The sequence below is a fragment of the Alloalcanivorax marinus genome (assembly GCF_016906305.1).
Taxonomy (GTDB): domain Bacteria; phylum Pseudomonadota; class Gammaproteobacteria; order Pseudomonadales; family Alcanivoracaceae; genus Alloalcanivorax; species Alloalcanivorax marinus.
In genome coordinates this window covers 1-112,233 of the sequence record NZ_JADDOL010000002.1, presented here as the reverse complement: position 1 = coordinate 112,233, position 112,233 = coordinate 1, and the positions used below count along the sequence as shown (strand labels likewise).

The 112,233-nt window shown below is 66.9% G+C and carries 111 protein-coding genes and 1 other RNA gene; 60 read left to right on the top strand and 52 right to left on the bottom strand.

Translation table 11 applies throughout. The features are described from left to right. Positions 1–77 precede the first annotated feature (77 nt). The gene (locus IM760_RS02120) at positions 78–314 is read left to right on the top strand and encodes a type II toxin-antitoxin system Phd/YefM family antitoxin (RefSeq protein WP_204426914.1); all 237 of its coding nucleotides are present in this window, start codon (positions 78–80) and stop codon (positions 312–314) included. Further along, on the top strand, positions 311–712 hold the full coding sequence (locus IM760_RS02115; protein WP_204426913.1) for a PIN domain-containing protein: 402 nt from the start codon (positions 311–313) through the stop codon (positions 710–712). Before IM760_RS02120 ends, IM760_RS02115 begins: the two co-directional genes overlap by 4 nt. Positions 713–729: 17 nt before the next feature. Here IM760_RS02115 and IM760_RS02110 read toward each other — a convergent pair whose 3' ends face one another. The 4 genes from IM760_RS02110 to IM760_RS02095 all read right to left on the bottom strand — a co-directional run bounded on the left by IM760_RS02110 (position 730) and on the right by IM760_RS02095 (position 5,051). Beyond that, complete coding sequence (locus tag IM760_RS02110) at positions 730–1,041, bottom strand: hypothetical protein (RefSeq protein WP_204426912.1); 312 nt, start codon at positions 1,039–1,041, stop codon at positions 730–732. A gap of 536 nt (positions 1,042–1,577) precedes the next feature. After that, on the bottom strand, positions 1,578–2,291 hold the full coding sequence (locus IM760_RS02105) for a GDSL-type esterase/lipase family protein (RefSeq protein ID WP_204426911.1): 714 nt from the start codon (positions 2,289–2,291) through the stop codon (positions 1,578–1,580). Positions 2,292–2,295: 4 nt separating this feature from the next. After that, the gene (locus IM760_RS02100) at positions 2,296–3,921 is read right to left on the bottom strand and encodes a phytoene desaturase family protein (protein ID WP_204426910.1); all 1,626 of its coding nucleotides are present in this window, start codon (positions 3,919–3,921) and stop codon (positions 2,296–2,298) included. A 92-nt stretch (positions 3,922–4,013) separates the two neighbouring features. Further along, complete coding sequence (locus IM760_RS02095) at positions 4,014–5,051, bottom strand: aldo/keto reductase (RefSeq protein ID WP_204426909.1); 1,038 nt, start codon at positions 5,049–5,051, stop codon at positions 4,014–4,016. 210 nt (positions 5,052–5,261) lie between these two features. Between IM760_RS02095 and rplM the strand changes: the two genes are divergently transcribed. The 8 genes from rplM to IM760_RS02055 all read left to right on the top strand — a co-directional run bounded on the left by rplM (position 5,262) and on the right by IM760_RS02055 (position 12,012). Continuing rightward, positions 5,262–5,690, top strand: a complete 429-nt coding sequence (gene rplM / locus IM760_RS02090; protein WP_204426908.1) for a 50S ribosomal protein L13 — start codon at positions 5,262–5,264, stop codon at positions 5,688–5,690. Between the two features lie 11 nt (positions 5,691–5,701). After that, positions 5,702–6,097 carry a 30S ribosomal protein S9 gene (gene rpsI, locus IM760_RS02085; protein ID WP_204426907.1) on the top strand — a complete coding sequence of 132 codons (396 nt, stop codon included), beginning with the start codon at positions 5,702–5,704 and terminating at the stop codon, positions 6,095–6,097. Positions 6,098–6,318: 221 nt separating this feature from the next. Further along, complete coding sequence (gene petA / locus IM760_RS02080) at positions 6,319–6,906, top strand: ubiquinol-cytochrome c reductase iron-sulfur subunit (protein WP_204426906.1); 588 nt, start codon at positions 6,319–6,321, stop codon at positions 6,904–6,906. Beyond that, positions 6,903–8,189, top strand: a complete 1,287-nt coding sequence (locus IM760_RS02075; protein WP_204426905.1) for a cytochrome b — start codon at positions 6,903–6,905, stop codon at positions 8,187–8,189. Before petA ends, IM760_RS02075 begins: the two co-directional genes overlap by 4 nt. After that, entirely contained in the window at positions 8,189–8,845 is a 657-nt protein-coding gene (locus tag IM760_RS02070) for a cytochrome c1 (protein ID WP_204426904.1), read from the top strand. The genes IM760_RS02075 and IM760_RS02070 overlap by 1 nt, the downstream gene beginning before the upstream one ends. A gap of 105 nt (positions 8,846–8,950) precedes the next feature. Then, positions 8,951–9,589 (top strand): glutathione S-transferase N-terminal domain-containing protein, encoded by a 639-nt coding sequence (locus IM760_RS02065; protein WP_204426903.1) that lies wholly within the window; start codon positions 8,951–8,953, stop codon positions 9,587–9,589. 15 nt (positions 9,590–9,604) lie between these two features. Continuing rightward, positions 9,605–10,003: a ClpXP protease specificity-enhancing factor gene (locus tag IM760_RS02060; RefSeq protein WP_204426902.1), complete on the top strand. Its 399-nt coding sequence runs from the start codon at positions 9,605–9,607 to the stop codon at positions 10,001–10,003. A 23-nt stretch (positions 10,004–10,026) separates the two neighbouring features. Further along, positions 10,027–12,012, top strand: coding sequence for an LTA synthase family protein (locus IM760_RS02055; protein WP_204426901.1), 1,986 nt, complete (start codon positions 10,027–10,029; stop codon positions 12,010–12,012). Positions 12,013–12,207: 195 nt separating this feature from the next. Here the strand turns inward: IM760_RS02055 and IM760_RS02050 are convergent, their stop codons facing one another. The 5 genes from IM760_RS02050 to IM760_RS02030 are packed head-to-tail and all read right to left on the bottom strand — an operon-like array spanning position 12,208 to position 18,154. Next, a complete protein-coding gene (locus tag IM760_RS02050; RefSeq protein WP_204426900.1) occupies positions 12,208–13,509 on the bottom strand; it encodes a TRAP transporter large permease in 1,302 nt (433 codons plus the stop codon). After that, a complete protein-coding gene (locus IM760_RS02045; RefSeq protein ID WP_204426899.1) occupies positions 13,506–13,979 on the bottom strand; it encodes a TRAP transporter small permease in 474 nt (157 codons plus the stop codon). Before IM760_RS02045 ends, IM760_RS02050 begins: the two co-directional genes overlap by 4 nt. A gap of 52 nt (positions 13,980–14,031) precedes the next feature. Further along, positions 14,032–15,087: a TRAP transporter substrate-binding protein gene (locus tag IM760_RS02040; protein WP_204426898.1), complete on the bottom strand. Its 1,056-nt coding sequence runs from the start codon at positions 15,085–15,087 to the stop codon at positions 14,032–14,034. 21 nt (positions 15,088–15,108) lie between these two features. Continuing rightward, positions 15,109–16,533: an aldehyde dehydrogenase family protein gene (locus IM760_RS02035; RefSeq protein WP_204426897.1), complete on the bottom strand. Its 1,425-nt coding sequence runs from the start codon at positions 16,531–16,533 to the stop codon at positions 15,109–15,111. Position 16,534: 1 nt separating this feature from the next. Beyond that, the gene (locus IM760_RS02030; protein WP_228233460.1) at positions 16,535–18,154 is read right to left on the bottom strand and encodes a GMC family oxidoreductase; all 1,620 of its coding nucleotides are present in this window, start codon (positions 18,152–18,154) and stop codon (positions 16,535–16,537) included. A gap of 121 nt (positions 18,155–18,275) precedes the next feature. On the opposite strand from IM760_RS02030, the gene IM760_RS02025 reads away from it, so the two are divergent. Together IM760_RS02025 and IM760_RS02020 are read left to right on the top strand one after the other, a co-directional pair. Then, complete coding sequence (locus IM760_RS02025; RefSeq protein WP_204426895.1) at positions 18,276–19,016, top strand: GntR family transcriptional regulator; 741 nt, start codon at positions 18,276–18,278, stop codon at positions 19,014–19,016. Then, positions 19,013–20,140, top strand: a complete 1,128-nt coding sequence (locus IM760_RS02020) for a mandelate racemase/muconate lactonizing enzyme family protein (RefSeq protein ID WP_204426894.1) — start codon at positions 19,013–19,015, stop codon at positions 20,138–20,140. Before IM760_RS02025 ends, IM760_RS02020 begins: the two co-directional genes overlap by 4 nt. 77 nt (positions 20,141–20,217) lie before the next feature. On the opposite strand, the gene IM760_RS02015 is transcribed toward IM760_RS02020, so the two are convergent. From IM760_RS02015 to IM760_RS02000, 4 genes are read right to left on the bottom strand one after another with little or no spacing between them, the layout of a single operon-like run. Next, positions 20,218–20,787: a BON domain-containing protein gene (locus tag IM760_RS02015; protein WP_204426893.1), complete on the bottom strand. Its 570-nt coding sequence runs from the start codon at positions 20,785–20,787 to the stop codon at positions 20,218–20,220. Then, positions 20,787–21,374 carry a phosphoheptose isomerase gene (locus tag IM760_RS02010; protein ID WP_204426892.1) on the bottom strand — a complete coding sequence of 196 codons (588 nt, stop codon included), beginning with the start codon at positions 21,372–21,374 and terminating at the stop codon, positions 20,787–20,789. The genes IM760_RS02015 and IM760_RS02010 overlap by 1 nt, the downstream gene beginning before the upstream one ends. Further along, positions 21,375–21,761, bottom strand: coding sequence for a YraN family protein (locus tag IM760_RS02005; protein WP_204426891.1), 387 nt, complete (start codon positions 21,759–21,761; stop codon positions 21,375–21,377). 37 nt (positions 21,762–21,798) lie between these two features. Continuing rightward, complete coding sequence (locus IM760_RS02000; protein ID WP_239549555.1) at positions 21,799–23,610, bottom strand: penicillin-binding protein activator; 1,812 nt, start codon at positions 23,608–23,610, stop codon at positions 21,799–21,801. Positions 23,611–23,753: 143 nt separating this feature from the next. On the opposite strand from IM760_RS02000, the gene rsmI reads away from it, so the two are divergent. From rsmI to lpxC, 19 genes are all read left to right on the top strand, one after another. Beyond that, positions 23,754–24,578, top strand: a complete 825-nt coding sequence (gene rsmI / locus IM760_RS01995; RefSeq protein WP_204426889.1) for a 16S rRNA (cytidine(1402)-2'-O)-methyltransferase — start codon at positions 23,754–23,756, stop codon at positions 24,576–24,578. Between the two features lie 105 nt (positions 24,579–24,683). Beyond that, positions 24,684–25,044: RNase P RNA component class A (rnpB, locus tag IM760_RS01990), an RNA gene on the top strand. Positions 25,045–25,129: 85 nt separating this feature from the next. After that, positions 25,130–25,933, top strand: a complete 804-nt coding sequence (locus IM760_RS01985; protein WP_204426888.1) for an oxygen-binding di-iron domain-containing protein — start codon at positions 25,130–25,132, stop codon at positions 25,931–25,933. A gap of 323 nt (positions 25,934–26,256) precedes the next feature. Beyond that, positions 26,257–26,700: a division/cell wall cluster transcriptional repressor MraZ gene (mraZ, locus tag IM760_RS01980; RefSeq protein WP_204426887.1), complete on the top strand. Its 444-nt coding sequence runs from the start codon at positions 26,257–26,259 to the stop codon at positions 26,698–26,700. 19 nt (positions 26,701–26,719) lie between these two features. Next, entirely contained in the window at positions 26,720–27,658 is a 939-nt protein-coding gene (gene rsmH, locus IM760_RS01975) for a 16S rRNA (cytosine(1402)-N(4))-methyltransferase RsmH (RefSeq protein WP_204426886.1), read from the top strand. Next, a complete protein-coding gene (gene ftsL / locus IM760_RS01970; protein WP_204426885.1) occupies positions 27,655–27,921 on the top strand; it encodes a cell division protein FtsL in 267 nt (88 codons plus the stop codon). The genes rsmH and ftsL overlap by 4 nt, the downstream gene beginning before the upstream one ends. After that, the gene (locus IM760_RS01965) at positions 27,918–29,651 is read left to right on the top strand and encodes a peptidoglycan D,D-transpeptidase FtsI family protein (protein ID WP_204426884.1); all 1,734 of its coding nucleotides are present in this window, start codon (positions 27,918–27,920) and stop codon (positions 29,649–29,651) included. Before ftsL ends, IM760_RS01965 begins: the two co-directional genes overlap by 4 nt. Then, positions 29,648–31,126, top strand: coding sequence for a UDP-N-acetylmuramoyl-L-alanyl-D-glutamate--2,6-diaminopimelate ligase (locus IM760_RS01960; RefSeq protein WP_204426883.1), 1,479 nt, complete (start codon positions 29,648–29,650; stop codon positions 31,124–31,126). Before IM760_RS01965 ends, IM760_RS01960 begins: the two co-directional genes overlap by 4 nt. Next, a complete protein-coding gene (locus IM760_RS01955; RefSeq protein WP_204426882.1) occupies positions 31,123–32,469 on the top strand; it encodes a UDP-N-acetylmuramoyl-tripeptide--D-alanyl-D-alanine ligase in 1,347 nt (448 codons plus the stop codon). The genes IM760_RS01960 and IM760_RS01955 overlap by 4 nt, the downstream gene beginning before the upstream one ends. Further along, a complete protein-coding gene (mraY, locus tag IM760_RS01950; RefSeq protein ID WP_204426881.1) occupies positions 32,469–33,551 on the top strand; it encodes a phospho-N-acetylmuramoyl-pentapeptide-transferase in 1,083 nt (360 codons plus the stop codon). The genes IM760_RS01955 and mraY overlap by 1 nt, the downstream gene beginning before the upstream one ends. Positions 33,552–33,568: 17 nt before the next feature. Beyond that, positions 33,569–34,894 carry a UDP-N-acetylmuramoyl-L-alanine--D-glutamate ligase gene (gene murD / locus IM760_RS01945; protein WP_204426880.1) on the top strand — a complete coding sequence of 442 codons (1,326 nt, stop codon included), beginning with the start codon at positions 33,569–33,571 and terminating at the stop codon, positions 34,892–34,894. Then, a complete protein-coding gene (gene ftsW, locus IM760_RS01940) occupies positions 34,887–36,038 on the top strand; it encodes a putative lipid II flippase FtsW (RefSeq protein ID WP_204426879.1) in 1,152 nt (383 codons plus the stop codon). Before murD ends, ftsW begins: the two co-directional genes overlap by 8 nt. Beyond that, a complete protein-coding gene (gene murG / locus IM760_RS01935; RefSeq protein ID WP_204426878.1) occupies positions 36,035–37,105 on the top strand; it encodes an undecaprenyldiphospho-muramoylpentapeptide beta-N-acetylglucosaminyltransferase in 1,071 nt (356 codons plus the stop codon). The genes ftsW and murG overlap by 4 nt, the downstream gene beginning before the upstream one ends. Next, positions 37,095–38,573 (top strand): UDP-N-acetylmuramate--L-alanine ligase, encoded by a 1,479-nt coding sequence (gene murC / locus IM760_RS01930; RefSeq protein WP_239549554.1) that lies wholly within the window; start codon positions 37,095–37,097, stop codon positions 38,571–38,573. The genes murG and murC overlap by 11 nt, the downstream gene beginning before the upstream one ends. 16 nt (positions 38,574–38,589) lie before the next feature. Continuing rightward, complete coding sequence (locus IM760_RS01925) at positions 38,590–39,537, top strand: D-alanine--D-alanine ligase (RefSeq protein WP_394373770.1); 948 nt, start codon at positions 38,590–38,592, stop codon at positions 39,535–39,537. Beyond that, the gene (locus tag IM760_RS01920) at positions 39,530–40,336 is read left to right on the top strand and encodes a cell division protein FtsQ/DivIB (RefSeq protein ID WP_228233450.1); all 807 of its coding nucleotides are present in this window, start codon (positions 39,530–39,532) and stop codon (positions 40,334–40,336) included. The genes IM760_RS01925 and IM760_RS01920 overlap by 8 nt, the downstream gene beginning before the upstream one ends. A gap of 22 nt (positions 40,337–40,358) precedes the next feature. Continuing rightward, the gene (ftsA, locus tag IM760_RS01915) at positions 40,359–41,594 is read left to right on the top strand and encodes a cell division protein FtsA (protein WP_204426877.1); all 1,236 of its coding nucleotides are present in this window, start codon (positions 40,359–40,361) and stop codon (positions 41,592–41,594) included. Positions 41,595–41,699: 105 nt separating this feature from the next. Then, positions 41,700–42,863, top strand: coding sequence for a cell division protein FtsZ (ftsZ, locus tag IM760_RS01910; protein ID WP_204426876.1), 1,164 nt, complete (start codon positions 41,700–41,702; stop codon positions 42,861–42,863). 108 nt (positions 42,864–42,971) lie between these two features. Further along, positions 42,972–43,886, top strand: a complete 915-nt coding sequence (gene lpxC, locus IM760_RS01905) for a UDP-3-O-acyl-N-acetylglucosamine deacetylase (protein WP_204426875.1) — start codon at positions 42,972–42,974, stop codon at positions 43,884–43,886. 83 nt (positions 43,887–43,969) lie between these two features. On the opposite strand, the gene IM760_RS01900 is transcribed toward lpxC, so the two are convergent. Beyond that, a complete protein-coding gene (locus IM760_RS01900; RefSeq protein ID WP_204426874.1) occupies positions 43,970–44,428 on the bottom strand; it encodes a hypothetical protein in 459 nt (152 codons plus the stop codon). A gap of 197 nt (positions 44,429–44,625) precedes the next feature. Here IM760_RS01900 and IM760_RS01895 point away from each other — a divergent pair, with 197 nt between their 5' ends. From IM760_RS01895 to IM760_RS01880, 4 genes are all read left to right on the top strand, one after another. After that, the gene (locus IM760_RS01895; protein WP_204426873.1) at positions 44,626–45,552 is read left to right on the top strand and encodes a M23 family metallopeptidase; all 927 of its coding nucleotides are present in this window, start codon (positions 44,626–44,628) and stop codon (positions 45,550–45,552) included. Positions 45,553–45,706: 154 nt separating this feature from the next. Beyond that, complete coding sequence (gene secA / locus IM760_RS01890) at positions 45,707–48,436, top strand: preprotein translocase subunit SecA (RefSeq protein WP_204426872.1); 2,730 nt, start codon at positions 45,707–45,709, stop codon at positions 48,434–48,436. Position 48,437: 1 nt separating this feature from the next. After that, positions 48,438–49,640 carry a bifunctional glutamate N-acetyltransferase/amino-acid acetyltransferase ArgJ gene (gene argJ, locus IM760_RS01885; protein ID WP_204426871.1) on the top strand — a complete coding sequence of 401 codons (1,203 nt, stop codon included), beginning with the start codon at positions 48,438–48,440 and terminating at the stop codon, positions 49,638–49,640. Between the two features lie 4 nt (positions 49,641–49,644). Continuing rightward, a complete protein-coding gene (locus tag IM760_RS01880; protein WP_204426870.1) occupies positions 49,645–50,586 on the top strand; it encodes a Nudix family hydrolase in 942 nt (313 codons plus the stop codon). 20 nt (positions 50,587–50,606) lie between these two features. Here the strand turns inward: IM760_RS01880 and IM760_RS01875 are convergent, their stop codons facing one another. From IM760_RS01875 to pilB, 5 genes are all read right to left on the bottom strand, one after another. Beyond that, positions 50,607–50,798, bottom strand: coding sequence for a DNA gyrase inhibitor YacG (locus tag IM760_RS01875; protein ID WP_204426869.1), 192 nt, complete (start codon positions 50,796–50,798; stop codon positions 50,607–50,609). Further along, positions 50,788–51,393, bottom strand: a complete 606-nt coding sequence (gene coaE, locus IM760_RS01870) for a dephospho-CoA kinase (protein WP_204426868.1) — start codon at positions 51,391–51,393, stop codon at positions 50,788–50,790. Before coaE ends, IM760_RS01875 begins: the two co-directional genes overlap by 11 nt. Before the next feature lie 117 nt (positions 51,394–51,510). Continuing rightward, positions 51,511–52,380: a prepilin peptidase gene (locus IM760_RS01865; protein WP_204426867.1), complete on the bottom strand. Its 870-nt coding sequence runs from the start codon at positions 52,378–52,380 to the stop codon at positions 51,511–51,513. A gap of 3 nt (positions 52,381–52,383) precedes the next feature. Beyond that, positions 52,384–53,610 (bottom strand): type II secretion system F family protein, encoded by a 1,227-nt coding sequence (locus IM760_RS01860; protein WP_204426866.1) that lies wholly within the window; start codon positions 53,608–53,610, stop codon positions 52,384–52,386. A 21-nt stretch (positions 53,611–53,631) separates the two neighbouring features. Continuing rightward, entirely contained in the window at positions 53,632–55,350 is a 1,719-nt protein-coding gene (gene pilB, locus IM760_RS01855; protein ID WP_204426865.1) for a type IV-A pilus assembly ATPase PilB, read from the bottom strand. Between the two features lie 330 nt (positions 55,351–55,680). Here pilB and IM760_RS01850 point away from each other — a divergent pair, with 330 nt between their 5' ends. Beyond that, positions 55,681–56,133, top strand: a complete 453-nt coding sequence (locus IM760_RS01850) for a pilin (RefSeq protein ID WP_204426864.1) — start codon at positions 55,681–55,683, stop codon at positions 56,131–56,133. Between the two features lie 541 nt (positions 56,134–56,674). Here the strand turns inward: IM760_RS01850 and IM760_RS01845 are convergent. The 6 genes from IM760_RS01845 to IM760_RS01820 form a co-directional block, all read right to left on the bottom strand. Next, a complete protein-coding gene (locus tag IM760_RS01845; RefSeq protein WP_204426863.1) occupies positions 56,675–58,027 on the bottom strand; it encodes a Fic family protein in 1,353 nt (450 codons plus the stop codon). 80 nt (positions 58,028–58,107) lie between these two features. Next, positions 58,108–58,482 (bottom strand): glycine zipper family protein, encoded by a 375-nt coding sequence (locus IM760_RS01840; RefSeq protein ID WP_204426862.1) that lies wholly within the window; start codon positions 58,480–58,482, stop codon positions 58,108–58,110. 126 nt (positions 58,483–58,608) lie between these two features. Beyond that, positions 58,609–59,022 (bottom strand): type VII toxin-antitoxin system HepT family RNase toxin, encoded by a 414-nt coding sequence (gene hepT / locus IM760_RS01835; RefSeq protein WP_204426861.1) that lies wholly within the window; start codon positions 59,020–59,022, stop codon positions 58,609–58,611. After that, positions 59,012–59,413, bottom strand: coding sequence for a type VII toxin-antitoxin system MntA family adenylyltransferase antitoxin (gene mntA, locus IM760_RS01830; protein ID WP_204426860.1), 402 nt, complete (start codon positions 59,411–59,413; stop codon positions 59,012–59,014). Before mntA ends, hepT begins: the two co-directional genes overlap by 11 nt. Before the next feature lie 58 nt (positions 59,414–59,471). Then, entirely contained in the window at positions 59,472–60,374 is a 903-nt protein-coding gene (nadC, locus tag IM760_RS01825) for a carboxylating nicotinate-nucleotide diphosphorylase (protein WP_204426859.1), read from the bottom strand. Then, positions 60,367–61,701: an alanine/glycine:cation symporter family protein gene (locus tag IM760_RS01820; protein WP_204426858.1), complete on the bottom strand. Its 1,335-nt coding sequence runs from the start codon at positions 61,699–61,701 to the stop codon at positions 60,367–60,369. Before IM760_RS01820 ends, nadC begins: the two co-directional genes overlap by 8 nt. 287 nt (positions 61,702–61,988) lie before the next feature. On the opposite strand from IM760_RS01820, the gene IM760_RS01815 reads away from it, so the two are divergent. The 5 genes from IM760_RS01815 to aceF all read left to right on the top strand — a co-directional run bounded on the left by IM760_RS01815 (position 61,989) and on the right by aceF (position 70,382). Beyond that, a complete protein-coding gene (locus IM760_RS01815; protein WP_204426857.1) occupies positions 61,989–64,289 on the top strand; it encodes a DUF1631 domain-containing protein in 2,301 nt (766 codons plus the stop codon). A gap of 60 nt (positions 64,290–64,349) precedes the next feature. Next, positions 64,350–64,889 (top strand): 1,6-anhydro-N-acetylmuramyl-L-alanine amidase AmpD, encoded by a 540-nt coding sequence (gene ampD, locus IM760_RS01810; protein ID WP_204426856.1) that lies wholly within the window; start codon positions 64,350–64,352, stop codon positions 64,887–64,889. Positions 64,890–64,971: 82 nt separating this feature from the next. Then, on the top strand, positions 64,972–65,799 hold the full coding sequence (locus tag IM760_RS01805; RefSeq protein ID WP_204426855.1) for a CobD/CbiB family protein: 828 nt from the start codon (positions 64,972–64,974) through the stop codon (positions 65,797–65,799). A 174-nt stretch (positions 65,800–65,973) separates the two neighbouring features. After that, positions 65,974–68,643, top strand: coding sequence for a pyruvate dehydrogenase (acetyl-transferring), homodimeric type (gene aceE, locus IM760_RS01800; protein ID WP_204426854.1), 2,670 nt, complete (start codon positions 65,974–65,976; stop codon positions 68,641–68,643). 20 nt (positions 68,644–68,663) lie between these two features. Then, complete coding sequence (gene aceF / locus IM760_RS01795) at positions 68,664–70,382, top strand: dihydrolipoyllysine-residue acetyltransferase (RefSeq protein WP_204426853.1); 1,719 nt, start codon at positions 68,664–68,666, stop codon at positions 70,380–70,382. Positions 70,383–70,473: 91 nt separating this feature from the next. Here aceF and IM760_RS01790 read toward each other — a convergent pair whose 3' ends face one another. The 3 genes from IM760_RS01790 to IM760_RS01780 all read right to left on the bottom strand — a co-directional run bounded on the left by IM760_RS01790 (position 70,474) and on the right by IM760_RS01780 (position 73,089). Continuing rightward, positions 70,474–70,824, bottom strand: coding sequence for a Spy/CpxP family protein refolding chaperone (locus IM760_RS01790; protein ID WP_204426852.1), 351 nt, complete (start codon positions 70,822–70,824; stop codon positions 70,474–70,476). A gap of 146 nt (positions 70,825–70,970) precedes the next feature. Beyond that, positions 70,971–71,651 (bottom strand): response regulator, encoded by a 681-nt coding sequence (locus IM760_RS01785; RefSeq protein ID WP_204426851.1) that lies wholly within the window; start codon positions 71,649–71,651, stop codon positions 70,971–70,973. Positions 71,652–71,718: 67 nt separating this feature from the next. Then, the gene (locus IM760_RS01780; RefSeq protein WP_204426850.1) at positions 71,719–73,089 is read right to left on the bottom strand and encodes an ATP-binding protein; all 1,371 of its coding nucleotides are present in this window, start codon (positions 73,087–73,089) and stop codon (positions 71,719–71,721) included. 169 nt (positions 73,090–73,258) lie between these two features. Here IM760_RS01780 and IM760_RS01775 point away from each other — a divergent pair, with 169 nt between their 5' ends. Then, a complete protein-coding gene (locus IM760_RS01775; protein ID WP_204426849.1) occupies positions 73,259–73,834 on the top strand; it encodes a cob(I)yrinic acid a,c-diamide adenosyltransferase in 576 nt (191 codons plus the stop codon). Positions 73,835–73,846: 12 nt separating this feature from the next. Here IM760_RS01775 and IM760_RS01770 read toward each other — a convergent pair whose 3' ends face one another. Next, positions 73,847–74,725, bottom strand: a complete 879-nt coding sequence (locus IM760_RS01770) for a ketopantoate reductase family protein (RefSeq protein ID WP_204426848.1) — start codon at positions 74,723–74,725, stop codon at positions 73,847–73,849. Between the two features lie 73 nt (positions 74,726–74,798). Here IM760_RS01770 and IM760_RS01765 point away from each other — a divergent pair, with 73 nt between their 5' ends. Next, positions 74,799–76,139, top strand: coding sequence for an AmpG family muropeptide MFS transporter (locus tag IM760_RS01765; RefSeq protein ID WP_204426847.1), 1,341 nt, complete (start codon positions 74,799–74,801; stop codon positions 76,137–76,139). Between the two features lie 6 nt (positions 76,140–76,145). On the opposite strand, the gene IM760_RS01760 is transcribed toward IM760_RS01765, so the two are convergent. After that, the gene (locus IM760_RS01760) at positions 76,146–76,448 is read right to left on the bottom strand and encodes an MGMT family protein (protein ID WP_204426846.1); all 303 of its coding nucleotides are present in this window, start codon (positions 76,446–76,448) and stop codon (positions 76,146–76,148) included. A 37-nt stretch (positions 76,449–76,485) separates the two neighbouring features. Beyond that, positions 76,486–77,247: an SDR family oxidoreductase gene (locus IM760_RS01755; RefSeq protein WP_204426845.1), complete on the bottom strand. Its 762-nt coding sequence runs from the start codon at positions 77,245–77,247 to the stop codon at positions 76,486–76,488. A gap of 253 nt (positions 77,248–77,500) precedes the next feature. Between IM760_RS01755 and IM760_RS01750 the strand changes: the two genes are divergently transcribed. Together IM760_RS01750 and groL are read left to right on the top strand one after the other, a co-directional pair. Continuing rightward, entirely contained in the window at positions 77,501–77,791 is a 291-nt protein-coding gene (locus IM760_RS01750) for a co-chaperone GroES (protein WP_204426844.1), read from the top strand. An 89-nt stretch (positions 77,792–77,880) separates the two neighbouring features. Further along, the gene (groL, locus tag IM760_RS01745) at positions 77,881–79,524 is read left to right on the top strand and encodes a chaperonin GroEL (RefSeq protein ID WP_204426843.1); all 1,644 of its coding nucleotides are present in this window, start codon (positions 77,881–77,883) and stop codon (positions 79,522–79,524) included. 73 nt (positions 79,525–79,597) lie between these two features. Here groL and IM760_RS01740 read toward each other — a convergent pair whose 3' ends face one another. After that, entirely contained in the window at positions 79,598–81,040 is a 1,443-nt protein-coding gene (locus IM760_RS01740; RefSeq protein WP_204426842.1) for an SLC13 family permease, read from the bottom strand. Between the two features lie 152 nt (positions 81,041–81,192). Between IM760_RS01740 and rrtA the strand changes: the two genes are divergently transcribed. From rrtA to rimI, 3 genes are read left to right on the top strand one after another with little or no spacing between them, the layout of a single operon-like run. Continuing rightward, positions 81,193–81,804 (top strand): rhombosortase, encoded by a 612-nt coding sequence (gene rrtA / locus IM760_RS01735; protein WP_239549552.1) that lies wholly within the window; start codon positions 81,193–81,195, stop codon positions 81,802–81,804. Positions 81,805–81,847: 43 nt separating this feature from the next. Next, positions 81,848–82,591, top strand: coding sequence for a hypothetical protein (locus IM760_RS01730; RefSeq protein ID WP_204426841.1), 744 nt, complete (start codon positions 81,848–81,850; stop codon positions 82,589–82,591). Continuing rightward, positions 82,588–83,064 carry a ribosomal protein S18-alanine N-acetyltransferase gene (gene rimI / locus IM760_RS01725; RefSeq protein ID WP_204426840.1) on the top strand — a complete coding sequence of 159 codons (477 nt, stop codon included), beginning with the start codon at positions 82,588–82,590 and terminating at the stop codon, positions 83,062–83,064. The genes IM760_RS01730 and rimI overlap by 4 nt, the downstream gene beginning before the upstream one ends. Before the next feature lie 14 nt (positions 83,065–83,078). Here rimI and IM760_RS01720 read toward each other — a convergent pair whose 3' ends face one another. From IM760_RS01720 to flgA, 5 genes are all read right to left on the bottom strand, one after another. Further along, on the bottom strand, positions 83,079–83,504 hold the full coding sequence (locus tag IM760_RS01720; RefSeq protein ID WP_204426839.1) for a hypothetical protein: 426 nt from the start codon (positions 83,502–83,504) through the stop codon (positions 83,079–83,081). A 125-nt stretch (positions 83,505–83,629) separates the two neighbouring features. Then, entirely contained in the window at positions 83,630–84,874 is a 1,245-nt protein-coding gene (locus IM760_RS01715) for an EAL and HDOD domain-containing protein (protein ID WP_228233420.1), read from the bottom strand. 25 nt (positions 84,875–84,899) lie between these two features. Next, positions 84,900–85,349, bottom strand: coding sequence for a flagella synthesis protein FlgN (locus IM760_RS01710; protein WP_204426838.1), 450 nt, complete (start codon positions 85,347–85,349; stop codon positions 84,900–84,902). Position 85,350: 1 nt separating this feature from the next. After that, positions 85,351–85,635 (bottom strand): flagellar biosynthesis anti-sigma factor FlgM, encoded by a 285-nt coding sequence (flgM, locus tag IM760_RS01705; protein ID WP_228233418.1) that lies wholly within the window; start codon positions 85,633–85,635, stop codon positions 85,351–85,353. Between the two features lie 110 nt (positions 85,636–85,745). Beyond that, positions 85,746–86,471: a flagellar basal body P-ring formation chaperone FlgA gene (flgA, locus tag IM760_RS01700; RefSeq protein ID WP_204426836.1), complete on the bottom strand. Its 726-nt coding sequence runs from the start codon at positions 86,469–86,471 to the stop codon at positions 85,746–85,748. Between the two features lie 167 nt (positions 86,472–86,638). Here flgA and flgB point away from each other — a divergent pair, with 167 nt between their 5' ends. Genes flgB through flgL form a run of 11 tightly spaced genes read left to right on the top strand, consistent with a single transcriptional unit; the run spans position 86,639 to position 96,671 of the window. Continuing rightward, positions 86,639–87,052 carry a flagellar basal body rod protein FlgB gene (gene flgB, locus IM760_RS01695; RefSeq protein ID WP_204426835.1) on the top strand — a complete coding sequence of 138 codons (414 nt, stop codon included), beginning with the start codon at positions 86,639–86,641 and terminating at the stop codon, positions 87,050–87,052. A 24-nt stretch (positions 87,053–87,076) separates the two neighbouring features. Next, complete coding sequence (gene flgC, locus IM760_RS01690) at positions 87,077–87,484, top strand: flagellar basal body rod protein FlgC (RefSeq protein ID WP_204426834.1); 408 nt, start codon at positions 87,077–87,079, stop codon at positions 87,482–87,484. Beyond that, positions 87,484–88,158 (top strand): flagellar hook assembly protein FlgD, encoded by a 675-nt coding sequence (gene flgD / locus IM760_RS01685; protein WP_204426833.1) that lies wholly within the window; start codon positions 87,484–87,486, stop codon positions 88,156–88,158. Before flgC ends, flgD begins: the two co-directional genes overlap by 1 nt. Positions 88,159–88,189: 31 nt before the next feature. Next, positions 88,190–89,380, top strand: a complete 1,191-nt coding sequence (flgE, locus tag IM760_RS01680) for a flagellar hook protein FlgE (protein ID WP_204426832.1) — start codon at positions 88,190–88,192, stop codon at positions 89,378–89,380. 4 nt (positions 89,381–89,384) lie between these two features. Continuing rightward, on the top strand, positions 89,385–90,125 hold the full coding sequence (locus IM760_RS01675; protein ID WP_204426831.1) for a flagellar basal body rod protein FlgF: 741 nt from the start codon (positions 89,385–89,387) through the stop codon (positions 90,123–90,125). Positions 90,126–90,151: 26 nt separating this feature from the next. After that, the gene (flgG, locus tag IM760_RS01670; protein ID WP_204426830.1) at positions 90,152–90,934 is read left to right on the top strand and encodes a flagellar basal-body rod protein FlgG; all 783 of its coding nucleotides are present in this window, start codon (positions 90,152–90,154) and stop codon (positions 90,932–90,934) included. A 9-nt stretch (positions 90,935–90,943) separates the two neighbouring features. Beyond that, positions 90,944–91,618: a flagellar basal body L-ring protein FlgH gene (locus IM760_RS01665; RefSeq protein WP_204426829.1), complete on the top strand. Its 675-nt coding sequence runs from the start codon at positions 90,944–90,946 to the stop codon at positions 91,616–91,618. 51 nt (positions 91,619–91,669) lie between these two features. Further along, entirely contained in the window at positions 91,670–92,758 is a 1,089-nt protein-coding gene (locus tag IM760_RS01660; protein WP_228233413.1) for a flagellar basal body P-ring protein FlgI, read from the top strand. Continuing rightward, positions 92,758–93,774 (top strand): flagellar assembly peptidoglycan hydrolase FlgJ, encoded by a 1,017-nt coding sequence (gene flgJ, locus IM760_RS01655; protein ID WP_239549551.1) that lies wholly within the window; start codon positions 92,758–92,760, stop codon positions 93,772–93,774. The genes IM760_RS01660 and flgJ overlap by 1 nt, the downstream gene beginning before the upstream one ends. Before the next feature lie 53 nt (positions 93,775–93,827). Beyond that, complete coding sequence (gene flgK / locus IM760_RS01650; RefSeq protein ID WP_204426827.1) at positions 93,828–95,447, top strand: flagellar hook-associated protein FlgK; 1,620 nt, start codon at positions 93,828–93,830, stop codon at positions 95,445–95,447. Between the two features lie 12 nt (positions 95,448–95,459). Then, positions 95,460–96,671, top strand: coding sequence for a flagellar hook-associated protein FlgL (gene flgL / locus IM760_RS01645; protein WP_204426826.1), 1,212 nt, complete (start codon positions 95,460–95,462; stop codon positions 96,669–96,671). Positions 96,672–96,678: 7 nt separating this feature from the next. On the opposite strand, the gene fliR is transcribed toward flgL, so the two are convergent. The 13 genes from fliR to fliF form a co-directional block, all read right to left on the bottom strand. Further along, on the bottom strand, positions 96,679–97,464 hold the full coding sequence (gene fliR, locus IM760_RS01640) for a flagellar biosynthetic protein FliR (RefSeq protein ID WP_204426825.1): 786 nt from the start codon (positions 97,462–97,464) through the stop codon (positions 96,679–96,681). Then, positions 97,461–97,730 (bottom strand): flagellar biosynthesis protein FliQ, encoded by a 270-nt coding sequence (fliQ, locus tag IM760_RS01635; RefSeq protein WP_204426824.1) that lies wholly within the window; start codon positions 97,728–97,730, stop codon positions 97,461–97,463. The genes fliR and fliQ overlap by 4 nt, the downstream gene beginning before the upstream one ends. Next, on the bottom strand, positions 97,727–98,479 hold the full coding sequence (gene fliP / locus IM760_RS01630; RefSeq protein ID WP_204426823.1) for a flagellar type III secretion system pore protein FliP: 753 nt from the start codon (positions 98,477–98,479) through the stop codon (positions 97,727–97,729). The genes fliQ and fliP overlap by 4 nt, the downstream gene beginning before the upstream one ends. Beyond that, positions 98,476–98,898 (bottom strand): flagellar biosynthetic protein FliO, encoded by a 423-nt coding sequence (gene fliO / locus IM760_RS01625; RefSeq protein ID WP_204426822.1) that lies wholly within the window; start codon positions 98,896–98,898, stop codon positions 98,476–98,478. Before fliO ends, fliP begins: the two co-directional genes overlap by 4 nt. Beyond that, positions 98,895–99,353: a flagellar motor switch protein FliN gene (gene fliN, locus IM760_RS01620; RefSeq protein ID WP_204426821.1), complete on the bottom strand. Its 459-nt coding sequence runs from the start codon at positions 99,351–99,353 to the stop codon at positions 98,895–98,897. The genes fliO and fliN overlap by 4 nt, the downstream gene beginning before the upstream one ends. Continuing rightward, positions 99,346–100,371 carry a flagellar motor switch protein FliM gene (fliM, locus tag IM760_RS01615; protein WP_204426820.1) on the bottom strand — a complete coding sequence of 342 codons (1,026 nt, stop codon included), beginning with the start codon at positions 100,369–100,371 and terminating at the stop codon, positions 99,346–99,348. Before fliM ends, fliN begins: the two co-directional genes overlap by 8 nt. A 13-nt stretch (positions 100,372–100,384) precedes the next feature. Continuing rightward, the gene (gene fliL / locus IM760_RS01610) at positions 100,385–100,858 is read right to left on the bottom strand and encodes a flagellar basal body-associated protein FliL (RefSeq protein WP_204426819.1); all 474 of its coding nucleotides are present in this window, start codon (positions 100,856–100,858) and stop codon (positions 100,385–100,387) included. 126 nt (positions 100,859–100,984) lie between these two features. After that, positions 100,985–102,145, bottom strand: coding sequence for a flagellar hook-length control protein FliK (locus tag IM760_RS01605; protein ID WP_204426818.1), 1,161 nt, complete (start codon positions 102,143–102,145; stop codon positions 100,985–100,987). Positions 102,146–102,166: 21 nt separating this feature from the next. Next, positions 102,167–102,610 carry a flagellar export protein FliJ gene (fliJ, locus tag IM760_RS01600; protein ID WP_204426817.1) on the bottom strand — a complete coding sequence of 148 codons (444 nt, stop codon included), beginning with the start codon at positions 102,608–102,610 and terminating at the stop codon, positions 102,167–102,169. Then, positions 102,607–103,983 (bottom strand): flagellar protein export ATPase FliI, encoded by a 1,377-nt coding sequence (gene fliI / locus IM760_RS01595; RefSeq protein WP_204426816.1) that lies wholly within the window; start codon positions 103,981–103,983, stop codon positions 102,607–102,609. The genes fliJ and fliI overlap by 4 nt, the downstream gene beginning before the upstream one ends. Then, on the bottom strand, positions 103,980–104,717 hold the full coding sequence (locus IM760_RS01590) for a flagellar assembly protein FliH (protein WP_204426815.1): 738 nt from the start codon (positions 104,715–104,717) through the stop codon (positions 103,980–103,982). Before IM760_RS01590 ends, fliI begins: the two co-directional genes overlap by 4 nt. Continuing rightward, the gene (fliG, locus tag IM760_RS01585; RefSeq protein ID WP_204426814.1) at positions 104,710–105,705 is read right to left on the bottom strand and encodes a flagellar motor switch protein FliG; all 996 of its coding nucleotides are present in this window, start codon (positions 105,703–105,705) and stop codon (positions 104,710–104,712) included. Before fliG ends, IM760_RS01590 begins: the two co-directional genes overlap by 8 nt. Next, complete coding sequence (gene fliF / locus IM760_RS01580) at positions 105,698–107,404, bottom strand: flagellar basal-body MS-ring/collar protein FliF (RefSeq protein WP_204426813.1); 1,707 nt, start codon at positions 107,402–107,404, stop codon at positions 105,698–105,700. The genes fliG and fliF overlap by 8 nt, the downstream gene beginning before the upstream one ends. A 210-nt stretch (positions 107,405–107,614) precedes the next feature. Between fliF and fliE the strand changes: the two genes are divergently transcribed. After that, the gene (gene fliE / locus IM760_RS01575) at positions 107,615–107,956 is read left to right on the top strand and encodes a flagellar hook-basal body complex protein FliE (protein ID WP_204426812.1); all 342 of its coding nucleotides are present in this window, start codon (positions 107,615–107,617) and stop codon (positions 107,954–107,956) included. Between the two features lie 139 nt (positions 107,957–108,095). Here fliE and IM760_RS01570 read toward each other — a convergent pair whose 3' ends face one another. Both IM760_RS01570 and IM760_RS01565 read right to left on the bottom strand, forming a co-directional pair. Continuing rightward, positions 108,096–108,464, bottom strand: a complete 369-nt coding sequence (locus IM760_RS01570) for a flagellar protein FlaG (RefSeq protein WP_204426811.1) — start codon at positions 108,462–108,464, stop codon at positions 108,096–108,098. 62 nt (positions 108,465–108,526) lie between these two features. Further along, entirely contained in the window at positions 108,527–112,054 is a 3,528-nt protein-coding gene (locus tag IM760_RS01565; protein WP_204426810.1) for an O-linked N-acetylglucosamine transferase family protein, read from the bottom strand. Between the last annotated feature and the right edge of the window lie 179 nt (positions 112,055–112,233).

Here is a 112,233-nt window from a genome sequence, read left to right as displayed (position 1 = left end):
ATGTTGGTGTGACTACTTGATATGGTCACATCACGGCTGTATGTTTAATGATCAATCATGGTGGTCAGGAGGCAGACATGGAGGCTGAGCAGGTTACCAAGTCCCGGTTCAAAGCCCGGGCCCTGGAATTTTTCCGCAAGGTCGAAACCTCGGGGGTGCCGGTGGTGGTCACCGATCACGGCAAGCCGACCGTGGAAATCCGGCGTTACCGGTCCGATCAGCGCTCTCCGCTGGAGAGACTCAAAGGCAGTGTGGTGGACTTCAATCGCCCGACCGATCCGGTTGCCGAAGACGACTGGGACGCGGCGCGGTGATCGTACTGGATACCCATGTGCTGGTGTGGTGGGTAAATGGGGGTGATGAGCTGTCCACCGACGCCAGGGGCGAGATCGAGCGCGAGCAAGCGGTGGACGACGGACTTATTCTGGTGTCATCCATCTCTGCCTGGGAGATCGCCATGCTGGTCAGTCGCGACCGTCTCACGCTTACCATGAATATCGATGACTGGTTGGAGACCGTTGGTCAGATACCGGCGGTTCGGTTTGTCCCCGTGGACAATGACGTGGGGGTGGAATCCACTCGTCTGCCCGGGGAATTCCACAAGGATCCGGCGGACCGGCTTATCGTGGCCCTGGCCCGCCACCTCAACAGTGCGCTGGTGACCGCGGATGAAAAGATCCGTGCTTACCGACACGTACGCACGGTTTGGTAAGGGGCGGGCAACGGGGGCTACCCGTTCACCCGAAACCGCAGCGGCACGAACACCACCTCGATCTTGCCATCCAGCTCCACCGGCACCTGGCCGGCGAGTACGGCGCGGGGCAGGGGGCGCTGCAGGGCGTAGCTTTCCCGGTAGCCGGCCACGCGTTCCATGGGCAGGTCGAGCAGGCGTATCAGGCGCGCCGGCGACCGGTCGAGGCCGTCCGGGGAATAGACCCATTCGGGAACAAGACAGATCACGCCGTCCATTCGGATGGCGTCACATTGGATGGATACGTCGGGCTGCTCGTCCGAGCGCAGGTTGACGATAAGCGAGTCCATGCTCTAACCCCAAGAAGTTCGAGTCCTACCGATTGTTATTATTTGTTCAAAATATCACCTTGTGTGAACCATATCACTTGACCGAAAAGCCACCCCTCCACTGTCGATCCTGCATGGTGAGACAGGGGCGCAGGATCCGGTTTGCGTCTTTTTACTCCCTCGACCCGTCCGCTTTACGGGCGGCGCCGGGCTCTGACAAGCTGGTCCGGCGATCCGGGTCGAAAGTCAAAAGTCGAATTGGTCGAGAACGGAAGGGAGGCCAGGGAAGATGTTGATCTGTTGCAGTGAGTGCCGTTACCGCAGTGCCCGCCCGAGGCGTACTCAGCATGGGCCCGATGTGTGGTGCAATCATCCCGAGAACCCGCAGTCGGTGCCTCAGGGTGTCCTGGATGTGGAGACCGCTCGGGTGAGCTGCGCTTTCCAGGCCGATGAACGGGCGGGCCAGGGCGAACCGGTCACGGAGCCGGTGGTGCGGATGCGGCGGCGCATTCCCGTGGCGGTGGCCGCGCCGGTGAGCTGAGCAGGGGCCGCCGCGGCTAGCGCAGCAGGCCGGCCAGGGCCGGCGCCACCCGGTCGGCGATATGGGCGTAGCCCGCTTCTCCGGGGTGGTAGCCGTCCTCGGCCAGCAGGGACGGGTCGGCGACCGCTGGCCAGGTCAGGGCGTGAACGTCGGGCAGGCGGGCCGCCAGGGCCTGCTGGGCCCGGTCGAGCCGGCCGGCACGGGCGCCCAGCAGATCGCGCAGGGGCCGGGGCAGGGCGGTGAAGTGCTGCATCGGCGGCACCGCCAGCAGGGCCACCGGCAGGTGCGGCCGCTTCCGGCGCAGGGTGGCGATCAGCCGGCCCAGTGCTTGTTGGTAGCGGCGTGGCGAGGTGAGGCCGGTGGTGTCGTTAACGCCCAGGCTGACCACCACCAGATCCACGTCGGGCGCCGGCCGGTCGGCGAGCCGCGTGGCCAGGGCGGCGGCGCGGATGCCGTTGACGCCGTCCACCCGCCAGGTCACCGGGCGGCCCAGTTGCCGATGCAGGGCCCGGGCCAGTTGCCCGCCCAGTCCTTGGTGATGTTCCCGTACGCCGACGCCCACGGCGGTGGACTCGCCCACCAGCAGCAGACGCAGTGGCGTGTCGCCGGCGCCCACCCGGCCGTGGTCGGCGCCGCCGGCTTCCGGCAGCCGCGGCGTGTCACGCCGTGCCCGGCGGCCCTGCCACAGCAGCAGCGGCGCCAGCAGCACGAAGGCCAGCCAGAAGCGCACCGCTTCAGCCCACGAACATGCGCCGCGCCAGCGGCAGGCCCTTGCGGCCGGTGACCGCCAGGGTGGTGGTCAGACCGGACACCAGAGCGCCCACCACGCCGCAGGTGAGCACGTCCTGGCCGGTCAGGTAGAGCCCGGGCACCCGGGTTTTGGGGCGCAGCCAGTCCTGGTCGAAGCGCTGGGGGTCGTGGTCGAGCCCGTAGATTTCCCCGGTGGGGTAACGGCAGAACCAGGCGGTGGACAGGGGCGTGGACAATTCGTAGTAGTCCAGGTGGTCGCGCAGGTTCGGGTGTTTCTCGAACAGTTTCTCCAGCAGGCGGCGGGCGAAGGCTTCCTTGTGGGCCTCGTAGTCCTCGCCGCGCTGGCCCCAGGTGGTGCCGTCCCATTGCCGGTACCAGTCATGGGGCGCGGCGGCCACGATTTCCACGGTGGCGCGGCCGGGGTAGCGGCGGGCGAAGTCCGGGTCCTTGGCGCTGGGAAAGGAAATGTAGGTGAGCGGGATATCGTGCCGGTCCGGGTCGGCCAGGGCCTGGTCCAGCCGTGCTTCGTAATCGTTGTCCGGATAGATCCAGTAGTTGGTTTTCGGCAGGCCCAGGTTTTCGGCGGTGTCGTTCAGGCCGATATAGAGGCAGGCGCTGGCCATGGAGCGCCGCACGCCGCTCAGCCGCTGCTGATAGAAGGCGTACTCGGGAGCGTGTTCCGGCAGCAGTTCGCTGAACGTATTGAACACGCCGGCGTCGCTGATCACGCAGGGCGCCCGTTCCTCGTGGCCGTCGGCCAGGCGCACGCCGGTGGCGCGGCCATTCTCCACCAGAATGTCGGTGACGTCGGCATAGGTGAACACATCGCCGCCGCTTTGCTGGATCACCGGGATCACGGTGCGCGCGATCTGCGACGCGCCGCCCACCGGGTAGTAACCGCCGTACAGGTAGTGGCGGGCGATCAGCGCGTGGATCAGAAAGCTGGAGCGGGACGGCGGCAGGCCGTTGTCGCCCCATTGGCCGGTGAGCACCGCGATCAGTTCCTGGTTGTCGGTGAGTTCCTCGAGCACCGCCCGGGTGGTGCGGTTGTAGCGGCCCAGGGCGCCACGGTCCAGGCCCTTGCGGGCGACGCGACCCAGTGCGCCGGGCAGCAGGCGGGTAACGGTGAGGGGCTGGATGGCGCCGGCGGCTTTCTTGATGGCGTGCAGGTAGGCGTCGATGGCGTCGTGCTCGCCGGGGAAGGCGCGTCGCAGCTCATCGCGGAAGGCCGCGGGGCCGGCCATCAGATCGTAATGGCGGTCGCCCAGATGAATGCGGTCGTAACAGGCGTCCATGGGCGCCCACTTCAATTGCCCGTCGCTGATGTGGTCGAACAGCCGCCGGCCCAGGGTGTCGGCGCGCCCCATGTCGCCGATGTAGTGCACGCCCACGTCCCATTCGTAGCCGTTGCGTTCATAGCTGTGGGTGAAACCACCGGCGGTGTAGTGCTGCTCGAACACGGCCACCTTCCAGCCCATCCGGCTCAGGCAGGCGGCGGCGGTCAGCCCGCCCATGCCGGAGCCGATCACCAGGGCATCGTAGGGACCATCAAGACGGTTGGCGCGGTAGCGGCGGCCGACACGCAGACTGCTGGGTTGAGGGCTGGACATGGGTTCGCTCCCTGAAAGTACACAGTGTGTACATTGACCGGAACGACGATGTCCGTCAAGCGGTCGGGCGCCCGTCCGGGCGCCCGGTTGGGTCAGGGCGCCGGGATCGGGAAGCGGGTGTGGATCGCTTCCAGGGCCTCTTCCAGGTCCTTGTCCCAGGGCAGGTCGACGCTGTCCAGGTTCTCGCGGAGCTGGTTCAGGTTGGTGGCGCCGATGATGTTGCTGGTCACGAACGGCCGGGTGGTGACGAACTGCAGCGCCAGCTGGGTAGGGCTGATCCCGCGTTCCTCGGCCAGCTGACAGTAGGCTTCGGTGGCCGCCACCGCCTGTTCGCCGTTGTAGCGGGCGAACTGCTTGAAGCGGGTCAGGCGGGCGTCGGCGGGCCACTGGCCGTTACGGTACTTGCCGGTGAGCATGCCGAACGCCAGCGGCGAGTAGGCCAGCAGACCCACGTTCTCGCGGTGGGCCACCTCGGCCAGGCCCACCTCGAAGCTGCGGTTGAGCAGGGAGTAGGGGTTCTGGATCGAGACCGGCGGCGCCAGGCCGATCTTCTCCGCTTCGCGCAGAAAGGTCATGGTGCCCCAGGGGGTTTCGTTGGACAGCCCCCAGTGGCGGATCTTGCCGGCGTCCACCAGCGCCTTGATCCCGGCCACGGTGTCGGCGATCGGCACCGCCTCCGGCGCCTCCTTGTGCTTGTAGTTGAGGCGGCCGAAGAAGTTGGTGGGGCGCTCCGGCCAGTGCAGCTGATAGAGGTCGATGACGTCGGTGCGCAGCCGTTTGAGGCTGCCTTCCACCGCGTCCCGCAGGCTGTCGGCGGTGAAGCGCGGGCCGCCACGGATGTGTTTGACGTATTCGCCGGGGCCGGCGGCCTTGGTGGCCAGCACCACCTTGTCCCGGTTGCCGGTGCGGGCGAACCACTCGCCGATGATCTCCTCGGTGCGGAACGAGGTTTCCGGGCTGGCCGGCACCGCGTACATTTCCGCGGTGTCGAAGAAGTTGACGCCCCGGGCCAGGGCCAGCTCCATCTGCGCGAAGCCTTCCTCGGCGGTATTCTGGTTGCCCCAGGTCATGGTGCCCAGACAGAGGCTGCTGACCTTGAGATCGGTCCCACCCAGCGGACGGTATTCCATAAACGGCTCTCCTGTGATCCGGAAACGAAGACAAAAAGCGCCCGGCGGCCGCCGGCGCAAGGGCCAGACTATAGCAGCACGTTTTCCCGCTTGTCTTTGCCGGGGGGGTTCAGTACAATTCGCACCCTCTTGCCCGGCGGGCTCTCGCCGGAGGGTTGATTGAACCCGTAACGTATTGAATTCAGGGCACAAATTTTAGGGAAGACTCCCATGAAGACCTTCAGCGCGAAACCGGAAAGCGTAAAGCGCGACTGGTATGTGGTGGACGCCTCCGGCAAAACGCTGGGCCGGCTGGCCGCGGAAATCGCCAGCCGTCTGCGCGGCAAGCATAAGCCGGAATACACGCCGCACGTGGACACCGGCGACTACATCGTCGTGATCAACGCGGAAAAAGTGGCCGTGACCGGCAAAAAAGCTTCCAACAAGATGTACTATCGCCACAGCGGTTACCCGGGCGGTATCAAGGAAGCGAACTTCGAGACCCTGATCAGCGAAAAACCGCAGATGGTGATCGAGAAAGCCGTGAAGGGCATGATGCCGCGTAACCCGCTGGGTCGCGACATGTTGCGCAAACTCAAAGTCTACGCCGGCGCCGAGCATCCGCATACCGCTCAGCAGCCGCAGCAGCTCGAACTCTAAGAGGTCAGTCGATGGCAACTGCAAACGCCGATTACGGAACCGGCCGCCGCAAGACGGCTTCCGCCCGCGTCTTCCTGCGCCCGGGCAGCGGTAACATCACCGTCAACGGTCGTCCGCTGGACGTGTTCTTCGGTCGCGAGACCAACCGCATGGTGGTGCGTCAGCCGCTGGAGCTGGTGGACGCCGCCGAGCGCTTCGACGTGTACGTGACCGTCAGCGGTGGCGGCAACAACGGTCAGGCCGGCGCCATCCGTCACGGTATCACCCGTGCGCTGATGGAATACGACGGCGAGCTGCGTGGCGCCCTGCGCCGTGCCGGCTACGTGACCCGTGACGCCCGTGAGGTGGAACGTAAGAAAGTGGGTCTGCACAAAGCGCGTAAGCGTCCGCAGTACTCCAAGCGGTAAGACGACGCTTCGCGTTGTCGAGCCCCGAAAAAGCCCGGCGTTGCTGGGCTTTTTTTATGCATAAATCAGTGGTTTAGCGAGGCGCTGGCGAAGAATAACCGGTTGTCAGATGTGGTCTTTTTCATTACCATTTCCGCCGCCTTACTCCGCCCGGAGCACGAGCACCGACCTCGAGTCTCGGGCCACCCCCCGAGCGTGGGATCTAAGGGGAGAATAACTCAATGAGCAATGACGGCGTAAATACCAGCCGCCGCACCTTTTTGATCGGCCTGACCTCAGCGGTGGGCGCGGCGGGTGCCATCGGCGCGGCGGTACCTTTTGTCAAATCCTGGCAGCCCAGCGCGAAGGCCGAGAATGCCGGCGCCCCCGTCGAAGTGGACGTCAGCAAACTCGATATGGGGCAGCGCGTGGTGGCCGAATGGCGCGGCCAGCCGATCTGGGTGGTGCGTCGCACCGACGACATGATCGCCAACCTGGACAAACTCAACGGCGAACTCAAGGATCCGCAGTCCGAGGCGGACCAGCAGCCGCCCTACGCGGCCAACGAGTGGCGCTCCATCAAAAAAGAATATCTGGTGCTGATCGGTATCTGTACCCACCTGGGTTGTTCGCCTCTGTTCGAGGAAGAGCCCACCGTGGAGTTGCAGTACGGTGGTTTCTTCTGCCCCTGTCACGGGTCCAAGTTCGACCTGGCCGGCCGGGTCTATCAGGGTGTGCCGGCCCCCACCAACCTGGTGGTGCCGCCTCATTCCTATACCAGTGACGCCGTCATCATCATCGGTTCTGAAGAAGGGGAGACTGAGGCATGATGCGAATGGTCAATGGTTTGATCGACTGGGTGGATGCCCGTCTCCCCGTCGTCAACACCTACAAGAAGCACATGTCGGAGTACTACGCTCCGAAGAACTTCAACTTCTGGTACTACTTTGGCGTGCTCTCCATGGTGGTACTGATCAACCAGCTGCTTACCGGCATCTGGCTGACCATGTTCTATTCCCCGTCCGACGGCTTCGGCTCGGTGGAATACATCATGCGCGACGTGCAGTGGGGCTGGCTGATCCGCTACATGCACGCGGTGGGCGCCTCCGCCTTCTTCGCGGTGGTCTACCTGCACATGTTCCGCGGCCTGCTGTACGGCTCCTACAAGCCGCCCCGCGAGCTGGTGTGGATCTTCGGCATGCTGATCTACGTGGCGTTGATGGCGGAAGGCTTCCTGGGCTATGTGCTGCCCTGGGGCAACATGTCCTACTGGGGCGCCCAGGTGATCATCTCCCTGGCCGGCGCCATTCCGTTCGACATCCTGCCGTTCATCGACGCCAAGGACGCCAAGGAAATCGGTGAGGCGCTCACCACCTGGGTGCGCGGCGACTACCTGCTGTCCACCGCCACGGTGAACAAGTTCTTCGCCCTGCACGTGGTGGCCATTCCGCTGGTGCTGGTGGCGCTGGTGTTCCTGCACATTCTGGCGTTGCACGAAGTGGGTTCCAACAACCCGGACGGCGTCGAGATCAAGCAGAACAAGGACGAGAACGGCATCCCCCGCGACGGCATCCCGTTCCACCCTTACTACACAGTCAAGGACCTGCCCGGCGTGATCGTCTTCCTGATGATCTTCGCGGTGGTGATCTTCTTCTTCCCCACCGGCGGCGGCTATCTGATCGAGAAACCGAACTTCGTGGCGGCCAACCCGCTGAAGACGCCGGATCACATCGCGCCGGTGTGGTACTACGGGCCTTATTACGCCATGCTGCGGGCCACCACCATCGAGTGGTTCGGCATGTCCGCCAAGTCCTGGGGCCTGATCGCCATGGGCGGCGGCATCGTGGTGCTGTTCCTGCTGCCCTGGCTGGATCGCCACCCGGTGAAATCCATCCGTTACAAGGGCTGGCTGAGCAAGACCCTGCTGCTGATCTTCGCGCTGGACTTCCTGATGCTGGGTTTCCTGGGCACGCAGCCGGCCTCCGGCCTGTACAAGACGCTGGCGCAGATCGGCACGGTCTACTACTTCCTGTTCTTCTTCCTGGCGCTGCCGCTGGCGCACCGATTCGAGAAGTCCAAGGCGGTTCCGGAACGCGTAACGGGGGGTCACTGATGAAGAAGCTGGTTGTAGCATTGCTGTTCAGCTGCCTGCCCGCGCTGGCCGGCGCGGCCGGCGGTCACGATGTGGAGCTGGAAAAGGCGCCGGTGAACCTGCAGGACAAAGTAAGCCTGCAAAATGGCGCCAAGCTGTTCGTGAACTATTGCATGGGCTGTCACAGCCTGGAGTACCTGCGCTACGGCCGCATGGCCGAAGACCTGGGTATGTCCGACGAACTGACGCTGAAGTATCTGAACTTCACCACCGACAAGATCGGTGATCAGATGCAGAACGGCATGACCGCCGCGGACGGCAAGGCCTGGTTCGGCAACCCGCCGCCGGACCTGTCGCTGGCCGCCCGGCACCGTTCGTCGGACTGGATCTACTCCTATCTGATCGGGTTCTACGAGGACGAGTCCCGTCCCTACGGGTACAATAACCACGTATTCCCGAGCGTGGGCATGCCCCATGTGATGGCGAAGATGGAGCAGGATCTGAGCGAGGAAGAGTTTGAGTCCAATATGGGCGACATCACCAACTTCCTCACCTACGCGGCGGAGCCCATTGCTCCCACCCGTGAGCGGATCGGTGTGTATGTGCTGGTGTTCCTGGCGATTCTGCTGATTCCGGCCTACCTGCTGAAAAAGGAATACTGGAAGGACGTTCACTAAGCGGGCCTCGCCCCGCCAGGAACGCCTTCCGGCGAGCAACAGGGTAACCGCGCGAGCGGCTACCCTGTTTGTGTTATTGCGATATAGCGTGGAGATGACTCGACCATGGGTGTGGTGACCAAACGTTCCTCGATGACCTTCTTTTCCTCCCCGAACGATCATTATTGCCATCGGGTACGCATCGTTCTGGCGGAAAAAGGCGTCACCGTGGACATCGTCGACGTGGACAACGGCGACAAGCCGGAAGACCTGGCCTCGCTGAACCCTTACAACGAGGTGCCGACCCTGGTGGACCGGGAACTGACCCTGTATCAGTCCACGGTGATCATGGAATATCTGGACGAGCGCTTCCCGCATCCGCCGCTTCTGCCGGTGTACCCGGTGGCCCGCGCCCAGAGCCGGCTGCTGATCCACCGCATCGAGCGGGACTGGTGCCACCATGTGGACGCCCTGCTGATCGGCGAAGAGAAAGAGGCCTCGCTGAACAAGCGCCGCAAGGAGCTGCGGGAAGGTCTGATCGCCACCGCGCCGATCTTCAACGAGCTGCCGTTCTTCATGAGCGAGGAGTTCACCCTGGTGGATTGCGTGATCGGCCCGATCCTGTGGCGGCTGCCGGCCATGGGCGTGGACCTGCCCGCCAAGCAGGCCAAGCCGCTGATCGATTACGCCGAGCGTCTGTTCGACCGCGATGCGTTCCAGGTCAGCCTGTCCGAAGCCGAGCGCGAACTGCGTCAGCAACTGTAAGCCATGAGTGACGAGATGACCCCCAATCGCCCGTATCTGATACGGGCGATGCACGAATGGATCTGCGACAACGGCCTGACCACCCATCTGGCGGTGGATGCCCGCTATCCCGGCGCCGAGGTGCCGCAGGAGTTCGTCCAGGACGGGCAGATCGTGCTCAATATCGCGCCCCGGGCGGTGACCGCCTTCGAGGCCGGTAATGAAGAGATTTCCTTCTCCGCCCGTTTCGGCGGTGTGCCGCACACGGTACGGGTACCGGTGGAGGCGGTGATGGCGGTGTTCGCCCGGGAGAACGGCCAGGGCATGGCGTTCGAGCCGGTGGAACCGCCTCCGGAACCGCCCGCCCCGGGCCCGGACAGCGACGACGACGGTGACAAGCCGTCCCGGGCCAGCCATCTCAAGGTCGTGAAGTGAGGCGTCCGTCGCCGCGGCTGCGGTTGATTCTGGGATTGGTGCTGGTCACTTTCCTCGCTTTGCTGGCGTTGCGGGTGGCGTTCTATTTCACCTTTCTGGCCGATCAGGGCCTGAACCGGGACGAACTGTGGCACGCCTTCGGCGTGGGCCTGCGGTTCGACCTGCGGGTGGCGTTGCTGGTGACCCTGCCGGTGGCGCTGCTCAGCCTGCTGCCCGGCGTGCTGGGTCTGCGCCGGGGGCGTATTGCCCGAGGCCTGGCCGTGGTCTGGCTGGCCCTGGCCGGGGCCGCGCTGACGCTCACGTACGTGGCCGACTTCGCCCATTACAGCTATCTGGCGGAACGGCTGAACAGTTCCGTGTTGCGGTTCTTCGAGGACCGCCGGGACTCGCTGCTGATGGTGTGGGAAAGCTACCCGGTGATCCCGCTGACGGTGCTGCTGATCGCCGCCGCGCTGCTGTGTGGCTGGGCCGCGCGCCGCTGGGTGCGCCGGTTCACCGCCGGCAGCCCGCCGCGCCGGGGCTGGTTGGCCGGCACCCTGGTGGGCGTGGCCTGCACCTACCTCTATGCGCTCGGCATCATGGGGCAGTTCGGCGAGGTGCCGTTACGCTGGAGCGACGCCTATTTCGCCAACAATCAGCAGGTGGCCGCCCTGGGGCTGAACCCGGCGGTGTTCTTCTACGACACCCTGACCACCGGCACCCGCAAGCACGACCCGGACGCTCTGGCGCGCCACTATGAGTGGATGGCCGATTACCTGGGCGTGCCGGAGAACGCCCGCCATCCGGAGGACGGCGAGTTCGATTTCGCCCGCCAGGTCCCCGGCCACGCCCGCGCCGGCCGTCCGCCCAACGTGGTCCTGATCCATCTGGAATCCATGGGCGCCAACCGGCTGGGCCTGTACGGCAACCCCATGGAAGCCACGCCCAATCTGGACGCGCTCGGCCACCAGGGCTATTTCTTTCCGAACTTCATGGTGCCCTCCAGCGGCACGGCGCGCACCGTGTTCGGCCTGGTCACCGGCATTCCCGACGTGACCTGGGGCGGCTCCACCGCGTCGCGCAACCCGCAGATCGTCAATCAGTACACCCTGGTGAACGCCTTCAAGGGCTACCAGCGGTTCTACTTTATCGGCGGCAACGCCGGCTGGGCGAATATCAGCGGCTTGCTGACCAACAATATCCGCGACCTGGAGCTGCACGAGGCCGGTGACTACGACGCGCCCAACGTGGACGTCTGGGGTATCTCCGACCGCTCCCTGTTCGACGCCGCCCACCGGCGCCTCAGCGAACTGGACCCGGACCAGCCGTTCATTGCGTTTATCCAGACCGCCGGCAACCACCGGCCGTTCACCATTCCCGATGACGGCTCGGAGTTCGAGACCAAACAGCCGCCGGAAGGGGAGGTGCAGAAGCACAGCTTCCTGGGCAACGACCAGTACAACGCGGTGCGCCTGCTGGACCACAACGTGGGCCGCTTCATCAACGAGCTGGCCGCCAGCGAAGCCTACGGCGACAACACCCTGTACATTCTCTACGGCGATCACAACGACCGCTCCGAGTCGTCCAGCCATATGGGCTACAGCGAAAGCCTGGGGCTCGACAAGCACCATGTGCCGTTGATTCTGTACGGCCCGGGCGTGCTGGACGGGCCGCGCGTGATCGAGCATCCGGCCAGCCTGGTGGACATTCTGCCCACCGCCCTGGGGATCGTCGGGCTGCCCTACGAGAACCGCACCCTGGGCAGGGATCTGCTGCACACCGAGGCGCCGTTCTACGCGCTCACCTTTGGTGGCAACCGCAGCCAGAATCCGCTGATCGGGCTGCTCGGCGCCGATTACCATATGAGCATGCAGTACGACGGCGACCGGCCCCGGTTGTACGATCTGGATAACCCGGTCCTGAACGAGCCGGTCAACGAAGCCCGCCCGGCGTTGCTGGAGCGGCGCAAGGCAATGCTGGAAGGCTTCTACCAGACCGCCCGCTACATGCTTCGCCACAACCAGCCTTGAGACCCTCCATCGGGGCCGCGGGTCTGTGTTACGCCCTTCCGGGAACGCCGCAAGTACGTCCATGTAGGCTCCCTTTCGAACGTCCTGTTCTCAAGGGTCCCGGAAGGGCGTAACACAGACCCGCTTCGATGTGCCGGCGGGCGGTTTCGAGCACGGATAAAAAAAGACCCGCCGGGGAGGCGGGTCGAAAAGAACTCAGCGCAAGGATCTGAGCAGGTCGGGCAGCCACAGGCTGACCTGCGGGAACAGGGTCACCAGCGCCAGCACCCCCAGCAGGGCCACCAGGAACGGCCAGATGCTGCGAATGATTTTCTCCACCGGTACCCCGGATATCTGACTGGACACGAACAGGTTGACCCCCAGTGGCGGCGTCAGGAAGGCGATCTGGATATTGGTCACCAGGATGATGCCGAAATGCACCGGGTTGATGCCGAAGGCGGTGACCAGCGGCACCAGGATCGGCGCCAGAATGATGATCGCCGACATGGTTTCCATGAAGGTGCCCACCAGAATCAGGAACACGTTGATCCACAGCAGGATCACCAGCGGGTTGGTGGACACGCCGGACATGGCCGCGGAAATCTGCTGGGGAATGGTTTCCAGGGTGATCACCTTGGCCAGCAGCGCCGAGCAGGCCACCACGATCATCAGCGCGCCGGAGATGCGATGGGTCTGTTCGAAGGCTTCGTGGAGGGCCCGGGCGTCCAGTTGCCGGTACACGAAGCGGGCCACCACCAGCGCGTAGAACACCGCCACCACCGAGGCTTCCACCGGCGTGAACAGGCCGGAGTAAATGCCGCCGAGAATCAGCACCGGCAGGAACAGGGCGAACTTGGCGTGCCAGATCAGTGATCCCAGGCTTTCGTTCTCGTCCTCCTGTTCGTGTACCGGGTTGACCACGGCGCCGGAACGTTTGGCCAGCACATAGGCGGTGAACACCAGCACCACGCCCATCAAAAGGCCGGGCAGCAGGCCGGCGGCGAACACGTCGGCGATGGAGACGTTGGCGATGATGGCGTAAATGATCATCGGGTTACTGGGCGGAATCAGAATGCCCAGGGTGCCGCCGGTGGCGGTGACCGAGGCGGCGTAGGGCGCCGGGTAGCCGTAGCGCACCATGGACGGAATCATGATCGAGCCGATGGCCGCCACGGTGCCCGGGCCGGAGCCGGAGATGGCGGCGAAGAACATGCACGACAGAATCGTCACCATCCCCAGGCTGCCGGGAACGTGCCCGAACATGCGTCGGAAGATGCGGATGATGTCGTGGGTCAGCCCGCCCTTTTCCATGATGTTGCCGGCCAGAATAAAGGCCGGAATGGCCAGCAGCGCGAAGTTGTCCACGCCATTGAAGATGCTCTGCGCGGCGAACACCAGATCGGCGCCCAGGAACCAGGCGGCGGCGAAGCCGGTCAGGCCCAGCGCCGCGTAGATCGGCACGCCGAGCAGCAGCAGCGCCGGCAGCATGATAATCAGTACCCACTGTACGGAGGTCATGCCAGACCCTCCCCGGCCTCGCCGCGGGCGTTGGGCCCGACCAGGCGGCTCAGCGCGGACAGCACGAAGGCCAGAATCAACACCACGAACAGGTAGTTGGTATTGAAACCGAGCACCGGAGACACGCTGGGATACTTGATGCCGTCGATCACGTTGCGGAAGCAGTAGATGATCATCAGCACATCGAACAGCAGCAGCAGGGCGGTGGTGATGCCTTCCACCAGGCCGCGGCCCAGACGCCGGCCCAGCCAGTCGGAAAACACGCCGATGCGCAGATCGGATCGGGTCAGCGCCGAATAGCTGGCGCTGATAAAGACGAAGGAGATAAAGGCGAACCGGGACAGTTCCTCGGTCCATTCCAGGCCGGCATTGAAGCTGCGTCCGAAAATCTGCAGCAACAGGGCCAGCACCATGCCCGACAGCAACAGATGACACAGCGCCAGTTGGGACTTTCTCAGCAAGTTGTACATGTTTTTCTCCCATCGGGACGACGCGGGCCGTCCCGGCCTCGGGCGGATGGTTTTATTGTTGGTTGGCTTTGTAGGCTTCCAGGATTTCCAGCGCTTTATCGGCGAGTGCCTCGCCGTCCTTGCCGATCAGGGGGTAGTAGTTCGGCCAGGCGGCGCGGGCTTTCTCCGCCCACGGCGTTTCGTCCTTGATGTCGTCGATTTTGACGCCGGCCTCCTCCGCCAGCTTCCACCAGCGGGCTTCATCCAGCGGCTGCCACCAGCGCACGTACTCCGTGGTTTCCCGGCCGGCGCGCAGCACCGCCTCCTGCAGCTCCGGGTCCAGATCCTGGAACCAGCGCTCGGAGACCACGATGGGATGGGTGAGGATGGTGTAGTGCAATCGGGAGATGCGGCTGATCACCTCGTCGAATTTCATGCCGATGATGTCGCTGACCGGGCTGTCGCCGCCTTCCACCACGCCTTGTTGCAGGGCACTGTAGAGCTCATTCCAGGCGATCGGCGCCGGCGAGGCGTTCCAGGATTTGTAGGTGCCGAGCATGATCGCGTTGGGCGGCACGCGCATTTTCAGCGGTGCCAGATCCGCCGGCGTTTCAATGGGCTCGGGCGCGTTGTAGAAGAAATGCCGCCAGCCGGTGTTCTCCCAGCCGATGATGCGCACCCCCGCTTCCTCGATGACCCGCGGCTGCAACACCGGCGTGATGTGGTCCAGCAGGTAGTTCGACTCTTCCGTGCTCTGGGTCAGATAGGGCAGCAGCAGCACGTTCAGGCTGGGCGCCACCTGGGCCATGTTGTTGGTGGCCGGCAGCGTCACCTGAATCACGCCCTGGCGGGCCTGCTGCAGCATTTCCTTTTCGCTGCCGAGCTGCGAGCCCGGAAAGATCACCGGCCGGATGCGGTTGTCGGTGTAGATCGCGACCAGCTCCGCGAAGCGCTTCAGCGCCACGGTCTGGGAGCTCCACTCCATGTTCAGTGAATGGGCCAGACGCATGGTGATCTGGTCGCCTTCCTTGGGCACCGACCGGTAGTCGAACGGATTGGGCGTGTCGGCGGCCACCGTGGTGGTCCACAAAACGGTGGCGAGTAGGGCCAGTTTGGCGATTGTTTTCATGATTATCACCCTGTCGTTTTTTTACCAGGCCAGATAGGCGGCCTGCTCGATGGTGTAGAACGCGGACGCGGAGGCGCCCACGGAGTACGCGCCCAGCCCGGAGTGCTTCATGCCGCCGAACGGCATGTTCACGTCCGGCACCGTGCCGTTGTTCACGTGCAGCATTCCGTTGCGGCTTTCGTCCAGGAAGCGCTGGATCAGCGCATGGGAGTCCGAGAACAGGCTGGAGGTGAGCCCGTATTCGGTGTCGTTGAGAATCGTCAGCGCCTGGTCGGCGTCGTCGTAGGGCAGCACCGACAGCACCGGGCCGAAGATTTCCTGGCGGCTGGCGGTGTCGGACGCGCCGGCCTGGTCCAGCAGGGTGGGCGCGAAGAAATAACCGCCCTCGCAGCCGGGGACCGTCACCGGCTCGCCGCCGGTCACCAGACGGGCGCCTTCGTCCACCGCCCGGGCGGTCAGCGTTTTGACGCTGTCGAAATGGGCGCCGTTGCACAGCGGGCCCAGGGTGGTGCCATCGTCCAGGCCATCGCCCAGCCGCAGGCCGCGGGCCCGTTCGGTCAGCCCCCGGACCACGGCCGCGTGCAAGTCACGATGCACGATCACCCGGCTGAGGCTGGTGCAGCGCTGGCCGCCGGTCTGGAAGGCGGCGCCGAACACCTGATCCAGGCAACCGTCCAGGTCGGCGCTGTCATTGATGATCACGCCGTTCTTGCCGCCCAGTTCCAGTTGCGCGGGCACCAGGCCCTCGGCGGCGGCCAGGCCGACCTTGCGGCCCACCGCCACCGAACCGGTGAAGCTGACCCCGTCGAAACGGCCGGCGGCGGTGAGCTGGCTGGCGAAGGCGCCGCCGCAGGGCAGCACCTGCACCAGACCGGCGGGGAAGTGCCGTTCGGCGATGTCCGCCAGCAGGAAGGCCGCCGCCGGGGTGAACTGGGACGGTTTGATCACCAGCGCGTTGCCGAAGGCGACCGCCGGGCACAGTTTGCGCAGCGGCGTCATCGCCGGGAAATTCCAGGGGCAGATGGCCAGCAGGGTGCCGCGCGGCCGGCGCAGGATCAGATTGCGCACACGGGGACGGGCGGCGGCGGTGGTCTGCAATTGCTGGCGGGCGGCCTCGCCGGCCATGAAGCGGCCTTCGGCGCAGCCCTTGAGGATTTCGTTGCGCGCCTCGTTAAGGGGCTTGCCCTGTTCCAGGGTGATCGCTTCGGCGATGCGGTCCACGTTCGCCACCACCTCGTCGAGGAAGGCGAGCAGCCGGTCGCCGCGCGCCACCGGCGGCACCCCGGCCCATTCGGTCTGGGCCTCGGCGGCCCGATCGAGCACACGGTCCACGGCGCCGGGGTCGCTCACTTCCGCGTAGCCGCCCACCACCTGCTCGGGGCGCGCCGGGTTCACGGTTTGGAAGGGCGTGCCCCCTCCGAGGTGGTCTCGGTAATCGAATTTCATGTCAGGACTCCGGGTTGGCGTCTTCAAGAATCAGGGCCGCGCCTTTCTCGCCGATCATCAGCGAGGGCGCATTGGTGTTGGCGGAGGTCACCTGGGGCATCACCGAGGCGTCCACCACGCGCAGGCCTTGCACGCCGCGCACGCGCAGACGGGGGTCCACCACGGCGCCGTCGTCGCTGCCCATGCGGCAGGTGCCCACGCAATGGAACACGGTGCCGCCGCGCTGGCGGGCGGACTCCCACAGGGCCTCGTCGCCGTCGATCTGCTCGCCGGGTTCCATCTCCACGTCCCAGAGATCGCGGAACGCGGGCTGGCGGGCGATATCACGAAGGATCTTCATGCCCTCCACGATCACCTTGCGGTCATGGGGATCGGAGAAATAGCGGGGCTCGATGATCGGCGCCGCCTCCGGGTCGGCGGAGGCGATCCGCACCTGGCCCCGGGAGCGGGGGTGGCACTGCCACACGGAGGCGGTAAAGCCGGGGTAGCGGTGCAACGGCGTGCCGGGCTTGTCCACCGACAGCGGCATCACGTTGAACTGCACATCCGGCCGGTCGCCGTCCGCGTAGCAAGTGCGGGCGCTGCCGCCCACCTGGCCGGCGCCCACGGTCAGCGAGCCGGAGGCGCGCAGCAGCCATTCCAGGCCCATCCTGGCGAGCTTGAAGGGGTTGCGCACATCGGTGTTCAGGGACAGCTTGCGCTTCAGACGGTAGATGGCGCGCACCTGATAGTGATCCTGCAGGTTGGCGCCCACCTCCGGCGCGTCGTGAACCGGTTCGATGCCGTGCCGGCGCAGCAGCTCGGCGGGGCCCACGCCGGACAGCTGCAGCAGCTGCGGCGTCTGGATGGCGCCGGCGCACAGCACCACTTCGCGGCGGGCGCTGGCCCGATGCACCTGGCCGTTGTGGCGCCATTCCACGCCCACCGCCCGGTTGCCTTCGAACACCACCCGGTTGGCGGGGGCCTCGGTGACGATGGTCAGGTTGGGGCGGTCCTTGATCGGGGTCAGGAACGCCTTGGCGGAGCTGCAACGCCAGCGGCCCTTGAGGCTCAGCTGATAGGGGCCCACGCCCCGGGTGTCGCTGCTGTTCATGTCCGGGTTGAAGGGCAGGCCGTATTCCCCGGCGGCGCGCAGCCAGGCCTGGCAGGCCGGGTTGTTGGTGCGCATGTCCGAGACTTCCAGTTCGCCCCGGTCGCCGCGACTGCCGTCGCCCCGGTCGGTGCCCGTGTAACGCTCCAGGCGGCGGAAGTAGGGCAGCACCTCGTCATAGGACCAGCCGCTGGCGCCCTGGGCGGCCCAACTGTCGTAGTCCTCGCGCTGGCCGCGAATGAAGATCAGCCCGTTGATGGAGCTGGAACCGCCGATCACCTTGCCCCGGGGCCAGACAATGTTGCGCCCGCCGCTGCCCTCGGAGGGTTCGGTGTCGAACAGCCGGGCCACCCGGGTATCGTAAATCGAGCGGTAGTAGCCCACCGGAAAGTGCAGCCAGAAATTGCGGTCCCAGCCGCCCGCTTCCAGCAACAGCACCCGGTTGTCGCGGTTCGCGGACAGCCGGTTCGCGACGATGCAGCCGGCCGAGCCGGCGCCCACCACGATGTAGTCGTATTGTTTGTCGGACACCGTGTACTCCTTGCGGTGAGAAGTCATGAAGTCCTAATGTTAGGACATCAGTTGATGCGAACGTTTCCACATGCTAGGTTTCCTGTCAAGCGTTTGCCGGGAAGCGAAGGGAAGGGAATGGATGGCTGATCACAACGATGACCGCGGGCTGCTGAACGGGAGCCCGATACCGCTGTACGTACAGGTGGCGGACATTATCCGCTATCGGATCGGTCGGGGCGTGTGGGCGGAAGGGAGCCTGCTGCCGCCCATCGAAGTGTTGATGAAGGAGTTCTCGGTGTCCCGGGTGACGGTGCGCCAGGCCCTGCAGTTGCTGGCCCGTTCCGGGCTGATCCAGGTGCAGCGCGGCGTCGGTACCCTGGTGCTCAAGGGCGGCGCCGGCGAGCATCCGGTGAAGGTGGAAACCACCCTGCAGGCGCTGGTGGAGGCCTATCGCGGCGACACACCGGTGGTCACCAATATTTCCGATTCCAGCACGCCGCCCCGCCTCACCGACGCCGACGGTACCCCGGCGGCCCACTACCACCACCTGCGCCGGGTGCACGCCCGCCAGGGGGTGAAGTACTGCGTGATTTCCATCTACCTGGAAAAAACGGTGTTCGAGAAAGCGGAGCAGCGTTTCCGCGACGAGATCATTCTGCCGGTGCTGATGTCCCTGGACCTGACCGTGGCCCAGGCCAAGCAGAGCATCACCATCGCCAAGGCGGACCTGGAAGTGGCGCGGCTGCTGGACATGCCCCTGGGCGATCCGATCGCCAATGTGCGACGGGTGCTGGTGGACGCCGACAACACCATCATTTACGTCGCCGAGGCCACCTACCGCGGCGACTACATTCATCTGGAAATGGACCTGAAAGCATGAACCACCCGGTCGCCGTTCGCGCCCTCGACACCTTCGTGTACCGCTGCCCCCTGGACACCCCGGTGCAGACGTCCTTCGGCATCATGCTGGACCGGCCCATGGTGGTGGTGCGGGTCACCGACCAGGACGGCCATCAGGGCTGGGGCGAGATCTGGTGCAACTTCCCCATGGTGGGCGCCGAGCACCGGGCGCGGCTGGTGGAGAGCGTGTTCCGCGCGCAACTGGTGGACCGGGAGTTCGAATCGCCGGCGGCGGCTTACCAGGCCCTGGAGGCGGGCACCCGCGTGCTGGCGCTGCAATCCGCCGAGCCCGGGCCGTTCGCCCAGTGTCTGTCCGGCATTGATCTGGCGCTGTGGGACCTGTGCGCGCGCCGGGCCGGCCAGCCGCTGTGGCGCTACCTGGGCGGCGACACGGACCGTATTCCGGTGTACGCCAGCGGCCTCAACCCCACTGCCCCGGAGCGGCTGGCGGCGGCGCGGGCGGCGCAAGGCTACACCCGCTTCAAACTGAAGATCGGCTTTGGCGCGGAGCGCGATCTGGCCAACCTGGCGGCGCTGCGAGACACCCTGGGTGAGCAGGCCTCGTTGATGGTGGACGTGAACCAGGGCTGGACCCTGGAGCAGGCCCGGGAGCAATTGCCGGCGCTGAATCGGCTGGGGCTGAAATGGATCGAGGAGCCGCTGCTGTGCACCGCGCCCTGGTCCGACTGGCGGGCGCTGGCGGCGCTCACCGACATTCCGGTGTCCGCCGGCGAGAACCTGATGGGCGAGGAGCGTTTCCGCGAGGCCATCGACAGCGGCGCGTTGTCGATCCTGCAGCCGGACGTGGCCAAGTGGGGCGGTCTGAGTCGCGGGCTGCCGCTGGCGAAGGCCATCAACGACGCCGGGCTGCGCTATTTCCCGCATTATCTGGGCGGCGGCATCGGCCTGCTGGCCTCGGGCCATCTGCTGGCGGCGGTGGGCGGTGACGGGGCCCTGGAGGTGGACGCCAACTCCAATCCGCTGCGCACGGAACTGGCCGGCGCGCTCAATCGGGTGGAAGAGGGAATGGCCAGCCTGGGGGATGCCCCTGGTATCGGGCCGCTGGACGGTTTGGACGCCCTGGATCGGTATCGGGCTGGTTGAGCGATCCCTGCCCGAATCGCGGCTGAAGCCGCTCCTGCACACCATCGCGGGTTTGGCAGGAGCGGCTTCGGCCGCGATCAGTCGATGTATTCGATGATCTTGACGATCTTCTGCACGCCGCCCACCTGCTGCACCTGGGCCACCACCGAATCCGCTTCGGCGCGGCTGAGCAGGCCCATCAGATAGACCACGCCGTTCACCGTCACCACCTTGGTGCGCCAGCCCGGCGTCTCGCTGTGGGTGAGCAGCCGGCTTTTCACCTTGGTGGTCAGCCAGGTGTCGTTGGTGCGCGCCAGGGTGCCGGTCTTGCCGGACACTTTCAGTTCATTGTGAACGTGGCGCACATGGCGGACCTGGTCGGCGATGTTGCCGGCCTGCACGCGCAGGTCATCGCTGGCCACTTCGCCGGCCAGCAGCACATTGCCGTTGAAGCTCACCACCACGATGTGGCTTTCGTCCAGCTCGGCGCTGGTGCGGGCCAGGTTGATCTTGATCTTGCGCTCGATGTTGCCGTCCTCGACGAAGGCGCCGAAGGTGCGCGAGCCGTGGTCGGCGTCCACCGGTTCCTGGGACATGTTCTTGGTCAGGGCGGCGCAGCCGGACAGCAGCAGGGTGGCCAGCAGGGCCATCAACCCGAGGTGACGCATTACGGGCCTCCAAACAGTTGTTGGTCGATGAAATCGCAAAGCGCGTGGATCACCAGCAAATGCACCTCCTGGATACGGGCGGTGGAGGTCGCCGGCACGCGCACTTCGATATCCCCGGGGCCGTAAAGGTTCACCATTTCGCCGCCTTCCTTGCCGGTCATGGCGACCACTTTCATTTCCCGGTCGTGGGCGGCCTGGATCGCCTGGATCACGTTGGCGGAGTTGCCGCTGGTGGAAATCGCCAGCAGCACGTCACCGGCGTTGCCCAGGGCGCGCACCTGCTTGGAAAAGATCTCGTTGTAGCTGTAGTCGTTGGCGATCGAGGTGAGCGTGGACGAATCGGTGGTCAGCGCCACCGCCGGCAGGGCCGGCCGCTCCATCTCGAACCGGTTGAGCAGTTCGGAGGAAAAGTGCTGGGCGTCGCCGGCGGAGCCGCCGTTGCCGCAGGTGAGAATCTTGCCGCCGTTGAGCAGACATTCCACCATCACCTGGCCGGCGGCGGCGATCACCTCGGGCAGCACCTCGCCGGCCTTGGCCTTGGTTTCCAGGCTTTCGGCGAACAATTGTCTGATGCGCTCCACACTCATTTATCCGTCTCCGTAAAAAGCGTTCTGTATCCAATCATAGCGGACCGCGCCCCGTTCATCCGGTTCCAGGCCCACCACGTCGAAGCGGCAGGGCCGGCGGGCCTGAAGCGGGTGGCGTCCGAGAAAATGGCGCGCCGCGCGGGTCAGGCGGCGCTGCTTGCGGGTGTCCACGGAAGCCAGGGCGCCGCCGTAGCCGCGCCCGGCCCGCCAGCGCACCTCCACGAACACCAGGGTGTCGCCGTGCTCCATGATCAGATCCACTTCCCCCAGCCGGCAGCGGTAGTTGGCCGCCAGCGGTGTCAGCCCGCGCTCGCGCAGCCAGTCGAGCACGCGGCGCTCGGCGCGCAGGCCCCGTTGCCTGCGCCAATCCCTGTTGTTGCCTTCCATGGCCTCTTTCCCCCCTGGAAAGAATGGTGATGTTCCCTCAATCGAAGCGGTTGTTCTCCAGCGTGGCGCCGCCGCCGAAGCGGGGCAGCGGTTGCGGCTGGCCGCGGCGGAATTCCGCCCAGTCGGACTCGCGCACCAGCCGGGCCCCGTCCAGATGCAGATTGCCGGTGACGCCGGGCAGGTCGCTGCCGGCCACGGTGCGCAGCAGGTACAGCCGCGCCTGCAGCCGGTAGGCGTCCACGCCCATGGCGAACAGCCGGTTGTAGCGACCGTGGCCCTCCGGCCAGGTTTCCCGGGCCAGCTGGTGCAGACGGGTATCCTGATAAAGAATCCACGGCATGTCCACGAAGCGCACGCCGTCCAGATCCTGATCCCGGCGCGGCGCCGGGGTGCCGTCGTAAATGTAGGAGGTGGCGTACACCGGCAGATTGCGCGCGTAATGGAAGTTGAGCAGCGGCTTGAGCTGGCGGCCCTGGTTGGGGTTGGCGACCATGAACAGGAAGCTCATGTTGTCGCCACGGCTGGGCTGATATTCCGCGCGCCGGCCGGCGCTGCCGTCGTCGCGGCGGGCGCTGTCCATCAGGTTTTTCACGGTGTCGCCCAGTTCGTCGTCGTGGAAGGCGCTTTCCACCGTGACCTGGCCGCCCCGGTCCTGCCAGGCGGTGATGAAGGCCTCGCCCACGCGGCGGCCCCATTCGCTGTCCGGGTACAATACGCCGGCCTGCCGGTGACCTTCGCGCCAGGCCTGGTCGGCGATTTGCCGGGCCTCGTCTTCCGGCGCCAGACCGAACTGGAACAGCGGCGCCTGGCGGCTGTCCTGATCCAGATAATTGAGCGCCAGCACGGTCACCGGCGGGGTGCCCAGGGCGGCCAGGTCCGCCACCTTGTCCTTGGCCAGCGGGCCGATCACGAACTGGGCGCCGTCGTCCACGGCGCGCTGCAGCAGGCTGGCCATGTCGGCGCCACTGACGTCGTAGAAGCGCAGGTCCGGCGTCGGGTTGCCGGCCTGCTCGGCACTGTAGAACGCGGTCATCAAGCCGTCGCGGATGGCTTCCGCGGCCGGGGCCAGGGGGCCGCTTTCCGGCAGCAGCACCGCCACCCGCTGGGGCCGCTCGCGGGCGGCCTGTTGCAGGGCGCCGACCATTTCCGGCAGCTGGCGGGCGGCCGGATGGTTGGGCCAGGTCTCCCGCCACGCTTGCAGACGTTCCACCTGGGCATCGATATTGGCCTGCGGGTCCCGGTACAGCAGCGCCAGTTCCATCCAGCCGCGCAGATCGCCGGTGGCCTCCTCGGAGCGGGTCTCCAGCTCTTCCAGGGGCAGACTCATCAGCGCTTCCCAGGTGAGCTTGCGGTTGTAGCGTTGGTCGTCGCTGTCGAGCAGGGCGTCCACGGCGACGCGCTCACGCAGGCTGTCCAGCAGCCGGCCGTCCAGGGCCAGGGCGTCGGCACGCAGCAGTTTCATGCGCGCCTGGCGGCCGGCGTCGAAACCATTGAGGGTGGCCTGGCGCTGGTCGAGCAGATCCAGCGCCCGCTGGGGGTGCTGCCCGGCGAGCAGCGCCTGGGTGCGCAGCCGCAGCCAGTGGTAGCGCTGGTCCTGGGTCTGGGCGTTGCCGTCGTCCACCTGGTCGAGCAGGGCGCCGGCGTCGGCGGCGCGGTCGTTGATCAGATAATAGCGGGCCCAGGCCAGGGCGGTGTCGGTGCGCACCGGCTCGGCCAGCTGCGTCAGCCGCTGGTTGGCGTCGGCGACCTGTTGCGGGGCTTCCCGGGCGGGGGCGGCCCGGTCCCGGTCGGAAGTGGTGCCCTGGGGGGCGGGTAACTGACAGCCGGCGACGAACACAATCAGTGCCATCGCGGCCAGACGAGCCGGTCGAAAATCCATGGCGGTGGGGCAACCCTTTGCGACTACGGGAACGGTGCCGGTATTGTAGGCGGTTTGCGGCGCCTGAATCACCCTGACGGCCGCCAACTTTTACACAACTTCTGGAACTGTTGATGAGCGGCACCCTGTATGTGGTCAGTACCCCCATCGGTCACCTCGACGACATCACCCGCCGGGCGCTGGCGGTGCTGGGCGAGGTGGACTGGATCGCCGCCGAGGATACCCGCCACAGCCAGGCGCTGATGGACCATATCGGCGTCGGCACCCGGCTGATCAGCTACCACGACCACAATGAGGCGCAGCGCACCCCGGAGCTGGTCAAGCGGCTGTCGGAAGGGGATCAGGGCGCCCTGATCAGCGACGCCGGCACGCCGCTGGTCAGCGATCCCGGTTATCGGCTGGTGCGTGCCTGCCAGGACGCCGGCGTGACGGTGGTGCCGGTGCCCGGTGCCTCCGCGTTGCTGGCGGCGCTGGCGGTGTCCGGCCAGCCCAGCGACCGGTTTCTGTTCGAGGGCTTCCTGCCCGCCAAGGGCGCCGCCCGGGAGCGGGCCCTGGAGCGGCTGGCGGGCAGCGACGTCACCACCCTGATCTACGAGGCGCCGCACCGGGTGCTGTCGTTGCTGGAGGCGCTGGCGCCCAAGGTCGCCGCGGACCGGGAACTGACCCTGTGCCGGGAACTGACCAAACGCTTTGAAACCGTGCGCCGGGGACCGGTGGCCGACATTCTGGCGTGGGTGAGCGCGGATAAGGACCAGCGGCGCGGCGAGCTGGTGCTGGTGCTGGGCCCGGCGGCGCGGGGCGAGGCGCTGGACGAACGTGACCGGGCCCTGGCCCGGGCGCTGCTGGAGGAACTGCCCCTGTCCCGGGCGGCGCGTATCCTGGCGGCCCACACCGGCCTCAAGCGGCAGGCGCTCTACAGCTATCTGGAAACCCTGTAAGAGCGGTGCTCACACCGCGATGGACCACCCCGGCGGACTGATGCGCCGGATCGCGGTCGAAACGACCGCTCCTACCGGGCGGCTGGATCGTGCTATGCTCCGCGCCGGACCGGTCAGGCAGCCGCTGGTGGCTTCGCGCCGCTGGAGGAAAGTCCGGGCTCCATAGGGCAGGGTGCCAGGTAACGCCTGGGGGCCGCGCTGGCGACGGCGCGGTCACGGCAAGTGCCGCAGAAAACAGACCGCCGGCTTCTTCGGAAACCGGTAAGGGTGAAAAGGTGCGGTAAGAGCGCACCGCGCCGCTGGTAACAGCGGTGGCAGGGTAAACCCCACCCGGAGCAAGACCAAATAGGGATCCCATGGCGTGGCCCGCGCTGGATCCGGGTAGGTCGCTTGAGGCCCGCGGTGACGCGGGTCCCAGATGAATGGCTGCCCACGACAGAACCCGGCTTATCGACCGGTCCACCCAAACATCGAACCTTGACCCCGATCAGTCCGCCGGCCGCCGTCGGCGGCTATCCTCCGCCACAGACCAACGGGGGGATCGGGGACTCATGGCCAAAGCGGATATTCTGTTCGAGAACGAGGACCACCGGGTGGTGCGCTACGCGGACCTGGTGAAAGGCGAGGGCATTCAGGCCAACCAGTTCGCCATCCGCCACGGCCGCCACGGCGCCCTGATTGATCCCGGCGGCGATCTCACCTTCACGCCGCTGACCATCGAACTGAGCCGTCACCTGGACCTCAAGTCCCTGGACTATATTCTCGCCTCCCACCAGGACCCGGACATCATCGCCTCGCTGCCGCGCTGGATGCTGCATTCGGATTGCAAGGTGGCGGTGTCGAAACTGTGGTCCCGGTTCCTGCCCCACCTGGCGTCCACCTTCGTGACCAGCCGGGTGGGGGAGCAATGGCAGGCGCGCATTCTGGCGCTGCCCGACGAAGGCGCCCGGCTGCCGTTCGGTGATACCGAACTGTGGGCCCTGCCGGCCCACTTTCTGCATTCGGTGGGCAACTTCAGCTTCTTTGATCCGATCAGCCGTATCCTGTTTTCCGGTGATATCGGCGCTTCCCTGGACGGCGAGGAGGGCGCGGTGGCCCGTTTCGAGGACCACGTTCCCGCCATGGCCGGCTTCCATCGGCGCTACATGGCCGGCAACCGGGCCTGCCGGTTGTGGGTGCGGATGGTGCGCGAACTGGCGCCGGCGATGATCGTGCCCCAGCACGGCGGCTACTTCGACCAGCCGGGGACCGTATCCCGCTTCCTCGACTGGCTGGAGCACCTGGAATGCGGTCCGGATTTGATGGAGCCCCGCCAGTACCGGCTTCCGCCGCGAGTCAGTGCTTACCCGGAATAACTATAAAAAGTTATTCCTGAATAAGTTTATATAACAAAATAATCTAATACTTAAAGTGGTTTCTTGGAAACGCCGCTCAGGCGTTTGATTCCGTTCAGAACTCCTCCGTCAACACCCTCCCCGCCCCCTCTGTGACGCAGCTAACAAACTGATTTTCAAAGATTTTCTTTTACATTCGCCGATCCCGCCGAGCTTGACTTGCCGAATCCCGTGGACCTAGAGTGTCGCAATGTGGTGAAAAGTGGGATGAAGTGGAGAAAAACATTCATCCGGTGGCATGAAGTGGGAAGGATCCGCACTCAACCCGAGAGAGGGGAAGGCCAGTGTTCAACGGGCGTACCGCGCTCAATCTGGATGCAAAAGGTCGGCTGACCGTGCCGACCCGATACCGTGAGTCGCTGAACAGCGCTTGCGGCGGCCGCCTCGTGCTTACACAACACCCTTATGACGCCTGCCTGGTGATGTACCCCGCCCCGGAATGGCGGGATATCGCCCGTCAGGTGGCGAGCCAGAGCGATGCCCACGCCCAGGTACGCGCCCTCAAGCGCCGCTTTCTGGGTCAGGCCGCGGAAATGGAAATGGACGGTAACGGCCGGCTGCTGGTACCGCCGGAATTGCGGGACGTGGTCGGTCTGGAAAAGCGCGCCATGCTGGTGGGCTTGATGCACCGTTTTGAGATCTGGGCCGAGGACACCTGGAACCAACTGGAACAACAGAGCCTGGATCAGGAGGCCATGCCCGAAAGCGTGCAGGCCCTGTCCTTCTAGGGTCGTTAGGGCGGCGGGTATGAGCGACGACAATAAGCAGTACGAGCACCAGCCGGTGATGCTGGAGGAGGTACTGGAAATGTGGCCCACCCGCGCGGACGGTTTTTACGTGGACGGCACCTTCGGGCGCGGCGGTCACAGCCGCGCGCTGCTGGCCCGTCTCGATGCCGCCGCCCGCCTGGTGGGGGTCGACCGGGATCCGCAGGCGGTGGCCACCGGCGAACGGCTGGCCGCCGAGGACGGTCGTTTCCGCATTCACCGGGCCCGTTTTGATTGTCTGCCGGAACTGGTGGCCGCCGAGGGGCGGGCCATCGATGGCCTGTTGCTGGATCTGGGCGTGTCGTCGCCGCAGCTGGACGACGCCTCTCGCGGGTTCAGCTTCCTGCGCGACGGTCCCCTGGACATGCGCATGGACCCGGAGCACGGCGAGAGCGTGGCCGACTGGCTGGCCCGCGCCGACGAGAAGGCCATCGCCGACGTGCTGTATCAGTACGGCGAGGAACGTAAATCGCGCCGCATCGCCCGCCGCATCTGCGAGCGCCGCGAACAGCAGCCGCTGCGCACCACCGGCGAGCTGGCGGCCCTGATTGAATCGGCCCTGGGACGCGGGGAGCCGGGCAAGCACCCGGCCACGCGCAGCTTCCAGGCCCTGCGTATTCATATAAACGGGGAACTGGACGCCTTACGCAACGTGCTGGACCAGGCCCTTGAGACGCTCGCCATCGGCGGGCGTCTCGCCATTATCAGCTTCCATTCCCTGGAAGACCGGCTGGTGAAGCGTTTTATTCGCGATCACTCCGGCCTGGCCCCGAAGGGCCGGGGCGGCCTGCCGATGATGGACGAGCCGCCCGAGCGGCTGCGGCCGCTGGGCAAGGCGCTGCGCGCCGGCGAGGCGGAAGTGCGCGTTAACGCGCGCAGCCGCAGCGCCGTGCTGAGGGTGGCGGAGAAGGTGGCATGAGCGCCCGCTGGCTGGCGCCGTTGCTGTTGTTGATGGTGGTGGCCTCGGCCCTGGGCGTGGCCTACAGCGTCCACGAGGCGCGCCGTCTCACCGACCGCACCCAGCAACTGCTCAGCGAGCAGGCGGCGCTGGAAACCCGCTGGGGTCAGCTTCTGCTGGAACACAGTACCTGGGGCAGTTACGCCCGGGTGGAGCGCCTGGCTCGTGAGGAGCTGGGCATGAAATTACCGGAAACCGACGAGCGAGTGTTGATACGGCCATGAAAGGGGCGCGCCGAACGTCACAAAAGGCCAAACGGCAAGCCAACCGGACGCTGCGCTGGCGCTTCGTGCTGGGCTTCTGGGCGCTGTGCGGCTCGGTGCTGGTGGCGCGGGCGGTGCAGCTGCAGGTGGTCGAGCACGACTTTCTCGCCCACCAGGGCGAGATCCGCAATCTGCGGATGGAGCCGGTGGCCGCCCACCGTGGCGTGATTCGCGACCGCGAAGGCCGGCCGCTGGCCGTCAGCACCCCGGTGATCACCCTGTGGGCCAACCCCAGCGAGGCCCTGGAACACCCCGAGAAATGGGCGCTGCTGGGCAACAACCCGATCATCAGCCGGGCCGACTTCGCCCAGCGCATCGAGCGCCACAAGAGCAAGGAATTCATTTACCTGGCCCGGGGCCTGGCGCCGGAGCAGGCCGCCACCATCCTGGATAAGGGTATCCCCGGTATTCACCGGCTCACCGAGTACCGCCGTTACTACCCGGCCGGCGAGGTGACCAGCCACGTGGTGGGTTTCACCGACATCGACGAGCGCGGCCAGGAAGGCGTGGAGCTGGCGTTCGAGGATCGCCTGTCCGGCAAGGCCGGCCGCAAGCAGGTGGTGCGCGATCTGCTGGGCCGGGTGATCCAGGACATCGAGGTACTGGAACCGGCCGCCCCCGGCCAGGACGTGACCCTGAGCCTGGACCTGCGCCTGCAGTACCTGGCCTACAAGGAACTGCTGGCCGCCACCCGCCGCTTCCAGGCCGCCGGCGGCTCCGCGGTGGTGCTGGATGTAAAAACCGGCGAAATCCTGGCGATGGTCAATCAGCCGGCCTACAACCCCAATAACCGGGGCAATCTGGACACCGCCAGCCTGCGCAACCGGGCGGTCACCGACCTGTTCGAGCCCGGCTCCACCATGAAGCCGTTCACCGTGGCCGCCGCCCTGGAGCAGGGGCTGGTAACGCCGACCACGGTGATCAACACCCACCCCGGTTATCTGCGCGTGGGGCCCAAGACCATCCGTGACCACCGCGATTACGGCGTCATCGACGTGACCACGGTGCTCACCAAGAGCTCCAACGTGGGCACCAGCAAGCTGGCCCTGTCCATGGAGCCGCAGGTACTGCCCAGCTATCTGGAGCGCTTCGGCTTCGGCCAGCCCACCGGCATCGCCTTTCCCGGCGAGAGCGACGGCATGCTGCCGCTGCGCGCCCGCTGGCGCGACGTGGAACGGGCGGCGCTGTCCTACGGCTACGGCGTCAGCGTGTCCGCGCTGCAGCTGGCCCAGGCCTACGCGATCATGGCCAACCACGGCCGCAGGGTGCCGCTGTCCCTGGTCAAGGTGGACACGCCGCCCAAGGGCGAGGCGGTGATCGCCGCCGACACCGCCGACTCCCTGGTGCGCATGCTGGAAACCGTGGTCAGCCTGGAAGGCACCGCCAGCCGCGCCCGCATTCCCGGTTATCAGGTGGCGGGCAAGACCGGCACGGTGCACAAGATTACCCGCCACGGCTACGCCGACGACCGCTACATCGGTTTGTTCGCCGGCATCGCCCCGGCCTCCAACCCGCGCATCGCCGCGGTGGTGGTGATCGACGATCCGCGCGGCAAGGCCTACTACGGCGGCCTGGTGGCGGCGCCGGTGTTCTCCGCCATCGTCGGCGGCGTGCTGCGTACCCTGCACGTGCCGCCGGACAAGACCGACGGTCTGATCGCCGGCGATCTGGACGGGGAGGGCCGCTCATGAGCACCCTGAGCCAGCTGCTGCCCGATTGCCCGCTGCCGGCGGCCCTGCGCGACCGGCCGGTGCCGGCCCTGCGCCTGGACAGCCGCGCGGTGCAGCGCGGCGACCTGTTTCTGGCGGTGCCCGGCCATCAGACCGATGGCCGCCGCTTTATCGACGCCGCCGTCCGTGCCGGCGCCGCCACCGTGCTGGAAGAAGGCGACACCTTCGCGGTGCGCGCCACCGCGCCGGTGGCGCACCTGGTGATCCCGGACCTGCGCCGGCAGGTGGGCGTGCTGGCGGCCCGTTTCTACGACCAGCCCGGCCGGCGGCTAAAGGTGATCGGCGTTACCGGCACCAACGGCAAGACCAGCATTACCTGGTTCCTGCGCGACGCCCTGGACGCCCTGGGTTTCCACTGTGGCCTGATGGGCACCCTGGGCGTGGGCCTCAAGGGCCACGAGCGGAGCACCGGCCACACCACGCCGGACCCCATCGGCCTGCAGCAGGGTTTGCGCGATCTGCTCCAGGACGGCGCCGATGCGGTGGCCATGGAAGTGTCCTCCCACGCACTGGATCAGCACCGGCTGGGCGACACCCCGATCCGCGCCGCCGTATTCAGCAACCTGAGCCGCGATCATCTGGATTACCACGGCGACATGGACAGTTATCTGCTGGCCAAAGTCGCCCTGTTCACCCGCCCGAACCTGAGTCAGGCGGTGATCAACGACGACGACCCGGCGTCCCAGACGCTGCTGGCGCGGCTCAATGACGGCGTGCGCTGCATCACCTTCGGCGCCGGACCCGGTGCCACGGTGCGTTGCGTGGCCTGCCAGCCGCACCCCCGGGGCATGGATCTGCGCTTCACCGTGGGCGGTGAGGCGGTGAACGTGTCCGTGCCACTGTTCGGAGCCTTCAACCGCAGCAACCTGATGGCCGTGGCCGGCGTGCTGCACGGTTTCGGCGTCACGCCGGAGCGTCTGCAGAGCGCCCTGGCGGCGGTGACCCCGGTGCCGGGCCGCATGCAGCCCATCGTGGAGCCGGGCAAGCCCACGGTGATCATCGATTACGCGCACACCCCGGATGGCCTGGAAAAAGCCCTGGCGGCGGTGCGCGAGCATTTCCAGGGCCGCCTGCATTGCGTGGTCGGTTGCGGCGGCGACCGCGACACCGGCAAGCGCCCGCTGATGGCCGCCGTGGCCGAGGCCGGCGCGGATCGGGTGATCCTGACCAGCGACAACCCGCGCAGCGAGGACCCGCAGGCGATTCTCGACGCCATGCTGGCCGGCGCCCGGGCGCCGGCGGCCATGGACACCCGCGTGGACCGCGCCGAAGCGGTGCGCCGCGCGGTGACCGGCGCCGAGGCCGGCGACGTGGTGCTGGTGGCCGGCAAGGGGCACGAGGACTATCAGGAAATCCAGGGCGAACGCCTGCCCCTGGACGACCGCGAGCTGGCCCGCGACGCGCTGGCTCTGTGGGGCCGGGGAGGGGCGTCATGATGCGTTTGAGCGACATTCGCGACTGGACCGGCGGCGAGCTGCGCGGCGATGACCTGGAAATCAGCGCGGTGAGCACGGACACCCGCGCCCTGGTCGACGGCAGCCTGTTCGTGGCCCTGCGCGGCGACCGCTTCGACGGCCACGACTTCCTGGAGCAGGCCCTTGCCACCGGCGCCCGGGCGGTGGTGGTGGAGCGCGACCAGGACCTGTTCGATCGTCAGGTGCGCGTCGCCGATGGCCGCCAGGCCCTGGGGCGGATCGCCGCCGGCCAGGCCGCGCGCTTCCCGATTCCGCGGGTGGCGGTGACCGGCAATGCCGGCAAGACCACGGTGAAGGAAATGACCGCCGTGCTGCTGGGCGAGGGCACCCTGGCCACCCGGGGCAACCTGAACAACGACATCGGCGTGCCGCTGACGCTGCTGCGTCTGGGCCCGGAACACCGCCGCGCGGTGATCGAGCTGGGCGCCAACGCCCCCGGCGAGATCGCCTGGACCGTGTCCCTGGTGAAGCCGCAGGTGGCGTTGATCACCAACGTGACCGGCGCGCACCTGGAAGGTTTCGGCAGCATGGACGGCATCGCCCGGGCCAAGGCCGAAATTTTCACCGGCTGCGCCGAGGGCGCCACCGCCATCGTCAACAACGACGACCATTACGCGGACTTCTTCGCCGAGCGCGCCACCGAGCAGGGTCTGCGGGTGCGGCGCGTGGGCGTGCGCAACCCGACGGGCTGCGATCTCCACGCCGAGTCGGTGCGGCTGGACGAGCAGGGCGCCGACTTCCTGCTGCAGCCCCTGGGGCTGAACGTGCGGCTGCCGCTGGTGGGCGCCCACCAGGTCGGCAACGCCCTGCTGGCGCTGGCCGCGGTGCAGGCGCTGGGCGAGGACCTGGCCAAGGTGGTGCCGCGTCTGGAACAGCTCAAGCCGGTGCCCGGGCGTATGAATGTGCTGACCGTCGAGGGCGGCACCCTGGTGGACGATACCTACAACGCCAACCCGGGCTCGGTGCGCGCCGCCATCGCCTGGCTGGCGCAGCGTCCGGCGCCGCGAGCCCTGGTGCTGGGACCGATCGGCGAACTCGGCCCGGACACGGAAAAACTGATCGGCGAACTGGGCGAGGACGCCCGTCTGGCCGGTCTCGACACACTGATCACGGTGCCCGGCGCCGAATCCGCCGCGCGCGGCTTCGGCGATGGCGCCCGGCCGGTGGACAACCACGACCAGGCCGCCCGCGAGGCAAAGGTCATTCTGGCCGCCGGCGGCACGGTGCTGGTCAAGGGGTCGCGTTTCGCCCGCATGGAGCAGGTGGTGCAACGGCTCACCAATACTGAGGGGGGACAGCACTGATGCTGCTTTGGCTGGCGGAACAACTGAGCGGACTCTACAACGGCTTCACGGTGTTCCAGTACATTACGCTGCGCGCCATTCTGGCGGTGCTGACCGCGCTGTTCCTGGCGTTCTGGATCGGCCCGGTGATGATCCGCAAGCTGCAGGAAAAGCAGGTCGGCCAGGCGATCCGCGACGACGGTCCGAAAAGCCATCTGAGCAAGGCCGGCACGCCGACCATGGGCGGTGGCCTGATTCTGGTGTCCATCGCCATCGCCACCCTGCTGTGGGCCGACCTGGGCAACCGCTTCGTGTGGATCACCCTGGCGGTGCTGACCGTGTTCGGCGCCGTGGGCTGGGTGGACGACTGGCGCAAGGTGGTGGAGAAGAATCCGCGCGGCCTGCCGGCCCGCTGGAAATACTTCTGGCAGTCGGTGGGCGCCCTGGGCGCCGGCCTGGCCCTGTATTTCACCGCCCAGAGCCCGGCGGAAACCCAGCTGATCGTGCCGTTCTTCAAGACCGTGGCGCTCAACATGGGCCTGTTCTACGTGGTGCTCACCTATTTCGTGATCACCGGCGCCTCCAACGCGGTCAACCTCACCGACGGCCTGGACGGCCTGGCGATCATGCCCACCGTGCTGGTGGCGGCGGCGCTGGGCATCTTCGCCTACGCCAGCGGCCACGCGGAATTCGCCACCTATCTGCAGATTCCCTATATCGCCGGGGCCGGCGAGCTGGTGGTGATCGTCGCCGGCCTGTGCGGCGCCGGCCTGGGCTTCCTGTGGTTCAACGCCTACCCGGCGCAGGTGTTCATGGGCGACGTGGGCGCCCTGTCCCTGGGCGCGGTGCTGGGCGTGATGGCGGTGATCGTCCGCCAGGAAATCGTGCTGTTCATCATGGGCGGCGTGTTCGTGATGGAAACCGTGTCGGTGATGCTGCAGGTGGCGTCGTTCAAGCTCACCGGCCGGCGCATTTTCCGCATGGCGCCGATTCATCACCACTTTGAACTGAAAGGGTGGCCGGAGCCGAAGATCATCGTGCGGTTCTGGATCATCACCGTGATTCTCGTACTGGTGGGTCTCGCGACCCTGAAAATTCGCTGAAGGACGACAACAACTCTATGGCGAAAGACGCGTTCGATCTGGTCATTGGTCTCGGGGTCACCGGGCACTCCGTGATCCGCTATCTGGCGGATCAGGGTATGCCCGTGCGCGCCCTGGATACCCGTGAGGCTCCGGCCGGGCTGGACGATCTGCGCGCCGAATACCCCAAGCTCAAGATCCATGCCGGCGGCTTCAAGAGCGGCTGGATGAAGCGTGCCCGCCGGCTGATCGTCAGTCCCGGCGTGGCGGTGTCCACCCCGGCCATCGCCGAGCAGGCCGCCGAGGGCAAGGAAGTGATCGGCGATATCGAGCTGTTCGCCCGCGCCGCCAGCCGGCCGCTGGTGGGCATTACCGGTTCCAACGCCAAGAGCACCGTGGTCACCCTGCTGGGCGAAGTGGCGAAAGCCTGCGACGCCAAGCCGGGGGTGGGCGGCAATCTGGGCGTGCCGGCGCTGGATCTGCTGCGCGAGGACGCGGGTCTGTACGTGCTCGAGCTGTCCAGCTTCCAGCTGGAGACCACCTACAGCCTGAACGCCCAGGTGGCCAGCACTCTCAATGTGTCCCAGGACCATCTGGACCGTTACGCCAAGTTCAGCGATTACGTGGCCGCCAAGCAGCGCATCTACGACGGCTGCCAGGTGGCGGTGTGGAACCGGGACGATCTGGCCACCCGGCCGCAGAACCCGGCGCCCCGGGAAGTGACCTTTGGCAGCCACCCGGAAGCCCACTACCGCCTGGACGCGGAGCGGCAGGTGCTGACCTGCCAGGGCGAGGAACTGCTGCGCCTGGATGAACTGGCGCTCACCGGCCACCACAACGCCATGAACGTGCTGGCGGTGCTGGCCATGAGCGATGCCCTGGGCTTCGACCGCGCCACCGCCCTGGCCACCATCAAGGTGTTCAAGGGGCTGCCGCACCGCTGCCAGCTGATCGCCGAAGCCGGCGAGGTGCGCTGGATCAACGATTCCAAGGCCACCAATGTGGGCGCCACCCTGGCGGCGCTCACCGGCATCGGCGAGGCGATCCCCGGCAAGGTGATCCTGATCGCCGGCGGTCAGGGCAAGGGCCAGGAATTCTCGCCCATGGGCGAGCCCGCCCGGCAATACCTGCGCGCGGCGCTGCTGCTGGGCCAGGACGCGGACAAGGTGGCCGACGGCCTGGCCGGCGTGCCCTGCGAACGGGTGGCGGACATGGCCGCCGCCGTGGCCCGGGCCCGGCAACTGGCTCAGCCCGGCGACGCGGTGCTGCTGTCGCCGGCCTGTGCCTCTTTCGACATGTACAGCGGTTACACCGCCCGGGGCGACGATTTCACCGCCCGCGCCAAGGAGGTGACCGGTGGCTAGGGTTCTGCTCAGCGTTCGCCAATCCGGTGTCGACCGTCCGCTGCTGTGGGCGGTGGCGCTGCTGAGTCTGGCGGGGCTGGTGATCGTCACCTCCGCGTCCCTGCAGATCGGCGAAACGCGACTCGGCAACCCGTTCTACTACGGCATGCGCCACGGCCTGTATCTGCTGGCCGGCGTCGGCGTGGGCCTGTTCGTCTATTGCTGCGTGCCGCTGACGGTGCTGGAAAAACTGCGCTTCGCGGCGCTGCCGGTGGCGGTGGTGTTCCTGCTGCTGGTGTTCGTGCCCGGCCTGGGCCGGGAAGTGAACGGCTCCACCCGCTGGATCGCACTGCCCGGCCTGACCATTCAGGCGTCCGAGGTGGTGAAGCTATGCTTCGTGCTCTATCTGGCCGGTTACATCGCCCAGCACAAGGCCGCCCTGGAAACCCGCTGGAAGGCCTTCCTGATTCCCCTGGGCGTGCTTGGCGCGCTCACGTTCATGCTGCTGCTGCAGCCGGACTTCGGCGCCGTGGTGGTACTGGGCATTACCGCCATGGGCATGCTGTTCCTGGCCGGCGTGCCGACCCTGCGGTTCCTGCTGATCGGCCTGGCGGCGGTGGCGCTGGCGGCGGTGGTGGCGCTGGCGGAGCCCTATCGCGTGGCGCGCCTGATGAGCTTTACCGACCCCTGGGCGGACCAGTACGGCGCCGGCTACCAGCTGACGCAAAGCCTGATCGCCTTCGGCCGTGGCCACTTCATGGGCGTGGGCCTGGGCAACAGCGTGCAAAAACTGTTCTACCTGCCGGAAGCGCACACCGACTTCGTGTTCGCGGTGCTGGCGGAGGAGTGGGGCCTGCTGGGCGTGCTGGCGATGCTGGCCGGTTTCACGGTGCTGGGCTGGCGGGTGTTCCGCATCGGTCACGGGCTGGAGGAACGGGGCTTTCTGTATCACGCCTACCTGGTGTACGGCTGCGCGCTGGTGTTCTGCGCCCAGGCGTTCATCAACGTGGGCGTGAACATGGGCGTGCTGCCCACCAAGGGGCTGACCCTGCCGTTCGTCAGTTACGGCGGCTCGTCCCTGTTGATTTCGGCGGCCATGGTGGCGCTGGTGTTGCGTGCCGGCGCCGAGCAGTCCCGCCTCCAGGCCAGAGGGAGGGCGCAATGAGCAAAGGGACGGTTCTGATCATGGCCGGCGGCACCGGCGGGCACGTGTTCCCCGCGCTGGCGGTGGCCCGCGAGCTCACCGACGCCGGTTTCCGGGTTCTGTGGCTGGGCGCGGAAGGCGGCATGGAAACCCGGCTGGTGCCCAAGCACGGTTTTGAAGTGGCGACCCTGGGCGTGGGCCGCCTGCGTGGCGGCGGTCTCAAACGCAAAGTGATCGGCCCGCTGCAGATGCTGCGCGCCCTGTGGCAGGCGCGCCGCCTGATCCGCCGGGTCAAACCGGTGCTGGCGGTGGGCTTCGGCGGCTTCGTCAGCGCTCCCGGCGGGCTGGCCGCGCGGCTGGCCGGCGTGCCGCTGGTGGTGCATGAGCAGAACGCGGTGCCGGGTCTGACCAATCGCACCCTGGCGCGTTTCGCCACCGAGACCCTGGAAGGGTTCGAGGGCGCGATCTCCGGCGGCATCTGGGTGGGTAACCCGGTGCGCGCCGAGATCGCCGCCCTGGCGGAGCCCACCGAACGTTACCAGGCCCGCCGCGGCGCCCTGCGGGTGCTGGTGTTGGGCGGCAGCCAGGGCGCGCTGGCGCTCAACCAGGATCTGCCGGAACTGCTGATGGCGGCGCTCGGCAATCAGCTGGACGTGCGCCACCAATGCGGCGCCGGTCGTGAGAACGAGGCACTGCCGGTTTACCAGGCCCTGGGCCTGCACGCCCGGGTCAGCGAATTCATCGACGACATGGCCGAGGCCTACGCCTGGGCGGATCTGGTGGTGTGCCGGGCCGGCGCCCTGACGGTGGCGGAAGTGGCCGCCGCCGGCGTGGCCGCGCTGTTCGTGCCGCTACCCACGGCGGTGGACGATCACCAGACGCTCAACGCGCGCTGGCTGGTGGACCGCGGCGCCGCGCTGATGATGGCGCAGAGCGAGATGAACGCCGGCACCCTGGCGCGCAGCCTGGCCGGCATGACCGAACGGGACGCCCTGGCGCAGATCGCCTGCCGCGCCCGCCAGCTGGCGGTGCCGGACAGCGCCGCCCGGGTGGCGAAATTGTGCGAGGAGGTGGCCCATGGCCGCTAGCAACACGAAAGCCGCTGGCAACATGAAACCGGAAGCGGTGCACACCGTGCCGGAGATGCGCCGCATCCGGGGCATCCATTTCGTCGGCATCGGCGGCGCCGGCATGTGCGGCATCGCCGAGGTGCTGGCCAACCAGGGCTACGCGGTGAGCGGCAGCGACATCAAGGAGTCGCCAGTGGTGGCGCGCCTGCGCGAGCTGGGCGTGCGCGTGGACATCGGCCACCGGGCCGAAAACATCGAGGACGCGGACGTGGTGGTCACCTCCACGGCGGTGAAAACCGACAATGTGGAAGTGGCCGCCGCCCACGAGCGCCGCGTGCCGGTGGTGCCGCGGGCGGAAATGCTGGCCGAGCTGATGCGTTTCCGCCACGGCATCGCCGTGGCCGGCACCCACGGCAAGACCACCACCACCTCCATGGTGGCCTCGATTCTGGCGGAAGCCGGGCTGGACCCGACCTTCGTGATCGGCGGTCGCCTGAACAGCGCCGGTACCAATGCGCGCCTGGGCCAGAGCCGCTACCTGGTGGCCGAGGCGGACGAATCCGACGCCAGCTTCCTGCACCTGCAGCCGATGAGCGCCATCGTCACCAATATCGACGCCGACCATATGCACACCTACGGCGGCGATTTCGCGCGGCTGGAAAACACCTTTATCGAATTTCTGCACAACCTGCCGTTCTACGGCGTGGCGGTGATGTGCGTGGACGATCCGGTGGTGCGCAAGCTGCTGCCCCGGGTCAATCGCCAGGTAATCCGTTACGGCTTCAGCGAGGACGCGGACCTGCGCGCCGAGAACGTGACCCAGGACGGCATGCGGACCCGCTTCCGGGTGGTGCGCAGCGAAGGCGCGCCCCTGGACATCACCCTGAACATGCCCGGCCGCCACAACGTGCTCAACGCCCTGGCGGCCATCGCCGTGGCCGCCGACGAGGGTGCCGACGATGAGGCCATCGTGCGCGGGCTGAACGGCTTCGGCGGCGTGGGCCGGCGTTTCGACGTGCTCGGCGAATACCCCTGCGACGGCGGCAGCGCCACCCTGGTGGACGACTATGGCCACCACCCGCGCGAGGTGGCCGCCACCGTCGCCGCGATCCGCCAGGGCTGGCCGGGCCGGCGCCTGGTGATGCTGTTCCAGCCGCACCGTTACACCCGTACCCGCGATCTCTACGAGGATTTCGTGGAAGTGCTCGGCGAGGTGGATCAATTGCTGCTGCTGGAGGTCTATGGCGCCGGCGAGGATCCGATTCCCGGGGCCGACAGCCGCGCCCTGATGCGCAGTCTGCGCCAGCGCGCGCGCATCGAGCCGCTGTACGTGGACGACCCGGCCAAACTGCCCGGGCTGCTCAAGCAGGTATTGAAGAACGGCGATCTGCTGGTCACCCAGGGCGCCGGTAACGTGGGCACCATCGCCCGGGACCTGGCGGAACAGGTCAGCGGCCCGGCGCAAGGAGAGGAACATCGTGGTTAACCGCCTGGACAGCGCCATGAAGCAACGCCTGGCCCGCATCGGCCGGGTGGCGGTGTTGGCCGGAGGCGACTCCGCCGAGCGGTCGGTGTCGCTGAAGAGCGGCGCCGCCGTCCATCAGGCGCTGCGCCAGCTGGGGCTGATCGCCGAACTGGTGGATCCGGCGGACAGCGGCGTGGGCACGCTGAAGGGCTTCGACGTGGCCTTCATCGCCCTGCACGGTCGCGGCGGCGAGGACGGCGTGATCCAGGGCGTGCTTGAGCATCTGGGCGTGCCTTACACCGGTTCCGGCGTGATGGCCTCGGCCATCGGCATGGACAAGGTGCGCACCAAGCAGCTGTGGAAGGGCGCCGGCCTGCCGACCCCGGACTTCTATGTGGACGGTATTTCCGAAGTGCCGGCCACCATGGGTTTCCCGCGCATGGTCAAGCCGTCCCATGAGGGCTCGTCCATCGGCATGGCCAAGGTGGACGGCGAGGCGGATCTGGCCGCCGCCCTGGCCGCCGCCCGCCATTACGACAGCGAAGTGCTTGTGGAAGCCTGGGTGCACGGGCCGGAGTACACGGTGGCGGTGGTGGGCGACCAGGCGCTGCCGGCGATCCGTCTGAAGACGCCCCACGCGTTTTACGATTTCGAAGCCAAATACCAGGCCACCAGCACCGAATACCTGTGCCCGGCCGGGCTCGACGACGCCGACGAACAGGCCCTTCGCGAGCTGGCCCTGCGCGCCTTCCGGGTGGTCGGCTGCCGGGGCTGGGGCCGTGTCGACGTGATGCGCGACGAACAGGGCCAGTGGCAACTGCTGGAGGTGAACACCGTGCCGGGCATGACCGACCACAGCCTGGTGCCGATGGCCGCCAAGGCCGCCGGCGACGATTTCGCCACCCTGGTGGCGCGCATTCTGCTGGAAGCCATGGACCGGGCCCCGGCGGGCAAGGCGAAGAAAGGGAGCAAGGGCCGTGGCTAGGGCGCCGCGCCGCACGCCGGAGCCGCGCCGCGGCCGGGGCGCGTCCCCGCGGGCGACCCGCGTCCGCCGGCAGGCGCCGACGGTGCCGCTGCGCGAGCGGCTGGCCGCGGCGGTGCCCGGGGTGCTGGCCTCGCTGGTGGCGGTGGTGCTGGTGGCCGGGGTGATCTGGCTGCCGCGGGTGCTGGACCACTACCCGATCCGCAAGGTCGGCGTGGACGGCGTCACCGACGTGCGTCGCCAGCAGCAGGTGCAGACCGCCCTGGCCGCGCTGGTCCGCGACGCCAACTATTTTTCGGCGCCGCTGGAGGACATCTACCAGCGCGCCGCCGGCCTGAGCTGGGTGTCGGACGTGTCCGTGCGCCGGCAGTGGCCGGACACGGTCAAGCTGACCATCACCGAGCGCGAGCCGGTGGCGGTGTGGAACGAAAGCGTGCTGGTGTCGCGCAACGGCGAGCCGTTCCAGGCGCTCAAGCAGTACGACCTGACCGGCCTGCCGCGTCTCAACGGGCCGGACCAGCGCCTGGAAGCGGTGATGGGCTTCTACCACAGCATGAGCAAGCTGCTGCGCGAAGTGGGCCTGGGCATCGAGCGCATGGAAGTGAACGCGCGGCTCACCGCCCGCCTGACCCTGGACAACCAGATGCAGGTGGTGGTGGACCGGGAAAATTACGTGGGTAAGTTACGCCGCTTCACGCGGCTCTACCGTGGCGTGCTGAGCAGCGACAGCCGCGGAGTGGCCCGGGTCGACCTGCGCTATGCCGATGGCATCGCGGTGACCTGGCGGGATCAAAAGGCATGAGCAAACAGAGGACGTACCTCTAATGGCGAACGCAGTGGACAACATGATCGTGGGCCTCGACATCGGCACCTCCAAGGTGGTGGCCATCGTCGGCCAGGTCACCGAGGAGGGCACCGTGGAAGTGGTGGGCCTCGGCTCCCAGCCGTCGCGGGGGATGAAGAAGGGCGTGGTGGTGGACATCGAGGCCACCGTGCGCTCGATCCAGCGCGCCGTGGAAGAAGCGGAGCTGATGGCCGGCTGCCAGATCCACTCCGTGTACGCCGGCATCGCCGGCTCCCACGTGCGCAGCCTGAACTCCCACGGCATCGTGGCGATCCGTGACCGGGAAGTGACGCAGGCCGACATCGACCGGGTGATCGACGCCGCCCAGGCGGTGGCGATCCCGGCGGACCAGAAAACCCTGCACGTGTTGCCCCAGGAATACGTGGTGGACAACCAGGAAGGGGTGCGCGAGCCGGTGGGCATGAGCGGCGTGCGGCTGGAAGCCAAGGTGCACCTGGTGACCTGCGCGGTGAACGCCGCCCAGAACATCGAGAAGTGCGTGCGCCGCTGCGGCCTGGAAGTGGAGGACATCATCCTCGAGCAGCTGGCCAGCGCCCATTCGGTACTGACCGAGGACGAGCGCGAGCTGGGCGTGTGCATCGTCGACATCGGCGGCGGCACCACCGACATCGCCATCTTCACCGAAGGGGCGATCCGCCACACCGCCAACATTCCGATCGCCGGCGATCAGGTCACCAACGACATCGCCATGGCCCTGCGCACGCCCAAGCAGCACGCCGACGAGATCAAGATCAAGTACGCCTGCGCGCTGACCCAGCTGGCCGGCGCCGACGAGACCATCAAGGTGCCCAGCGTCGGCGACCGGCCGCCGCGTACCCTCAGCCGCCAGAACCTGGCCGAGGTGGTGGAGCCGCGCTACGACGAGCTGTTCACCCTGATCCAGGCGGAAATCCGCCGCTCCGGGTTCGAGGACATGATCCCCGGCGGCATCGTGCTCACCGGCGGCTCCTCCAAGATCGAGGGCGCGGTGGAGCTGGCGGAAGAGATTTTCCATATGCCGGTGCGGCTGGGCACGCCCCAGGGCGTGGCCGGGCTCACCGACGTGGTGCGCAATCCGATTTATTCCACCTCCGTGGGCCTGCTGCTGTACGGGCATCGCATGGAGAAGGAAGGACGCAGTCCGCGGGCCCAGGCCGGCGGCGGCGAAGTGAACTGGCTGGAACGCTTCAAGAAGTGGTTCCAAGGCAATTTTTGAGGATCGCGGCTAACGCCGCGCATCCAAACGGTTTCGACCTCGGACCAAGAGCGGTCCGAAGCCGGAAAAGGCAGTAAACAGGGAAGCATTAACGGGAGATCAACCATGCAATTCAAACTTGAAGATTCCGTACCCCATGGCGCGGTCATCAAAGTAGTGGGCGTCGGTGGCGGCGGCGGCAACGCCGTGGACCACATGGTGCGTTCCAATGTGGAAGGCGTGGATTTCATCTGCGCCAACACCGATGCGCAGGCACTGCGCAATTCCTCGGCCAAGACCGTGATCCAGCTCGGCAGCCAGGTCACCAAGGGCCTGGGCGCCGGCGCCAATCCGGACATCGGCCGGCAGTCCGCTCTGGAAGACCGTGAGCGCATCGCCGAACTGCTGGACGGCGCCGACATGGTGTTCGTCACCGCCGGCATGGGCGGCGGCACCGGCACCGGCGCGGCGCCGGTGGTGGCCGAGATCGCCAAGGAACTGGGCATCCTCACCGTGGCGGTGGTCACCAAGCCGTTCCCGTTCGAGGGTAAGAAGCGCATGCGCTCCGCCCAGGAAGGCATCGAGGCGCTCAAGGAGCACGTGCACTCGCTGATCACCATCCCCAACGAGAAGCTGCAGTCCGTGCTGGGCGGCTCCACCACCCTGCTGGACGCCTTCAAGGCGGCCAACGAGGTGCTGCAAGGCGCGGTCAAGGGCATCGCCGATCTGATCGTGCGCCCGGGCATGATCAACGTGGATTTCGCCGACGTGCGCACCGTGATGAGCGAAATGGGCACCGCGATGATGGGCACCGGCATCGCCAGCGGCGACAACCGGGCGGCGGAAGCGGCCCAGGCGGCGATTTCCAGCCCGCTGCTGGAAGACGTGGACCTGCGCGGCGCTCGCGGCATCCTGATCAACATCACCGCCAACGAGTCCATCGCCCTGGACGAGTTCTCCGAGGTGGGGGACATCGTCAGCGAGCTGGCCAGCGAAGACGCCAATGTGATCATCGGCACGGCCATCGACCCGGATATGGGCGACAATATCAGCGTCACCGTGGTCGCCACCGGCCTGGGCGCCGCCCAGCAGGAACTGAAGGTGGTGCGCGGGCGTCAAACCCCCGTGGGTGCCGACGGTCGGGTGGACTACAACGACCTGGATCGTCCCGCCGTGGAGCGCAAACGGGCCCAGCAGCAGGCCGCCGGTGGTGGCCGGCAGGCGGTCAACACCGCGGAAGACCTGGATTTCATCGATATTCCGACCTTCCTCCGCCGTCAGGCTGACTGACGGCGGCGGATACGTGGTGCGCAAAAGGGAATTTTGTTATGATCGCCCCCTTATTTGCGTTGAGGATGGCTGTATCCTTAGCGGATACCGGAATTTTGTGACGGATCAATGATCAGACAACGAACCCTCAAGAACGTGATCCGCGCCACCGGCGTGGGCCTGCACACCGGCGAAAAGGTTTATCTGACGGTACGGCCGGCGCCGGTCGACACCGGCATCGTGTTCCGTCGTGTGGACCTGGATCCGGTGGTGGAGATCGCCGCCGGCGCCGAGAACGTGGGCGAAACCACCCTGTCCACCACCCTGGTGAAGGATGGTGTCAAGGTGGGCACCGTGGAGCACCTGCTCTCGGCCATGGCCGGTCTGGGCATCGACAACGCCTACGTGGAGTTGTCGGCGCCGGAAGTACCGATCATGGACGGCAGCGCCGGGCCCTTCGTGTTCCTGCTGCAGTCCGCCGGCATCAAGGAGCAGGAAGCCGCCAAGAAGTTCATCCGCATCAAGAAGGAAGTCACCGTCCGCGAGCAGGACAAAGTGGCCACCTTCGTGCCGTTCGATGGCTTCAAGGTGACTTTCTCGATCGACTTTGATCACCCGGTGTTCGAGGAACGCAGCCAGCTGGCCAGCATCGACTTTTCCTCCACGTCCTTCGTGAAGGAAGTGGCGCGCGCCCGGACCTTCGGGTTCATGCGCGACATCGAGTTCCTGCGCAGCCAGAACCTGGCCCTCGGCGGCAGCGTCGACAACGCCATCGTGGTGGATGAGTTCCGCATCCTCAACGAGGACGGTCTGCGTTACGACGACGAATTCGTCAAGCACAAGATGCTGGACGCCATCGGCGACCTGTATCAGCTGGGCCACAGCCTGATCGGCGAGTTCGTGGGTCACAAATCCGGCCATGCCCTCAACAATGCCCTCCTGCGTGAGCTGCTCAAGCAGGAAGACGCCTGGGAACTGGTCACGTTCGAGGACGCGGACACCGCGCCGATCTCCTACGTGAAGCCGATCATGGCCGCGGAGTAACCCTCCGCGCCCCACGCACACCGTGACGGATCACGGTGGTTGCCTCCCTGTGCGCCCCGGTCGTCTCCCGCGACCGGGGCGTTTTACGTTTCGCCGCCGGGCCCGGCCCGGCCCGCCAGCCGGCGCAGCGACGCCGCCAGGTCCGGATCGTCGATGTAGTCCGCCGCCTGCCGCAGGTGGGTGGCGCTGTGGGCGTCCAGGGTGGGCCCGGGCGCGGCGGGCGCCTTGCCCGGCGCGGCGGCGCCCAGCTCCCGCCGGCCGGTGACTACGATCTTGAGCGCCTGGCCGGAGGGCAGGGCGCGTTCCAGGCGCGGCAGATGGAAGCGCAGCAGCTGGGCGGTGGCGCTGGTTTCCACCAGGGCCAGCCAGCGTTGTTCCTCCTGCACCAGCCGTACCCGGTCGCGCAGGGCCGGCGGCAGGCAATCCCGGGGATCGCCATGGGTGTCCCCGCCACGCCCGCGGGCGGCCCGCGCCAGCCGCTTGAGCACCGGATGGGCGTGGATCAGACCCTGGAGTTCGTCGGGCAGGGTTTTCTTGCTCATGCCTTTTCCTTACGCTACCCTGCGATTGTAAAAAATCATTTAAGGCACCTTTGTTTCACCCTCCGGGGGGCGCTTCACGGCCAAGGATCTGCCCGGGCGAGCCAGCGGCACGCCCGTCATGGCGCGTTTTTGAACCCATTTTCCCGGAGCCGGTCGGAGCACAGGTTCCGCGAGTGAAGAGGTCGTTCGCCGTTGCCATGAACATCATATTGTTGAACAGCAAGCGGGGCCACTCCCGCACCCTGTCGGTACCCCGCCACCTGCCGGTGATTCTGCTGGCGGTGCTGATGGTGGTGCCGGTGCTGGTCGGTGTCGGCGCCTACTGGGTCAGCTACCGTTGGGCCCCGCCGTCCTACACCGACGCGGTGGCCGCCCGCTTCCAGGACCATCTGGACGCCCAGGCCCACGAAGTCTCCGAGCTGAAGCGGCTCAGCGAAGAGCAGATCCGCGCCCTGACCCTGAAGCTGGCCGACGCCCAGGCCCGGCTGACCCGCCTGGATGCACTCGGCGAGCGGCTGGTGGACGTGGCCGGCATCGACAGCGAGGAGTTCGATTTCGGTGGCGGCATGGCGGTGGGCGGCCCGGAAACCGAGGAGGGCAGTGCCTTCACGCCGCCGTCCTTCCTGGAAGAGCTGAGCGCGCTCACCGAGACCCTGGAGCGCCGTGAGCAGCAGCTGAACATTCTGGAAAACCTGCTCGCCGACCGGCATCTGGAAAGCGAGACCTTCCTGGCCGGCCGGCCCATCGTGCACGGCTGGATGTCCAGCCGCTTCGGCCGCCGCGCCGACCCCTTCAGCGGCAAGCTGGCCTGGCACGGCGGCGTGGACTTCGCCGGCAAGGACGGCTCCGATGTGGTGGCCACCGCCGCCGGCGTGGTCACTTTCGCCGGCGAGCGCACCGGCTACGGCAAGCTGGTGGAAATCAACCATGGCAACGGCATCAGCACCCGCTATGGCCACGCCAAGGAAGTCCGCGTGAACGTGGGCGACATCGTGCGCACCGGCGACGTGGTGGCCCTGATGGGCTCCACCGGCCGCTCCACCGGTCCCCATGTGCACTACGAAGTACTCAAGGACGGCCGCCAGGTCAATCCGCACCCCTATATTTACCGCGCCCGTCGCTAAAACCCGACAGTAGGAGCGGCCGTTCCGCCGCGCTCGCGGCCGAACGGCCGCTCCTACCGCTTGAATAGTCGCCCCCCGCACCTTATCTCCCTGGTCTATTGTGTTTAGAATGGCTTCTTTTCGCCCTACCCATTGATATAAGAACGGACGTTTCATGCTGGCTACCATCGTCAAGACAGTCTTCGGGACCAAGAACGACCGCGAGCTCAAGCGGATCCGCCGTGTGGTGTCGGCGGTCAACGCCCGCGCCGACGAGATCGCGCAACTGGACGACGCGGCGCTGCGGGCCAAAACCGCCGAGCTGAAAGCCGCCCACGCCGAAGGCAAGACCCTGGACGAATTGCTGCCGGAAGCGTTCGCGGTGTGTCGCGAAGCCGCCACCCGGGTGATGGGCATGCGTCATTTCGACGTGCAGCTGATGGGGGGCATCGCGCTGCACGAGGGCCGCATCGCGGAGATGCGCACCGGGGAAGGTAAAACCCTGACCGCCACCCTGCCCACCTACCTGAACGCGCTGACCGGCAGCGGCGTGCACGTGGTCACGGTGAACGATTACCTGGCCGAGCGGGACGCCAACTGGATGCGCCCGCTCTACGAGTTCCTGGGCCTGAGCGTGGGGGTGATCTTCTCCCAGCAGCCCCAGGAGCAGAAGCGCGAAGCCTACGCCTGTGACGTGACCTACGGCACCAACAACGAATTCGGTTTCGATTATCTGCGCGACAACATGGCCTTCCGCCTGGAAGATCGGGTGCAGCGGCCGCTTTATTACGCCATCGTCGACGAAGTGGACTCGATCCTGATCGATGAAGCGCGCACGCCGCTGATCATTTCCGGCCCGGCGGCGGACTCCTCCGAGCTGTACAAACAGATGAACGTGCTGATCCCCCGGCTGAAGGCGCAGACTGAGGAGGACGAAGGCCACTATTTCATCGATGAGAAGCAGCGCCAGGTGGAGCTCACCGAGGAAGGCCACCAGCTGATCGAATCCCTGCTGGTGGAAAACAAGCTGCTGGAGGAGGGCGAAAGCCTCTACGCCGCCCACAATCTGACCCTGCTCCACCATGTGCACGCCGCGCTCAAGGCCCACGCGCTGTTCCATAAGGACCGCGAATACGTGGTGCAGAACGGCCAGATCGTCATTGTCGACGAGCACACCGGCCGCACCATGCCCGGCCGCCGCTGGTCCGAGGGCATCCACCAGGCGGTGGAAGCCAAGGAAGGGGTACGCATCCAGCAGGAAAACCAGACTCTGGCTTCCACCACCTTCCAGAACTATTTCCGCCTCTACGAAAAGCTGGCCGGTATGACCGGTACCGCCGACACCGAGGCGGTGGAGTTCCGCCAGATCTACGGTATGGACGTGGTGGTGATCCCCACCAACCGGCCCATGGTCCGCAAGGACGCCAACGACCTGGTCTACCTGACCCTGCAGGAAAAATTCGACGCCATCGTGGAAGCGGTGCGTGACTGCGTGGAGCGGGGCGCGCCGGTGCTGGTGGGGACCGCCACCATCGAGGCCTCCGAATACCTGGCCCAGCGGCTCACCCAGGAAAAGATCAAGCACCAGGTGCTCAACGCCAAGCAGCACCAGCGTGAAGCGCAGATCATCGCCCAGGCCGGCCGGCCGGGCACCGTGACCATCGCCACCAACATGGCCGGCCGCGGCACCGACATCATGCTCGGCGGCAACGCCGAGGAAGAAATCAAGCACATGGACGAGCCCTCCGAGGAACTGGCGGAAAAGATCCGCTCCGAATGGGAGGAGAACCACAAGAAGGTGCTGGAGGCCGGCGGCCTGCACATCATCGGCACCGAGCGCCACGAATCCCGCCGTATCGACAATCAGCTGCGGGGCCGCGCCGGTCGCCAGGGCGACCCGGGTTACACCCGCTTCTTCCTGTCCATGGAAGACGACCTGATGCGTATTTTCGCCTCCGACCGGGTGCGCAACATGATGCGCTCACTGGGTCTCAAGGACGGTGAAGCCATCGAGCACCGCTGGGTGACCCGTGCCATCGAGAACGCCCAGCGCAAGGTGGAGGCGCGCAACTTCGACATCCGCAAGAACCTGCTGGAATACGACAACGTGGCCAACGACCAGCGCAAGGTGGTCTACAGCCAGCGCGAGCAGATTCTGGAAAGCGAGGACCTGGCGTCCTCGGTGGAAAGCATCCGCCGCGACGTGGTGCCGGAAGTGGTGCACAGCCATATGCCGCCGGGGTCCGTGGAAGACCAGTGGGACGCGGAGGGCCTGGAAAAGACCCTGTACGCCGAGTACGGCTGCGACGTGCCGATCCAGCGTTGGCTGGAAGAGGACAAGGGCCTGCACATCGAGGGCATCACCGAGCGTGTCATCGAACAGCTGGAGGCCCAGTACGAGCGCAAGCGCGCCGAGATCGGCCCGGACACCCTGCGCCAGATCGAGAAGCACCTGATGCTGCAGATTCTCGACCGGCACTGGAAGGAACATCTGGCCAGCATGGACCACCTGCGGCAGGGCATTCACCTGCGCGGCTACGCGCAGAAGAACCCCAAGCAGGAGTACAAGAAGGAAGCCTTCGAGCTGTTCCAGACCATGCTCAACCAGATCCAGCATGAGCTGATCCGCGTGGTGCACAGCTTCGAGGTGCGCCGCGACGACGAGGTGGAGCGTCTGGAAGCGCAGCGCCGCGAGGAAGCCCGCGAGCAGGCGGAAAAAATGAACGCCCGCCAGGAGCAGCTGGCGGCGCCGAGCGCCGACGGCGCCGCGCCGGCGGCGGCCCCGGAGGGGGGCGAAGCGCCGCGCACGGTGGTGCGCGAAGGCCGCAAGATCGGCCGCAACGAGCCCTGCCCCTGTGGCTCCGGCAAGAAGTACAAGCACTGCCACGGCAAGCTGGAATCCTGATATGACACAGACGCAATGGTTTCCGGTGGCCGGGGTCAAGCTGGCCGCCATCGAAGCGGGCATCAAGAAGGCCAATCGCAAGGACCTGGTGGTGATCGAGCTGGCCGAGGGCGGCCGCGCCGCCGGTGTGTTCACCACCAATCGCTTCCAGGCGGCGCCGGTGCAGGTGGCCCGCCGCAATCTTCAGCAGAGCGCGCCGCGCTACCTGATGATCAACACCGGCTACGCCAACGCCGGCACCGGCGACAAGGGCTTCGCCTATTGCGAGGAAACCTGCCTGCTGCTGTCCGAACTGGCCCATTGCGCGCCCTCGGAAGTGCTGCCGTTCTCCACCGGCGTGATCGGCCAGACCTTCCCCATGAAACCCTTCGAGGAAGGGCTGCCGCGGGCCCTGGAAAGCCTGGATGAGCACGGCTGGGGCCGCGCCGCGGAAGGCATCATGACCACCGACACGGTGCCGAAAGTGGCCAGCCGCCGCGTCGAGCTGGACGGCAAAACCGTGACCATCACCGGCATGGCCAAGGGCGCCGGCATGATCAAGCCGAACATGGCCACCATGCTCGGCTTTATCGCCACCGACGCCGCCGTGGCACAGCCGCTGCTGGACCAGTGGGTGAAGCGGCTGGCGGACGCCTCCTTCAACCGCATCACCGTGGACGGCGACACCTCCACCAACGACGCCTGCCTGCTGATCGCCTCCGGCCGTGCCGAGGTGGCCATCGACGACGGCGATTCCCGCCCGGCGGCGCTGCTCTACGAGGCCCTGGAAGCGGTGTTCGTGGAACTGGCCCAGGCGCTGATCCGTGACGCCGAGGGCGCCAGCAAGTTCGTCTCCATCGAAGTGGCCGGCGCGCGCAGCGACCGGGACGCCCAGATCGTGGCGGAGACCATCGGCCATTCGCCGCTGGTGAAGACCGCGCTGTTCGCCTCCGATCCCAACTGGGGCCGGATTCTGGCCGCCGTGGGCCGCGCGCCCATCGACGCCCTGGAGGTGGAGAAGGTGGCGGTGTGGCTGGACGATGTGCAGATCGTCGCCGAAGGCGGCGTGGCCGACAGCTACACCGAGGAGCAGGGCGCGCGGGTAATGGCCCGCCCGGACATCACCATCCGCGTGGACCTGGGCGCCGGCGAAGGCCGTGGCCAGGTCTGGACCTGCGACTTCAGCTACGACTACGTGAAAATCAACGCCGAATACCGCACCTGATCCGATGCCGGCCGCGCCACTGCCTGAAATTGTCGTCGTCGCCGGCATCATCCCGGACGGCGACGACCGTCTCTGCCTGAGCCGCCGTCCCGAGCACAAGCATCAGGGCGGCCTGTGGGAGTTTCCCGGTGGCAAGGTGGAACCCGGTGAGCCGCTGGACCGGGCCCTGGCCCGGGAACTCCACGAGGAGCTGGGCCTGGAGGAGGTGCGCTCCCGTCCCTTCCTGACCGTGCGCCACCGCTACCCGGACCTGCACGTTACCCTGCATTTTCGCGAAGTCACCGCGTTCACCGGTGAGCCTCACGGCCGCGAGGGCCAGCCGGTGGAGTGGGTGCCCCGCAGCGGCCTTTCCGCCCGCGCCTTTCCCGCGGCCAACCGGCCGGTGGCGGTGGCTCTGCAATTGCCGCCGGAGTGGGTGATCCCCCCTGAAACCCTCGACGAAGCCCAGGTGATCGCCGGGCTGTCGCGGCTGGACCCGGCCCGTCAGGGCGTGTATCTGCGTGGCTGGAGCGGCCACCCGGCGGTGGCCGCCGCCTGCCGCGCCCGGGGGCTGCGTTTCTGGATTCGCGATGACGCCGGGGCGGCCCGTCGGGAAGGGGCGTTCGGCCTTCACCTCAGTGGCGAGGGGCTGACGCGGGCGGAACGGGACGGGGCGCCGGGCTTCGATGGCCTGCTGTCGGTGGCCTGCCATGATGCCGCGCAGATCGAGCGGGCCATGGCCCTGGGCGCGGATATGGCCACCCTGTCGCCGGTGCGTGCCACGCCCTCCCATCCGGAAGCGGCGCCTCTGGGCTGGGAAGGCTTCGCCGATCTGATCGCGGGCAACCCGCTGGTGTTCTATGCCCTCGGCGGCGTCGGCCCGGACGACCTGACCACCGCCCGTGCCCACGGTGCCTACGGGGTCGCCGGCATTCGCGGCTTCTGGCCCGCTTGCGTCGATTTGTAGGAGCGGTCGTGGGACCGCTCCTACGACAGATTGTCCAGATCGTCCGTGGGCGCGTCCGGGTCGCCGGCGATGCTGTGCCGCTCCGAGGCCCAATCCCCCAGATCGATCAACTTGCAGCGTTCACTGCAGAACGGCCGCCAGGGGTTGTCGTCCCAGCGCGTGGGTTTCTTGCATTGTGGGCAGGGGTAGGTGCGAGTGGGTTTATCCGCCATGTCGTTCCGCGAGTTTCAGATAGGTTTGGTGCAGCGCTTCCAGGCGCTCATGGAGCAGGGCCAGCGGGCCGTGGTTCTCCACCACGTCGTGGGCCAGGGCGCGCCGTCGCTCGCGCTGCATCTGCGCTTTCATGATCGCCGCCACCTGGGTGTCGGGCACCTGGTCGCGGGCCACGGTGCGGGCCACCTGCACCTCCGGCGGCACATCGATCACCAGAATACGATGCACCATGTCCTTCTGGCTGCCTTCCAGCAGCAGCGGTGACACCAGCACGGTATAGGGGGTGGTGCTGGCGCGGATCTGGCGGTGCAATTCCTCGCCGATGGCGGGGTGGGTGATGGCCTCCAGATCGCGGCGGGCGGCGTCGTCGCTGAACACGATGTCACGCAGGGCACGGCGGTTCAAGGTGCCGTCGGTCTGCAGCACCGGTTCGCCGAACCGGTCGACGATGGCGTCCAGCGCCGGCTGCCCCGGCTCCACCACCCGGCGCGACGCCAGGTCCGCGTCCACCACGGCGATGCCGCGGCCGGCCAGATAATCGGTGGCGGCGGTTTTGCCGCTGCCGATGCCGCCGGTCAGGCCCACTACGAACATAAGCGCTCCTCGGAAAGCGGAAGACGATACAGGAAGCAGGATACAGGATACAGGGGGATCGCGGCTGAAGCCGCTCCTACGCGGGTGTGGTGGGAGCGGCTTCAGCCGCGATAGGCGTTACAGTGCGAACAGCCCGAGATAGCCGCTCACGATTTGCTCGCCCCACAGCAGAGCGATCCAGCCGGCGATGGCCAGGTAGGGGCCGAAGGGAATGCCCTGGCCCCGTTTGACGGCGCCGGTGGCCATCATGGTCAGCGCGAACACCAGCCCCACCACCGACGACAACAGGATCACCAGGGGCAGGTACTGCCAGCCCAGCCAGGCGCCCAGGGCGGCGAGCAGTTTGAAGTCGCCGTAGCCCATGCCTTCCTTGCCGGTGAGCAGCTTGAACACCCAGTACAGGCTCCACAGGGACAGGTAGCCGGCCATGGCGCCGACCACCGCGTCCGCCAGGGTCACCGGCGAAACACCGAGCAGCGCGGCCAACAGACCCGCCCACAGCAGAGGATAGGTGAGATCGTCCGGCAGCAGGGTGGTGTCCAAATCGATCACCGCCAGGGCCAGCAGCGTGAAGCTGGCGTACAGCGTGAACGGCAACCAGATTCCGTAGCCGAATCGCCAGGCGCACAGCGCCGCCACCAGGGCGGTGAGCAGTTCGATGATCGGGTAACGCTTGCTGATGGCGGTGCCGCACTGGCTGCAGCGGCCCTTCAGCGCCAGCCAGCTGAGCACCGGAATGTTTTCGTGCCAGCGGATGCCGTGACCGCAATGCGGGCAGCGCGAGCGCGGCACCACCAGATTGAACACCGGCTCTTCTTCGGCGGGCTGATCCAGCAGCTCCCGGGCCTCCCGCCGCCAGCCGGCTTCCATCATTTTCGGGACCCGATGGATCACCACGTTCAGAAAACTGCCCACCAGCAAGCCGAACAGGGCGGTAACGACGATCAAGGCGGCCGGGTTGGCGGCAAGGTACTGCAAGGGCGTCACGGTCTATACCACGCTGCCGAGTTGGAAGATGGGCAGGTACATGGCGATGATCAGGCCGCCGATCAGCACGCCCAGCACGGACATTATCAGAGGCTCCAGCATGCTGGTCAGGCCGTCCACCATATTGTCCACCTCGTCCTCATAATAGGTGGCCACCTTGGCGAGCATGGCGTCCAGAGAACCGGACTCCTCGCCGATGGCGGTCATCTGCAGGGCCATGGCCGGAAACACCCCGGTGGAGCGCATGGCGAACTGGAGCTGCTGGCCGGTGGCTACGTCGTCCTTCACGCGCAGCACCGCCTTGCGGTAGACCACGTTGCCGGTGGCGCCGGCGCAGGCGTCCAGAGCCTCGATTAAAGGCACACCGGCGGCGAAGGTGGTGGACAGGGTGCGGGCGAAGCGGGCCACCGTGGCCTTATGGGTGATAGGGCCGACGATCGGCAGCCTCAGCAGCAGGCGATCCACCGCATCATGAAAAGATTTTGATCTTTTCCGCCCTTCCACGAAGGCGAAAATCAGACCTGCGCCGATAAACAGAATAGCCAGAAAGTTGGCTTGGAGGCTCTCGGACAAGCCGATCACAAACTGAGTAAAAGCGGGCAGTTCAGCGCCAAAGCTTTGGAACAGCTCCTGAAAAGTGGGTACCACCTTGACCAGCAGAATACCCGTTACGATGATCGCCACCGCAACAACAGCCAGGGGATACTTCACTGCCTTCTTGATCTTGGCTTTCAGGGCTTCTGTTTTCTCTTTATAGAGCGCCACGCGGTCCAGCATGGTCTCCAGGGAGCCGGAGGCTTCCCCGGACTCGATCAGGCTGCAGTAGAGGTCGTCGAACAGGCGCGGTTGTTGGCGCAGGGCGCCGGCGAAATTATTGCCGCCCTCCACGTCCACCTTGAGCTTCATCACCACATCGCGCATGGACGGGTTGTCCAGCCCGTCGGCGACGATCTCGAAAGCCTGCACCAGGGGCACGCCGGCTTTCATCATGGTGGCCATCTGGCGGGTGAACAGGGCGATGTCGATGGGTTTGATCTTTTTCTTGCCACCGAACAGGGACATCTCGCGCTTCTTGACCACCTTCTTGGCGTGAATGCCCTGCTTGCGCAGCTCGGCGCGCACCAGCGCCGGCCCCTTGCCGGACACTTCCCCCTTGACCCTTGAGCCCTTACGGTCGATCCCCTCATAAACGAAGGTGGCCGTCTTTTCCTGTGCCGCGGTTTTTGCCATAGATGTTGCCCCTGCCCCCGATTAATGGCCGCTGGTCACGCGGCTCACCTCCTCGAGGCTGGTGACGCCCTGCATGACCTTGATCAGGCCGGAACGATACAGATCGTTGAACCCTTCCTGGCGGCATTGATCGCCAATCTGGATGGAATTGCCTTCTTCCATGATGATGCGGCTGATGCCGTCGGTGATGCGGACGACTTCGTAGATCCCCACTCGCCCCTTGTAGCCCCCTCTGCATTTATCGCAACCGTCGCTGTGGGGGGCGTAAACAGTAAAGCCGGTTTCCAGGTCGGCGTCCGTGAAACCCATCTCAAGCAGGGATTGCCTGGGCACCGCCACCGGCTCCTTGCAGTGCTCGCAGAGCCGGCGCGCCAACCGCTGGGCGATGATCAGAATCACCGAGGTGGCGATATTGAACGACGGCACGCCCATATTGCGCAGCCGGGTCAGGGTTTCCGGGGCGCTGTTGGTGTGCAGGGTGGAGAGCACCAGGTGGCCGGTCTGCGCCGCCTTGACCGCGATTTCCGCGGTTTCCAGATCGCGAATCTCGCCCACCAGCACCACGTCCGGGTCCTGCCGCAAAAAGGCGCGCAGGGCGGAGGAAAAATCCAGCCCCTGCTTGGGGTTCACGTTGACCTGGTTGACGCCCTCCAGGTTGATTTCCACCGGATCCTCGGCGGTGGAGATGTTGCGCTCCGGCGTATTGAGAATGTTCACGCCGGTATACAGCGATACGGTTTTCCCGGACCCGGTGGGGCCGGTGACCAGGATCATGCCCTGGGGCTTCTGCAGGGCGTCCATGTACATCTGTTTCTGTTCCGGCTCATAGCCGAGGGCGTCGATGCCCATCTTGGCGCTCTCGGGATCCAGGATCCGCAGCACGATTTTCTCGCCGAACAGGGTGGGGCAGGTATTGACCCGGAAGTCGATGGCCCGGGTCTTGGAAATCTTCAGCTTGATGCGGCCGTCCTGGGGTACGCGGCGCTCGGAAATATCCAGGCGCGCCATCACCTTGAGGCGGGCGGCCAGCTTGCTGGCGATGTTCACCGGCGGCTTGGACACGGTCTGCAGGATACCGTCCTGGCGAAACCGCACCCGGTAATTTTTTTCGTAGGGCTCGAAATGCAGGTCCGAGGCGCCGCCCTTGATGGCATCCAGCAACAGTTTATTGACGAAGCGCACGATGGGCGCGTCGTCGGCGCCGGCCGTGTCCTCGCCGCCGGCCTGGGCCGGCGCGGCATCGGCGGTTTCCAGATTGTCCAGATCGTCGTCCAGATTCTCGAACGCCTTGCCTTCCTGCTCCGACTCCACCTGATCGATCCAGCGACGCAGCTTGTCGTCCTCGACGATCACGGTCTCCACGTTGAGGCCGGTGTTGAAGCGGATCTCTTCCAGGGCGGGCAGATTGGTAGGGTCGGACACCGCCACGAACAGCCGGCTGCCGCGGCGCATCAGCGGCAGAATGGTGTGCTTGGTGACCAGCCGGGGGTCGACGATGTCCTTGATGGCGCTGTCGCGGGAAAAGGCATTCAGGTCCACCAGTGGATCGCCGAATTCCTCCGCCGCCGAGCGCGCCACCACCAGGGCGGACACTTTGCCCGCGGCCACCAGATGATGGACCAGCGGTGTTCTGGCCTCGCGGGCCGCCACCGTGGCGGTCTGGGCCGCCTCCATGGACAGGTGGCCTTCCTTTACCAGGCGGCGGGCGAGGCCGCTCAGGGACGATACGGAACTATTCATGGGCCATGGCCGGTCTGATCGGTCTGGTTATGGGAAAAAGGTCTTACCCCCGGCAAGAGATTGGCAGCCTTGCCCGGTGCTGTAAAGAGCGTGGAATCAGACATTTGGCGAACGGAGCTGCGACATTGTCTGAAGCTGACACCCAAGGTCAATAACACTGACAAAGTGTGTCACCCGGTGACAAAAAAAGGCATCCCGAGGGCGCCTTCCCGCCCCGCGATGCCGGACAAATCGGGCGTGAAGGAGTTGGCCCAATAGCTGCATAGAGAGGGCAGGCGCTCGCCTCGGGGGTGGGCACACATAAAAAGTTTCCAGTGTGGAGAGACTGTTATGAAACAAGTGCAGAAGGGTTTTACGCTGATCGAACTGATGATCGTGGTGGCGATCATCGGTATTCTGGCCGCGGTGGCGATCCCGGCTTACCAGGATTATACCCAGCGTACCAAGGTGGCGGGTGCGGTTAGCGGTATTGGCGGCTACAAAACGGCTGTGGCGATGTGTCAGCAAACCGAGGGTACGCTCACCGGCTGCGACTCCGGCACCAACGATATCCCGGCAGCGATCAGCAGCGGCGACGCAGGCGCTACGATTTCCTACGTCGACTCGCTGTCCGTTGCCAACGGTGTGATCAGCATGACCACCACCGCTACCGATTCTTCCGGCAGCAATCTGGCACTGACCATCACTCCGACGCTGCAGGGCGGCACCCTGGACTGGGCCATGAGCGGCACCGGGTGTAGCAGCACCACCGCCGGCCGGGGCATTAACTGCGATAAGAATTAATAGTCTCGTATCAAAGATCTTTATTTTTGATGAGACGCCAAAGACCTTTCCCCGCGGGGAAAGGTCTTTTTTATGCCTTTGAATCGTCAGGGGCATTGAGGTCGGGCCAAGGCTCCCCCCCTGATTTAGTCGCGTTTCTTACTCTCGCTTCGGATGGAGCTCCGAAAGAGCAGGCCAAGGCTGTTGCCTTCGCCAGCGGCCGCTCGGTGGGATACATCAAAAACGACTGAAAATTATCGATAGCCTTGTTCTTCTTTCCAGCGGTGGAGCCCCACCGGCCATAGCCGATATCGCGCGAAAACGCCTCCGTGGAGACGACGTAGTTCTTCGACGGTCAGGTCCGCCGCGTCTCTCGTCAGGTTCTTTTGATCACGCCAGCCAAGGATGTTCAGGGCGCCGTTTCTTATCGCGCATCTGGTCTGGCTGAGAGAGGCAGGGCAGCCGGTCTTCATCGCTTGAGAGTTGAGCGGCTAAAATGGCTGCCAAGGTGGCTGGATTTGTCAGTGCTTGTTCGGCGGAGTAAACCAACGGTGATAACACGCTAACGATAGCCTTGTTCCTCTCTCCAGCGGCGGAACTCCGCCGGCCGCAGGCCATATCGCGCGAGAACGCCTTCGTGGAGACGACGCACTTCTTCGACGATCAGGTCCGCCACATTTCTCCTGTCTTCATCGGAAGCCAGGTCCGCCAGGCTTTGTTCGATCACGTCGAGAGGGTTGCTCTCAGCCTGGAGCACCACCTCCCGGACTGTTTCCTTGATTCTTTGACGCCACATCAGGCGCAGAGGATCTGGCTCCGCCAGATCCCGTTTGATTGCCAGGTATTCCTGTGTGGAACGTTCATAAGCCCAGAGATAGAGGTCGCGAAGAAGTTCGACGCGCGTCAGTTCGTATATCCCCAGTATGGCCCGGCTATAGGCTTGTTCCGGAACGCCCAGAAAGGTGAGCGGACAGAGGTTGGCGCGGATAAGCGGCAGGTTGGCGGCCAGGCGTGAAGTGCGTTTATTGATGTCGGCAAAAGGCTGCAGATAAGGAAGATGCACCATGGAGAAAAAGGATTGCTCGAAGGGGTCTTCGATACGTGCCAGCTTGTCCAGCAGCAAGTCCAGGTCTTCTTCGATGCGGGCCGGGGTGTCCAGCGGACGGTACACGCTTTTGCCAATTTCTACCCGGTGTTGCCGTGGGCGGCCTTCGTCGGCGGGGTTTGGCAGCAAATTTTCCGATAAAGCAGCGTGCAGGTTGAGCAGTGTGTGTCGGTTGAAATCGACCAGATCGGCATTGTCCACCAGCAGTTCGATGGCCGCTTTGTGGTTGAGGATCATCTGGGTTTCGGCGGCGGCTTTTCCGATCGCGGCCTGGCCATGCTCGATAAGCTCCCGGGTGTCCAGACGAGAGTAGGTGTTGCCTTCCAGGTGGCTGGAGGCCCAGGAGAGGTCGATCAGCAGGCGATCCAGGATGGCGCGACCGTAAGTGCCCGCCGGACGCTCGATTTGGCCAGTATCTCCCATGGCATGAAGCTGTCGCCTTACTGGCTCTGGCAGGTAGCGAGTCTTATTGGGCTGATAGGCATCCAGGAATTCTCGCTGGTATCCCACCGGCGCTCGCGCTTCAAGGGGCTGATCCACGTAAGCGAGGATGTCCCGGCTGTCGGCGGACAGGGGGATGTGAGAAGGAAAGCGGTCCGTTTCAGTGTCTTGGGGGGGCGGCGGGATGGCTCTGTAGCGGCGGGCGCGGGCGGCGCCTTCCGCCCGCACTTTATGTTGAGCAACCAGTGCGGATAGCCATCGCTGGAGCGTGCGCCGAGGGACGGTGGGGTGCATCTCCAGGAGCTGGCCGATGCTGAGACCGGCGGGGTGTGATTGGAGGCTTTGATGGATGGCGTCCGGTGAGCTCATATGGCGCGATTTTCCACTTTAGGTGGCGCGATTCTGGCACGAAGCCAAGAACCGCGCCACTTCAATGGCGCGATTCCACCTCAGTTCAAAACCCGGTAACCCCGCCCACGCATGCAATTCTTAAGCACCTGCTGCTTCTCCTGCTGAGCCCCGCCGGCCTTGCTGGCGCCGCCCACCACCGCGCCGCCGCCGGCCATGGTGGCGGCGGTGCCGGAGTTGCCGAAAATGGCGCCGAGCAGGCCGCCGATCACGGCGCCACCCACGGCGCCTTCGGCGGCGTCACGGCCGGTGCCGACCTGGTCGGCGGTGGCCTGGCAGTCGGCCAGATCCTGCTGGTACTGCGCTTCGTCCACGTTCTGTTTGTCGACGATGACGCGGTCGGTGGAGGCGCAGGCGCTGAGCAGCAGGGTGCCGAGGGTCAGCGTGGCGAGAGTACGGGGAAAGGGAGGGCGCATAGTGGGCTCCTTGGCGCGAGGCCGGCCTGGGTCAGGCCCTTATCATAGGAGCTCGCCCGCCGGGCGACCAGCGGGCGGGGGCACGGTTTAACAGGGTTTTAAGTGGGCGGTGAGGCCCGGGCCGGGTCAGTCAGATTGTTGAAGTGCGATCCGCGCGAATTCCGCCAGATCATCCAGATGACGCTCGATGATGGCCACGACGATGGGCAGCTGCATCTTTTGATAATTGTGTACGGCGGTATTGCGGAAGCCCACCATCTTTCTGAGTACTTCGCCCAGCCTGTCCTCGATATAGGCGCTTTTGACCAACAGGTCGAACAGGTCTCCGGAGCTTTGTGGCACACCCAGGCGATTCCGTTTCACCAGGTAGGCTGCCAGATCAATGGCGGCTTCGCAGGCGCGCTGGATATTCAGAATCGCGGCGTCCTGCCGGGTGAAATCCTGCGAAAAATGTGGGCCGGCATTGCGGTACTCCTCCCGAGCCCGGTTGCAGCAATGCTCAATGGTGGCCGCCTTATTGACAATAACGTCATCGACCATAGACGGACCCCGTTTCCCGAATCCGTTCGATGATGGGGCGCCGGATGATTTCCCAGTCCCAGTATTCGCGCTGGGCGGCGGAGACAAAAAGGTCGCCGGCGTGATCGGCCTGCCACAATATCCGCCCTTTACTGACCACCTGATACTTCATAACCGTGCTGGCCTGCCTGAGGTCCACCAGGTCGACGGCGCGTCCGGCCTTGCCGGCCAGCGTTGAGGACAGTTCCCATAGCAGCAGGGGGTCAAGGGGGCGGTCGCTCAGAAGCGCGATATCCAGATCACTGTCCTCACCGTCGGAGTGGTCCGCCGCGCTGCCGAACAAGAATACGGCGCGCAGCTCCGTGAGGGTATCGTGGAGCAGCTTTACCAGCGCATCAAGATCATGGCCCATAAGGTTCGCCATCGGGAGGCAAGTCGAGATACCGATACTACCCGTCGGTGCCGACCCGTCAAAGTGGTGGGTCGACCAGTCGCAGCGACAGATCCACCGCCTGCACGTTCTTGGTCAGGGCGCCGGAGGACAGGTAGAGGTCCCGGTGGCCGGGCAGGGCGCGGGCGTCTTCCAGGGTGCAGTTGCCGGACACTTCCAGGGCGCTTTGCGGGGCCAGATCCACGGCCTCGGCGATCATCGCCGGGGTGAAGTTGTCGAGCATGATCTGGTCCGGTTCCAGGGCGGCGGCCTCGCGCAGCTCGTCCAGGTTTTCCACTTCCACGATGATCTTCTTGCCCGGGCCCTGTTCGCGGGCGGCGCGGATGGCGTCGGTGATGGAGCCGCAGGCGGCGATGTGGTTTTCCTTGATCAGGAAGGCGTCGTACAGACCCAGCCGGTGATTCTGGCAGCCGCCGCACAGCACCGCGTATTTCTGGGCGTCGCGCAGCCCGGGCAGGGTTTTGCGGGTATCCAGGATGGTCACCCGGGTGCCGGCCACGGCGTCGGCGTAGCGGCGCGCGGTGGTGGCGGTGGCCATCAGGGTCTGCAGGAAGTTCAGGGCGATGCGTTCGCCGGTAAGGATGCGCCGGGCGTTGCCGCGCAGGGTGCAGAAGGTGGTGCCGGGTTCCAGCAGGTCGCCATCGCGGGCGTGCCATTCCAGCGTGACGCCGCCCAGCTGACGAAACACTTCCTCGGCCCAGGCGCTGCCGCACAGCACCGCTTGCTCGCGGGTGAGGATGGTGGCGGTGGCGGTGCTGCCCTCGGGGATCAGGCCGGCGGTCAGGTCGCCGTCGCCCAGGTCCTCCTCGATGGCGAAGGCCACGGTGCGTTGCAGATGGCGTCGGGCATACTCTGGCAGAAGGGCGCCGGGGCGACCCTCGCTGGGAAGCGGGGCGTCGGTGTGCGGGGTGCGTTCATTCATGGCGTTCGAAAAACTCTTTGCTCAGGCGCACCACCACGGGTGCCAGTAATAACAGGGCGATCAGGTTGGGTACCGCCATCAGGATGTTCATGATGTCGGCCAGGGCCCAGACCAGGTCCAGGCCCACGGTGGCGCCCACCGGCACCATCAGCACCCAGACCACGCGGAACGGTAGCACCGCCCGCTCGCCGAACAGATACTGGGTGCAGCGCTCGCTGTAGAGGCTCCAGCCAAGCAAGGTGGTGAAGGCGAACACCGCCAGGCCACAGACCACCACCACGTCACCCAGGTCGCCAAAGGTGGTGGCGAAGGCGGCGGTGGACAGCGGCGCGCCTTTTGCGCCACTGGTCCAGGCCCCGGAGGCGACGATGGCCAGACCGGTGACGGAGCATACCACGATGGTGTCGATAAACGTGCCAAGCATGGCGATGCTGCCCTGGCGGGCCGGGTGGTCCGTGTTGGCGGAAGCGTGGGCGATGGGGGCGCTGCCCAGGCCCGCTTCGTTGGAAAAGATGCCCCGCGCCATGCCGAAGCGGATGGCTTCCTTGACCGCCGCCCCGGCGAAGCCGCCGGCGGCGGCGGTGCCGGTGAAGGCATCGTTGAAGCACAGGGCCAGGGCGGCGGGCAACTGGGCGGCGTGATCGGCAAGCACGAACAGCCCGGCCAGCAGATAGGTCAGGGCCATGAAGGGCACGATAAAGGTGGCCACCCGGGCGATGCGCTTGACCCCGCCGAGCACCACCAGCGCCACCAGCACCGCCAGGGTCAGGCCAGTGGCCCAGGTGGGCACGCCGAAACTGTCGTTCAGGCCGTGGGCCACGGAGTTGGCCTGCACGGTGTTGCCGATGCCAAAGCCCGCGAACATGCCAAAAAACGCGAAGATCAGCGCCAGCCAGGCCCAGTTACGGCCCAGGCCATTGCGGATGTAATACATGGGGCCGCCCACGTACTGGCCGCGCTGGTCCTTCTCGCGATAGTGCACCGCCAGCAACGCCTCCGCGTATTTGGTGGCCATGCCCACCAGGGCGATGAGCCACATCCACACCAGGGCGCCGGGCCCGCCGGAATGGATGGCAGTGGCCACGCCGACGATATTGCCGGTGCCGATGGTGGCCGACAGGGAGGTGGCCAGGGCGGCCCCGGCGGCGATGGTGCCTTCACCGGTGGCCGGCGCGAACACCTGCCGGAAACCGAACGCCAGCCGCCGCAGGGGCAGGAACGCCAGTCGCAGGGTGAGGTACACGCCGGTGCCGGCGATCAGGATCAGCGCCGGCCAGCCCCAAAGCACTTCGCTGATGGCTTTGAGAGTGGTGATAAGCTCGCTCATGGTGGATCTTCCCCGATGCGGTTGGGCATTATTGTTGACGGTTCGCGAGCACAAAGAGTAGGTAAATCCGCCGCCGGGTGAAAGCGCCGGGGTGTCGCTCATCCCAAAGGCTCAAGCTGCAAACTGGTTCAAAATACCGATGCGCGCGGCGTGTTAGCGTGTTACCTGTGTGAGGCAACCATGAGCAAACGGCGAGCGATCAATTCGGTTAAGCAACTCGTTGCGCTCGACCGCTGCTCTTCGACCCCATTCCGACCATCGCCCGGCGCGAAGGAAGACGAATTCCCATGGCCAAGGTAACGCGATTAACACCGATCGAGGGCGGCCGTCGCGCCGATCAGGCGCGGCGGGAGCAGGTGCTGCCGCGCCCCCTGGAGACGGTGCGTGACCATGTTCTGGAACGCTGCGGCACCATGCTGTCCGACATGCTCGACGGCGCCGACGACACCCTGTTCGACCTGGCCGACAAGGAAACCGACCGCGAGCGGGACCGTTACTTCGACGCCATGCGCGAACTGCGCATTCAACGGGCGGGCATCGAGGCCGGCTTTCGCCGGGCGTTGCAGCGCGTGTTTCAGGACACCGGCCGGGACCCGGACACCGGCCCCCGGGTCAGCGACCGGGTGGACGTGGAAAACCTCTCCCTGGTGCAACACGACGAGCTGGAAATCTCGGTGGCCCTGGACAATCTGGGGCGCCGTGCCCGCAGCGGCTGCGAGGAGGCCCTGGGCGCCTTCCGCCACCGGGTGGAGTACCTGTTCGAGGGCCAGCGGCGCATCACCGAGAAGAACAACCCCCTGGAGCCGCGCAACCTGGCGGCCTGTTTCGCCGAGGGACTGGAACGTCTGGCCCTGGACATCCGCGCCCGTCTGATCGTGCTCAAGCTGTTCGAGCGGGTGGTGATGGACGAAGCCTGCGCCCTGGTGGGCGAATCCAACCGCCTGCTGGCCGACGCCGGTGTACTGCCCGCCATGAAGGAAGCGCCGTTGCCCACCGGGGGCCGCGCGCCGTCGTCCGGCGCCACGCCGGCCCGCCGCCAGGAGCCCGCCGCCGGCGAACCGGCCCCGGCTCCGGCCGCCGGCGGCGCCGGCGCGGCGCCCGGCAACGATCAGATGTTCGGCCTGCTGCAGGAATTGCTGACCACCCTGCGCGGGTTCGGTGCCACCGGCACGCCCGCCGCCGCGCCCCCGGCCGTGACACCGCCGGCGTCCGGCATGGCGGTGCTGCACAACGGCCAGCCCTATTTCAACGGTGCGCCGCTGGCCGGCGATGCCCGGGTGGAGGCGGTCAGCAGCCAGGATCTGTTCGCGCTGCTCACGCGTCTGCAGCGTCTTGAGCAGGCGCTGGAGGGGCCGGCCCTGGCCGAGCGCAACCTCAAGGAAGAACTCAGCGACCTGCTCGACAGCGAGCACGGCGAGGCGATCCACGCCTTGGAGCAGGCCGATGACGACGTCATCAATCTGGTCTCCATGCTGTTTGATTTTATTCTCGACGATGAGGGCCTGCCGGCGGAGATCAAGGCGCTGATCGGCCGGCTGCAGATTCCCCTGTTGAAGGTGGCCATCGTCGACAAGACCTTCTTCAGCAACGACGAGCACGACGCCCGGCTGTTGCTCAACACCCTGGCCCGGGCGGGCAGCCAGTGGGATCCGCAGCAGGGCCGTGACGATGAACTCTACCGCCGGATCGACCGGGCGGTGCACGCCATCATCGACGATTACGACGAGGACGCGGGCCTGTTCCGCGACCTGCTCGACGATTTTGATGCGTATTTCCGCGCCCAGCACGACCGCGCCGAGCGCGTCGCCGAGCGGGTCCGCGAGGCGGAAGAGGGCAAGGCCCGCGCCGAGCAGGCGGGCGAGGCGGTGGGCGCCGTGATCGATGGGCGGCTGGCCGGCCGATCGGTGCCGGACGTGGTGGTGCGGCTGTTGCGCCAGGGCTGGCAGCAGGTGCTGTATCTGACCTGGTTGCGGGACGGCCCGGACAGCGACGCCTGGCGCCGCCAGGCCAAGGTGGTGGACGCGCTGGTATGGAGCGTGCTGCCGCACCGGGATCGGGCCGAGCTGCAACGGCTGCGGGACCTGGCGCCCAAGCTGCGCCGGGCGGTACGGCACGGGCTGGCCGGCATCGAATACGACGCGGCCGAGACCGGCGCTTTGCTGGACGAACTGGCGGGGGTCCACGACGCCCTGCTGGAAGGGCTGGACACCGACCGGGTCACCGTGCCCCGGGTGGAGGCGTCCAAGGTGGCGGAGACCGCGCCGGAGTATGAACCGCAACCGCCGCTGCCCGACGACCACGAGCAGGTACGCCGGGCGCGGGCGCTGCGCGCCGGCCAGTGGGCGGAATTCGACGACCCGGAAGGTGCCCGGCGTGCCAAGCTGGCGGCCAACATTCGCGACGGCGCCAAGCTGGTGTTCATCAACCGGCGGGGCATCAAGGTCGCCGAGTACGACGCGGCCGCCCTGGGCGCCGCCCTGGAGCGTGGCGAGGTGCGTCTGATCGAGGAAGGCGCTCTGTTCGACCGGGCTCTGGAAGCGGTGATCGGCGACCTGCGTCGCCGGCATCAGGGGTCGGCTGAAAGTTAAAGCCCCGCCGGCGCATTGTCCCCGCTTGCAGCTGGCAGCTGGCCGCCCGAAACTACCCCCATGCTCACCCTCACCGACCACTGGATCGATCAGGCGCGCCGGGTGCCGTCCCCCAACTTCAACGAGCGGCCGGACCCGGAGGACATCGCCCTGGTGGTGATCCACAACATCAGCCTGCCGCCGGAGCGCTTCGGCGGCCCCTGGATCGAAGCGTTCTTCCAGAACCGCCTGGACCCGGACGCCGATCCCTATTTCCGGACCCTCCGCGACCTCAAGGTGTCGTCCCACTTCCTGATCCGTCGCGACGGCGAACTGGTGCAGTTCGTGGCCTGCGACCGGCGCGCCTGGCACGCCGGCGTGTCCCGCTGGCGCGGCCGGGACAACTGCAACGACTTTTCCCTGGGCATCGAGCTGGAGGGCGCCGACCGGATTCCCTACGAGGATGCCCAGTACCGCCGCCTGAATGCCCTGCTGGACGCCCTGATCGCCCATTACCCCAAGCTGTCCCGCGACACCCTCACCGGCCACGAACATATTGCCCCGGGCCGCAAAACCGACCCCGGCCCGGCGTTCGACTGGGCGCGCCTGCCGCCAGCTTGAACGGCCCGGTGGCCGGTGCGCCTGGACCGCGCCGGCCGGTGCCGTATGATGCGGAGAACGGTCCGTTCGGAGATCCGCGACAATGAAACTGTTGGTATTGCTGCTGGCGCTGGTACTGCGCCGCCGGGACGGCGGCTGGCCGGCCTGGCTGGTCCGCGAAGATCGACACCGCCGCTTTCTCGCCGCCCTGGCGCCGGCCAGCGGCGTGCCGGGCTGGTGGCTGGCGGTGGCCTTGCCGGCGCTGCTGGCGGCTCTGCTGTTCGCCTGGTTTGACGGCCTGCTTGGCGCCCTGGCCACGCTGCTGCTGGGGACACCCCTGTTGCTCTGGCTGATTGGCGTGGACAGTGAATTCCGGCACCTGGACAACCTGCTGGTGCGCGGTCGCATGAACGACCGGGAGGCCCTGGCGGCGGGCGCCGCCGAAGCCTTCGAACACCCCGCCGGCGCCTGCGACGGGGACTGGTTCGACGGCCTCTGCGGGCGGGTGCTGGAGCGGGCGGCGCTGCTGTTCGCGGTGGTGTTCTGGCTCACCGTGCTGGGCTTCGGCGCCGCCGTTCTGCTGGTGCTCAACCGGGCCTGGTTGCGCCGCGATCCGGACGCCGGCGACTGGGCCCGCAGCCTGGACGCGGCCCTGTGCTGGATACCGGCCCGGCTGACGGTGCTGGCGCTGGCTCTGGTCGGCCACTTCGGGGCGGTCACCGCCGCCGCCGCCGGACGCCTGTGGCGGCTGGACGACGGCCGTGAGCTGCTCGGCGCCGTGGCCGCCGCCGCGGTGGCGCGGGAAACCGAAGGCCGGGACAGCCCGTTCCAGCACGGTGTGGACCGGCTGGAGGCGCTGCAGGGGCTGCTGCTGCGGGCCCTGGCGGTGTGGCTGATCTTCGCCGCGCTGTGGGTTTTGCTGCCGGACTGAGCCCGCGGCGAAGGTCGGCGATCTTGTTGCAATTTCCGGTCCGGCGGTGCGTGGCCGGGCAGTCACGCAAACTGGTAGTATACCGAGACGGCCTATTTACCCAGGCCGTTTCCTTTCCTTGCCGGTGTGGTGATCCCGCGCCGGCCTTGGCAACGCGATAAAGGACGCACGCCCATGCAGAAAAGAAATTTTTTCGATGATGCCGACCCGGCGGAAACGCGGGAGTGGCTTGAGGCCCTGGAATCGGTGCTGGAGCGGGAGGGGCCGGAACGGGCCGTCTGGCTGCTGGAAACCCTTACCAATGAAGCCCAGGAACAGGGCGCCATCCGTGCCCACCTGAACACCCCCTATCTGAACACCATCGCGCCCAAGGACGAAGCGCCGATCCCCGGCGACATCTACATGGAACGGCGGATCCGTTCGCTGATCCGCTGGAACGCCCTGGCGATGGTGGCCAAGGCCAACATGGACGACGACGAACTGGGCGGTCACATCGCCAGCTTCGCGTCCTCGGCCACCCTGTACGACATCGGCTTCAGCCACTTTTTCCATGCCCCCCACGACGACAATCCCGGTGACCTGGTGTACTACCAGGGCCATTCGGCGCCGGGCATCTACGCGCGGGCCTATCTGGAAGGCCGCATCAGCGAAGACCAGATGGACAACTTCCGCCGCGAAGTGGACGGCAAGGGCCTGTCCTCCTACCCGCACCCCTGGCTGATGCCGGACTTCTGGCAGTTCCCCACCGTGTCCATGGGCCTCGGCCCGATCCAGGCCATCTACCAGGCCTACGTCATGAAGTACCTGCAGAACCGGGAGCTGATCCCGGATCGCAAGCGCAAGGTCTGGGCGTTCCTGGGCGACGGCGAAATGGACGAACCGGAATCCCTGGGCGCCCTGTCCATGGCCGGCCGCGAGCAGCTCGACAACCTGGTGTTCGTGGTCAACTGCAACCTGCAGCGCCTGGACGGCCCGGTGCGCGGCAACGGCAAGATCATTCAGGAACTGGAAGGCCTGTTCCGGGGCGCCGGCTGGAATGTGATCAAGGTGGTCTGGGGCCGGCTCTGGGACCCGCTGCTGGAGAAGGACACCGAGGGCCTGCTGCGCCGCCGCATGGAAGAAGCGGTGGACGGCGAATATCAGGCCTACAAGAAAGAAGGCGGCGCCTACACCCGCGAGCATTTCTTCGGCAAATACCCGGAGCTGAAGAAAATGGTCGAGCACATGAGCGATGAGGACGTGTACCGCCTGAACCGGGGCGGCCACGACCCGTTCAAGGTGTACGCGGCCTACCATCAGGCGGTGAACAGCGACCGGCCCACGGTGATCCTGGCCAAGACCGTGAAAGGCTACGCCACCGGCGCCGGCGAGGCGGTCAACAAGGCCCACCAGATGAAGAAGATCGATCTGGACAGCCTCAAGGAATTCCGCGACCGCTTCGATATTCCGCTCAGCGACGAGCAGCTCAAGGATCTGCCGTACTACCATCCGGGCGCCGACTCCCCGGAAATGCGCTACATGAACGAGCAGCGCGAAAAGCTGGGCGGCTACATGCCGGTGCGCCGGCGCGAGGCCAGCCAGCCGCTGACCATGCCCGGCCTGGACATCTTCCAGAACTTCCTGGAAGGCAGCGGCGACCGCGAGCTGTCCACCACCATGGCGTTCGTGCGCATGCTCAGCGCGCTGATCAAGGACAAGAACATCGGCAAGCGGGTGGTGCCCATCGTCCCCGACGAGGCGCGTACCTTCGGCATGGAAGGCATGTTCCGCCAGCTTGGCATCTACTCCTCCAAGGGCCAGCAGTACCAGCCCGAGGACGCCGGGCAGATGATGTTCTACCGGGAAGACAAGAAGGGCCAGATCCTGGAGGAGGGCATCAACGAGGCCGGCGCCATGAGCGCCTGGATCGCCGCCGCCACCAGCTACAGCGTGCACGACTTCACGCTGATCCCGTTCTTTATCTACTACTCCATGTTCGGACCGCAGCGCACCGGCGACCTGTGGTGGGCCGCCGGCGACAGCCAGGCCCGTGGCTTCCTGCTGGGCGGCACCGCCGGGCGTACCACGCTCAATGGCGAGGGCCTGCAGCACCAGGACGGCCACAGCCATATCCTGACCAGCACCATCCCCAACTGCGTGAGCTACGACCCCACCTACGCCTACGAGCTGGCGGTGATCCTGCAGGACGGCCTGCGCCGCATGTATCAGGACCATGAGAATGTGTACTACTACCTCACCCTGATGAACGAGAACTACCAGCACGGCGCCATGCCGAAGGGCGCCGAGGAAGGCATCCGTAAGGGCATGTACCTGCTGCGCGAAGGCAAGGGCAAGAGCGGCAAGAAAGCCAAGCGGGTGCAGCTGCTCGGTTCCGGCACCATCCTGCGCGAAGTGGAAGCGGCCGCCGAGCTGCTGCGCGAGGACTTCGGCGTGGCCGCCGACGTCTGGAGCGTGACCAGCTTCAACGAACTGCGCCGCGAAGGGCTGCGTGCCGACCGCGACCGCATGCTCAAGCCGGACATGAAGGTGGCGCCCACCTGGGTTGAACAGTGCCTGGACAAGCGCCAGGGCCCGGTGATCGCGTCCACCGACTACATCAAGGCCTACGCCGACCAGATCCGCCCCTGGGTGAAAGCGCCCTACACGGTGCTCGGCACCGACGGGTACGGCCGCAGTGACTCCCGCGCCAAGCTGCGCAGCTTCTTCGAAGTGGACCGCTACTTCGTGGTGCTGGCGGCACTGAGCGCGCTGCGTGACCAGGGCGAACTGGACGCCGCCACCGTCAAGGAGGCGATCAAGAAATACGGCATTGATCCGGAAAAACCCTATCCGGTGACGCACTGAACTCTCAGAAGGAGTGACCTGTGAGCAAGGAAACCATCCGGGTACCCGATATCGGCAGCAGTGATCCTGTTGACGTGATCGAGGTGTCCGTCAAGAAAGGCGACAGCGTCGAGGCCGAAGACACCATCGTGGTGCTGGAATCGGACAAGGCGTCGCTGGAAGTACCCTGCCCCAAGGCGGGCAAGGTGCTGGAACTGAAAGTAAAAACCGGCGACCAGGTGAAGGAGGGCGACCCGCTCCTGGACCTGGACGTGGCCGGTGAAGACGGCGGCGACGATTCTGGCGACGAAGCCGGCGACGATGAGTCCAAGGGCGAAGCGTCCGACGAGGAAGCCTCTGATAAAGAAGCGCCCGATCAGCAGGACGACGCCGACGACGCCGACCAGCAAGACGACGAGTCCGCCGCCAAACCGGCGGCCGGCGGCACCCGCACGGTGGCCGCGCCGGACCTGGGCGACATCGATGCCGCCGAGATCATCGAGATCAATGTGGCCGAGGGCGACAGCGTCGAGGCCGAGCAGACCATCCTGGTGATCGAATCCGACAAGGCGTCCCTGGAAGTGCCCAGCCCGGAAGCGGGTACGGTGAAGAAACTGCTGGTGAAGGTCGGCGACAAGATCGGCACCGGCACCGACCTGATGGAACTGGAAACCGCCGGCGGTGGTGACGCCTCCGCGCAGAGCGCCTCCGATAAAGGGGCTTCAGAGAAAGAGTCCGGCGAGAAAGGCGGCTCGGAAAAAGCCGCCCGCTCCCGCAAATCCGACCTGGACGAAAAGCCCTCGGAAGCCGGCCGCCAGAGCGCCGCCCCGGAAACTCCGGAACGGTCCCAGGGCAAACCGTCCGCGTCGGTGCACGCCGGCCCGGCGGTGCGCAAGCTGGCCCGGGAAACCGGCATCGACCTGGCCGACGTGCCGCCCAGCGGGCCCAAGGACCGCATTCTCAAAGAAGACGTGCACGCGTTGATCAAGCGGCGTTTGGAAAACCCGCCCGCCGCCGGCGGCGCCGGGGCGCCGGACCTGCCGGAGATCGACTTCAGCGAGTTCGGCCCGGTGGAGCGTCAGGAGCTCAACAAGCTGCGCAAGGTGGCGGCCAAGAACCTGCACCGCAGCTGGATCACCATTCCCCATGTGACCCAGTTCGACGAGGCCGACATCACCGAGCTGGAAGCCTTCCGCAAGAGCCAGAACAAGGCTCTGGAAAAAGAAGGCGTGAAGCTCACCATGCTGGCCTTCCTGGTCAAGGCCTGCGCCAACGCGCTGCGCGAGTTTCCGCGCTTCAACAGCTCCCTGGAGCTGGGCGGCGAGGCGCTGATCATGAAGGACTACGTGCACATCGGCATCGCCGTGGACACGCCCAATGGTCTGGTGGTGCCGGTGATTCGCGATGCCGACAAGAAAGGGCTCAAGGACATCGCCCTGGAAATGGGCGAGCTGGCCGGCAAGGCCCGGGACCGCAAGCTGTCACCGGCGGATATGAAGGGGGCCACCTTCAGTATCTCGTCGCTGGGCGGCATCGGCGGCACCGCCTTTACCCCCATCGTCAACTGGCCGGAGGTGGCGATCCTGGGTGTCAGCCGTTCCGACACCAAGCCGGTGTGGGACGGGCAGACGTTCCAGCCGCGGCTGACGCTGCCGTTGTCGCTGTCCTATGATCACCGCGTGATCGACGGGGCCGACGCGGCGCGTTTCACCAGCTATCTGAGCCAGTTGCTGAGTGATATGCGGCGGGCTTTGTTGTAACGCCGGGTCGTTAAAACCATGGCGGCTGAAGCCGCTCCTACGCTCTGTGTAGGAGCGGCTTCAGCCGCGATTTTTTTGCAACGCTGGCGGCTTATTCCTTGCCGCGACGCTCCTGCATTTTTTCCTTCCGCTCTTCCCATTTCTCCCGGCGCTTCTCGCGCATTTCTTCCGCTTTTTCCCGCTGCTCCGGCGTCAGCACCGCCTCGATGCGGGATTGGGTTTCATCGTGCAGGGCACGCATTTTCTGACCCTGCTCCTCCATGATGGTCTTGATGCGCGCCTGCTGGTCGGCGTTCAGGTCCAGTTCCCTGGCCATGTGTTCGACCATACGTTCCGCATGAGGGCGATCCGGATTCGGGCCGGGTTTCGGGCCGGCCATCACCGGGCCGGCCAGGGCGACCCCGGTGACCAGGGCAAGAGCGACGGTGGTGATCTTTTTCATGGGGCTTCTCCTTGAAGCGATTCGATTCACCGTCAGTGTCGCCGGGAATTGTGCAGCCACTATGCAGGAATCGTGAAACCCATCGCGACTGAAGTCGCTCCTACACCACACCCTTCTGTAGGAGCGAATTCAGTCGCGATGGGCCGCTAGGCGTCGTCGGGGGTTTGCAGGCGGTAGCCCACGCCGTAGACGCTGCCGATCCAGTCGTGATCGCCGGTGAGCCCTTCGCTGAGCTTGCGCCGCAGCTTGCGGATATGGCTGTCGATGGTGCGGTCGGAGACCACCCGGTGGTCCGGGTAGATCACGTCCATCAACTGGTCCCGGCTCCAGATGCGGCCGGGCTGGCGGGCCAGGGTGGCCAGCAGTTCGAATTCGATGGCGGTGAGCGGCACCCGGGCACCGCCGTGCACCGCCTCGAAGCGGTGCCGGTCGAGCTCCAGGCCGGGCCCGTCGTCGCGGGCCTCGCCCCGGGCCCGGCGCAGCACCGCCTTGACCCGCGCCACCACCTCGCGGGGGCTGAACGGCTTGCAGATGTAATCGTCGGCGCCGATTTCCAGGCCCAGCAGGCGGTCCACTTCCTCCACCCGGGCGGTGATCATCAGCACCGGCACGTCGGAGAAGCGGCGGATCGCCTTGCACACTTCCATGCCGTCGCCGTCCGGCAGCATCAGGTCCAGCAATACCGCGTCGAAGCGGCCGTCGCGCACGCGTTGTTCCGCTTCCCGGGCGCTGGCGGTGTGCTCCGGCTGGAAATGGCTGTGGCGCAGGTAATCGGCCAGCAGCTGGGCGAGACGCGGCTCGTCTTCCACGATCAGGATGTTCGCCATTCTCGTTTCCTTTATTTGAGCCCCTTTGCCCGGGGCGCCCTGCCGCGCGGGGTTCCGCCGGCCGCTGCTACGCACTGCCCGGCAGGCGTACGGTGATGCGCAGGCCGCCCAGCGGGCTGTGGGCCGCGCTCATGGTGCCGCCGTGGGCTTCCACGATGCGCTGGCCGATGGCCAGCCCCAGGCCGGCGCCGCCGGTGTTCCGGTTGCGCGAGCTTTCCACCCGGTAAAGGTGGTCGAACAGACGCGGCAGCGCGTCGTCGGGCACGCCGGGGGCGCTGTCGTCCAGGGTCAGCCGCCACTGGTCGCCGTCGGCCTCCAGCGTCAGCCGTACCCGGCCGCCTTCGTCGGTGTACTTGAGGCTGTTCTGCAGCAGGTTGTCCAACAGCTGCCGCAGCCGCACCGGGTCGCCGCTGATCGGCGCCGGCGGCAGGGAGGCCTCCAGGGTCACACGGCGCCGTTCCAGGGCCGGGCGCACCGCGTCCACGGCATCCTCGCAGAGGCTGTCCAGATCCAGGGGGCGGAAGTGGTAGCGCAGGTTGCCGGCGTCGGCCAGGGCCAGGTCGTGCAGGTCGTTGACCAGATGGGTGAGCTGGCGCACCTGGGCTTCCAGGGCGGCGATGCCGTCCTGATTGAGCGGGCGCACGCCGTCCACCATGGCTTCCAGTTCGCCCTGCAACACCGACAGCGGCGTGCGCAGTTCATGGGCGATGTCCGAGAACCAGCGCTGGCGGGCCCGGCGGCCCTGGTCCAGCCGTTCGCCCAGGCCGTTCACATGACGGATCAACTGGCCGATCTCGTCGCGGCGCGGGCTGGTCAGGCGCGCCTCATATTCCCCCTCGCGCAGGCGCCGGGTGTGGCGGGTCAGCGCGGTCACCGGCGCCACCAGGTGGCGGGCCAGCAGCCAGGACACCAGCAGCGACAGGCCCAGCCCCACCAGCGCCATGGTCGACATAAAACGCAGCAGCCGCTCCTGGAAGCGGCGGTCCAGTTTGTCGCGGATCGCCTCCTGGTCCGGATAGGCGAGCCAGCCCACCACGGCGTCGCCGACCCGGATCGGCACCTGCTCGCTGAGCCGGGACGGCGGTGGCGGACCCAGCAGCGGGCGCTTGTCCGGGCTCAGCAGGGTCAGGTGGTGGGGCGCGTCCCGGTCCCGGCGCGGCCCGCCGCCGTCGCGCTCCAGGCGCGCCTCGCGATCCCCGGCCAGCCAGTAGAGCCGCGCCAGCAGGCGCGGCTCCTCGAGCAGGAAACGCCAGCTGCCGCGCTGGCCGTAAAGCACCCCCAGATGCTCCGCCAGCCGCTCCACCTGGGCCTGCTGGCGCTCGTCGATGTATTTGCTCAGGCTCTGCTCGAAGGCGAAAAAGAAGAAACCGCCGGCGGCCAGGATCAACACCAGAAAGGTGGCCAGGAAGGTGACGAAGAGTTTATTGCGGATGCCCATGACGGCGGCGGCCTCGCCGGGAAGTGAGCGGCCAGTTTAATCGGCCCGGCGCGCCGGCCCCAGCGCCTTGCACATTCTTTCAAAATCGAGGGGGAGCACTTTCAACTTTTAACTCCCCGACGGTCCAGGTCTAATGAACCCCGACTGACAGCCAATTCGGACGGTATTCATGAGCGACGAAAACAAAGGCAAAACCCGCATCAACCGGGTGATCACGCGCAGCGGCGACGACGGCCGCACCGGCCTGGCGGACGGTTCGCGGGTGGCCAAGAATCACCCGCGCATCCAGGCCCTGGGCACGCTGGATGAGCTGAACAGCGCCCTGGGCGTGCTGCGCGCCCGGGGGCTGGACGCGGACCTGGACGGCCTGCTGGAGAACCTGCAGCAGCTGCTGTTCGACCTGGGCGGTGAGCTGGCGGTGCCCGGCACCCACACCCTCACCGAGGAAGACCTGGTGGAGGTGGAGTCCCAGGCCGACACCCTCAACGCGGAACTGCCGCCCCTGGAGGAATTCGTGCTGCCCGGCGGGCACTCGGACGCCGCCTGGTGTCACCATTGCCGGACCCTGGCCCGGCGCGCGGAGCGCGATCTGGTGGCCCTGGCCGCCGGCGACGAGGACAGCGTCAACCCGGTCAGCCGGGCGGTACTCAACCGGCTGGGGGATCTGCTGTTCGTGATGGCGCGGCTGATCAACCAGCGCACCGACACCGCCGAACCGCAGTGGGTGCAACGCCGGGATCGCTAAGGCACCGCCCGCCTAGGGGGCGGGAGAGTGTCCCAGCACGGCGGCGACGATCTCCCGGTGGGCGGGCAGGTCCAGGCCCAGCCGGTCCGCCTGACGCAGCAGCCAGCCGTTGATCGCGTCGATCTCGGTGACCGCGCCCCGTTGCATGTCCGCCCGCATGGACGAGGTATTGCCCGCCGTGGCGCGGGCCACCGCCGCCACCTGTTGCCGGGAACCGCCGGACCAGGCCGGGTCCAGGGCGCCAAGCAGGGTGTCCGCCTCGTCCGCCAGGCGGTCCGCCCGGGCCCTGAGGTCCGGGTCCTCCAGCAGGCGCCCGTTGGGCACGTCGTACAGGCCGGTAAGCGGATTGATCACCGCGTTGGCCACCAGCTTGCGCCATTGCCGCTCGCGGATCGGCGCCGCCCATTCCAGCCCCGGCCAGTGCCGGCTCAGGGTGTCGAACCAGGCCGGGGCCGGCCCGCCCCGGGCGCGGCCCATCCAGGTTTGATTCTCCGCCACCAGATGGTGGGCCGGGTGGCGGCCCTTCACCGCCGAGGTGGTGACCACCTCGATCAGATCTGCGCCGGCGGGCAGCAGGCCGTCCAGACTGCCCAGGCCGTTCTGCAGGCGCAGCACGGTCACGTCCGGGGCCAGCGGCAGGTCCGCCAGGGCGGCGGCGGTGTAGGGCGTCTTGCAGGCCACCACCAGATGGCGCACCGGCCCCGGCGGGGCGGCGGGCAGATCCAGGGTCCGGGGCGCCCGGCGGTCCTCGAAGGTCAGCGTTTTGCGCACCGGCGCGGGGCGCCGCGCGAGCACCGAAAAGCCGGCGGCGCGCAGGTAAACGGCGGCCAGGGTGCCCATATTGCCGGCACCGGCCAGGTGCCAGACGGGAAGGTCGGAAGGTGGGGTCATGGCGGCTATGCTAGCCGGTTGTGCCCGGCCCGGGAAACCGGGACCATGTGCGCTTTGAAGGGACGGAGCCCCGATGCCCGATTTGCGTGAGACCCTGTGGTCCGCCTGGCGCCTGTACAGCCATCCACGGGTCCTGGTGATGTTGTTTCTCGGCTTTTCCGCCGGGCTGCCCTACCTGCTGGTGTTCTCCACCCTGTCCGCCTGGCTGGCGGACGCGGACGTGGACCGCGCCGCCATCGGCTACTTCAGCTGGGTGGGGATACTGTTTTCCATCAAGGTGTTCTGGGCGCCGGTGGTGGACCGCCTCAAACTGCCGCTGCTGGGGCGCCTGCTGGGGCAGCGGCGCAGCTGGCTGCTGCTGGCCCAGGTGGGCATCGGCCTGTCCCTGTCGGCCATGGCCCTGGTGGAGCCGGTGGGGCACCTGGAACGCTTCGCCCAACTGGCGCTGCTGGTGGCGTTCTGCTCCGCCACCCAGGACATCTGCATCGACGCCTACCGCATCGACTCCGCCGACGAATCCTTTCAGGGGGCCATGGCCGCCACCTACATCCTCGGCTACCGGGTGGCCATGCTGGTGGCCGGCGCCGGCGCCTTCTACATCGCCAGCTACGATTCCTGGAACGGCGCCTACCAGGTGATGGCCTGGCTGATGGGCGTGGGCGTGCTCACCACCCTGGTGATCCGCGAGCCGGACACCCCGCCCCGGCAGAGCTTTGGCCGCGCCCCGGGCCAGTGGCTGGAAACCGCCCTGATCGCCCCGTTCCGCGACTTCTTCAGCCGCTACGGCCTGCTCGCCCTGGGCCTGCTGGGGCTGGTGGCGGTGTACCGCATCAGCGACATCACCATGGGCGTGATGGCCAACCCCTTCTACCTGGACATCGGCTACACCAAGAACGAAATCGCCACCGTGGCCAAGTTCTTCGGCTTCTTCATGACCATTCTGGGCTCCGCCGTGGGCGGCCTGGCGGTGCTGCGCTGGGGACTGGGCCGCTCGATGCTGGTGGGCGCGGTGGGCGTGGCCGCCACCAATGTGCTGTTCGCGGTGATGGCCACCTATTCGCCGGTGACTCAGGTTGTGGTGGAACCCGAGCAGGTGCGCTGGCTGGCGCTGACCTGGCTGGCGGCGGTGATCAGCGCCGACAATCTGTTCGGCGGCTTCGCCAACGTGGCGTTGATCGCCTTTATGTCCAGCCTCACCAACCGCAACTTCAGCGCCACCCAGTTCGCCCTGTTCAGCTCACTGATGACCCTGCCGGGCAAGTTCATTGGCGGTTTCTCCGGCGAGGTGGTGAAGGCCGCCGGCTACCCGACCTTCTTCAACTACGCGGCCCTGCTGGGGGTGCCGGCGATCCTGCTGACCCTGTGGTGGATGCAGCGGCGCCGTTCGGCGGCGCCGGAGACGGATCGCGGCTGAAGCCTTTCAGGGCACCCAGAAGCAGCGCTTCGGCACCCGCCCGCCGACCACCGCCACGCCTTCCTCGGCAAGGCGGCGCAACTGCGCCTCGCCGCTGGGGGTGCCGGCCAGCGGCAGGCCGCCGTCGCCGCGGATCACCCGGTGCCAGGGCAGGGTGGAGCCCGCCGGCAGGTTGCCCATCAGCCGCCCCACGAAGCGGGCGTGGCGCGGCCACCCGGCCAGCGCCGCCACCTGACCGTAGCTGGCCACGGTGCCGGCGGGGATGGCGCCGACGATCTGGTACACCGCGTCGCGGAATTCCTGGTTCATCACCGCCGCTCCGGTAGGCGCGGTCGTCCGACCGCGCCTACCGCAACCCGCCGTCGGTTTCGATCACCCGGCCGGTGAAGTAGTCGTTCTCGAAGATGAACCGCACCGACAGGGCGATGTGCTCCGGCTCGCCCAGGCGCTTGAGCGGCACGCCGGCCACCAGCCGGTCGCGGGCCTCCGGTTTCATGGCGGCGATCATATCGGTGTTGATGGTGCCCGGCGCCACCACCCCGGTGCGGATGTTGTAGCGCGCCAGCTCCCGGGCCCAGACCTCGGCCATGGCCACCACGCCGGCCTTGGCGGCGGCATAGTTGGTCTGCCCGAAGCTGCCGTGGCGGGCAATGGAGGAGATGTTGACGATCACGCCTTCCTCGGCGCCGGTCTCCATCATGTGGCGGGCGGCTTCCCGGCCGCACAGGAATACCCCGGTCAGGTTCACGTCGATCACCGCCTGCCATTGCTGCAGGCTCATGGCCGACTGCAGTTCGCCGTCCTTGTACTTCACCAGCAGGCCGTCGCGGGTGATGCCGGCGTTGTTGACCAGGCCGTGCAGGCCGCCGAAATCCGCCACCACCGCCTCGAACAGGGCGGTGACCGCCTCTTCCCGGGCCACGTTGGCCAGGTAGCTGCGCGCCTCGCCGCCGGCGCTCTCGCAGCGCGCCACGGTGTCGCGCAGGTCGTCCTCGTTCAGGTCCACGCAGGCCAGCCGCGCGCCCCGCGCCGCCAGATTCACGGCGATGGCGCGGCCCAGCCCGCGCCCGGCGCCGGTGACCACCACCACTTTGTTGTTCAGATCCATGGGTCGTTGCTCCTCCGCAAAAGACGGCAGTATGCCTGCCTCGCCGGTGGCGGCCAATGACACCGCCGGGGGCCCTTGAAAGCGGCCTTCACGTCCCCATCTCGCGGAACACGGCGGCACGCACCTTTCGGTGCGCCGCCTATTGACTGAGAAGTCGCGGTAACTATGATTAGCACTCAAACCGAGAGAGTGCTAATTCCGGTTTTCGGGTAACCCCGCTGACCTTTGATTACGACGTTGGAGAATGGAGACCATGAAAATCCGTCCTTTGCATGATCGCGTGCTGGTGCGCCGCGAGGAGGAAGAGACCAAGACCGCCGGCGGTATCGTGCTGCCCGGTTCCGCCGCCGAGAAGCCGTCCCGTGGCGAAGTGATCGCCGCCGGCAATGGCAAGATCCAGGACAACGGCGATGTGCGCCCCCTGGACGTGAAGGTAGGCGACAAGGTGATCTTCGGTCAGTACTCCGGCAACACCGTGAAGGTGGATGGCGAAGAGCTGCTGATCATGAGCGAAGCCGAGATTCTGGCCGTCATCGAAGGCTGATCGACCGCCAAGACGAGGCCGCCGGACCGGTTCCGGTCGTGCCGGTAACCATTTGTACCGGTAACAACGAATTGCAGAGGTAAGACACAATGGCGAAAGAAGTATTGTTCCGTGACTCCGCCCGCCAGCGCATGGCCAAGGGCGTCAACACCCTGGCCGACGCGGTCAAGGTAACCCTGGGCCCGAAAGGCCGTAACGTGGTGCTGGAGAAATCCTTCGGCGCGCCCACCATCACCAAGGACGGCGTGTCCGTGGCCAAGGAAATCGAACTGGAAGACAAGTTCGAGAACATGGGCGCCCAGCTGGTGAAGGAAGTGGCTTCCAAGGCCAACGACGAAGCCGGTGACGGCACCACCACCGCCACCGTCCTGGCCCAGTCCATCGTCAACGAAGGTCTGAAGGCGGTTGCCGCCGGCATGAACCCGATGGACCTGAAGCGCGGCATCGACAAGGCCACCGACGCCATCGTCGAGCAGATCAAGTCCCTGTCCACCCCGTGCGACACCACCAAGAGCATCGAGCAGGTGGGCACCATCTCCGCCAACTCCGACAAGTCCGTGGGCGAGATCATTGCCCAGGCCATGGAGAAAGTGGGTCAGGAAGGCGTGATCACCGTCGAGGAAGGCCAGGCGCTGATCAACGAACTGGAAGTCGTGGAAGGCATGCAGTTCGACCGCGGCTACCTGAGCCCGTACTTCATCAACAACCAGGAAAAGATGCAGGTCGAGCTGGAAGACCCCTACATCCTGCTGGTTGACAAGAAAATCTCCAACATCCGCGAACTGCTGCCGGTACTGGAGAACGTGGCCAAGGCCGGTCGTCCGCTGATGATCATCGCCGAGGACATCGAAGGCGAAGCGCTGGCCACCCTGGTGGTCAACAACATGCGCGGCATCATCAAGTGCGCCGCCGTGAAGGCACCGGGCTTCGGTGACCGCCGCAAGGCCATGCTGCAGGACATCGCCATCCTCACCGGCGGTACCGTGATTTCCGAGGAAGTGGGCCTGAGCCTGGAGAACGTGTCCCTGGAGGACCTGGGCTCCGCCAAGAAGGTCAACATCGATAAGGAAAACACCACCGTGGTGGGTGGCAAGGGCGAGCAGGGCGACATCGACGCCCGTGTCGAGCAGATCCGCAAGGAAATCGACAACTCCTCCTCCGACTACGATCGCGAGAAGCTGCAAGAGCGCGTGGCCAAGCTGGCCGGCGGCGTGGCCGTGATCAAGATCGGTGCCGCCACCGAAGTGGAAATGAAAGAGAAGAAAGCCCGCGTCGACGACGCCCTGCACGCCACCCGTGCGGCCGTTGAAGAAGGCGTGGTGCCCGGCGGCGGCGTGGCCCTGGTGCGCGCCCTGTCCAACATCGGTGACCTGAAAGGCGACAACGAAGAGCAGAACGCCGGCATCGCGCTGGTGATCCGCGCCCTCGAGTCTCCGCTGCGTCAGATCGTCCACAACGCCGGCGGCGAGCCGTCCGTGGTGGTGCAGGAAGTCAAGAACGGCTCCGGCAACTACGGCTACAACGCCGCCACCGGCGAGTACGGCGACATGCTGGAAATGGGCATCCTGGACCCCGCCAAGGTGACCCGCTCCGCTCTGCAGGCCGCCGCTTCCGTGGCCGGTCTGATGATCACCACCGAAGCCATGGTGGCCGACAAGCCGGAAGAAAACGCCGGCGGCGCCCCGGACATGGGTGGCATGGGCGGTATGGGTGGCATGGGCGGCATGATGTAAGCCTCCCCGGTCACACCGACCCAATAAAAAAACCCCGCTTCGGCGGGGTTTTTTTATGCCTGCCCGTCCGCGCCTACATCAACGTCATCAACGGCAGGGCCAGCAGGGTGATCAGCACCGCCGCCACCAGGTTGAGCACGAAGCCGGCGCGGATCATGGACTGGATGCGCATGTGGCCGGCGGCGAACACGATGGCGTTGGGGGGCGTGGCCACCGGCATCATGAAGGCGCAGCTGGCGGCCAGGGCCGCCGGCACCGTGGCCAGCAGCGGCGAGATGTCCTGGGACACCGCCAGGGCGCCGAGCAGCGGCAGGAAGGCGGCGGCGGTGGCGGTGTTGGAGGTGACCTCGGTGAGGAACAGGATCACCAACACCACCAGCCCGATCAGCACCAGGATCGGGAAGCCCTCCAGCACCTGCAATTGCTCGGCGATCCATTGCGCCAGACCGGAGCCGGAAATCGCCGCCGCCAGGGACAGGCCGCCGCCGAACAGCAGCAGCACCCCCCAGGGCAGGTCGCGAGCCGCTTCCCAGGTGAGCAGGCGTTCGCCACGGCGGCCGCCGCTGGGCACCAGGAACATCAGCAGGCCGGCGGCGATGGCGATGCCGGTGTCGCTGAGCCAGTCCAGCCCGTAGCGGTGGGCCAGCAGCGGTCGCGCGATCCAGGTCAGCGCGGCGAGCGCGAAGATGATCGCCACCCGCTTCTCCGCGCGGCTGATCGGGCCCATCCTGGCCAGTTCGTCGCGGATCATGGTGCCGCTGTCCTGGTTGTCCAGCTTGAAACCGCCCCGGGTCAGCCACCACCAGGCGATCACCATCATGGTGACACTGATCGGCACACCCACGATCATCCACTGCGCGAAGCCCAGCTCGATGCCCTGGTTGTCGCTGAGGTAACCGGCCAGCAGCGAATTGGGGGGCGTGCCGATCAGGGTGGCCACGCCGCCGATGCTGGCGGCGTAGGCGATGGCCAGCAGCAGGGCGGTGGCGTAGCGGTTCACCTCGCGCTCGTCGCCGCCGTCCAGCAGGCTGATCACCGACATGCCGATGGGCAGCATCATGATGGCGGTGGCGGTGTTCGACACCCACATGCTGAGAAAGCCGGTGGCGATCATGAAGCCGCCGATCTGCCGGCGCGGCTTGGCGCCGACCAGGCGCAGCACGTGCAGGGCGAGGCGCCGGTGCAGGTGCCAGTGCTGCATGGCCAGGCCCAGCAGAAAGCCGCCGAAGAACAGAAACACCACCGGGTTCGCGTAGGCGCTGGCGGTGCTGGACATGCCGGTAATGCCCAGCGGCGGCGCCAGGGCCAGGGGCAGCAGGGCGGTGGCCGGAATCGGCAGGGCTTCGGTGGCCCACCAGGTGGCCATCAGCAGCGCCAGACCGACACAGTGCCAGGCCGGGTCGGATAGGCCCGCCGGCGCCGGCGCCAGCAGGGTGATCAGCAACCACAGGGGGCCCAGCCAGAGGCCGATGCGGGCGGCCTTGCCGGCGGGGGCGGGGGAGGAATCAGAAGACATGGGACGGTCCGGTTAGCGGTACAGGGGGCCCGGCCGGAACCGGGCGAAGGGCGGGATTTTACCCAAGCGGGGGCGGCAGGTGCAGGGGGGGGGGGTCGCGAAATCCGCCGCCGGCGCTGCCGGCCGGATAAAAAACCGCGTATCCTGCGCCCATGACGCTGTCCCCCCGAGACCCCAAACTGTGGCCGCACGCCGGCCTGTTCGCCGCTCTGGTGCTGCTGCTGGGGCTGGCCCACGGGTGGGTGAACCCGTGGCTGCGCTATGACCGCGCGGCGCTGCTGGACGGCCAGCTGTGGCGGCTGTTCACCGGCCATCTGGTGCATCTCAATCACTGGCACACGCTGATGAATCTGGCCGGCCTGGGGCTGATTCTGTGGTTTTTCCGGGACCTGCTGGACCGCCGCCGGTTCTGGCTGTGGTTCCTGGTGTGCGCGCCGCTCAGCAGCCTGGCCCTGTTGCTGCTGGACCCCCGGCTGGACTGGTACGTGGGCCTGTCCGGCCTGCTGCAGGGGCTGCTGGTGCTGTGCCTGCTGCTCGGCTGGCGCGGGCACCCCGGGCTGCACTCCCTGGTGCTGGCGGTGGTGGTGGGCCGGCTGATCTGGGAACAGACGCCGGGCTACGACCTGGATTATCTGCGTGCCTGGATTCACGGCCGGGTGTACGTCAACGCCCATCTCTACGGGGCGGTCAGCGGCGCGCTGCTGGCGGCGGCCCTCGCGCTGCGCGCCCGCTTTGCGGGTTCCGCGATACAGCCGCCGGCGTGAATTTGCTAAGCTGCGCGTCATCTCTTTATTCGCCGAGCCGACCATGAACGAAGCGCAACGCCAAAGCTATCTGCGGGCCCTGGGGCTGACCCCCTGGGTGGCGCGGGTGCCGCTGCCCGGCGCGGCGCCCAGCGAAGCGCTGGACTGGGAGGCGGAGACCGACCACCGGCCCACGCCCATGGCCGACGCGGTGCCGGCCAGCGCGGTGCCCCGGCCGCCCCCCAAGGAAAGCGCCCCGGCGGCGGTGGCGGATGCCCCCTCAACGACAAACCGGGAGCCCGCCTCGCGGGACCGGGATACCGCGCCGGCGAAGCCCGCCGCCGCGGCCGGTGGCGCCCTGGTGTTCACCCTGGAAGTGCATCTGGCCGGCGATACCTGGGTGGCGTTTCAGCAGGAGGACGCCCAGGCGCCGGAGCTGGGCCGGCACACCGGCGCCCTGGCGGCGGCGTTGCTGGCGGTGTACCGCGCCACCCCGGAGCGGCCCCGGCGGTTCTACTGCCCGCTGGCCGGCCAGCCCACGGCGGCGGCGGAAGCCGGCCAGGCCCTGCGTGCCTTTATCGAAGGGCTGGCCGGCCGTTACGGCGGCGAGCGGGTGCTGCTTTGCCTCGACGAAACGCTGGCGGAAGCCCTGTTCGGCACCGCCCGCTACCAGGGCTTCCGCATCGGCGAGCGGCCGGCGCTGGTGGTGAGCAGCCTGGAGGAAATGCTCGCCGATCCGGTACGCCACAAGAGCGCCAGTTGGCGCGCCATGCGCGGCGAGGGGTTCGGCGGAGCCGGCCAGCCATGACCGACGGCCCCTGGAGCGCGCGCCTGCGCGCCCTGACCAGCACCGATCTGGAACCGGTACTGGCCATCGAGGCGGCCAGCCAGCCCACCCCCTGGACCCTGGGCAATTTCCGCGACTGTCTGCACAGCGGCTACCGCTGCCAGCTGGCCACCGTGGACGGCGAGCCGGTGGCCTTCATGATCCTCTCCAGCGTGCTCGACGAGAGCCATCTGCTGAACATCGCCGTGACCCCGGCCTGGCAGCGGCGCGGTCTGGCGCGCTGGATGCTGCGCCGGGCGCTGGCCGAGGCGGACGCCGCCGGGCACTCCTTGATGTTTCTGGAAGTGCGCGACGGCAACCGGGCGGCGCGCCGGCTGTACGCGGAACTGGGATTCGTGGAGACCGGGCGGCGCAAGGGCTACTACCGCACCCGGAGCGAAGAGCGGGAAGACGCGGTGCTGATGATGATGGAGATCGGCGGCGGCCATAAATAACCCCGCCGGGAGTGTTATCGGTCCGGGCGCGGGATGCGCCAGCCGTCCTCGTCGCGTTGCAGGTCCAGACGCCGTTCCTGGCGGAAGGTCTCGCCGGCCTCGAAATCGCCGAACTCAATGCGCACCGCGGACAGCGCCATCACCATGGCGAACCGGTCCATGGCGTTGCGGTCCTGGTCCTCCTTCACCGCCTTGCCGTACTCGGACAGCCCCTGGCGGGCCTCCAGGGTATAGAGCACGTCCAGGGTGTACTGGTCCTCGTTCTCCTGGGGGTAGGCGTTGACGATTTCCACCTCGGTGACCTCCAGCAGCTCGTCCAGGTGCGCGGCGCGCAGTTCCTGGTTGAGGGCCTCGCGGACGGTGCCGTTATCCGGGGTGTCGCTGCAGGCGGCCAGCAGGGTCAGCAGCGCCAGCAGGCCGGCGAGAGAAAGCGCGCGCATGGGGCATCCTTGTTATCGCTGTCTTGTTATGGGCGCCACTGTAGCACGGGGCCGGTGGCCGCACATGGCCCGCCGGCCGGGCCGCCGGCGGCGTTGCGGACAGCGCTTGCCGGCGGCGCGCGTTCCTATTGCGGAAAGTTCATCGACTGCTGCACCTGGCGGGCCCAGGCCACGCTGTGCCGGTAGGTCACCTCGTAGTAGGCGCGCTCGTTGAGCAGACGCAGGTCGTCGAAGCGACCGGCCAGGTACGCCTCCACCTCGGTGAGGATCTCCCCCAGCCCGCCCTCGCGGGTCAGCAGCGCCGCCTTCACCGGGCGGCTCAACGGCACCTGCTCCATCAGGTCGTGCATGCTGATGTCCAGCAGGGTGTCGAGCTGGGACAACAGGCCAACGATAAAATGATCCACCGGGCTGGCTCGGTCGCACAGCTCCGACAGGGTTTCGCACATGCGGCCGCGCACCAGCATGTCCCGGGCCAGGGCCTCGGGTTTGTCGGGCACGCCTTCCACCAGAAACAGATTCGCCCAGCGGCGGATTTCGTCCAGGCCGAGCATGGCGATGGCGTGGGAGATGGTGCTGACTTCCCGGCGCAGGCCCACGGCGGCGGAATTGACGGTCTTGAGAATGCGCCAGGTGAGCTGGGCGTCCTTGATGGCGATGGCTTCCAGCCGCGCCGGGGAGGCGTCCGGATTGTGCAGCTCGGACAACAGTTGCAGCAGCAGCAGCTTGTTGCCGGCGATTTTCTTGCCTTTGACCGGCTCCGGGGTGCTGAGGAAATCGCCCTGGTAGTAATCGAAGCCCAGCTCCAGGCAGCGGCGGAAAGCCTCCCGGTCGTCCAGGTGGTCGGCCAGCTTTTCCACGCCGTGGCGGCGCAGCCGCTCGGCGGCGCGCTCCACCGCGGCGGCGTCCAGGGTGCGGGTGTTGACCTTGACGATGTGCATGATGTCGAGCAGCACATCCAGCTCGTCGTCGTCCGGGTCGTAGTCGGCCAGGGCCAGTCGGTAGCCGCGCCGCGCCAGCCCGCGCAGCCGTTCCACCAGGTCCGAGGTCAGCAGCAGTTCGCCGGGGACCTCCAGGATGTATTGCTTGCGGGGCAGAGCCGGCAGTTGCGGCGCCAGCAGGATCTCCTCGGTGACCCGCAAAAAGCTGGGCACCGACTGGATGCGGCCTTTCTGGAACAGGGAGGTGTAGGTGCCCAGGATCACCGGCCCACTGTGTTCCAGGTCGGCCAGGGACGCGCCCTGGCCGTTTTCGCCCTGCACCAGCAGCTGCAGCGCGGCCACCTCATTATTGCGGGTGTAAACCGGACGGCAGGCCAGCAGCACCTCCAGTTTTTCTTCCTTCTCCAGAAGGTCGCGGATTTTGCTCACGAAAGAGACTTCCTGATGGTCGCGGTCAGGCCCGCTGGTCGAGCCGGCGGCCGCTGCCGCGGGCCTGGCCGTCGGGGCCGTACAGACGCTGCCCGGCCTGCTCCTGGAGCACGTTGAGCAGGCGCTGGTTGTGTTCCATGCGCACGCCGATCACGGTGCCGTTGTCCCGGTTGAGGCGGGCCGCCCGCCGGGCGGCGTCGAGAATGCCGTGCCACAGGGCGGTGCAGCCGGCATCGTCGGCGGCGCGCTGGTCGCCTTCCCGGTCGTCCGCATAGCCGAGCCGCTGCTGGACCTGCCGCCGCTGCTGCTCGAACCGCTCCAGCTCCGCCAGACGCTGGTGCTTGCGGGCGGCCACCTCGGCCAGTTGTTCACCGTCCACCTGACCGGCGGCCAGCAGCCGCCGCTCATCATCGAGCAACGTCACCAGATCATCCAGGCGGGCGCGATGATCGCGCAGGTGCGCCGCCAGGCTCATATCACTGCCCGCCACCGTCGGCGTCGAGCAGATCGCGCACACTGGCGATCAGCCCGTCGGCGATGCGGTCGGCGCGGATTTCCAGGGTGCCGTCGGCGATCGCCTGGCGCAGTTCTTCCACCCGGGCGGTGTCGATGTCCTGGCCGTCGCCGGTGGGCGGACGCAGATGGGCGATCTCGCCGGCGCCCGGCTCGGCGCGGGTACCGACCGCGTCGACCTTGTCACCGGCCTTGCCCGGCGTCACCGAACCGGGTGGGGTCAACGGGGAAATGTTGTCGATTTTCAAGGGAAAGCCTCCATCACGCATTCCTGACGGGTATCGGCCGGTCGCGTCTCAACTTTAACGGTCTCGGGTGATCCGCCTCACATTTTTGCTTATCCACGTTCTTGCCGCCATCAATACGACACCCGCGCCTCGCCGGGGCCGGTGACCCGGGCGGTCACCACCCGCCGGTCCGGCAACCGCACCCGAATCTGGCCGCCCAGGCCGGCGTTGTCCAGGGCCCGACCTTCGCGGGTGATGCGGAAGCCTTCGCCGCCGGCCACCAGGGTCACCGGCTGGCGCCGCTCGATCAGGGGCGGCCGGCGTACCTGATGGCTCTGCGGGACCACCCCGGCGGCCAACGGCCGGCGGGTTTCCCGGCCCAGCAACTGGTCCCGCCGCAGCACCGCCTGGTCGGGCAGGGTGGCCAGATCGCCCCGGCGGCGGGCCAGCATGTCGGCGTCGATCACGGTGCCCGCGTCCAGCGGCCGGGCCGTCACCCAGTAGTCGCCGGTCACCGACACCCGGGCACGACGATAGCGCACGCTGGCTCCTGCGTCCTGGCAACGCACTCCCACCGTCACCCGGCCGGCCAGCGGCTGGCCGTGGCCGGGCAGAAAGGCCTCCGGCGCCGGGCAGGGCGGCAGGGTGGCGGTGGCCGGCGCCACCGTGACCTGGACGGTGCCGTTCAGGGACGCGGCGCGCTGCTCCAGAAACGCCCGCACCACCTTCTCCACCGGGTCAACCGCCGCCGGGTCAACCGCCGCCGGGTCGCCGGCCGTGGCTGACGGCGCGCACAGCGCCGGCCCGGACAGCAGACACAGCAGCAGCACCAGACGGCGCGGCAGGGAGCAGGGCATGGTCGAGCCTCCAGAGGGTTTGCCGATCATCGCTCCATTCTAGAAGCGGCCGGCGCCGGCGAAGAGTCGAAATGGGGGACAAATCGGGGTTTGTTTTCGCCTTTGCCCTGGCGGGCTTGTTGAGACTATGGCAGCGATTGATTCCTTATCCACCGAGGAGGCCCGCCATGATCGACCGGCTCACCGCCGCCCTGAACTACGACCAGCAGGCGCTGGGGCTGCGCAATGAACGGCAGAAGGTCCTGGCCAACAATATCGCCAACGCCGACACGCCCGGTTTCAAGGCCCGCGACTTCGATTTCGGCCGCGAACTGTCCCGGGCCATGGGCCCCGGCGGTGCCGGCCACGACGGGCTGGCGCTGCGCACCACGTCCGCCGGGCATCTGGGCGGTCACGGCCCGGCCCGGGCGGTGGACGATCTGCTCTACCGGGTGCCGGATCAGCCGAGCCTGGACGGCAACACGGTGAACATGGACGTGGAACGGGTGCAGTTCGCCGACAACTCGGTGCGTTATCAGACCGCCCTGACCCTGCTCAACAGCCGCATCCAGGGACTCAAGTCGGCGATGCAGCCGGAATAACGGCCGCCGGCCGAGGAGACAGCCATGTCCATGTTTTCGATTTTTGATATTTCCGGCTCGGCGATGAGCGCCCAGGGCCAGCGCATGAACGTCACCGCCAGCAATCTGGCCAACGCGGACAGCGTGGCCGGCCCGGACGGCCAGGCCTACCGCGCCAAGCAGGTGATGTTCGAGGCCCGCGAGCAGAACGGCAGCGGCGTGGGCGGCGTGGCGGTGCGCGAAGTGGTCGAGGACCCCTCGCCCATGCGTCTCGAGTACCGTCCGGAGCACCCGCTCGCCGACGACCAGGGCTATGTGACCCTGCCCAACGTGGAGCCGGTGCACGAGATGGTCAACATGATCTCCGCGTCGCGCTCCTATCAGGCCAACGTGGAGGTCCTCAACACCAGCAAGCAGCTGATGATGAAGACCCTGACCCTGGGAGAGAACTGATGAGCACCATCGACGCCGCCACCCTGAATGCGCTCAACGGCGGCGCGGCCGCCGCCAACCGCGCCTCCGGCGCCGACGACCTGCAGGACAGTTTCATGACCCTGCTGGTCACGCAGCTGCGCAACCAGGACCCCATGAACCCCATGGAAAACGCGGAGATGACCTCCCAGCTGGCGCAGATCAACACGGTCAGCGGCATCCAGGAACTGAACACCACCCTGGCGGCGATCACCGGTCAACTGGACGCCGGCCAGGCGATCCAGGCCGCCGGTCTGATCGGCAAGGGCGTGCTGGTGCCCGGCGAGCGGGTGCTGGTGGGCGAGGACGGTTCCACCACGCCGTTCGGCGTGGAGCTGGGCCAGGCCGCCGAGGACGTACGCATCACGATCCGCAACGAAAGCGGCGAGGTGGTACGCAGCTTCGAACCCTTCGCCCTGGACGCCGGGGTGGAATCGTTCACCTGGAACGGCGAAATGGACAACGGTGAAACCGCGCCCAAGGGCGCCTACCGGGTGTCCGTGGAAGCCAGCGTGGACGGCGAAGCGGTGGACGTCACGCAGCTCAACTATGCCCTGGTGAACGGCGTCAGCCTGGACGCCCAGGGTGGCCCGCGCCTGGACCTGGGCGGCATTTCCGAACCGGTGAGCCTGGCGGACATCCGCCAGATTCTCTGACCCGCATAGCGCAACTCCGAGGAGCAGACAGATGGGTTTTTCACAGGCACTGAGCGGTCTTAACGCCGCCGCCACCAACCTGGACGTGGTCGGCAACAACATCGCCAACTCACAAACCGTGGGCTTCAAGGGCTCCGGCGCCCAGTTCGCCGACGTCTACACCGGCGCCCTGGCCGGCCAGGGCGTGCGGGTGGCGGCGGTGCTGCAGGATTTTTCCAACGGCACCCTGGAATCCACCGGCCGTAACCTGGACCTGGGCATCAACGGCGGCGGCTTCTTCCGCTTCCAGCAGGGCGATCAGATCGTCTATTCCCGCAACGGCCAGTTCTCGCTGACCGCCGACGGCTACCTGGAAAACGCCCAGGGCGCGCGCCTCACCGGCTTCCCCGCCGGCGTCGGCACCGGTGGCCAGCCGGAGGTGCTGCAGGTGCCCGCCGGGTCCATGCCGGCCATGCCCACCAGCGCGGTGCAGGCGTCGTTCAATCTGGACGCCACCAGCGACGATATTGATCGCGCCACCGTGCCGTTCGACGCCGCCGACGCCGACAGCTACACCTACGCCAACACCGGCACCGCCTACGATTCCCTGGGCGTGCAGCGCACCATGACCACCTACTTCACCAAGACCGGCGACAACACCTGGGAAGTGCGCGTCTCCGTGGACGGCAACCCGGACAACGCCAACGTGGGGCAGCTGGTGTTCAACGGCAACGGCACCCTGGACGAGGCGGCCAGCAACTACGGCAACTACAGCTTCACCCCGGGCGGCGGCGCCGACGCGCTGAACTTCAGCCTGGACTTCGACGGCACCACCCAGTTCGGCCAGGACTTCGCCCTCGATTCCCTGACCCAGAACGGCTACACCGCCGGTGCCCTGGTGGGCGTCACCTTCGATGAGGTGGGCAACATCATCGGCAACTACTCCAACGAAAAATCCCAGGTACTGGGCACCATCGCCCTGGCCAACTTCCGCAACCCGGAAGGGCTGGACATGGTGGGCGACAACGCCTGGGTGGAGAGCGGCGCGTCCGGACAGGCGCTGCTGGGGCTGGCCGGTGAAGGGCAGTTCGGCAGCCTGGAACCCGGCACCCTGGAAAATTCCAACGTGGACCTGACCTCGGAGCTGGTGGATCTGATCGTGGCCCAGCGCAACTATCAGGCCAACACCCAGACCATCAAGGTGCAGGACGAAGTGCTGCAGAGCGCCGTCAACCTGAGGTAATCCTATGGACCGCATCCTCTACACCGCCATGAGCGGCGCCAAGCAGACCATGGACCGCCAGGCGGTGGTCAGCAACAACCTGGCCAACGCCAGCACCGCCGGCTTCCGCGCCCAGCTGCACGCCCTGCGCGCGGTGCCGGTGCAGGGCGACGGGCTGCTGCCCACGCGCACCTCGGTGATGGCCTCCACCCCGGGCTCGGACTTCAGCACCGGGCCGGTCAACGCCACCGGCCGCGATCTGGACGTGGCGCTGCAGGGCAATGCCTGGCTGGCGGTGCAGGCGGACGGCGGCGGCGAAGCCTATACCCGCCGGGGCGATTTGCAGGTGGACGGCGACGGCGTGCTGAACAGCGCCGGCCGGCCGGTGATCGGCGACAACGGCCCGATTCTGGTGCCGTTGGGCGCGGCCCTGTCCATGGGCGCCGACGGCACGGTCAGCGCCATCGGCGCCGGCGAGGACCCGGACGCGCTGGTGCGCGTCGGCCGGGTCAAGCTGGTGGACGGCGGCGACGCCGGTCTGAGCCGGGGCGAGGACGGCCTGTTCCGCGCCGCCAACGGCAACGCCCTGGGCCGCGACGAAAACGCGCGGCTGGTGTCCGGCGCCCTGGAGGGCAGCAATGTGAGCCCCATCGAAAGCATGGTGGCGATGATCGACAACGGGCGCCGCTACGAAATGCAGATGAAGGTGATCGAAAGCGCCGACCAGAACGACCAGCGGGCCAACGGCCTGCTGTCGATCAACTGAGGCCCCGCTAAGCACGAGGAAACACCATGATCAAATCACTGTGGACGGCGAAAACCGGTCTTGAATCCCAACAGGTGAAGATGGACGTGATCGCCAACAACCTGGCCAACGTCAGCACCAACGGTTTCAAGAAAACCCGCGCCGTGTTCGAGGACCTGCTGTATCAGAACCTGCGTCAGCCCGGCGGCGCCAACGACGTGCAGAACACCCTGCCGTCCGGCATGCAGGTCGGCTCCGGCGTGCGCCCGGTGGCTACCGAGCGGCTGCACAGCCAGGGCGGTCTGGAAAACACCGGCAATTCCCGGGACCTGGCCATCAACGGCAAGGGCTTTTTCCAGGTGCGTCTGCCCGACGGCAACATCGCCTACACCCGGGACGGCAGTTTCCAGCTCGACCAGAACGGGCAGATGGTGACCTCCAGCGGCTACCCGCTGGAACCGGCGGTGATCATCCCGGAAAACGCCCTGTCGGTGACGGTGGGCAAGGACGGGCTGGTGACCATCACCGAGCCGGGCTCCAACCAGAGCACCGAAGTGGGCCAGCTGACCCTGTCCACCTTCGTCAATCCGGCCGGCCTGGAAAGCGTCGGTGAGAACCTGTATCTGGAAACCACCGCCTCCGGCATGCGCACGGAAACCACCCCGGGCCTGAACGGTGCCGGCGGTCTCTACCAGGCCTACGTGGAAACCTCCAACGTCAATGTGGTGGAGGAAATGGTCAATATGATCCAGACCCAGCGCGCCTACGAGATCAACAGCAAGGCGGTGCAGACCTCCGACGAGATGCTGTCGCGTCTGGCGCAGCTTTGACGGTGACCGATGAAAAGCGTCGTTAACCTTATCGCTCCGGCCCTGGCCGCGCTGCTGGCCCTGACCGGCTGCGCGCAGCTGCCGCGACCCTCGGTGGTGGGGGAACAGGAAAAGGTGGCCATTCCGCAGCCGCCGCCGCCGGAGCCCAACGGGTCCCTGTTCCAGGCCCGGCGCGGTTACCGGCCGCTGTTCGAGGACCGCCAGCCGGTGATGATCGGCGACGTGCTCACCGTGGTGCTCGACGAGCAGGTGAGCGCCTCGAAAAGTTCGCAGAGCAACGCGAACCGCAAGGGCTCGGCGGTGCTCACGCCCACGGCGGTGCCCAAGGGCCTGGAAGACCTGAGCGACTATGGCTTCGACATCACCGGCGAGAACACCTTCCAGGGCGGCGGCGGCTCCCAGGCGGGCAACACCTTCAGCGGCACCATCACGGTGACCGTGCTGGAGGTGCTCGGCAACGGCAACCTGCGGGTGCGCGGCGAGAAGCAGATCCTGATCAATCAGGGCACCGAATTCATTCGCTTCTCCGGCGTGGTGGACCCGCTGGAAATCACCGCCGGCAACCGGGTGCCGTCCACCCAGGTGGCGGACGCGCGCATCGAGTACGTGGGCGACGGCTACATCAACGAGGCCCAGACCATGGGCTGGTTGCAGCGTTTCTTTCTGAACATTTCCCCCTTCTGACGGCGAGGCCCGGGCACCATGGCATCTTTCGCGAAACGGCTAGGCCGCTTGATGATTTTCGCCGCCGCGCTGATGTCGCTGGCGGCGCCGGCGGCACGCGCCGAGTCCCTGCGTGAACTGGCCGACTTCGCCGGCGTGCGCGACAACGTGCTGGTGGGCTACGGCCTGGTGGTGGGGCTCGACGGCAGCGGCGACCAGACCATGCAGACGCCGTTCACCACCCAGAGCCTGAGCAACATGTTCAAGCAGCTCGGCATCAGCATTCCGCCAGGCACCAACATGCAGCTGCGCAACGTGGCCGGGGTCATGGTCACCGCCAACCTGCCGCCGTTCGCGGCCCCGGGGCAGCGCATCGACGTGGTGGTCTCCTCCATCGGCAACGCCCGCAGCCTGCGCGGCGGTACCCTGCTGATGACGCCGCTGAAAGGCGCCGACGGCGGCACCTATGCCCTGGCCCAGGGCAACCTGTTGGTGGGGGGCGCCGGCGCCGAGGCCGGCGGCAGCAGCGTGCAGATCAATCAGCAGGCCAGCGGCCGCATCGCCAACGGCGCCCTGGTGGAGCGGGAGGTGCCGCTGGCCCTGGGCGAGGCCAACGGCATTCTGGAACTGCAGCTCCGGGAAGCGGATTTCGGCACCGCCGAGCGTACCGTGCGCGCCATCAACGCGGAGTTCGGCAGTGCCGTGGCCAGCGCCGCCAACGCCCGCACCATTCGCCTGCAAGGCCCCACCAGCGCCGACGAACGGGTGTCGTTCATGGCCCGGGTGGAACGGGTCTATGTCACGCCCACGGAACCGCCGGCGCGGGTAATCATCAATGCGCGCACCGGCTCGGTGGTGCTGAACGGCCGCGTCACCCTGAAACCGGCGGCGGTGGCCCACGGCAGCCTGTCGGTGGTGATCGACACCCGTTTCGGCGTCAGCCAGCCGGCGCCGTTCGGCGACGGCGACACCACGGTGGTGCCGGACAGTGACATCAGCATCCGTCAGCAGCCGGGGACCCTGCGCGTGGTGGAGGGCGCCGACCTGATGCAGGTGGTGGACGCGCTCAATGCCCTGGGCACCACCCCCCAGGACCTGATGTCGATTCTCGAAGCGCTCAAGGCCGCTGGCGCCCTGCGCGCGGAACTGGAGATCATCTGATGATGCGCGGCGATCCGATGCAGGCGCGTTTCGCGCTGGATATGCAGGGTCTGGAACGCCTCAAGCAGGGCGCCGCCCGGGACCCGGGCGGCCAGTTGCGCGAGGCCGCCAATCAATTCGAAGGGCTGTTTCTGCATCGCATGATCCAGGCCATGCGTGACGCGGTGCCCCGGTCCGGGCTCACCGACAGCTCGCAAATGCGCTTTTACGAATCCCTCTACGACCAGCAGCTGTCCCAGCATCTGGCCGGGCGCGGCGTGGGGCTGGCGGACCAGCTGGTGGCGCAATTGTCCAAGTACGTGGACCACGGCGACATTGCCCGGGGCACGCCGCGGGCCCTGCCCGGGGTGGCCGCCTCCGGCGCCGACGCCGCTGCGCCGGAGGCGACCGTGGCGCCGCCGCCGGTCAGCGGGGCGCCGGCGAACCGAAGCGCCGCCGTCGGCCCGCGCACGGATCTGGAAGCGCCGCGACCGCCGCTGCGGGCCGCCGCCAATACCACGCCACCGTCGGGCCGGTCCGCGCCGCAGGCGTTCATCGATGAGCTGCTGACGCCGGCCCGGGACGCGGCCCGCCGCACCGGCGTGCCGGCGCCGCTGATCCTGGCCCAGGCGGCCCTGGAAACCGGCTGGGGGCGGCACCGCATCACCACCGAGGACGGCGCCGACAGCCATAACCTGTTCGGCATCAAGGCCGGCGCCGACTGGCGCGGCCGCACCACCGACGTCACCACCCACGAATACATCGACGGCCAGCGGGTCCGGCGCGTGGAACGCTTCCGCGTGTACGACTCTTACCAGGACGCCTTCGCCGACCACGGCCGTCTGCTGACCGGCAACGACCGCTATGCCGGCGTGCTGCGCGCCGGCGACACCGGCCAGGCCGCCCGTGCTCTGCAGGACGGCGGCTACGCCACCGATCCGGCCTACGCGGACAAACTGGTGCGGCTGATGGACCAGATCGGCGGCATGACCGGCGATGCGCGTCTGATCGCCGGCGAGGCCGCGCCGACGCGCTAAAGAAAACGCCGCCCGCCGCCGATAACGGGTGTAACGGTTAAAGGAAGACGGACATGAGTCTTTTCTCGATTGGTCTGAGCGGTCTGAACGCCGCGCAGAACGCGCTCAACACCACCAGCAACAACATCAGCAACGTCTATACCCCCGGCTACAACCGGGAGCTGACCCTGCTCGGCGAGCGCAACACCAGCGGTGGCGTGCAGGTCAACGACATCCAGCGTCAGTTCGACCAGTACGTGGCCGACCAGCTCAATGCCGCCAACAGCAAGACCAGCGCGCTGCAAAGCTACCAGACCCAGATCAGCCAGATCGACAATCTGCTGGCCGACCAGGACGCCGGTCTGGCGCCGCTGATGCAGAAGTTCTTTTCGTCGCTGGAGGATCTCGCCTCCACCCCGTCCGACCCGGCCGCCCGCCAGGGCGTGATGGGCAGCGCCGATACGCTCACCGCCCAGTTCCGCGCGTTCCAGAATTACCTGCAGGACATGCAGAACGGCATCGACGGCAAAATCCGTGACGAGGTCACGCAGATCAACAACACCGCCGACCAGATCGCGTCCCTGAACCGGGAGATCGCCCTGGCCAAGGCCAAGAACGGCGACGCCCCCAACAGTCTGCTTAACCAGCGCGACCAGCTGGTGGCCGATCTGAGCCAGCGGGTGGACGTGCGGCTCACGGTGCAGGAGAGCGGCACCTACAACCTTTCCATCGGCAACGGTCAGCCGATCGTCGCCGGCACCCGCAGCTTTTCCCTGGAAGCGATGACCAGCGCCGGCGACCCCACCCGCACGGTGGTGGGCTACCGGGACTCCGCCGGCAATCTGAACGAACTCAACGAAGCCAATCTGGAAAGCGGCTCCCTGGGCGGGCTGCTGCAGTTCCGCCGTGAAACCCTGGACAAGAGCCAGAACCAGATTGGTCAGCTGGCGGTGTCCCTGGCCACCGCCTTCAACGAACAGCACCAGGCCGGTACCGACCTGAACGGCGATCCGGGCCAGGCCCTGTTCGCGGTGGGCGCGCCGCGCGCCTTCGCCAACGAGAACAATGCCGGCGGCGCCGGCATCAGCGCCGTTTACGGTGACGTGGACCAGCTCACCGCCAGCGATTACGACCTGGTGGTGACCGACGCCGCCGCCGGTGAATTCCGGATCACCCGCCGCGATACCGGTGAGCGCGTCACCGCGACCCTGGACGGCAGCGGCCAGCTGACGGTGGGCGGCACCGTGGTGACCCTGACCGACGCCGCCACCCTGGCGGACGGCGACCGCTTCACCCTGCAGCCCACCCGCCAGGCCGCCGCCGACATGGAGAATCTGATTCACGACTCCGGCCAGATCGCCGCCGGCCTGGGCGGTGGCAGCGGCGACAACGAAAACGCCCTGGCCATGCAGAAACTGCAGGACGCCCTGCTGGTGGGCGGGGCCTCCACGTTCAATGGCGCCTATGCGGCCATGGTCGGCGACGTGGGCAACCGCACCAACATCGTTCAGGCCAACCTGGACGCCCAGCAGGGGCTCAGCGAACAGCTGCGCGCGGTGCAGCAATCCCAGTCCGGGGTCAACCTGGACGAGGAAGCCGCCAACCTGATCCGCTACCAACAGTTCTATCAGGCCAACGCCAAGGTGATTCAGACCGGCGCCACCCTGATGGACGCCATTCTCGGCCTGCGTTAACAGGAAACAGTCATGCGCATCAGCACCGTCACCATGTTTGAACAGAGCCTGACTTCCATGAACCGCCAGCAGGGCGAGTTCATGAAGGTCGGCCAGCAGCTGGCCGCCGGGCGCCGGGTGGTGAACCCGTCCGACGATCCCCAGGCCGCCTCCCGGGCGGTACAGGTCTCCCAGTCCATGGCGGTGACCCAGCAGTACAGTGATTCCCGGGTCAGCGCGCGCAACGCCCTCTCCCAGGAAGAGAGCGTGCTGGACAGCGTCAGCGACGCCATCGCCAGCGCCAAGACCCTGATCATCCATGCCGCCAACGACAGCCTCAGTGATGCCGATCGGGACTCCATCGCCAGCGAGCTGCGCGGCATCTACGAAACCGTGATCGGCCAGGCCAACGCCACCGACGGCAATGGCCGCCATCTGTTCGGCGGTTACCAGGACGGCAGCCCGCCGTTCGTCCGCGATGCCGCCGGCAACGTGGACTATGTGGGCGACAGCCAGGTGCGTCAGCAGCAGGTGGACGCGTCCCGGCGCATGCCGGTGTCCGACAACGGCATCACCATCTTCCAGAGCGTGCACAGCAGCGCCGGCTATGTGGCGGAAGCGGACGCCGGCAACGGCGGCGACGTGACCTTCAGCGGCCCCAATGTGGTGGACGAAAGCGACCCGGGTTTCGGCCAGGGCTACCGCATCGAGTTCCAGGTGGCCGGTGGCGCCACCACCTACACCGTCAACGGCGGCGCGCCGCAGCCCTACGAGGACGGCGCGCCGATCCGGGTGGGCGGTGTGTCCATTACCCTGGACGGCACCCCGGCGGACGGCGACGGCCTGACCATGGACCGTGCCCAGGACATGAACACGGACCTGTTCCGCACCTTCGAGAAAGCGCTGGCGGTGCTCAGCGAGCCGGCCGGCACCGACGCGGAGAAGGCGGCCAGGGATAATACCCTGAGCACGGTGATGCGCGAGTTCGACAACAGCCTGGACAACGTGCTGACGGTGCGCGCCTCGGTGGGCGCCCGCCTCAACGAACTGGACGTGGTGGACGCGGTGGCCGGCAACCGCCAGCTCAATTACACCGAGACCCTGGCCAATCTGACCGGCGATCTCAGCCAGCCCTCGGAGTTCGCCGCGGCGGTGTCGGAATACACCCTGCGTCAGGTGGGTCTGCAGGCGGCCCAGAAGGCGTTCGTGGACATCAAGGGCATGACGTTGTTCGATAGGCTGTAGGAGCGGGTCATCCCCCCGCCAGCGCCACCACCAACGCCTGCAGAAAATCCAGCCCCTGACCGAACAGCCCCTGCAGAAAGCGGCCGAAGTCGGTCATCAGCACGGTCAGCAGAAACAGGCCCAGGGTCAGGGAGGTGGGGAAGCCCACCGAGAACACGGTGAGCTGGGGCGCCGAGCGGTTGAGAATGCCCAGCGACAGATTGACGATCAGCAGCGGCGCCACCAGGGGCAGCGCCAGCAGCAGCCCGGACACGAAGATGGTGCCGCCGTAGCGCACCAGCATCTCGAAGGCACCGGGGTTCAAACCGGCGGTGCCGATGGGCAGGGTGCGGAAGCTGGTGGCCAGGGTGTCGATCACCATCAGATGGCCGTTCACCGCCAGAAACATAAGCAGGGTGATCATGTAGAACAGCCGCGACAGGATCATGGTGTTGGCGCCGTCCGGACTGACGAAGGTGGCGAACGCCAGCCCCATCTGCAGACCGATGTATTCGCCGGCGGCCTGCACCGCGGTAAAGGTCACCCGCAACGCCAGTCCCATGGCCACGCCGATCAGAAGCTGCTCCACCATGATGCCGAGCCCGGCCCAGGACCACACCGGCGCCGCCGGCAGGGGCGGCAGCAGTGGCGCCACCACCACGCTGATCAATACCGCCAACCCCACCTTGACCTGCCGGGGCACCGCCGTGTGGCCGAGCAGGGGCGCCGCCATGAAGAACCCGGACAGGCGCGAGAACGGCCACAAAAAAGCGGTCAGCCAGGCGTGCAACTGGTCGAAGGAGATGTCGATCACTGGATCAGAAACGGAATGTTCTGAAACAGGGTGCGGGTGAAATCGGTGATCAGACCCAGCAACCAGGGCCCGGTGATCACCACCACCGCGAACACCCCGAGAATCTTGGGGATGAACGACAGGGTCATTTCGTTGATCTGGGTGGCCGCCTGGAACAGGCTCACCAGCAGGCCGATGGCCAGCGCCGTGATCAGCAGCGGCGCGCCCAGGTAGAGGGTGGTCATCATCGCCTGGTAGGCGATGGACATAACGGTTTCCGGTGTCATACGAAGAAACTCTGCGCCAGGGACCCGATGATCAGCTGCCAGCCATCCACCAACACGAACAGCATCAATTTGAACGGCAATGAAATGGTGGCCGGCGGCACCATCATCATGCCCAGCGCCATCAGCACGCTGGCCACCACCAGGTCGATGATCAGAAACGGAATGAAAATGGTGAAGCCGATCTGAAAGGCGGTTTTCAGTTCACTGGTGACGAACGCCGGCAGCAGGATGCGCAGGGGCAGATCCTCCGGGCCCTGCAGCGGGCCGACCTCGGCCAGCCGCGCGAACAGGGCGATGTCCGGCTCGCGGGTTTGCGCCAGCATGAATTCCCGGAACGGCTGCACGCCGCGCTCGGCGAATTCGGCGAATTCGATCTCGCCCTGTTCCAGCGGCACCCAGGCGCTGTCGTACACGCGGTTGAACACCGGCGACATGACGAAGAAAGTCAGAAACAAGGTCAGCCCCAGCAGCACCTGGTTGGGCGGCGCCGCCTGGGTGCCCATGGCGGTGCGCAGCAGGCTGAGCACGATGATGATGCGGGTGAAGCAGGTCATCATCAGCAGAATGGCGGGGATGAAAGCCAGGCTGCTGAGCAGCAGCAGGGTTTGCAGCTTGATCGACCATTGCTGGCCGCCATCGCCGGTGGGCTCGGTGACGATGCCGGGCAGGGCGGCCTGGCTCCAGGCCAGCTGGGGCGCCAGGGCGGCCAGCAGCAACAGCCAGGGCAGGGCGCGGCGCAGCGGGCTCATCCCCGGCCTCCGCGCAGGTTCTGTTTCAGCGCCTGGGCGAAGCGCGCGGAGAACGGCAGGTCCCCGTCCGGGGACGACGGGCCCTCGTCCGCCGGTGTGTCCGGCGCCGGATACTGGTGCAGCCGGCTGACCCGGCCGCCGCCCACGCCCAGCACCAGGCGGGTGCCGTCCACGTCCACCACCACCACCCGCTCCTTGGCGCCCACTGCGCGGCTGGCCACCACCGTAAGCAGTCGGGCGTCGCGGCCCTGGCCCGGCGCCAGCCGGCGCAGCAGCCAGCCGCAAAGCAGGATCACGCCGACCAGCAGCAGCAACACCAGGGCGGTTTTGCCGAGGGCCGCCATGCCCAGCATGGCCTCGCCGCCGCCGGACATGGATACGGCCTGCAGGGCGTTGTCGCGGGCGGCGTCGGTGCTCATCGGTTCAGTTTCTGCACGCGCTCGGAGGGCGTGACGATCTCGGTGATGCGGATGCCGTACTTGTCCTCTACCACCACCACTTCGCCCTGCGCCACCAGGTAGCCGTTGATCAGGATGTCCATGGGTTCGCCGGCCAGGCCGTCCAGCTCGATCACCGAGCCCTGGGCCAGCTCCAGCAGCTGTTTGATGGTGATGCGGGTGCGGCCCAGTTCCACGCTCAGCTTCACCGGGATATCCATGATCATTTCCAGATCACGGCTGTCGCCGCCGCCGCTGTCCTCGCCCAGGGGTTTGAACACCTGGTCGCCGGCGGCACGGGCATCGCCGGCCTGCTCCTGCTCGGCCAGGGCCGCCGCCCAGGGATCGTCGTCGCCGTCCGATGACGCCTGCTGCTCGGCGAGCGCCTTGTCCCAGTCGTCGTCGGCGTTGTGATCGGGTTTGTTGTCGTCACTCATGGTCAGTGTCCTTGCTCTTCACGAAGCCGGCGGCGGTGGCCGCGTGGGCGTTGGCGTGGTCGATCACGCGCGTGACGCGCAGCGCGCGCTGCTGGTGGCGGCTGCCGTACTCGCATTCCAGCACCGGCACCCCGTCCACGCGGGCGGTGACGGTGTCCGGCAGTTCGATGGGCAGCACGTCGCCGGGCTGCAGCTTCATCACCTGGGAAATACGGCTCGGCACGGTCAGGAACTCGGCCACCAGTTCCACCTGGGACTGGCGGATCTCGCCGGCCATGCGGTGGCCCCAGGTGTTGTCGCCGCCGTCACGGCTGTCCATCACCGGGTTGTTGAGCTGTTCGCGCAGCGGTTCGATCATCGAGTAGGGCATGCAGACCTGGAAATCGCTGGCCAGGTTGCCCACCTCCAGATGGAAGGTGGTGTTGACGATGATCTCGTTGGGCGAGTTGGTGATGTTGGCGAACTTGGCCTGGATCTCCGAGCGCAGGTAGCTGATGTCCAGGGCGTACACGGATTTCCAGGCGTCCTGATAGCCGTCGATGGCCAGGCGCAGAATGCGCTGGATAATGCGCTGCTCGGTGTTGGTGAACTCTCGGCCCTCGGACTTGGTCACGAAGCGCCCGTCACCGCCGAACAGATTGTCCACCACCATGAACACCAGGCTCGGCGGAAACACCATCAGCCCGGTACCGCGCAGCGGCTTCATGGCGATCAGGTTGAGATTGGTGGGCACCGGCAGGTTGCGCGCGAAGTCCTTGAAGCTCTGGTAGCGCACGGAATCCACGGTGATGTCGGCGCTGCGCCGGATCAGGTTGAACAGGCTGACCCGGAACTGGCGCGCGAAGCGTTCGTTAATGATGTCCAGGGCGTGCAGGCGCTCGCGGATCACGCGGTGCTGGGACGCCGGATCATAGGGTTTGGGGCGCTTATCGCTTTCCGCCGGGACGTCGTCGTCGCCGCCCGGGCCGTTGAGCAGGGCGTCGATCTCTTCCTGGGACAGCAGGTCGTCTTGTGCCATGGCCGGCTCCCGGTTACTGCACGATGAACTCGGTGAACAGCACGTCCTGCACCGCCAGTTCCGGCTGCGAGGACGTCAGCGGCTCCTCGAACATGGCCGTGATCTGACGGGCCAGTGCCCGTTTGCCGTCCAGGGTGGCGGCGGCTTCCGCATCCTGGCTGGACAGCAGCATCAGCAGACGGCTGCGCAGCGGCGGAATATTGTCGAGCAGATATTGTTCGGTTTGCTCATCGCCCACCTGCAGGGTCAGCCCCACGTACAGCAGACGCTGCCCGCACAGGTCGCCCTGCACGTTGACGGTGAACGGCTCCAGCTTGACGAAGCGGGCCGGGGCCGGCGCGGCTTCCACCTGGGCGGCCGGCGTGTCCGGCTGATCCTGGTTACCGAACAGCAGAAAGAAAGTCACCGCCCCCAGGGCGGCCACCAATACCACGATCAGGGCGATCAATACCCCTACCTTGCGGGATCGGTTACCGGATTCGGCCATGGTTCGCGTTTTCCTTGCCTGACAAATGAAACATCGTGGCGGTCAGTATCGGTGTTCGGCGCCCTCCGGCATGGCCGGAAAAGCGGTGGATATAGGGGCTATTTTCGCGGCGACGCGGGGCGCGTCTCAGGCGTAAAGATCGACGCCGCCCCGGTCCACCACGACGCTGGCGGCGCGGGGCGCGGTGGCCGCGTCGTCCGCCGGCTCACCGGTCAGCGCCGGAGCGCCGCCCCGGGCGCCCGGTTGCCCCTGCCCGTTGGCGTCACCGCCGGCGAACTGGCGCGGCTGGTCACCGACCTGGGCATCGCCCAGGGCGATGCCCTGCTGGGCCAGGGCCTCGCGCAGCTGCGGCAGGGCCTGCTCCAGGGCGCCGCGCACGGTGGCATGGGCGGAGAAGAAGTGGGCCTGGGCGCCCTGGTCGTCCACCTTCAGGGAGACGCTCATCGGGCCCAGGTCGCGGGGATTGAGGTGCAGCTCCATGTGCTGCTCGCCCCGGCGCGCCACACTGACCACCTGCTGGCTCAGTTCCTGGCCCCAGCCAGGGCTGGCCACCGGCGTCTGCAGGGTCACGGTGGTGGACGCCGGAGCATTGCCGGCGCCGGTACCGGTGGTGGCGCCGGCGGGCGCGGCGGCGGTGGTCGGGGTCGGCATCGGGGCATCGGAGCCGGCACGGAGCGGGCCGGCGTCGTCCGGGTTCACCGCCAGGGTGAACGGGGCGGCGGCGGTCGTCGCCGGGGTACCGGCTTTCAACGGCGCGGCGGCATCGTCGGCGGCCTGCGCCGGGGCGGGGGCGGCGGGCGTGAACCGGGAGGTGTCGGCACGGCTTTCCGCGCGCGCCACGGGGGCGGCGGTGGTGGCCACCGGGCCGCTGGCCGGGGCGGACGGCGGCGCCGCCGGGGCCGGAGCCAGCGGCGCCGTCAGGGCCGGGTCCGCGGGCATCTCGCTACCGGCCGGGGTGACCGGATCCGGCCGGGCGTCTTCGTCCAGCCGGGCAACGTCTTCGGTGGCCGGCGCCTGCCCGGCGGTGGCACGGGGGGCCAGGGGCGCGCGCAGCAGCGCCTCGCCGATCAGCGCGGCGGGCCGGGCCGCCGGTTCCGGGGCGGGCTGGCCGTCCGCCGCGCCCCCCAGCAGGGTGAGACCGTCCACCGGCAAGGCGGTGTCCCCGGCGGCGCTGGCCAGGGCCGTCTGGAAATCCCCCTGGAGGGAGCCGGCGGCGGTGCCGCCGCGGGCCGGATCGACGGTGCCGGTGGTGGCCGGTCGGGTGTTGAGCAATGCACTGATGTCCATGGGATCTCCTGATGCCGACCGTTAGCGGGGCCGCCGGGCCACGGCGTTGTTGTTGGTTTCGTCGCTGGCGCGCTGTTCGCGACGCTGCTCCTGATGGCGGGCCTGGGCCGCGCGGCGCTGGGCCAGGGTGTCGTAGCTGGACAGCTGGCGCTGGCGCTGCTGCCATTGGTCGCGGCTGGCGGCGACCCGCTCGCCCTGTTGCGCCAGGGCGCGGCGGGCCTGCTCGATGGCGTCGTCCAGGGAGCGGATAAAGCGCCGGTAGTCGCCCAGGCGGGCGGCGTCGATGCCGGCGTTCATGGCGTCCTGCAACTGGCGGCCGTAGTCGGCGCGGTACTGTTCCAGGGCGCGCAGCTGGGCGGCGCTCTGCGCCTCGCCGCGGCGTTCGTCGGCCAGCAGGCGGCCGGCCTGGTCGCGGGCGTCCCGGCTTTTGTCGATGAGGGTGTCGAGGGGCGTGGATGAGGTCATGGCAGCAGAGCCTCCAGGTCACGTTGCGCGTCGTCGATGCCGGCCCGGTCACTGATCGCCTGTTGCAGAAAGGCTTCGATCTCCGGGTACAGCTGAACCGCCTGGTCCAGCAGCGGATCGTGGCCGGGGCTGTAGGCGCCGACGCTGATCAGATCGCGGTTGCGTTGATAGCGGGAGAACAATTGCTTGAAGCGCTGCGCCCGTCGCCACTGGCGCTCGTCGACGATGTGGTTCATGGCGCGGCTGATGGACGCCTCGATGTCGATGGCCGGGTAGTGGCCGGCCTCGGCCAGGCCACGGGACAGCACCACGTGGCCGTCGAGAATGGCGCGGGCGGCGTCGGCGATGGGGTCCTGCTGATCGTCGCCTTCGGTGAGCACGGTGTAGAAGGCGGTGATCGAGCCGCCGCCGCTTTCGCCGTTGCCGGCCCGTTCCACCAGCCCCGGCAACTTGGCGAACACCGACGGCGGATAGCCCTTGGTGGCCGGCGGCTCGCCGATGGCCAGGGCGATCTCCCGCTGGGCCATGGCGTAGCGGGTCAGCGAATCCATGATCAGCAGCACGTTGCGGCCGGCGTCGCGGAAGTATTCCGCCAGCCGGGTGGCGTAGGCGGCGCCCTGCAGGCGCTGCAGCGGCGAGGTGTCCGCCGGCGCCGCCACCACCACCGCCCGGCGGCGGCCTTCCTCACCGAGAATGTTGTCGATGAAATCCTTCACCTCGCGGCCCCGTTCGCCGATCAGACCGACCACGATCACGTCGGCGCTGGTGTAGCGGGCCATCATGCCCAGCAGCACCGACTTGCCCACGCCGGAGCCGGCGAACAGGCCCATGCGCTGGCCCCGGCCGATGCTCAGCAGGGTATTCAGGGCGCGGATGCCCACGTCCACCTGGGCGTCGATGGGCGCCCGCGCCAGCGGGTTCAGCGGCGGCGCGGCCAGGGTGTCGTGGGGCGCCTCGTCCACCGGCTCGCCGCCGTCCAGGGGCCGGCCGTTGCCGTCCACCACCCGGCCCAGCAGGCTGTCGCCCAGGGGGAAGCGGCGCGCGCCGGCGCCGTCCTGGCCCAGGGGGAACACCCGGGCGCCCGGGGTCAGGCCGCTGATCTCCGCCAAGGGCATCAGGAACAACTTGTCGCCGGCGAACCCCACCACCTCGGCCTCGGCGAAGCCGCTGGCGCCGCCGCCACCGTCACAGGTCAGTTCTATGCGGCAGCTGCTGCCCAGGGGCACGCGCAGGCCGACCACTTCCAGCACCAGGCCGGTGGCCCGCACCACCCGGCCGCTGGTCAGGTAGGCCGGGGCGCCGGCCACGCGCTCGGTGACCCGGCCCAGCGCCTGGCACCATTGTTGATGGTGTCGCTCGGCGGCGGCGTTCATGGGGTCGCTCCGTCGTCGGCGTCCGGCCCGGCGTCCGCCTCATCGGCGGCGCGGCGGCGCCGGCGGACGCGGCCGGCCACCGTGGCCCAGCGGCTTTCCCAGGTGGCGTCCAGTTCCCCGGCGGGGCTGGTGACCCGGCAGCCGCCCCGGCTGAGCTGATCGTCCGGGTGCAGTTTCCAGCCCGCCGCGGTCAGTTCCGCGTCCAGTTCCTTTTCCACCAGGGCCAGGTCCAGGGGATGCAGCCACAGCCGGGTTTTGCCGTTCAGGCTGGGTTCGTCGTGGATCAGTTCGCGGACGATGGCCAGCACCTGGCGGGGCCGGGCACGCAACGCCTCGCCGGCCAGTTGCCGGCCCGTGGCCAGGGCCAGTTCCACCAGATGATCCGCCACCTCGCCGTCCAGGGTCCGCAGCGCCTCGCCGAAGCCGCCGGCCAGGGTGGCCAGCGGCGTCAGGATCTCGGCGCGCTGGCGGGCGGTTTCCTCCTCGCCCTGCTGCCGGCCTTCCGCCAGACCCCGGGCCAGCCCTTCGCGGTGGCCTTCCTCGAAGCCGGCCTGATGGCCCTCCCGCCAGGCTTCCTCGCGCACCTTGTCGCGCAGCGCCCGCAATTCCGACTGATGGTCGAAGGTCGGGTCGCCCTGGGCCGGCGCGCTGGACGCCCGCCGCCGGGGCGCGTCCAGTTCCGCCATTTGCCAGGGGCGCCAGCCGCGCCGGTTGGAGGGGGCGGTGTCAGACATAGGCGTCGTCCCCGCCGCTCAGCACGATGTCGCCGTTGTCCGCCAGGCGGCGCACCACCTGCAGAATGGCTTTCTGTTCGTTCTCCACCTGGGACACCCGGATCGGCCCGCTGGCTTCCAGGTCCTCGCGCAGCAGGGTGCCGGCGCGGGTGGACATATTGCGCAGGAATTTTTCCTTGAGCGCCTCGTCGCAGCCCTTCAGAGCGACCACCAGGGAGTTGGTGTTGATCTCCTTGAGGATCATCTGGATGCCGCGGTCGTCCACTTCCAGCAGGTTCTCGAACAGGAACATCTCGTCGATGATCTTCTGCGCCAGGTCCTCGCTGTGGGCGCGCACCGTTTCGATCACCTTCTCCTCGGCGCTGGAGTTCATCAGATTGAGGATCTCGGCGGCGGTGCGCGCGCCGCCCATCTTGCTGCGCTTGAGATTCTGGCCGTCGAGCATGCCGCCCAGCACCTCGGTGAGTTCCTGCAGGGCGGCGGGCTGCACGCCACTGAACGTGGCGATGCGCAGCACCACGTCATTGCGCAGCCGGTCGTCGAAATATTCCAGTACATCGGCGGCCTGGCGCCGTTCCAGGTGCACCAGGATGGTGGCGATGATCTGCGGATGCTCGTCGCGGATCATCTCCGAGACGATGTTGGCCTCCATCAGATTGAGCGCGTCGATGCCGGAGTTGGCGCCGTGCTGCTCCAGGATGTCCTCCAGCAGACTGGAGGCGCGCTCGCTGCCCAGGGCCTTGGTCAGCACCGAGCGGATGTGGTCGCTGGAGTACAGATTCAGGGCCGCGTACTGATCGGATTCGTCGTAGAAGTCGTCCAGCACCCGGCGCATGTCTTCATGGGACACGTGGCCCAGATTGGCCATCTCCTGACTGAGATCCTGCACTTCGCGGGCGGACAGATGCTTGAACACGTCCGCGGCGCTGTCCTCGTCCAGGGCCAGCAGCAGAATGGCGGCGCGACGGAGGTGGGTCAGGTCAGTCATGGCGGTTCATCCAGCTGCGTACGATCATGGCCACCATGGCCGGGTCTTCCTGGGCCATTTCCTGCAGGTCCTTCAGGTTCTGCTCGTGGGCGCCGTTCTGGCGGCGGCGACGGCGGGCCGGCGGCGGGTCCGCCTCCGTGTTCGGGTCGGCGCGGTCCGCGTCCGGCCGCGCCGCGTAGGGGGCGGCGGCCACCGGCGCCGGCGCCGCGGTGGCGGGGCGGGGCGCCGGGCGCTGCTCCAGGAAACGCCGCAGCAGCGGGCGCACCACGAACAGGAACAGCAGCAGCGCGGCCAGGCCCACCAACAGCCAGCGGCCCAGGGACAGCAGCAGGGTCTGCCAGAACGGATCGCGCCACCAGTCCTGCCGCTCCACGGTATCGGCGTCCTCGGTGAACGGGCTGTTGACCACTTCCAGGCCGTCGCCCCGTTCCTCGGAGAAGCCCATGGCCTGACGGACCAGCTGGCGGATACGCTCCAGTTGCTCCGGCTCCAGCGGCTCGCTGACGGGCTGGCCCTGGTCGTCGACCGCGTCGCGGTAATCCACCACCACCGCCACCGACAGCCGGTCCAGCCTTGCCCGCTGATGCTGCACATGGGTGACGTCGCGATCCACTTCGTAGTTGATCACGCTGTCCTGGTTCAGGCGGCGTACCGGCGTATCGGCGTCGCCGGTGTCGGCGCCGTCCTGATTTTGCTGCGGATTCTGAATCGGCGAGGGGGCGCTGCCCGGTGGCGTGTTGCTGAGCGCGCCGGGCACGCCGGCGGCCAGTTCGTCGCCGCCGCGGTATTGTTCGTTGAGCTGGCGGCTGCGCACCGCCGCCGGGTTGCCGTTCTGGTTGGGGCCGTAGCGCTCGCTGGTCTGCTCGCGGCGGGAAAAGTCCACCTGCGCCACCACCTGGGCACGTACCCGGTCGCGGCCCAGAATCGGCGCCAGAATGCTTTCGATGCGCTGGCGGTAGCCGCGCTCCAGATCGCGCACGTAGTCGAGCTGGCTGCCGTCGAGCCCGCCGGCGCCGCCCTCCGGGCGGGACAGCAGCCGGCCCGACTGGTCGACCACGGTCACGTCTTCCATGGCCAGTTCCGGCACACTGCCGGAGACCATGTGGACGATGGCGTTGACCTGGCCCTCGCCCAGGGTGCGGCCCGGCGCCAGGGTCAGCACCACCGACGCCTTGGCCGGTTCGCGGTCGCGGATGAACACCGACGGCTTGGCCATGGACAGATGCACGCGGGCCCGGGCCACCGGGCCCAGGGCCTCGATGGAGGCCGCCAGCTCGCCTTGCAGACCGCGCTGGAAGTTGACCCGCTCGGCGAACTGGCTGATGCCGAACGCCTGCCGGTCCATGATTTCGAAGCCCACGTTGCCGCCCTCGGGCAGGCCCTGCTCGGCGAGCTGAAGCCGCAGCCGGTGGACCTGATCGCCGGGCACCATCAGCGCGCGGCCGCCCTCGGCGAAGCGGTAGGGCACGGCGCGGCTTTCCAGTTCACCAATGATGCGGCCGCCGTCGGCCTCGCTGAGATTGCTGTAGAGCACCCGGTATTCCGGGGTGCTGGCCCACATCAGCAAGGCCGCCACCACGGCGATCACGGCGGCGCCGCCCACCAGCAGGGGCACCAGCGGATTGGCGCGCAGTCGCGCCCAAAGCGCCTCGGCGCCGTTGGCGTTGCCGGACGGCCGGGTGGGGGTGCCGTTACTCATGCCATCCCCCGGATGTGGGTCTGCTGTTCGGGCATTGCTGCGTCTCTGCCGGTAATTCGACGCTTGCCATTATCGGGGCCGGGGGTCCCGGCAAAGGAAAGAAAAGCCCGGCTTTTTGTCGTCAATTGATCGCTTGGCCGGGGGCGGGGCACTGGTAACCTGCTCGCCGTTATCCATCAAGACTCTTTATTGACGACGAGGAGTGCGGCAATGAGCGCACCGGTCAGCCCCGCCCTGCAGGCGGCTTTGACACAAATGCGGGACCTGGCCGCCCAGGCCGGTCCGGTGGACGGCGCCCGCGGCGAGCGGTTCAACGCCACCGTGGGCAGCGGCGGTTTCTCCGATGCGTTGCAGAACAGCCTGGAGCGCATCAACCAGCTGCAGCAGGACTCCGCCACCCGGGCCCGCGCCTTCCAGGCCGGCGCGCCCGGCGTGGAACTGCACGATGTGATGATCACCGGCCAGAAGGCCAGCATCGCGTTCGAGATGGGCGTGCAGGTCAGGAACCGGCTGGTGACGGCCTATAAAGACATTATGAATATGCAGGTTTGAAGCAGTTGAAAGTGACAAGTTGAAAGTTGAAACGCGGAAACGCGTTTCATGCACTGAGAAGCCGTGCCCGCGCTTGGGCGAGTGGCTCCCCTTTTAACTTTTAACTTTTAACTTTTAACTTCGAGCCCGATCCCGGCTCTCAAATCTCAGCGCGCAGGAGCATCCCTTTTACTTCCTCCAGGCGCTGCGAGGCATTGAGCGCTTCCTCCGGCGGGATCTGACGAATCAGTTCGCCGTTCTCCCGGTCGATCAGGCGGATGATGGTACGGCCGGAATCCTCGCTGATCTCGAACTGCACCCCGTAACGACGCAACACCTCATTGATCTGCTGCACCGGACGCACCAGCTCGTCGCCGGACAGGGCACGCGCCTCGGCGGCGGTGGTGTGGTCCGCGTCCGCCCGTACCGACAGTTGCTGAAGCACCTTTTCCACCCGTTGGCGGGCGGCCAGGTAAGAGAACTGGGACGCCTGCGGCGAGGAGGCGGAACCGTCGATCGGGTAGCTCATGGCGGGGCCTTTGCAATATTCAGCATATTTCAGCTTGTTTATCGGCCGCTCCCGCCCGAGCTTTAGGCATCAATATCCGTTCTTTCGTTTTCGAAGTGATAGCCGAAGTGTTCCATCAGATCGCCGCACTCCTCGCGCAGGTGGCTCAGTTCTTCGTCGCTGAGGTTACCCTTCCAGAGTCCCCGCCGATCGTGCAGCGGCTGGTTCATCTGCCAGGCGCGACGAATCATGTGGTTGTCTTCTCCTTGACCGTCCGTCTCGTGGGCATCGCGCACGTCGAACCACTGGTAGTCCTTTTTATGGAACTCCAACACCGCGGGGTCGTAGGGTTCGCCGAGGAAAGCAAGAACCGCCCCCATCGTCGACTCCGGGTCCTCGATCAGGTCTTCGTAACGCACCAGATGAAGACTGCCGCGACCCTGCTGAGCGATCAGTTCCTGGTTATCGTCACGCCAGCGACGGACCCCCTCTTCGAAAGACCCGGTACGCTTCTTCAAGGACCAGGCGACGTCACGGCCGTCGCGCACCAGAGCCACGAAGCGTGCCCTTGGGAAGCGCTCCAGAATCTCGTCGATACGATAGAGATGACGAGGGGTTTTTTCACAGACCATGCCCTTGCCTTCCTTGCGGGCTTCGGCGAGCACAAGCGGGTATTCCTGCTCCAGCCGTTGATTATTGATGAACCAGTAAGTTTCCCTTTGAATGCAGTGAATGTTCTTGTGGGCGCCGAGCATGGAGGCCACCAGAGTGGTACCGCTGTGACCGCAACCCACCACGAAGGTGGTGGGGTTTTCGATGGGGGCTTTCGCCATGCTCAGGCCGGTGCTGTGCAGGTAGCCTTTGGCCGCGTCCGGATTGACCTCATTGAGCAGGCGGAAGGGCAGATCCCGGATGCCATAAACGGTATGTAGCAGGAACGCCAGGCGCTGCTTCCGGTCGGCGTCAAGGGCTTCCATTCGCGACGCTTCCGGCACGAATATCATGTCCGTGGCGGTCAACTCCGACGCTTGGCGGTCGGCGCCCAGGGTCTCCGGGAGATGACTGTGGAAATGCTCGTTATTGAACCGGTAGAGGCGGAATCCATTGGCCTCGGCGGCCTGGACCAGTCCGGCAAGGCCGGATTGTTGATGGTGATGCGGAGCCAGTCTTACCCGGGCCTGTATCACCAGGGCCTGCCGAAGCAGTTCGCCGCCGTGTTCCAGGGTGGCCAGATTGTCATGGCGGTCGTCCAGGAGCAGCCAGTCCAGGGACGGCAGTCCCTCGATGGCACCGAGCGCCACGGTCTGCACCGGCAGTTCGGCGAGCACGCGGGCATCGCCCAGCGGCTTGAGTGTTGCGCTCAAGGTCGGTTCCAGACAGGCATAGTGCACGGCGGGGCGGCCGTCGCCGAGTCCGGCGTTGGCGAAGTACTGGAGCCCTTCCCGCCGGGAAGGCGTTGCCTGGGCGTGCCGGCCCAGGGGATCGAACACCAGTATCTCGAAGGCTCCCAGATCCAGTAGCGAGGAAGCGGCCTCGCTGTCCAGTAACTGGCCGCCGTTGTCCAGTACGATCAGTTTGCCCTGGAAATCGAATTGGAAACTGTCTTCGTCGTGCCCCGGCTGGTCGCTGGCCGCCACCAGGCTGGGCCCGTTCCCGGCATGAGGCGTGAGCTCGGTGCCGTCTTCGAATCGGGCGGCGCCGTCGGCGGAGAAGGTTAGCGCCGCTGGCGACTGCTGCTGGCAGTGACGCTGCCAGATGCCGCGCAGCGCCGTGGCCAGATGGCCGGCGAAGCGCGGTGCGTCACACACCGGTGACGCTTTCAAGGTATCGCGGAGATTGCGGCGAATGGTGGCCAGAGTGTCCAGATCGCCGGCCAGTTCTCGAGCACGGGCTCGATAAGTGTCCCAGCTGTCGACCACCAGTTCTGGCAGGCCCGCATTGACCAGATGGCTGGCGGCATGTCGGCCGGCGAAGGTAGGGCCGGGCAGGGTGATCACCGGGACCCCCATGAGCAAGGCCTCGCAGGTGGTCAGCCCGCCGGAATAGGGCCAGGGGTCCAGGGCGATATCGATGCGGTTATAGGTGTCCAGAAAAGCGATGTGCTTTTCCGGGCCCTCCAGCAAAATACGCGAGCGTGCGATGCCTTCCTGCTCGAAGCGGGTCCAGATACGGTCCCGGAATGCCGCGTCGCTGTACTGGGCGCTGCGCAGCAGTAGCTGGCTGTCACGCACCTCATGGAGCAATGTGGCCCATTCCCGGATAAGAACATCGTTGATCTTGGCCGGGTTGTTGAGGCAGCCGAAGGTAATCCGGCCAAGGGCACGTGCCGGCAGTTCCTGCACCGGCGGCGCGTAGCTCGGCGGCAGATAGCAGATATAGTCGTGCGGTAGCCGGATCAGCTTCTCATAGTACTGCTCGTCGCAACCCGCGGGCGTTTCCACGGAATCGCTGATCAGATAATCGATGGCGTCCAGACCGGTGGTATTCACCAGGCCGCCCACCCACTTGACGATCAGCGGGGCCGGCTCCCGGGCGATCAGACGCAATCGGTTGCCGTCCGTATGACCGCTCAGGTCAATCAGAATATCGATTTGGTCCTCACGAAGCCTTGCCTCCACCAAAGCGTCGGCGTAACCGTGCACGCGGTGCCAGCCGGCGCTGATGTTGCGCAGCCGTTCGGTAATATGGTCCTCGGTGTCGTTGAGGGAATAGGCGATCAGCCTGAAGTCCCGTGCCGGCAGATGTTCCAGTGCCGAGGAGATCATCTGCCCGACCGGATGGCTGCGCAGACCCGCGGACAGCAGCCCGATGGTCAGCGGACGCTGGGGGTCACGGTCGGTCTCGGCCCGGGCCGGACGTTGTTCGGGTGAGAACTGTTTGCGCCAACGGCGGATCAGGGCGGCGATATCCTCGCCACTCAGCGCCGGATCGTAGTGGGCGTTGAAAATGCGGTTGGAGAACGCCTCCAGATAGTCCGGGTTCAGTGCCAGGGCCTGCTCAAAATAGCGTGCCCCCTGCTCGAACAGGCCCATCTCGCAATGCTTGACCGCCGCCAGGTTAAAGTACTGTGGCGAGGCGCTATCCAAAGCCAGCAGCCGCTGGCAGTCCTCAAGCACGTCGTTCATCCGGCGAGCGGCGGAGTTCGCATTGATGGTCTGGGTGAGGATAAAGGGATTCTTCGGCTCCAGACGGCGTGCCTGCTGGAGATTCTCCAGGGCGCCCTCCACGTCGCCGGTGGCCAGTCGTACCCTGGCGTACTCGGTGTGTGCCAGGGCGTGCTTCCCATCCAGACGCAGCGCCCGCAGCAGTTGGTCGCGGGCCGCGTCCCACTGTTTCAACGCACGGTGGGCGGTACCCGCCAGATAGGCGGCGTGGGCGTCGTTCGGCGCCACCCGCGCCGCTTCCGCCAACGGCGACAGCGCCTCCTCCGGTCGCCCCAGCTCGATATAACAGGCGCCCAGGGCCCGCCAGGAATATGCCTCTTTGGGATGGTTCGCCACCAATGCCCGGGCGTGTTTCTCGGCGCCGTGAAAGTCCCGGAGACGCCAGGCACGCTGGTAGGCTTGTTGGGTACGGGCGAACCGGGTCTGGGTTCGGGTTTTCACGGACATGGAGGCCTCATGCGGTCTACTGGCAGTTTGAGGTCAGGCTAGCAGCCGGAGAGCAAGGGCAAAGAAAGGATTAGGCGGGCTTTTTGCGGGCTTTTCGCGGACCAGAAAAAAGGCCCCGGAGCGGCACTGCTGTCCCACAGTTGAAGGGACATAAAGAAAAAGCCTGAACCACCCGGGTA

Bases quoted from the DNA above. Each gene is read 5' to 3' on its own strand.
- IM760_RS02120 (WP_204426914.1), top strand. From the start codon at position 78: ATGGAGGCTGAGCAGGTTACCAAGTCCCGGTTCAAAGCCCGGGCCCTG.
- IM760_RS02110 (WP_204426912.1), bottom strand. From the start codon at position 1,041: ATGGACTCGCTTATCGTCAACCTGCGCTCGGACGAGCAGCCCGACGTA.
- IM760_RS02100 (WP_204426910.1), bottom strand. From the start codon at position 3,921: ATGTCCAGCCCTCAACCCAGCAGTCTGCGTGTCGGCCGCCGCTACCGC.
- IM760_RS02095 (WP_204426909.1), bottom strand. From the start codon at position 5,051: ATGGAATACCGTCCGCTGGGTGGGACCGATCTCAAGGTCAGCAGCCTC.
- rplM (WP_204426908.1), top strand. From the start codon at position 5,262: ATGAAGACCTTCAGCGCGAAACCGGAAAGCGTAAAGCGCGACTGGTAT.
- rpsI (WP_204426907.1), top strand. From the start codon at position 5,702: ATGGCAACTGCAAACGCCGATTACGGAACCGGCCGCCGCAAGACGGCT.
- petA (WP_204426906.1), top strand. From the start codon at position 6,319: ATGAGCAATGACGGCGTAAATACCAGCCGCCGCACCTTTTTGATCGGC.
- IM760_RS02075 (WP_204426905.1), top strand. From the start codon at position 6,903: ATGATGCGAATGGTCAATGGTTTGATCGACTGGGTGGATGCCCGTCTC.
- IM760_RS02070 (WP_204426904.1), top strand. From the start codon at position 8,189: ATGAAGAAGCTGGTTGTAGCATTGCTGTTCAGCTGCCTGCCCGCGCTG.
- IM760_RS02065 (WP_204426903.1), top strand. From the start codon at position 8,951: ATGGGTGTGGTGACCAAACGTTCCTCGATGACCTTCTTTTCCTCCCCG.
- IM760_RS02060 (WP_204426902.1), top strand. From the start codon at position 9,605: ATGACCCCCAATCGCCCGTATCTGATACGGGCGATGCACGAATGGATC.
- IM760_RS02050 (WP_204426900.1), bottom strand. From the start codon at position 13,509: ATGACCTCCGTACAGTGGGTACTGATTATCATGCTGCCGGCGCTGCTG.
- IM760_RS02045 (WP_204426899.1), bottom strand. From the start codon at position 13,979: ATGTACAACTTGCTGAGAAAGTCCCAACTGGCGCTGTGTCATCTGTTG.
- IM760_RS02040 (WP_204426898.1), bottom strand. From the start codon at position 15,087: ATGAAAACAATCGCCAAACTGGCCCTACTCGCCACCGTTTTGTGGACC.
- IM760_RS02035 (WP_204426897.1), bottom strand. From the start codon at position 16,533: ATGAAATTCGATTACCGAGACCACCTCGGAGGGGGCACGCCCTTCCAA.
- IM760_RS02025 (WP_204426895.1), top strand. From the start codon at position 18,276: ATGGCTGATCACAACGATGACCGCGGGCTGCTGAACGGGAGCCCGATA.
- IM760_RS02020 (WP_204426894.1), top strand. From the start codon at position 19,013: ATGAACCACCCGGTCGCCGTTCGCGCCCTCGACACCTTCGTGTACCGC.
- IM760_RS02015 (WP_204426893.1), bottom strand. From the start codon at position 20,787: ATGCGTCACCTCGGGTTGATGGCCCTGCTGGCCACCCTGCTGCTGTCC.
- IM760_RS02010 (WP_204426892.1), bottom strand. From the start codon at position 21,374: ATGAGTGTGGAGCGCATCAGACAATTGTTCGCCGAAAGCCTGGAAACC.
- IM760_RS02005 (WP_204426891.1), bottom strand. From the start codon at position 21,761: ATGGAAGGCAACAACAGGGATTGGCGCAGGCAACGGGGCCTGCGCGCC.
- IM760_RS02000 (WP_239549555.1), bottom strand. From the start codon at position 23,610: ATGGCACTGATTGTGTTCGTCGCCGGCTGTCAGTTACCCGCCCCCCAG.
- rsmI (WP_204426889.1), top strand. From the start codon at position 23,754: ATGAGCGGCACCCTGTATGTGGTCAGTACCCCCATCGGTCACCTCGAC.
- IM760_RS01985 (WP_204426888.1), top strand. From the start codon at position 25,130: ATGGCCAAAGCGGATATTCTGTTCGAGAACGAGGACCACCGGGTGGTG.
- rsmH (WP_204426886.1), top strand. From the start codon at position 26,720: ATGAGCGACGACAATAAGCAGTACGAGCACCAGCCGGTGATGCTGGAG.
- ftsL (WP_204426885.1), top strand. From the start codon at position 27,655: ATGAGCGCCCGCTGGCTGGCGCCGTTGCTGTTGTTGATGGTGGTGGCC.
- IM760_RS01965 (WP_204426884.1), top strand. From the start codon at position 27,918: ATGAAAGGGGCGCGCCGAACGTCACAAAAGGCCAAACGGCAAGCCAAC.
- IM760_RS01960 (WP_204426883.1), top strand. From the start codon at position 29,648: ATGAGCACCCTGAGCCAGCTGCTGCCCGATTGCCCGCTGCCGGCGGCC.
- IM760_RS01955 (WP_204426882.1), top strand. From the start codon at position 31,123: ATGATGCGTTTGAGCGACATTCGCGACTGGACCGGCGGCGAGCTGCGC.
- mraY (WP_204426881.1), top strand. From the start codon at position 32,469: ATGCTGCTTTGGCTGGCGGAACAACTGAGCGGACTCTACAACGGCTTC.
- murD (WP_204426880.1), top strand. From the start codon at position 33,569: ATGGCGAAAGACGCGTTCGATCTGGTCATTGGTCTCGGGGTCACCGGG.
- murG (WP_204426878.1), top strand. From the start codon at position 36,035: ATGAGCAAAGGGACGGTTCTGATCATGGCCGGCGGCACCGGCGGGCAC.
- murC (WP_239549554.1), top strand. From the start codon at position 37,095: ATGGCCGCTAGCAACACGAAAGCCGCTGGCAACATGAAACCGGAAGCG.
- IM760_RS01925 (WP_394373770.1), top strand. From the start codon at position 38,590: ATGAAGCAACGCCTGGCCCGCATCGGCCGGGTGGCGGTGTTGGCCGGA.
- ftsA (WP_204426877.1), top strand. From the start codon at position 40,359: ATGGCGAACGCAGTGGACAACATGATCGTGGGCCTCGACATCGGCACC.
- ftsZ (WP_204426876.1), top strand. From the start codon at position 41,700: ATGCAATTCAAACTTGAAGATTCCGTACCCCATGGCGCGGTCATCAAA.
- lpxC (WP_204426875.1), top strand. From the start codon at position 42,972: ATGATCAGACAACGAACCCTCAAGAACGTGATCCGCGCCACCGGCGTG.
- IM760_RS01900 (WP_204426874.1), bottom strand. From the start codon at position 44,428: ATGAGCAAGAAAACCCTGCCCGACGAACTCCAGGGTCTGATCCACGCC.
- IM760_RS01895 (WP_204426873.1), top strand. From the start codon at position 44,626: ATGAACATCATATTGTTGAACAGCAAGCGGGGCCACTCCCGCACCCTG.
- secA (WP_204426872.1), top strand. From the start codon at position 45,707: ATGCTGGCTACCATCGTCAAGACAGTCTTCGGGACCAAGAACGACCGC.
- argJ (WP_204426871.1), top strand. From the start codon at position 48,438: ATGACACAGACGCAATGGTTTCCGGTGGCCGGGGTCAAGCTGGCCGCC.
- IM760_RS01880 (WP_204426870.1), top strand. From the start codon at position 49,645: ATGCCGGCCGCGCCACTGCCTGAAATTGTCGTCGTCGCCGGCATCATC.
- IM760_RS01875 (WP_204426869.1), bottom strand. From the start codon at position 50,798: ATGGCGGATAAACCCACTCGCACCTACCCCTGCCCACAATGCAAGAAA.
- coaE (WP_204426868.1), bottom strand. From the start codon at position 51,393: ATGTTCGTAGTGGGCCTGACCGGCGGCATCGGCAGCGGCAAAACCGCC.
- IM760_RS01860 (WP_204426866.1), bottom strand. From the start codon at position 53,610: ATGGCAAAAACCGCGGCACAGGAAAAGACGGCCACCTTCGTTTATGAG.
- pilB (WP_204426865.1), bottom strand. From the start codon at position 55,350: ATGAATAGTTCCGTATCGTCCCTGAGCGGCCTCGCCCGCCGCCTGGTA.
- IM760_RS01850 (WP_204426864.1), top strand. From the start codon at position 55,681: ATGAAACAAGTGCAGAAGGGTTTTACGCTGATCGAACTGATGATCGTG.
- IM760_RS01845 (WP_204426863.1), bottom strand. From the start codon at position 58,027: ATGAGCTCACCGGACGCCATCCATCAAAGCCTCCAATCACACCCCGCC.
- IM760_RS01840 (WP_204426862.1), bottom strand. From the start codon at position 58,482: ATGCGCCCTCCCTTTCCCCGTACTCTCGCCACGCTGACCCTCGGCACC.
- hepT (WP_204426861.1), bottom strand. From the start codon at position 59,022: ATGGTCGATGACGTTATTGTCAATAAGGCGGCCACCATTGAGCATTGC.
- mntA (WP_204426860.1), bottom strand. From the start codon at position 59,413: ATGGGCCATGATCTTGATGCGCTGGTAAAGCTGCTCCACGATACCCTC.
- nadC (WP_204426859.1), bottom strand. From the start codon at position 60,374: ATGAATGAACGCACCCCGCACACCGACGCCCCGCTTCCCAGCGAGGGT.
- IM760_RS01820 (WP_204426858.1), bottom strand. From the start codon at position 61,701: ATGAGCGAGCTTATCACCACTCTCAAAGCCATCAGCGAAGTGCTTTGG.
- IM760_RS01815 (WP_204426857.1), top strand. From the start codon at position 61,989: ATGGCCAAGGTAACGCGATTAACACCGATCGAGGGCGGCCGTCGCGCC.
- ampD (WP_204426856.1), top strand. From the start codon at position 64,350: ATGCTCACCCTCACCGACCACTGGATCGATCAGGCGCGCCGGGTGCCG.
- IM760_RS01805 (WP_204426855.1), top strand. From the start codon at position 64,972: ATGAAACTGTTGGTATTGCTGCTGGCGCTGGTACTGCGCCGCCGGGAC.
- aceE (WP_204426854.1), top strand. From the start codon at position 65,974: ATGCAGAAAAGAAATTTTTTCGATGATGCCGACCCGGCGGAAACGCGG.
- IM760_RS01790 (WP_204426852.1), bottom strand. From the start codon at position 70,824: ATGAAAAAGATCACCACCGTCGCTCTTGCCCTGGTCACCGGGGTCGCC.
- IM760_RS01785 (WP_204426851.1), bottom strand. From the start codon at position 71,651: ATGGCGAACATCCTGATCGTGGAAGACGAGCCGCGTCTCGCCCAGCTG.
- IM760_RS01780 (WP_204426850.1), bottom strand. From the start codon at position 73,089: ATGGGCATCCGCAATAAACTCTTCGTCACCTTCCTGGCCACCTTTCTG.
- IM760_RS01775 (WP_204426849.1), top strand. From the start codon at position 73,259: ATGAGCGACGAAAACAAAGGCAAAACCCGCATCAACCGGGTGATCACG.
- IM760_RS01770 (WP_204426848.1), bottom strand. From the start codon at position 74,725: ATGACCCCACCTTCCGACCTTCCCGTCTGGCACCTGGCCGGTGCCGGC.
- IM760_RS01765 (WP_204426847.1), top strand. From the start codon at position 74,799: ATGCCCGATTTGCGTGAGACCCTGTGGTCCGCCTGGCGCCTGTACAGC.
- IM760_RS01760 (WP_204426846.1), bottom strand. From the start codon at position 76,448: ATGAACCAGGAATTCCGCGACGCGGTGTACCAGATCGTCGGCGCCATC.
- IM760_RS01755 (WP_204426845.1), bottom strand. From the start codon at position 77,247: ATGGATCTGAACAACAAAGTGGTGGTGGTCACCGGCGCCGGGCGCGGG.
- IM760_RS01750 (WP_204426844.1), top strand. From the start codon at position 77,501: ATGAAAATCCGTCCTTTGCATGATCGCGTGCTGGTGCGCCGCGAGGAG.
- groL (WP_204426843.1), top strand. From the start codon at position 77,881: ATGGCGAAAGAAGTATTGTTCCGTGACTCCGCCCGCCAGCGCATGGCC.
- IM760_RS01740 (WP_204426842.1), bottom strand. From the start codon at position 81,040: ATGTCTTCTGATTCCTCCCCCGCCCCCGCCGGCAAGGCCGCCCGCATC.
- rrtA (WP_239549552.1), top strand. From the start codon at position 81,193: ATGACGCTGTCCCCCCGAGACCCCAAACTGTGGCCGCACGCCGGCCTG.
- IM760_RS01730 (WP_204426841.1), top strand. From the start codon at position 81,848: ATGAACGAAGCGCAACGCCAAAGCTATCTGCGGGCCCTGGGGCTGACC.
- rimI (WP_204426840.1), top strand. From the start codon at position 82,588: ATGACCGACGGCCCCTGGAGCGCGCGCCTGCGCGCCCTGACCAGCACC.
- IM760_RS01720 (WP_204426839.1), bottom strand. From the start codon at position 83,504: ATGCGCGCGCTTTCTCTCGCCGGCCTGCTGGCGCTGCTGACCCTGCTG.
- IM760_RS01710 (WP_204426838.1), bottom strand. From the start codon at position 85,349: ATGAGCCTGGCGGCGCACCTGCGCGATCATCGCGCCCGCCTGGATGAT.
- flgA (WP_204426836.1), bottom strand. From the start codon at position 86,471: ATGCCCTGCTCCCTGCCGCGCCGTCTGGTGCTGCTGCTGTGTCTGCTG.
- flgB (WP_204426835.1), top strand. From the start codon at position 86,639: ATGATCGACCGGCTCACCGCCGCCCTGAACTACGACCAGCAGGCGCTG.
- flgC (WP_204426834.1), top strand. From the start codon at position 87,077: ATGTCCATGTTTTCGATTTTTGATATTTCCGGCTCGGCGATGAGCGCC.
- flgD (WP_204426833.1), top strand. From the start codon at position 87,484: ATGAGCACCATCGACGCCGCCACCCTGAATGCGCTCAACGGCGGCGCG.
- flgE (WP_204426832.1), top strand. From the start codon at position 88,190: ATGGGTTTTTCACAGGCACTGAGCGGTCTTAACGCCGCCGCCACCAAC.
- IM760_RS01675 (WP_204426831.1), top strand. From the start codon at position 89,385: ATGGACCGCATCCTCTACACCGCCATGAGCGGCGCCAAGCAGACCATG.
- flgG (WP_204426830.1), top strand. From the start codon at position 90,152: ATGATCAAATCACTGTGGACGGCGAAAACCGGTCTTGAATCCCAACAG.
- IM760_RS01665 (WP_204426829.1), top strand. From the start codon at position 90,944: ATGAAAAGCGTCGTTAACCTTATCGCTCCGGCCCTGGCCGCGCTGCTG.
- IM760_RS01660 (WP_228233413.1), top strand. From the start codon at position 91,670: ATGATTTTCGCCGCCGCGCTGATGTCGCTGGCGGCGCCGGCGGCACGC.
- flgJ (WP_239549551.1), top strand. From the start codon at position 92,758: ATGATGCGCGGCGATCCGATGCAGGCGCGTTTCGCGCTGGATATGCAG.
- flgK (WP_204426827.1), top strand. From the start codon at position 93,828: ATGAGTCTTTTCTCGATTGGTCTGAGCGGTCTGAACGCCGCGCAGAAC.
- flgL (WP_204426826.1), top strand. From the start codon at position 95,460: ATGCGCATCAGCACCGTCACCATGTTTGAACAGAGCCTGACTTCCATG.
- fliQ (WP_204426824.1), bottom strand. From the start codon at position 97,730: ATGACACCGGAAACCGTTATGTCCATCGCCTACCAGGCGATGATGACC.
- fliP (WP_204426823.1), bottom strand. From the start codon at position 98,479: ATGAGCCCGCTGCGCCGCGCCCTGCCCTGGCTGTTGCTGCTGGCCGCC.
- fliO (WP_204426822.1), bottom strand. From the start codon at position 98,898: ATGAGCACCGACGCCGCCCGCGACAACGCCCTGCAGGCCGTATCCATG.
- fliN (WP_204426821.1), bottom strand. From the start codon at position 99,353: ATGAGTGACGACAACAAACCCGATCACAACGCCGACGACGACTGGGAC.
- fliM (WP_204426820.1), bottom strand. From the start codon at position 100,371: ATGGCACAAGACGACCTGCTGTCCCAGGAAGAGATCGACGCCCTGCTC.
- fliL (WP_204426819.1), bottom strand. From the start codon at position 100,858: ATGGCCGAATCCGGTAACCGATCCCGCAAGGTAGGGGTATTGATCGCC.
- IM760_RS01605 (WP_204426818.1), bottom strand. From the start codon at position 102,145: ATGGACATCAGTGCATTGCTCAACACCCGACCGGCCACCACCGGCACC.
- fliJ (WP_204426817.1), bottom strand. From the start codon at position 102,610: ATGACCTCATCCACGCCCCTCGACACCCTCATCGACAAAAGCCGGGAC.
- fliI (WP_204426816.1), bottom strand. From the start codon at position 103,983: ATGAACGCCGCCGCCGAGCGACACCATCAACAATGGTGCCAGGCGCTG.
- IM760_RS01590 (WP_204426815.1), bottom strand. From the start codon at position 104,717: ATGTCTGACACCGCCCCCTCCAACCGGCGCGGCTGGCGCCCCTGGCAA.
- fliG (WP_204426814.1), bottom strand. From the start codon at position 105,705: ATGACTGACCTGACCCACCTCCGTCGCGCCGCCATTCTGCTGCTGGCC.
- fliF (WP_204426813.1), bottom strand. From the start codon at position 107,404: ATGAGTAACGGCACCCCCACCCGGCCGTCCGGCAACGCCAACGGCGCC.
- fliE (WP_204426812.1), top strand. From the start codon at position 107,615: ATGAGCGCACCGGTCAGCCCCGCCCTGCAGGCGGCTTTGACACAAATG.
- IM760_RS01570 (WP_204426811.1), bottom strand. From the start codon at position 108,464: ATGAGCTACCCGATCGACGGTTCCGCCTCCTCGCCGCAGGCGTCCCAG.
- IM760_RS01565 (WP_204426810.1), bottom strand. From the start codon at position 112,054: ATGTCCGTGAAAACCCGAACCCAGACCCGGTTCGCCCGTACCCAACAA.